We start from the raw sequence: 115,343 nt of genomic DNA, 5'->3' as shown, positions 1-115,343 counted from the left end.
GATCCCGAAGAAGGCGGGGTCGAAGTCGGCGACGTCGTAGAGGAATCCGCCCTCACGGGTGACACTGCGGCCCCGGCCGTCCTCGTCGCCGTGGAGCAGCTTCTCCAGGTCCCAGCCGCGGTCGGTGGGGAAGCCGCCGATGGCGTCGGTGCCGGCCCCGACCAGTTCCCACAGGTCCTCGGGCGAGCGGACGTCGCCAGGGTAGCGGCAGCTCATGCCGACGATGACGACGGGGTCGTCCGCGTCGGCTGCGGCGGGTGCCACGGGGGCGCCGGTGCCGGGGGCGGTGTCCTCGCCGAGGAGTTCGGTGAGGAGGTGGGCGGCGAGGGCGGCGGGGGTCGGGTAGTCGAAGACCAGGGTCGCGGGCAGGGTGAGCCCGGTGGCCGTGGTGAGGCGGTTGCGCAGGTCGACCGCGGTGAGCGAGTCGAAGCCGAGGTCGTTGAAGGCGTTCTCGGCCGGGACGGCGGCGGCGTCGGTGTGGCCGAGCACCGAGGCGGTCTCGGTGAGCACGGTGTCGAGGAGGGTGCGCGAGCGCTCGGAGGGGTCGGACTGCCGCAGTCGCTCGCGCAGCGCGGAGGCGGTACCGGCGTCCGCGCCGTCGCCGCCGGTGGTGCTCAGGGCCTCGCGGGCCTCGGGCACGCCGGTGAGGAGCAGACCGGCTCGGGTGCGGGTGAACGCCGGGGCGAACCGGTCCCAGGCCACGTCCGCGACGGTCACCGAGGCGGGAGCGGCCGGGTCGGCGGCGGCCTCGCCGATCGCGGGGGCGAGGGCGTCGAGCGCGCGGGCCGGTTCCATGGCGGGCAGGCCGTTGGCGCGCAGGTGGGCGGCGAGACCGTCGGGGCCGGCGCCCTGCCAGGCGCCCCAGGAGACCGAGACGGCGTTGGTGCCGTGGGCGCGGTGTCGCTGGACGAGGGCGTCCAGGCAGACACCGGCCGCGGCGCCCGCGCCTTGGCCGCCGACGCCCCAGACGGCGGAGATGGAACCGCAGACGACGAAGGCGTCCAGGTCACGGTCACCGACGGCGGTGGTCAGCGCCTCGTAGGCGGCGCGCGCTCCGGTGACGCCGGGCGTCTCCTCGCCGGTGTCCCCGGTGTGGAAGACGGCGGTCAGCGGCCTGTCGTCGGCCCGCGCCGCCAGCGCCTCGGTGAGCGGACCGGCGTCGGCCGGGTCGGGGTGGGGGACGACGGTGAGGGTGGCGCCGAGCTCCTCCACCTCGGCGCGCAGGGCGGTGGTGGCGGCGTCCTCGGGGCCGGCCGGGCCGGCGAGCAGCACCCCGGCGGCGCCGTGCGCGGCGAGCCAGCGGGCGACGTGCCCGCCGAAGCCCTCCGCCCGGCCGGTGACCAGGACGGTCCCGGCGGGGTGCCAGGTGACGTCCGGGGCGGGGGCGGCGGCCCGGGACAGCCTGCGGCCGAAGGCGCCGGAGGCACGCAGCGCCACCTGGTCCTCGGCCGGGCCGTCGGTGCGGGCGGCGGTCAGGACGGCGCGCAGGCGGTCGACGGTGCGGGCGTCGGCGACGTGGTCGACGTCGACCAGTCCGCCCCAGCGCTCGGACTCGTCCAGGGCGAGTACCCGGCCCAGGCCCCACAGGGCGGCGCGGTCCGGGTCGGCCGTGGAGTCGGAGCGGCCGACGGAGACGGCGCGGCGGGTGACGCACCACAGCGGGGCGTCGATCCCGGCGGCCGCCAGCAGGCGGAGCAGGGTGTCGGGGCGGGCGGTGCCGTCCGTCGCGGTGCCGGCGAGCAGCGAGAGGACACCGGCGTACGCGGTGCTGTCGGCGGCCGCGCCGAGCAGGGCGGCGGTGCCGTCCTCGTCGGCGGGGACGGCGAGGTGGACGGCGCGCTCGCCGAAGGTGGCGGCCAGGGCCTCGGTCCACGCGTCGTCGTGTCCGGCCGGGGTCAGGACGAGCCAGGTTCCGGCCGGGCCCTCGTCGGCGGCGTTCCGGAGGGGGACGGGCTGCCACGTGACGCGGTAGCGCCAGCCGTCGAGCAGGGTGCGCTCGGACAGGCCGCGGCGCCAGGTGGAGAGGGCGGGCAGCACGCTCGACAGGACCGTGTCGTCCAGGTCGAGGGTGGCGGAGAGCGACTCCAGGTCCTCGCGCTCCACGGCGGCCCAGAACGCGGCGTCCGCCGGGTCCTGGGCGGTGGCCGTGTGCGGCCCCGTGGCCGGCTCGGGCCAGTACAGCTCGCGCTGGAAGGCGTAGGTCGGCAGGTCGGTGCGGCGGGCGCCGGTACCGGTGAACCAGGCGGTCCAGTCGACGACGACACCGGCGGTGTGGAGCCGGGCCAGCGCGGTGAGCAGCGCGCGCTCCTCGGCCCGGTCCTTGCGCAGCGCCGGGACGCTCACGCTGCCGGTTCCGTCGGCGGCCGTGTCGAGGACCCGGGCGGCCATGCCGGTGAGGACCCCGTCGGGGCCGATCTCCAGGTAGGCGTCGGCTCCCGCCTCGGCGAGGGTACGGACGCCGTCGGCGAAGCGTACGGTCTCGCGGACGTGCCGCACCCAGTACTCGGGGTCGGTGAGCTGACCGGGCTCGGCGAGGGCGCCGGTGACGTTGGAGACCACCGGGACGCGCGGTTCGGCGTACTCCAGGCTCTCCGCGACCCGGCGGAACTCGGCGAGCATCGGCTCCATCAGCGCCGAGTGGAAGGCGTGACTGACCGGCAGAGGCTGCGTCTTGTACCCCTCCCCCGCGAACTCGGTTGCCAGGGAGAGGACTTCCTCCTGCTCACCGGCAATGACGACGGAGTCGGGACCGTTCACGGCGGCGAGGGACAGGCCGTCGGTCAGCCGGGGCGCCACCTCGGCCTCGGCCGCCCGCACGGCCACCATCGCCCCACCGGAGGGGAGCTCCTGCATCAGACGGGCGCGGGCGGCGACCAGCGCGCAGGCGTCGTCCAGCGAGAGGACCCCCGCCACATGAACCGCCGCGATCTCCCCGACCGAATGCCCCGCCACGAACTCCGGCGAGACACCCCACGACTCCACCAGCCGGAACAGCGCCACCTCCACCGCGAACAGCGCGGGCTGCGTGTACCCGGTCGCATCCAGCAGCGCCGCCGCCTCCGAACCCTCCTCCGCGAACAGCACCTCCCGCAGCGGACGCTCCAGCCCCGTGTCCAGACGGGCCGCCACCGCGTCCAGCGCCTCCGCGAACACCGGGAAACGCCCGTACAGCTCCCGGCCCATCCCCGCACGCTGCGAACCCTGCCCCGAGAAGAGCAGGGCGAGGCGGCGTTCCGAGGCGCGGTCGCGGACGGTCTCCAGGGGGTCGCCCCCGGCGGTGACGAGGTGGACGGCGCGGTGGGCGAAGACCCCTCGGCCGGTGGCCAGGCTGTAGGCGGTGTCGAGCGCGGGGACCTCGGGCCGGGCCTGAGTGAAAGCGGTCAGCCGTGCGGTCTGGGCCGCCAGGGCGTTCTCCGAGCGGGCCGAGACCAGCCAGGGCAGGACGGACGGCTCGGTGGCCGGGTCCGTGGCCTCGGCGGTGTCCGGTCCGGGCTGCTCCAGGATGACGTGGGCGTTGGTGCCGCTCACGCCGAAGGCGGAGACGCCCGCCCGGCGCGCACGGCCCGTCTCGGGCCAGGCACGGTGCTCGCGGAGCAGTTCCACGGTGTCGTCTGACCAGTCGACGTGCGAGGACGGCGCGTCGACGTGCAGGGTGCGCGGCAGTTCGCCGTGGCCCAGGGCGAGGACGGTCTTGATGACACCGGCGGCGCCCGCGGCGGCCTGGGTGTGGCCCAGGTTGGACTTGACGGTACCGAGCAGCAGCGGCTGCTCCGGGTCGCGGCCCTCGCCGTAGGCGGCGATCAGGGCGTGGGCCTCGATCGGGTCGCCCAGGGTGGTGCCGGTGCCGTGCGCCTCGACGGCGTCGACCTCCGCCGGGATGAGGTGCGCGTCGGCCAGCGCCTGGCGGATGACGCGCTGCTGGGCGCGGCCGTTGGGCGCGGTGAGGCCGTTGGAGGCGCCGTCCTGGTTGACGGCCGAGCCGCGCAGCACGGCGAGGACGGGGTGGCCGTGGCGGCGGGCGTCGGAGAGGCGCTCCAGGACGAGGACGCCGGCGCCCTCGCCCCAGGCGGTGCCGTCCGCGGCGTCGGAGAAGGCCTTGCAGCGGCCGTCGCCGGCCAGGCCGCCCTGCGCGGTGAACTCCACGAAGGCGTCCGGGCTCGCCATCACGGAGACGCCGCCGGCGAGGGCCAGGGTGCACTCGCCGGAGCGCAGCGCCCCGGCGGCCATGTGCAGGGCCACCAGCGCCGAGGAGCAGGCGGTGTCGACGGTGACCGCCGGGCCCTCCAGCCCCAGGGTGTAGGACAGGCGGCCGGACATCACGCTGGCGGTGGTGCCGGTCGCGGCGTGGCCCCGCACGTCGGTGGTGCCACGCCGCAGCACGGTGGCGTAGTCCTGGCCGTTGGTGCCGACGAAGACGCCGGTGGCGGTGGAGCGCAGGCCCTGCGGGTCGATGCCGGCCCGCTCCAGGGCCTCCCAGGAGGTCTCCAGCAGCAGGCGCTGCTGGGGGTCCATCGCGAGAGCCTCGCGCGGGGAGATGCCGAAGAACGAGGCGTCGAAGAGTCCGGCGCCCTGGAGGAATCCGCCCTCCAGGGTGGCGGAGCCGCCACGGGCCAGCGAGTCCAGGTCCCAGCCGCGGTCGGCGGGGAAGCCGGAGACGGCGTCTCGGCCCTCGCCGAGGAGCTGCCAGAGCTCCTCGGGCGACTCGACACCGCCGGGGAAGCGGCAGCCCATGCCGACCACGACGACCGGGTCGGTCTCCGTGGCGCGGGGAGCCTCGTCGGCCGCGTTCCCGCCCGCCGCCGGCTCGGGCAGGTCGCCCAGGATCTCGGTCAGGAGGTGGGCGGCCAGGTCGCGGGCGGTCGGGTGGTCGTAGACGAGGGTGGCGGGCAGGCGCAGGCCGGTGGTGGCGCCCAGGGTGTTGCGCAGTTCGACGGTGGTGAGCGAGTCGAAGCCGAGGTCGGTGAAGGCCTGGTCGGGTTCGACGGCGTCCGGGTCGGGGTGACCCAGGACGGCGGCGACCTGGGAGCGCAGGAAGTCCAGCACGTACCGCTCGCGGGCGGGGCCGGTCAGGGCGGCGACCTGGCGCCGCAGCGCCGGTTCGGTGTCGCCGTGGGCGGTGGCCGCGCCGCCGGTGGCGCGTACCTCGGGCAGGTCACCGACGAGGGCGCGGTGCGGGGCGAAGACGGCGGCGTAGCGCGGCCAGTCGATGTCGGCGATGAGGAGCGCGGTGTCGCGGTGGCCGACGGCGGCGTCGAGGGCGGTGAGGGCGTCCTCGGGGCTCATCGGGGTGAAGCCGCCACGCCGGACCCGGTCCTCGACGCCGGTGCCCTCGCCGGCCATGCCGGTGCCGGACCAGGGGCCCCAGGCCACCGAGGTGGCGGGCAGGCCCTGTTCGCGCCGGTGTTCGGCGAGGGCGTCGAGGTAGGCGTTGGCGGCGGCGTAGTTGGCCTGGCCGGCGGCGCCGAGGGTGCCGGCGGCCGAGGAAAACAGGACGAAGTCGGTGAGGCCGAGGTCGCGGGTCAGCTCGTGGAGGTGGGCGGCGGAGCGGGCCTTGGCGTCGAGGACGGCGGCGAACCGCTCCGGGGTGAGGGTGTCCAGGAGGCCGTCGTCGAGGACGCCCGCCGCGTGCACCACGGTGGCGAGGGGGCGGTCGGCGGGCACCTCGGCCAGGAGCGCGGCGAGCGCCTCCCGGTCGGCGGTGTCGCAGGCGGCGAGGGTGACCTCGGCGCCCAGTTCCCGCAGCTCGGCGGCGAGTTCGGCGGCGCCGGGGGCGTCCGGGCCGCGCCGCCCGGCGAGCAGCAGGTGCGGCGTACCGCGCCCGGCCAGGAGCCGGGCGACGTGGGCGCCGAGGGCGCCGGTGCCGCCGGTGATCAGGACGGTGCCCTCGGGGGCGAACGGACGCGCCGGTTCCTGGGGGGCCGGGTGGTGGGCGATCCGCCGTGCGTAGGTGGCGGAGGCGCGGACGGCGAGCTGGTTCTCCGTGCCGGGCACGGCCAGGAGGTGCGCCAGCCGGCGGGCTACGCGGGCGTCGAACTGCTCGGGCAGGTCGACCAGGGCGAGGCGGCGCGCCGGGTTCTCCAGGGCGGCGGCCCGGCCGAGGCCCCACACACCCGCCTGCCCGGGACGGGCCAGCCGGTCGGCGCGTCCGGTGCTCACGGCCTGCCGGGTGACGATCCACAGGGGCGCGGTGATCCCGGCGTCGTCCAGGGCGTTCAGGGCGGTGGCCGTCGGCGCCACGCCGCCGGTCCCTGCCACGTCGTCGGCGGTGGGGGCGGTGTCGAGGGCCAGCAGGGCGAGGACGCCGGTGAAGCCCTCCTCGGGGCGCGGCAGCCGGCGCAGGGTGTCGGCGAGCGCGGCACGGTCGGGGTCCGCGAGGTCGACGGTGACCTCGGCGGTGTCCAGGCCGAGGGTGTCCAGCAGGGCGGCGGTCTCGGACGCGGCGGCGCCGGCCGGGCGCAGGACCAGCCAGGTGCCCTCGGGCCGTCCGGTGGGGGCGCCGTCGAGCGGCTTCCACACGATCCGGTGGCGGCGGCCGTCGGCGACGGCCTGTGCGGTGCGGCGGCGCCGCCACGAGGACAGGGCCGGCACCAGGGCGGACAGCGTGTCGTCGTCCAGGCCGAGGTCGGCGCCGAGCGTGGGCAGGTCGGCCCGCTCGACGGCCGACCAGAACGCGGCGTCGGCGCCGGTGTCGGCGGGGCCTGCGGCCGTGGCCGGGGTGAAGGTGGTGTCGGGCCAGTAGCGGCTGCGCTGGAAGGCGTAGGTGGGCAGGTCGACGCGGCGGGCGCCGGTTCCCTCGAAGGCGCCGGTCCAGTCGACGGCGGTGCCGTGGACGTGCAGCCGGGCGAGGGCGGCGGTGAGGGACGACACCTCGTCGCGGTCGCGGCGCAGCGCGGGGACGACGGTGACGGGCCGGGCACCGGTGGCGTCGGCCGGGTCGGCGTCGAGGACGTCGCGGGCGGCGGCGGAGAGGGTGCCGTCGGGGCCGAGTTCCAGGCAGGAGGTGACGCCCTGGCGGGCGAGGGTGCGTACGGCGTCGGCGAACCGGACGGTGGCACGGACCTGGCCGACCCAGTACTCGGGCGAACGCAGTTCCTCCGGGGTGGCGGGGACGCCGGTGACGGTGGAGACCACCGGCACGAGCGGCGTCTCGTAGGTGAGGCCGCGGGCGACACGGGCGAAGTCGTCGAGCATGGCGTCCATGCGCGGCGAGTGGAAGGCGTGGCTGACCTTCAGCGCGCGGGTGCGGCGGCCGTCCTCGGCGAGGCGGGCGGCGACGGCGGCGACCGGCTCCTCGTCGCCGGCGATCACCACGGCGCGCGGGCCGTTCACCGCGGCCAGGGAGATCCGGTCCTCGCGTCCCTCCAGGAGGGGCAGTACCTCTTCCTCGCTCGCCTCGACGGCGACCATGGCGCCGCCCGCCGGAAGGGCGGCCATGAGGCGGCCCCGGGCGGCGACGAGGGCGCAGGCGTCGTGCAGGGAGAAGACCCCCGCCACGTGGGCGGCGGCGATCTCACCGACGGAGTGGCCGGCGACCTGGTCGGGGCGTGCCCCCCAGGACTCGACGAGCCGGTACAGCGCCACTTCCAGAGCGAACAGGGCGGGTTGCGTGTACGCCGTGTCGTGCAGGAGCGCGGCTTCGGCAGTGCCCTCGTCGGCGAAGAGCACCTCGCGCAGCGGGCGGTCCAGGTCCTGGTCGAAGCGGGTGAGGACGGCGTCCAGGGCTTCGGCGAAGACCGGGTGACGGTCGTACAGCTCCCGTCCCATGGCCGGGCGCTGACTGCCCTGGCCGGTGAAGAGGAAGGCGAGCCCTCCTCGTGCGGGGGCGCCGGTGAGCAGCGAGGCGTCGGGGGTGCCCTCGCGCAGCGCGGTGAGCGCCCGCAGCAGGCCGTCCCGGTCGCCGGTGAGGACGGCGGCGCGGTGCTCCAGGGCGCCGCGGGTGGTGGCCAGCGAGTGGGCCAGGTCCACCAGCGGTACGTCCGGACGGCCGGCGAGGTGTCCGGCGAGGCGGTCGGCCTGCTCACGCAGGGCGGCCGGGGTCCGGGCGGAGAGCACGACGGGGACGCCCGGAGGCAGGGTGGCCGGGTCGCCGGCGGGGACCGGGGGTGCGGAGGGCTCGGTCGCGGGCTCCTCGGGCGCCTGCTCGACGATGGTGTGGACGTTGGTGCCGGAGAGGCCGAAGGAGGAGACGGCGGCCCGGTGGGGGCGTCCGGTCTCGGGCCACGGCACGGTCTCGGTGGCCAGGTCGATGGCGCCGGAGCTCCAGTCGACGTGGCTGGAGGGGGTGTCGACGTGCAGGGTGCGCGGGACGGTGCCGTGCCGCATCGCCATGACCATCTTCATGACACCGGCGATGCCGGAGGCCATCTGGGTGTGGCCGATGTTGGACTTCACCGAGCCGAGCAGCAGCGGCCGGTCCCCGGGCCGGTCCTGCCCGTACGTCGCCAGCAGGGCCTGGGCCTCGATCGGGTCCCCGAGGGCGGTGCCGGTGCCGTGGCCCTCGACCACGTCCACCTCGCCCGGGGTGAGCCGGGCGTTGGCGAGGGCCTGGCGGATGACGCGCGCCTGGGAGGGGCCGTTGGGGGCGGTGAGGCCGTTCGAGGCGCCGTCCTGGTTGACGGCGGAACCCCGGATGACGGCGAGGACGGGGTGGCCGTTGCGGCGCGCGTCGGACAGCCGCTCGACGAGGACCAGGCCGACGCCCTCGGCCAGGCTCATGCCGTCGGCACCCTCGGCGTACGCCTTGCAGCGGCCGTCGGGGGCCATCGCGCGCTGGCGGCTGAAGCCGGTGAACGCCTGCGGGGTGGCCATGGCGCTGACGCCGCCCGCCAGGGCGAGGGTGGACTCGCCGTTGCGCAGCGACTGGCAGGCCAGGTGGAGCGCGACCAGGGAGGAGGAGCAGGCGGTGTCCAGGGTGACGGCCGGGCCCTCCAGGCCGAAGGTGTAGGCGAGCCGGCCGGACATCACGCTGGAGATGGTGCCGGTGATCAGGTGGCCCTCGGCACCCTCGGCGCCGGCGCCGCCCGCGGTGTAGTCCTGGTAGCTGGCGCCGATGAAGGTACCGGTCATGCTTCCGCGCAGGGTCGCGGGGTCGATGCCCGCGCGCTCGATGGCCTCCCAGCCGGTCTCCAGCAGCAGGCGCTGCTGGGGGTCCATCGCCAGCGCCTCGCGCGGGGAGATCCCGAAGAAGCCGGCGTCGAAGTCGGCGACGTCGTGGAGGAATCCGCCCTGCGTGGAGTAGGTGGTGCCGGGCCGGTCGGGGTCCGGGTCGTAGAGCGCGTCGGCGTCCCAGCCCCGGTCGGCGGGGAAGCCGGTGATGGCGTCGGCGCCGGCCGCGATCAGCTCCCACAGGGCCTCGGGCGAACTGACGCCGCCGGGGTAGCGGCAGCTCATCGCGACGACGGCGATCGGCTCGTCGTCGGTGGCGGCCGTGGTGCGGAGCGGACTCTCGGAGTCGGCGGCGGGACCGCCGACCAGGCCGCGCAGATAGCCCACGAGGGTGAGCGGGTCCGGGTAGTCGAACACCATGGTGCTCGGCAGGGTGAGGCCGGTGACGGAGGCCAACCGGTTGCGCAGGTCGACGGCGGTGAGCGAGTCGAACCCGATGTCGCGGAAGGCGCGACGCTCCGACAGCACCTCCGGGGAGGCGTGGCCGAGGACGGTGGCGGCCTCCGAGCGGACGAGTTCCAGCAGGAGGCGGTCCTGCTCGCCGGCGGGCAGGGAGCGCAGGCGGTGGGTGAACTCTCCGGCCTCGCCGGCACGGGCCTCGTCCTGCTCGGTGAGGCGGCGGACCTCGGGCACGTTCTCGAAGAGCTCGGTGGGCCGCGAGGAGGTGAAGACGGGGTGGTAGCGGTCCCAGTCGACGTCGGCGACGGCGACGGCGCCCTCGTCCCCGTCGAGGACCTGCCGGAGTCCGGCGAGGGCGAGCCGCGGGTCCATGAACTCCAGGCCGCTGCGGCGGATCTGGCCGGGGTCGACCCGGCCGAGCTTCATGTCGTCGGCCCAGATGCCCCAGGAGATCGCGGTCCCGTGGGCGCCTCGGGCGCACCGGTGCTCGGCGAGCGCGTTGACGTGGGCGTTGGCGGCGACGTACGCGGCGTGCCGGCCGCTCCCCCACATGCCGGCGGTGGACGAGTAGAGGACGAACGCGTCGAGCTGGTCGTCGTCGAGGAGTTCGTCGAGGTGCGCGGCGCCCGCGGTCTTGGCGTGGACGACCTTGGCGAACGCGTCGAGGCTGGTCTCCTCGATGGACTGGAGCTCGATGACGGCGGCGGTGTGGAAGACGCTGCGGACGGTGCGGCCCTCGGCGGTGAGACCGTCGAGGAGCGCGACGACCGCCTCGCGGTCGGTGACGTCGCAGGCGGCGACGGTCACCCGGCAGCCGCGTTCGCCGAGTTCGGCGGCGAGTTCGGCGGCGCCGGGGGCGTCCGCGCCGCGGCGGCTGGTGAGGACCAGGTCACGGGCGCCCTGGTCGGCGAGCCAGCGGGCCAGGTGCGGGCCGAGCGTTCCGGTGCCGCCGGTGACCAGGATCGTGCCGCGCGGGCTCCAGCGGCCGGTGCCGGTGGGCGCCGGGGCCGGGGAGACGCGGCGGGCCAGGACGCCGGAGGCGCGGACGGCCAGCTGGTCCTCGCCGGTGGTGCCGGACAGGACGGCGGCGAGACGTTCGCCCGCCCGGCGGTCCAGGGTCTCGGGCAGGTCGACGGTGCCGCCCCACCGGTCAGGGTGTTCCAGGGCCGCGGTCCAGCCGAAGCCCTGGACGAGGGCCTGGGCGGGCCGGGTGAGGCGGTCGGCACGCCCGGTGGAGACGGCGCCGCGGGTGAGCGCCCAGAAGGGTGCCTCGATCCCGGCGTCGCCGAGTGCCTGCGTCAGTGTGACGCTGAGGGCGAGACCGGTGGTGAGGACCGGGTGGGCGGTGCCGGTGGACTCGTCGTCGGCCAGCAGGGAGACCACTGCGGCCGGCTCGGGCAGGTCGCGCAGCCGCTCCGTGAGAACTGCCCGGTCGGCGTCGGCGTCTGTCAGCGCCAAGGGCAGGGTCCGGGCGCCGTGCGCGGTCAGCTGCTCCGCCACGGCGGCGGCGTACTCCGGGTCGGTGCCCTCCGCGGTGACGAGCAGCCAGGTGCCGTCCAAGGTGGCGGAGGGGAGCGCGCCGAGCGGCTTCCAGGTGGCGCGGTAGCGCCAGGACCCGACGGTGGAACGGTCGCGCTTTCCACGGCGCCAGGTGGAGAGGGCGGGCAGCAGCGGGGCGAGCGCCTCCCGGTCGAGTTCCAGGCGGGAGGCGAGGGACTCCGCGTCCTCCCGCTCGACCTCGGCCCAGAACTCGGCGTCGGCGGGGTCGCCGTCGCCGGAGCCCTGCGGGCGGGCGGAGACGGCCCACAGGTGCTCGCGCTGGAAGGCGTAGGTGGGCAGGGGTGTCCTGCGGGCGCCGGTGCCCGCGTAGACCGCGTTCCAGTCGGCCCGGCCGCCGCGCACCCACTGTTCGGCGAGGGAGGTGAGGAAGCGCGCGGTGCCGCCCTGTTCGCGGCGCAGGGTGCCGACGGCGACGGCCGGGCGGGCGGCCTCCTCGGCGGTGGCCTGAACGGCCATGGTCAGCACGGGGTGGGGACTGATCTCGACGAAGAGCGTGTGCTCGGTGTCGAGCAGGGCGCGCACGCCGTCCTCGAAGCGGACGGTCTGCCGCAGGTTGCGGTACCAGTAGGCGGCGTCCATGCCGATGGTGTCGAGCGCGGTGCCGGTGACCGTGGAGTGGAACGGGACACCGGCGGCGCGGGGTGCCACCGGGGCGAGGATGTCGAGGAGTTCGGCCTCGATCCGCTCCACCTGTGCCGTGTGGGAGGCGTAGTCCACGGCGATCCGGCGGGCCCGCAGGTCGCGGGCGGCGAGCTCCGCCTGGAGGGCGTCCAGGGCCTCGGGCGTACCGGCGAGGACGACGGAGCGCGGGCCGTTGACGGCGGCGACGGAGACCGCGCCCGCGTGGGGGATCAGGTACTGCTCGGCCTCGGCGGCGGACACCTGGACGGACATCATGCCGCCGGCCCCGGCCAGGACCCGGCGGATGGCCTGGGAGCGCAGGGCGACGACGCGGGCGCCGTCGTCGAGGGTGAGGGCGCCGGAGACGACGGCGGCGGCGATCTCGCCCTGGGAGTGGCCGATCACCGCGTCGGGGGTGACGCCGTGGGCCCGCCACAGCCCCGCGAGGGAGACCATCACGGCCCAGGTGGCGGGCTGCACGACGTCGACCCGGTCCAGGGTGGGCGCGCCGTCGGCCTGGCGGACGACGTCGACGAGGTTCCAGTCGGTGTACGGGGCCAGAGCGGCCGCGCACGCGTGGAACCGCTCGGCGAACACCGGTGAAGTGTCCAGGAGTTCGGCCCCCATGCCCGCCCACTGGGAGCCCTGGCCGGGGAAGACGAAGACGGTGCGGCCGTCGGTGTCGGCGGTGCCGTGGACCACCTGGCCGGTGGACTCGCCCGCACCGAACGCGGCGAGCGCGTCGGTGAGTTCGCCGGTGCCGGCGCCGAGGGCGACGGCGCGGTGCTCCAGGACGGAGCGTGCGGTGATCAGGGTGTGGCCGACGTCGGCGGGGTGCGGTGCCGCGCCGGAGGTGACGTGGGCGGCGAGGTGGGCGGCCTGCTCGCGCAGGGCGGAGGGGGCGGCGGCCGAGAGAATCCAGGGCAGGGTGCCGCCTGCGGGCAGGGTGGGTTCGGCGGCGGGGGCGGGCTCCTCGACGGGGGCCGCCTGTTCCAGGATGGCGTGCGCGTTGGTGCCGCTGATCCCGAAGGAGGAGACGGCGGCGCGCAGCGGGCGGTCGTCCCGGGCCCAGCCGGTGTTCTCGGTGACGAGGCGGACGGTGCCGCTGGACCAGTCGATGTGGCTGGAGGGCTCCGCGGCGTGCAGGGTGCGGGGCAGGGTGCCGTGGCGCATCGCCATGACCATCTTGATGACGCCCGCGACACCGGCGGCCGACTGGGTGTGGCCGATGTTCGACTTCACCGAGCCGAGCAGCAGCGGGTTGTCGGGGTCGCGGTCCCTGCCGTAGGTGGCGTGCAGGGCCTGGGCCTCGATGGGGTCGCCCAGGGCGGTGCCGGTGCCGTGCGCCTCGACCGCGTCGATGTCGTCGGGGGTGAGACCGGAGGCGGCCAGGGCCTGGCGGATGACGCGGACCTGGGAGGGGCCGTTGGGGGCGGTCAGGCCGTTGGAGGCGCCGTCCTGGTTGATGGCGGAGCCGCGGACGACGGCGAGGACCTCGTGGCCGTTGCGGCGGGCGTCGGAGAGCCGCTCCAGGACGAGGATGCCGACGCCCTCGGCGAGGGTCATGCCGTCGGCGCTCTCGGAGAAGGCCTTGCAGCGGCCGTCCCGGGCGAGGGCCCGTTGCCGGCTGAACGCGATGAACGGCATCGGGTTGGTCATGACGGTGGCGCCGCCCGCCAGGGCGAGGGTGGTCTCGCCGTTGCGCAGCGACTGGCAGGCCAGGTGCAGCGCCACCAGCGACGAGGAGCAGGCGGTGTCGACGGTGACGGCCGGGCCCTCCAGGCCGAAGGAGTAGGCGAGACGGCCGGAGAGCACGCTGGGGCTGGAGCCCGTGACGGCGTGGCCCGCGGACCCGTCGTCCATGGCGACGCCGTAGTCCTGGTAGGTGGAGCCGATGAAGGTGCCGGTGGGCGTGGAGTGCACGGCGGCCGGGTCGATGCCCGCGTGCTCGAACGCCTCCCAGGTGGTCTCCAGCAGGAGGCGCTGCTGCGGGTCCATGGAGACGGCCTCGCGCGGCGAGATGCCGAAGAACCCGGCGTCGAACTCGCCCGCGTCGTGCAGGAATCCGCCCTGCGTGGAGTAGGTGGTGCCGGGCCGGTCGGGGTCCGGGTCGTAGAGCGCGTCGCCGTCCCAGCCCCGGTTGACCGGGAACTCCGAGATCGCGTCGGTGTTGTCGGCGACGAGCTGCCAGAAGGCGTCGGCGGAGCGGGCGCCGCCGGGGAAGCGGCAGCTCATCCCGATGATGGCGATGGGCTCGTCGGTGACGGCGGGGCCGGTCGCCACGGGGGCGGTCTCGGCCGTGCCGAGGAGTTCGGCACGGAGGTGGCGGGCGAGGGCGAGCGGGTTCGGGTAGTCGAAGACCAGGGTGCTCGGCAGCGCGAGTCCGGTGAGGACGGCGAGCCGCTTGCGCAGTTCGACGGCGGTCAGCGAGTCGAACCCGGCGTCACGGAACGCCTTCTTGACCGGCACCCCCTCGGCGGAGGTGTGCCCGAGCACGACGGCGGCCTCGGCCCGCACGAGGTCGACGAGCAGGCGCTCCTGTTCCTGCTCGGTGAGGCCGCCGAGGCGGTCCGCCAGCCCGGAGACGGCACCGGGTGCCCCGGAACTGCCCAGGGCCCCGACGGTGTCGACCGTGTCGAAGAGACGGCTGGACCGGGCGGCGGTGAAGACCGGGTGGTACTGCTCCCAGTCGACGTCGGCGACGGTCACGGCGGTCTCGCCGCGTACGACGGCCCGGCGCAGCTCCGTCATGGCGGTGGCGGGGTTCAGCAGCCGCAGGCCGACGCGTTCCAGGTTCTCGGAGACCGTCCGGTGGGCGCTGGCCATGCCGACCTCGGCCCAGGGGCCCCAGGCGACGGAGGTGGCGGCGAGGCCGCGCGAGCGGCGGTTCTCGGCGAGCGCGTCGAGGTAGGCGTTGGCTGCGGCGTAGGCGCTCTGGCCCGCGCTCCCCCAGACCCCGGCGACGGAGGAGACCAGGACGAGGAAGTCGAGGTCGTGGCCGTCGAGGAGGGCGTCGAGGTGGGCGGCGCCGAGGGTCTTGGCGGCCATGGCGGCGGCGACCTGGCCGAGCGGGGTGTCGGCGAGCGGCGCGGCCTGGCCGACGCCGGCGGCGTGCACGACTCCGGTGAGGGGGGCGTCCTCGGGCACCGCGGCGAGGACCGCGGCGAGGGCGTCGCGGTCGGCGCTGTCGCAGGCGGCGAGGGTGACACGGGCGCCCAGTTCCTCCAGTTCGGCGCGGAGTTCGGCGGCGCCGGGGGCGTCGGGGCCGCGGCGGCCGGTGAGGACGAGGTGGGCGGCGCCGGAGCGGGCGAGCCAGCGCGCGGCCTCGGCGCCGAGGCCGCCGGTGCCGCCGGTGACCAGGACGGTGCCGGAAGCGGTGAACTCGTCCTCGCGGGGCAGGGCGTCGCCGGGGTGGCGGACCACTCGGCGGGCCAGGGTCCCGCCCGCCCGGACGGCGAGCTGGTCCTCGCCGTCACGGGTGGCGAGGACGCTGACCAGACGCTGGGTGGCCGGGGCGTCGAGGACCTCCGGCAGGTCGACCAGACCGCTCCACTGCTCGGGGCGTTCCAGGGCGGCGACCCGGCCCAGGCCCCAGGCGGCGGCGCGAGCGGGGTGGGTGAGCGGGTCGCCGGGGCCGGTGGAGACGGCACCGCGGGTGACCGTCCACAGCGGGGCGGTGACGGAGGCGTCGCCGAGTGCCTGGGCGAGGACCACGCCCAGGGCGAAGCCGGCCGGGAGTCCGCCTGCGGGTGCGTCGGTGCCGGTGGCCTCGGGGTGGGCGGCGTCGGCGAGCGGCAGCAGCGACAGGATGCCGCTGACACCGGCGGTGCCGTCCGCCGCGGCGTTCTCGACGGCGGCGCGCAGGGTGCGGGTGAGGCGGTCGCGGTCGAGGTGGGAGGCGTCGAGCACCAGGCGCCCGAGGACGGCGCCGTGGCCGCGCAGGGCGGCGAGGACGGTGTCGGACGCGCCGTCGTCGGCGGTGGTGACGGCCAGCCAGGTCCCGTCGAGCACCGGGGCACTCTCGGTACCGGCGGGCTGCCAGGCGATCCGGTAGCGGGCCGCGTCGAGGACGGCGCGTTCCTGACGGGCGCGGCGCCAGGAGCTCAGCGACGGCAGCAGCGCGTAGAGGGAGGCGTGCTCCTCGTCGCGGAGGCCGAGGAGCCCCGCGAGCCCGGCGGCGTCGCCTCGTTCGACGGCGGTCCACAGCTCGGCGTCGGCGGGGTCGCCGGTGCCGTCGCCGCTGCGGCGCACGGTCGGCGCGGTCGTGTCCGGCCAGTAGCTCTCGTGCTGGAAGGCGTACGTGGGCAGCTCGACGGTGCCGGCGCCGGCCGGGTGGACCGCGCCCCAGTCGACGCGGACGCCGCGGACGTGGAGCCGGGCGAGGGCGGTGAGGACGGACTCGTGCTCCGGCCGGCCGCTGCGCAGCGTCGGGACGGCGTCGGCCTCGGCGGCGTCACCGAGGGTGTCCTGGGCGGCGGCGCACAGGGAGCCGCCGGGGCCCAGTTCGAGGTAGGTGGTGGCGCCGGCCTCGTGGGCGGCGCGCACGGCGTCGGCGAAGCGGACGGTGGAGCGCACGTGGCGGACCCAGTAGTCGGCGGTCCGCAGGTCGTCGCCCTCGGCGAGGCGGCCCGTGAGGTCGCAGGCCACGGGGACGGTGGGCTCGTGATAGGTCAGGCCCTCGGCGACCTCGCGGAAGGCGTCCAGGACGGCGTCCATGCGGGGCGAGTGGAAGGCGTGGCTGACCCGCAGGCGGCGGGTGGCGCGGCCGAGGCCGGCGAAGTGCGCGGCGATGCCCGCGGCGGCCTCCTCCTCGCCGGAGACGACGACGGCCGACGGCCCGTTGACGGCGGCGAGGGAGACCACGTCCTCCTGCCCCTGGAGCAGGGGCAGGACCTCGTCCTCGGACGCCTGGAGCGACCACATGGCGCCGCCCTCGGGCAGGGCCTGCATCAGGCGTGCGCGGGCGGCGACCAGGGCGCAGGCGTCGTCCAGGGAGAGGACGCCTGCGGCGTGGGCGGCGCCGATGCCGCCGACGGAATGGCCGAGGAGTACGCCGGGACGCACGCCCCAGGACCGGACGAGCCGGTACAGCGCGGTCTCCAGAGCGAACAGAGCGGGCTGGGTCCAGCCGGTCTCGTACAGGGCGGCGGCGCCCGGGGTGCCCTCCTCGGCGAACATGACGTCCTTGAGGGAGCCGTGCGGGGTGCCGTAGGGCGCGTCGACGAGGAGCACGTCGAGGCGCGCGACGACCTCGTCCAGAGCCTCGGCGAAGACCGGGTGCCGCTCGTACAGTTCGCGGCCGGTGCCGGGGCGCTGGCTGCCCTGGCCGGTGAAGAGCAGGGCGGTGCGGCCGGTACCACCGGTCTCGCCGAGGACGAGCGCCGGGTCGGGGCGGTCGGCGGCGAGGGCGGCCAGGGCGCGGCGGGCGTCGTCGGCGGTGCCGACGACCACGGCGCGCTGCTCGAAGGCCGGACGGGTGGTGGCCAGCGAGTGGGTGACGTCGGCGGGGGCGTCGCCGGGGCGCGCGTCGAGGTGGGCGAGCAGCCGGGCGGCCTGGGCGCGCAGCGCGGGCCGGGTGCGGCCGGAGAGAGTCCAGGGCAGGACGGCGGGTTCGGCGGGCGCGGGGACGGCGGACCCGGCGGGGGCGGACTCGCCCTGTTCCAGGACGATGTGCGCGTTGGTGCCGCTGATGCCGAAGGAGGAGACGCCGGCGCGGCGCGGGCGACCGGTCTCGGGCCAGCGGGCCGGCTCCTGGAGGATGCGGACGTCGCCGGACTCCCAGTCGACGTGGCGGGAGGGGCTGCCGGCGTGCAGGGTGCGGGGCAGTTCCCCGTGGCGCATCGCCATGACCATCTTGATGACGCCCGCGACACCGGCGGCGGCCTGGGTGTGGCCGATGTTCGACTTCACCGAGCCGAGCAGCAACGGCCGCTCCTCGGGCCGGTCCTGGCCGTACGTGGCGAGGAGGGCCTGGGCCTCGATGGGGTCGCCGAGAGCGGTGCCGGTGCCGTGCGCCTCGACGGCGTCGATGTCGGCGGTGGTGAGGCCGGCGGTGTCCAGGGCCTGGCGGATGACGCGCTGCTGGGAGGGGCCGTTGGGGGCGGTCAGGCCGTTGGAGGCACCGTCCTGGTTGACGGCGGAGCCCCGGACCACGGCGAGGACGCGGTGGCCGTTGCGGCGCGCGTCGGAGAGCCGCTCCAGGACGAGCATGCCGACGCCCTCGGACCAGCCGACCCCGTCGGCCTCGTCGGAGAACGCCTTGCAGCGGCCGTCGGGCGACAGGCCGCGCTGGCGGGAGAACTCGATGAGGGAGGTCGGCGTGGACATCACCGTGACGCCGCCGGCCAGGGCGAGCGAGCACTCGCCCGAGCGCAGGGCCTGCATCGCCCAGTGCATGGCGACCAGGGAGGAGGAGCAGGCGGTGTCGACGGTGACTGCCGGGCCCTCCAGGCCCAGGGCGTAGGAGACGCGGCCGGAGGCGATGCTGGGGGCGGTCCCGCTGCCCTGGTGGCCCTCGAAGCGCTCGTCGGCGAGGGTCGCCGAGTAGTCGCTGTACATGACGCCGGCGAAGACTCCGGTCCGGCTGCCGCGCAGGCCCACCGGGTCGATACCGGCGTGCTCGACGGCGGTCCAGGACGCCTCCAGCAGCAGCCGCTGCTGGGAGTCGGTGGCGAGCGCCTCACGGGGGCTCATGCCGAAGAAGCCCGCGTCGAACTCGCCCGCGTCGTGCAGGAAACCGCCGTAGCGGGTGTACGAGGTGCCGGGGTGGTCCGGGTCCGGGTGGTACAGGGAGTCGAGGTCCCAGCCGCGGTTGACGGGCAGGCCGCCGATCGCGTCGGTGCCCTCGGTGACCAGGCGCCACAGATCGTCGGGCGAGCCGACGCCGCCGGGGTAGCGGCAGCTCATGCCGACGATGACGATCGGGTCGTCGGCGGTGGCCGGCGTCCGCGGAGCGGGGGCGGGGGCCGCGGTCTCCGGGGCGTCGGTCAGCTCGGCCAGGAGGTGGCCGGCCAGGGCCGCGACGGTCGGGTAGTCGAAGGTGACGGTGGCGGAGGTGCGCAGGCCGGTGGCGGCGGCCAGCCGGTTCCGCAGCTCGACGGCGGTCAGGGAGTCGAACCCGAGATCCTGGAAGGGGCGTTCGGGGTCGATGTCGGCGGCCGAGGCGTGACCGAGGACGGCGGCCGTCCGGTCGCGCACCAGGTCGACGACGGCCTCCGTACGGGCCTGCTCGTCGAGCCGGGCGAGCCGCTGGGCGAGGCCGAGGGCTGCCTCGGAGCCGGTGCGTACCGTGCGGCGGGCGCGGGTGCGGACCAGACCGCGCAGGAGCGGGGGCACCTCGCCCCGGCCACGCAGGGCGGCCAGGTCCAGGCGGACGGGGAGGACGGCGGCGCGGGGCAGGGCGAGGGCGGCGTCGAACAGGGCCAGGCCCTGTTCGACGGTGAGCGGGGGCGTGCCGGAGCGGGACATGCGCTCCAGGTCCCGCTCGGACAGTTCGCCGGTCATGCCGCCGTCGAGGGGCACCCACGGGCCCCAGCCGAGGGAGAGGCCGGGCAGCCCGGCGTCGCGGCGCAGGCGGGCCACGGCGTCCAGGAAGGCGTTGCCGGCCGCGTAGTTGGCCTGACCGGGGGCGCCGGTGGTGCCGGCGAGGGAGGAGAACACGACGAAGGCGGCGAGGTCGAGGTCGCGGGTGGCCCGGTGCAGATGCCAGACGGCGTCGGCCTTGGGCCGCAGGACGGCGGCGAGCCGTTCCTCGGTGAGGGATTCGACCAGGCCGTCGTCGAGGATGCCGGCGGTGTGCACGACGGCCGTGACGGGGTGGGCGGCCGGTACGGCGGCGAACAGCCGGTCCACGGCTTCCGGGTCGGCGACGTCGCAGGCGGCGAGGGTGACCTCGGCGCCCAGTCCGCCGAGGTCGGCGGCGAGTTCGGCGGCGCCGGGGGCGTCGGGGCCGCGCCGGCCGGCGAGCACCAGGTGGCGTACGCCGTGCTCGGTGACGAGGTGGCGGGCGAGGGCGGCGCCGAGGCCGCCGGTGCCGCCGGTGACGACGACCGTGCCCTCGGGGTTCCAGGCGGCAGCGGTGGCCTCGCCGTCGGGGCGGACGCGGGCGAGCCGGGCGGCGAACACGGTGTCGCCCCGCAGCGCGGTCTGCGGTTCCTCGGCGGCGAGGGCCGCGACGAGCGCCTCGGGGTCGGTCGTGGCGACGGGGTCGAGGTCGAGCAGGCCGAACCGGTGGGGGTGTTCGGCCTGGGCGGAGCGGACCAGGCCCCAGACGGCGGCGGCGGCCGGGTCGGTGAGTGGTCCTTCGCCGACGGCGACAGCGCCGCGGGTGACGAACACCAGGCGCGCGCCGGCCCGGGTGTCCTCGGCGAGCCAACGCTGGATGTGCCCGAGGACGCGGGCGGTGCTCGCGTGGGCCTCGGCGGGTACGGCGTCGGGGTCGCCGCCGCCGACGGGGACGAGCACCAGGGCCGGTGTGTCGGGTCCGGCGGTCCCGGTGAGCGGGCTGACGGTGAGCCCGGCGGCGGTGAGGGCGGCGCCGAGCCGGAGGGGGTCGGCGCCGAGCAGGCCGACGGTGCCGGGTGCGTCAGGGGCGTCGGAGCCGTGGAGGCGGGTCCATTCGAGGTGGAAGAGGGCGTCGCGCTCCAGCACGCCGGCGGCGGCCCGGCGCGCGTCGGGGGCGGAGCGCAGCACGAGGGAGCCGACCGAGGCGACGGGTGCCCCGGTGGTGTCCGCGACGGTGAGGGTGACGGCGTCGTCGCCCGCGGGGGTGATGCGGACGCGGGCCTCGGCGGCGCCGGCCGCGTGGAGGGTGACGTCCTGCCAGGCGAACGGCAGGCCGCCGCGGGCGTCCTCGCCGAGCGGGGCCAGTGCGGTGGCGTGCAGGGCCGCGTCCAGCAGCGCGGGGTGCAGGCCGAAGGAGGAGGCGTCGCCCGCGGGTCCCGCGTCGAGAGCCACCTCGGCGAAGGTCTCCTCGCCCCGGCGCCAGACGGCGCGCAGGCCGCGGAAGGCGGGACCGTAGGCGAAGCCCGACTCGGCCAGGCCCTCGTAGAAGCCGTCGAGACCGACGCTCTCGGCACCGGCGGGCGGCCAGACGGCGGCGTCGAACTCCTCGCCGTGGTGGGCGCCGGAGGCCAGGGTGCCGGCGGCGTGCTGGGTCCAGGGCCGGTCGTCGTCGCCGTCGGGGCGGGAGTACAGGGTCAGGGCGCGGCGGCCGGTCTCGTCGGGGCTGCCGATCCAGACCTGGACCTGGACGCCGCCGTCCTCGGGCAGGGCGAGCGGGGCGGCGAGGGTGAGTTCCTCGACGCGGTCGCAGCCGACCTCGTCGCCGGCGCGGACGGCGAGTTCGAGGAAGGCGGTGCCGGCCAGCAGCACGGTGCCGCGCACGGTGTGGTCGGCGAGCCAGGGATGGGTGCGCACCGAGAGGCGGCCGGTGAGGAGCAGGCCGTCGGAGTTGGCGAGGGTGACGGCGGCGGCGAGCAGCGGGTGGTGGGCGGCGCCGAGGCCTGCGGAGCGCATGTCGCCGGTGAGCCCCATGACGCCCTTGGGCCAGAAGCGGCGGTGCTGGAAGGCGTAGGTCGGCAGGTCGGTGTGGCCGACGCCGGTCCCCTCGAACCAGCGGTCCCAGCGCACCGGGACGCCGCGCAGGTGGAGTCCGGTGGCGGTCTCGGTGAGGGTGGCGGCCTCGGGGCGGTCCTTGCGGAGCGCGGGCAGCACGGCGGCGTGCTCGTGCCCGGCGGCGTCCAGGACGGTCCGGGTGAGGGCGGCGAGGGTGGCGTCGGGGCCCAGTTCGAGGAAGAGCCCGGTGCCGTGTCCGGCGAGCCAGGAGACACCGTCGGCGAAGCGCACGGCGTGGCGGACGTGATCGGTCCAGTAGCCGGCGGAGGTGAGCTGCTCGACGGTGGCGGGTGCGCCGGTGAGGTTGGAGACGACCGGGACGGTGGGGGCCTGCGGGGAGAGTCCGGCGACGACCGCGCGGAACTCCTCCAGCATCGGGTCCATGAGCGGCGAGTGGAACGCGTGGGAGACCCGCAGCCAGCGGGTGCGGCGCCCGAGGGCCTCGACACGGGCGGCGACGTCCTCGACGGCGTCCTCGGCTCCGGAGACGACGACCGCGGCCGGGCCGTTGACAGCGGCGACGGAGACCCGTCCGGCGTGTTCGGCGACGAGCGGCGCGACCTCGTCCTCGGTGGCCTCCAGAGAGACCATGGCGCCGCCCTCGTCCAGGGCCTGCATGAGGCGGCCACGGGCGGTGACCAGGGTGCAGGCGTCGGCGAGGGTGAACACCCCGGCGACATGGGCGGCGGCTATCTCGCCGACGGAGTGGCCGGTGAGGTGGTCGGGGGTGACGCCCCAGGACTCGACGAGCCGGTACAGGGCCACTTCGAGGGCGAACAGGGCGGGCTGCGCGTACTCGGTGCGGTCGAGGAGCGCGGCCTCCTCGCTGCCCTCCTCGGCGAGGATCAGGGGCCTCAGCGGGCGGTCGAGCCCCGCGTCGAGGTGCTCCAGGATCTCGTCGAGGGCGCGGGCGAAGACGGGGAAGCGGGCGTGGAGATCGCGGCCCATGCCGGGACGCTGGGAGCCCTGGCCGGAGAAGAGCACGGCGAGCTTGGTACGGCCACGCAGCTGGTGGGTGGTGAGACCCGGGGCGTCCTCACCGGCGGCGAGTGCGGTCAGGACGGCGACGGCGGTGTCCCGGTCGGCGGTGGTGAAAGCCGCTCGGTGCTCCAGGGCGGAGCGGGTGGTGGCGAGCGCGTGGGAGACGTCCAGGGCGGGCGGCGCGGGCCGGGCGGCGAGGTGGTCGAGGAGCCGGGCAGCCTGGGCGCGCAGGGCCTCGGGGGTGCGGCCGGAGAGCAGCCAGGGCAGCGCCCCGGCGTCGACGGCCGGGGCGGCCCCGCCGTCGTCGGCGGCCGGCTCCTGGGGAGCCTCCTCGATGATGGTGTGCGCGTTGGTGCCGGACAGGCCGAAGGAGGAGACGCCCACGCGACGCGGCGCGTTCTCGCGGGACGGCCAGGGGGCGGGCTCCGTCAGCAGGCGGACCGAGCCCTCGCTCCAGTCGACGTGGGTGGAGGGCTGGTCGACGTGGAGGGTGCGCGGCAACAGGCCGTGGCGCATCGCCATGACCATCTTGATGACGCCCGCGACGCCCGCCGCGGCCTGGGTGTGGCTGATGTTGGACTTGACCGAGCCGAGGAGCAGCGGGTTGTCGGCCGCCCGGCCCTGGCCGTAGGTGGCCAGCAGGGCTTGGGCCTCGACGGGGTCACCGAGGACCGTGCCGGTGCCGTGCGCCTCGACGGCGTCGACGTCCGCGGCGGTGAGCCGGGCGTTGACCAGGGCGGACTCGATGACGCGCTGCTGGGAGGGACCGTTGGGGGCGGTCAGGCCGTTGGAGGCACCGTCCTGGTTGACGGCGGACCCCCGGACCACCGCGAGGACGCGGTGGCCGTTGCGGCGGGCCTCGGAGAGCCGCTCCAGGACGAGGACGCCGACGCCCTCGGACCAGCCGGTGCCATTGGCGGCGTCGGCGAAGGACCGGCAGCGCCCGTCGGCGGCGAGGCCGCCCTGGCGGGCGAACTCGACGAAGGTGGTGGGGCTGGCCATGACGGTGACACCGGCGGCCAGGGCCAGGGAGCACTCCCCCGCGCGCAACGACTGGGCGGCCAGGTGCAGGGCCACCAGAGAGGAGGAGCAGGCGGTGTCGACGGTCACGGCCGGTCCGACGGCACCGAAGAAGTAGGAGAGCCGCCCGGAGAGGATGCTGGTGGCGTTGCCGGTGAGCTGGAAGCCCTGAACGTCGTCGTCGGGGCCGACCCGGTAGTCCTGGGGCATGGCGCCGACGAACATGCCGGTGCGGCTGCCGCGTACGCCCGCGGGGTCGATGCCGGCCCGTTCGAAGGCCTCCCAGCCGGTCTCCAGGAGCAGGCGCTGCTGCGGGTCCATGGACAGCGCCTCGCGGGGCGAGATGCCGAAGAAGTCCGGGTCGAAGGCGGGCGCGTCGTGCAGGAAACCACCGGCGAAGTCGGCGGGGCCCTCGCCCAGGGCGGCCTCCCAGCCACGGTCCTCGGGCATGCCGGTGATGCCGTCCTCGCCGGCGACCAGCATCTTCCACAGGTCCTCGGGGCTGCTCACCCCGCCGGGGTAACGGCAGCTCATGCCGACGATCGCGATGGGCTCGGTGGCCGCCGCCTCCAGCTCGGTCACCCGCTGCCGGGAGCGCTTCAGATCGGCGCTCGCCCGCTTCAGGTAGTCCCGGAGCTTCTGTTCCTTGTCCATATCAACGCAACCCATCTGGATGAAGACCGGCGGACGGCTGGCGGTCCGGCGTGGGCACCGGGCGCCCGGGACGGCCGGAGGGGGCCGGGCCGGGCGCGGTGTCCCGAGGAGGAGGAAGGGCAGGGGGCGGGGCCTGGGCGGCCTGCCGGGCGCGGTGCCTCACGTGCCCCCGGGGGCGGCCCGGGCGCCGCGCCGCGCGCCGGAGGGCCGGGGCGGCTCTCCGGTACGCGGGCGGGCGGACAGCGCCCCCGCCGCTCCCTCGGAGCACACGCCAAGCACGCGTGCCGTGCCCACAGTTCCGCTGACCATGGGGCCCAGTCTGCGGCGGGTGGGGCTTTGGAAATCCCTAGTGTGTGCGGGTGCCGGGGCCGCAGGTTCGCAGGTCACGAGCGGCCCCGCCCCGGTCCCCGGACGGAGCCGGCCTACCAGCTGCCGGTGGCCAGGAGCTGGCTGTAGTCCCGCTCCCGGGAGGCCTGGCGCAGGTCGGACTCGACCATCATGCGCATCAGCTGCTCGAAGTCGACCTCGGGCTCCCAGCCCAGTTCACGCCGGGCGTTGCCCCAGTCGGCGCAGAGGGTCTCGACCTCGGCGGGGCGCACCAGGCCCGGGTCGACGACGACGTGCTCCTGCCAGTCGAGGCCGACGTGCTCGAAGGCGATCCGGGCGGCGTCGCGGACCTGGTGCATCGCCCCGGTCCCCACCACGTAGTCGCCGGCCTGTTCCTGCTGGAGCATCAGGTGCATGGCGCGGACGTAGTCACCCGCGAAGCCCCAGTCGCGCTCGGCGTCGAGGTTGCCGAGGTGCAGCTTGTCCATCAGGCCCAGTTTGATCTGGGAGACGGCCAGCGAGATCTTGCGGGTCACGAACTCGGCGCCACGACGCGGCGACTCGTGGTTGAACAGGATGCCGGAGACCCCGTACATCCCGTACGACTCGCGGTAGTTCTGGGTGATGTAGTGGCCGAAGGCCTTGGCCACGCCGTACGGGCTACGGGGGTGGAAGGAGGTGGTCTCCCGCTGCGGGCTCTCCGCCACCTCGCCGTACATCTCCGAGGAGGACGCCTGGTAGAAGCGGATCTGGCCGCGGGGCGAACTGCCGGAGGACTTGGTGAGGCCGGAGACGATGCGGACGGCCTCCAGCATGCGCAGCACGCCGGTGCCGTTGACCTCGGTGACCAGTTCGGGCTGTTGCCAGGACATGGGGACGAAGGAGATGGCGCCCAGGTTGTAGACCTCGTCGGGCTGGACCAGGTCGACCGCCGAGACCAGGCTGCCCTGGTCCATGAGGTCGCCGTCCACGAAGGACAGCTCCGGGATCAGCTTGGCGATCCGGTCCCTGCGGGGGTTGGCCTGACCCCGGCAGAGCCCCCAGACCTGGTACCCCTGGTCGAGGAGGTGTTCGGCCAGGTACGAACCGTCCTGTCCGGTGATTCCGGTGATGAGTGCACGCTTGGACATCTTTCCTCTTTCCACCGCCACGGTGAGGACCGGTCGGGCGGGTGTCCGCGCCGGCGGGGGCGGACTGATGGACCCCCATGCGTACTGACACGCTCCGGCGGCGGGCAGAGCCTTGCCCCCGCCGGAGCACGAGACGCACGGCTGCGCTCACGAGCCGTCCTCGTCGCGGCCATGCAAGCACGGGCAGAGCTAAGGGATTTGCGAGTCTTCCGGGCCGCGTCCTGCCTACCGGTCGGCGAAAATCACCGCATAGCGCGGCACACGCGCCGGGCTCAGCCCGCGCCGTCGGCCTGGCGGCGGGAGCGCCGGTCCTTCTCGTGGGCGAGGAGTTTCGCGTCGCCCTGGAGGCGGGCGGCGCCCTTGCGGAGGGCGGGGAGGAGCTGCATGCGGGCGTCGCCGGGGCAGTTGGTCTCGTAGGCGTCGATGTGGCCGAAGACGGCCGGCATGGTGACGGTGGTGTTCTTGGCGAAGCGGCTGTCGCTGTTCCTGGAGAGCAGGTGGGTGGTGGCGACCGGGTCGGCCTGGGTGAGGGCCAGCTTCCAGGCGATGAGTTTCTCGATGGAGCGGCGCATCGGCTCGGACACCGGGTGCCGGCCGTGAAGGTGCCGATCGCGGCGATGCCGGTCGTGCCGGTGTTCAGCCCGACGGTGTGGGCGCCGATCACGGCGCGGTCCGCGCCGCCGAGGCGGCCCTCGTAGATGGTGCCGCAGGTGTCGACGAGGAAGTTGTAGCCGCCGTCTCCCACTCCCTGTTCACGGCGTGCGCCTGGTAGACCTCGCGGACGAGGGCGGGGCTGTCCGCGCAGTCGTAGCCGTTGGGATGGCCGGTGTGGTGGATGACGACGGCGCGGACGCTGTCGGCGTAGTGGGGTTTCTGGTCCAGCAGCTCGGGGTCAGCGCCCCACTGGGCGCGCGTGACGATGGGCGGCTTCAGCGTGCCGGCCCAGACGAGGGGGCTTGGTCGGGGCCACGGGGGTCCGGGTGCCCTGGGCCGGGCCGGTACCGAACGGGGGGACGCCGGCGAGGGGCAGCGCGAGAAGGACGGCAGCGGCCACCGCTCCGGAGCCCGCTGCCACCCGACGAACGCGATACCCACGCCGGCCAGCACCTCGCACATCGCTCATGTCTTCCTCGGCCTGCGCCCCCGGGCCCCCGACCGCCTCTCCGGCTACTCCGGATGAACCGGGGACCGTGCAGGTCAGGGGGCGATGCCGACACCGTCGACGCGGCTCCACGCCCGTTCCTGGGCGGCGGTCATGGCGGGCCAGCCCAGACCGCCGGGCCGGGGGCGGACCCGGGAGGCGTACGGCGCGGGGTGGTGGCCGGGGTCGTAGAAGCACCCGGTGCCGTAGGTGGCGTCGAAGGCCGGGCAGGAGGCGGCGACCGTGTGGCGTGGGGGTGCGGCCGTGCGTGCCCAGGTGTCGAGTGCGGCGAGGGAGGTGGCGTACTCGGCGTCGCTCAGGCCGCTGTGCTCGCTCTCCTTCGTGAACGTCTGGACCAGGTTCCCGGCGCGGCCGGCTCCGTGGAGGGTGGCGCGGTAGGCGGCCTCGTGTTCCACGAAGGCCGTCGGGTCGTCGATGGCGTGGAGAGGGAGGGAGGGGAGGGAGACCTTGCCGGTGAGGTCGCTGTCCCAGGAGAGGTCGCGGCGGGCGGTGGGGTCGGGGGCGAACCGTTCGACGCCCGCGTGGAGGGCCTTGTCGTCGGGGGAGCCGGTGTAGCGGACGCCCTGGTTGCCGAAGGGGTTGCGGTCGTCGAGACCAGAGCGGGGTGCCGTCCGGGGCGGGATGACCTGCACATTCATGCCGTGCTTGCGCGAGTAGTACGGCTCGTCCGCGCGGATCCGGTCGGTGGGGATCAGGATGCCGTCGACGATGACGTGGTCGCCTTCGCCGAGGTCGGTGAGGGCTTCGTGGAGGCCAGGTACCCAAGAAGCCAGAACGTCCAGGCGTCACCAGGAGCGTCGTCGAGGACCGCCTCGGCGGCCTCCTCCCGCCTTCTGCTCGTTGGCGGGCTCGGCGAGATACACGCGGACCGTCACCTGCCCGCCCGCGGGGGCGTGCCGCAGGGCGTCGGAGAGCAGATTCCCGATCGCCTGGCGCAGCCGCATCGGGGCGACGATGAGTACGGTGGCCGGTTCCTGGGCTGAAGCCACCACCGCCAGAAGAACCTGCACCGCCTCAGCGGGCGCAGCGCGTGCGCGTCGTCGCTTCTCGGAGCGGGGCTCCTGCGGCGGGCGGGAGGAGGCCCGGTGCTGCGGGCACGCAGGCAGCGATGACCTGCGGAAGCGCGTCCTCCGCTCCCGCCTCGGGCACGGCCCTGACGCGGGGGTACCGTGTTGGCGTACCTTCAGTATGTCTAGAGCGGGAGGGCAGTCGGATGCCGCAGGGAGTCCGGGCGCGGCAACGGGAGCTGACGCGGCAGGCGCTGGTGCGGGAGAGCAGGCGGCTGTTCTCGGCTCTGGGGTACGGGGCCGTGGGGCTGTCCGAGATCGTCGCGGCGGCGGGGGTGACCAAGGGGGCGCTGTACCACCACTTCAGCAGCAAGTCGGAGCTCTTCCGGGTGGTGCTGGAGCAGGCGCAGCAGGAGGTGGCGGAGCGGATCGCCGCCACGGCCGACGCGCGGGAGTCGTCCTGGGAGCAACTGGTCGTGGGGTGCGAGGCGTTCCTCGGCGCCTCCACCGATCCGGCGATCCAGCGCATCATGCTCGTCGACGGTCCCGCGGTCCTCGGCTGGGCCGAGTGGCGGGAGATGAACGAGGCCACCTCGGGCCGGCATCTCGCGGAGGTGCTCGCCGTCCTGATCGAGGAAGGTACGATCCCCGCTCAGCCTGTCGAGCCGCTCACCCACCTGCTGTCGGGCGCGATGAACGAGGCGGCTCTGTGGCTGGCCGCCTCGTCCGACCCGGCCGACCTGGCCGACGCGACGACGGCGCTCACCCGCCTGTTGGAGGCCCTGCGCGCGCGGTGAGCGGCGCGGTCATCGGCCGCGGTGGGCGCACGGGTAGCAACCTCCCTGGCCGCGGCGGATGTTGTTGAGGGTCGGTGTCCCGATGTGGCCGCACCGGGTGCAACGACAGCTCCACGGGTCGCGGACGCGCCCGGGGAACGGTGCGAGCGGTTCCATTCCGATGGCGCGCATCTCCGCCTCGGCGGCCGCGGGCTCGACGGGTGCCCGGCCGGCGCAGGCCAGGCAGCCTCCGCCTCCGGTGCGGATCTGGAACAGCCGGGGGTGTACCACGCGGCCACAGGCGGTGTGCAGGCAGCTCCATCGCATCCGGGCGCCGGGGTACGGGTCGAGGGGCTCGAAGCCCGCCGCCCGCATGTCGGCCTCCGCGCGCGCCTGGCCCGCGGCGCGGCGCCGCTCCCCCGCGGCGGTCCTGCCGCAGTGCCGGCATCCCGAACTCGTACCGGTGCGGACCGAGGTGAAGGTGGGCGCCACCCCGTGGGCGCCCTTGAGGCAGCGGCAGTTCCAGGCCACGTTCGCCCCGGGGTAGGGCTCCATGGGTTCGAGTCCGGCCGCGCGCATCACCGCGGCCGCCGTGTCGGGATCGATTCTTGCGGGCATGGCACGTCTCCCCTGTGGCATCCGCGGTCGCCGAGCGGACCGGTGGTCAGGCAGGTGCGGCGCCATGGACCCGCACACCGCCGGGGTCCATGACAGTGAGGGCTCCAGGCGCCTGGCCGGGGGGCGGAACACGCGCCGCGCGTCGAGTCCGGCGCGGCTCAGGGCGTGCTGGAGTTCGACCTCCCCGGCTTCCGGCTCCGGGAAGACGCGTACCGCCCGCACGGGTAACCGCTGCGCCTCGGGCACGGCCGGGTGGCCGAGGTCGATCAGGCCGGGTTCGCGGGGCGGCAGGGCGGGGCGGGCCGGATCCACGTACCACGGTGTCTCGTAAGCGGCCTTGAAGCCGGACAGGCCGGCGCGGAAGGCGCGGGACTCCTCGATGCGGGATGTGCAGATCACGGGACAGAAGCTGGCCAGCATGGGCGCCGCCCTCAACTCACGTACCGACGGTATGCCTGCCGAAGTTAATGACGTACCGCCGGTATGTCAACATGGTGTCCGGGTGACGGCCGACCGGGTTCGCGACGTAACGCCCCGGGCGCTCCTCTCGTTGCCATGAAGAACCCAGCGGGCGTCGCGACAGCCGGACCCCGCACCTCCACGGAACGGTGAGCGAGATGCCCCCCTCTGCCCTGACCAGCTTCTATCCGGTGCTCTGTACGCGGAAGCTCCGTGAGTCGGCCGCGTTCTACAAGAACCTGTTCGGCTTCGAGACGGCCTTCGAGAACGAGTGGTACGTGAGCCTCAGGCGGACCGAGCCGCCCCACCAGGAACTGGCACTGGTCGACGCGGGGCACCCGTCGGTACCGGAGGGCTTCCGGCAACCCGTCCAGGGGGTGCTGCTCAACTTCGAAGTGGCCGACGTGGACGCGGAGTACACGCGGCTTGTCGAGGGCGCCGGCCTGCGTCCCCAACTGCCACTCCAAAGCGAGGACTTCGGGCAGCGGCACTTCATCGTGGCGGCACCGGACGGTGTACTGGTCGACGTCATCTCGCCGATCGAGCCGTCCGCAGAGTACGCCGACGCCTACCGGGACCCCTCCTGAGACCGCGAGCCACCCCGCCGGGGCTCCCCCTCTCCACCGCACACAGGGAAGAGGGGGCCCCGGCTCCGCTCTCAAAGGATGGCTACTCCGCGGCCTTGACCAGCGAATCGTCCCCAGTCGCGGACTCCTCACCCGCGCCGGTAGGCGGGCTCTTGATCACCATAGCCACCATGACGGCGGAGCCGAGAGCGAGCAGGGCCCCAACGGCACCGACAGCGTTCATACCGTCGGCGAAAGCAGCGCGGCCGGAGCCGACCAGCGCCGAGGCCGCCTCAGCGGGCAGGCTCTTCGCCGCGTCGAGCGCGCCGACGAGAGTGTCGCCCGCACCGGCCCGCACGCCCGGGGGAAGTTCGACACCCGCGCGGTACACGGCCGCACCGAGGCTGCCCAAGGTCGCCACACCGAGGGCCATGCCCAGCTCCGTACTGGTCTCCGAGACGGCCGAGGCCGACCCGGCCTGCTCGGGCGGGGCGGACCCGACCACGATGTCGGTCCCCAGGGCGACCAGCGGTCCGCCGCCGCCGTAGACGAAGGCGAAGCCCGTCACCACCTGGGCTATTCCCGACGTGCTGTCGGCCGTGGCCAGCATGACGTGGCCGAGGGCGGAGACCACCAGGCCCGCCGCCACCACGTGGGCGGGGCGGAACCTGCTCGCGGCGATCGGGGAGACCACGGAGGTGACGATCAGCGTGAAGGCCGCCGGCAGCAGGTACAGCCCTGCCGTCATCGGGGAGAGCCCGCCGACCAGTTGCAGGTACTGGGTCACCAGCAGGTAGGTCCCGCCCGCGACCAGCATGCTGAGCAGCAGGGTCACGAGGGCGGTGCGGAAGGTCGGGTTGCGGAAGAGGCGGAAGTCCATCAGGGGGCTGTCCAGGGTGCGCTGCCGGCGGACGAAGACCACCGCGAGGGCCGCACCGGTGAGGAGGGCCAGCAGCGGCAGCACGGCCAGACCGTCCTTGGCCAGTTCCTTGAGTCCGTAGATCACCGGCAGGATGGCGACGAGGGAGAGCAGAGCGCTGGTCAGGTCGAGGCGGCCGGCGTTCTCGTCGCGGTACTCGGGCAGCAGGACGGGGCCCGCCACCAGCAGGAGCCCCATGATGGGCACGCCGAGCAGGAAGACCGAGCCCCACCAGAAGTACTCCAGCATGGCCCCGCCGACCACCGGGCCGAGCGCGATACCGACCGAGAACATGGTGACCCAGATGGCGATGGCCATGCCGCGCTGGCGCGCGTCGGCGAACATGTTGCTGATCAGGGCCAGCGTGGAGGGCATCAGCGTGGCTCCGGCGACGCCCAGCAGGGCACGTGCCGCGATCAGCAGCGCCGGATCGTCGGCGTAGGCGGCGGCGACGGAGGCGAGGCCGAAGGCGGCGGCGCCGATGAGCAGCAGCTTGCGGCGGCCGATGCGGTCACCGAGGGTGCCCATCGTGACCAGGAATCCGGCGATCAGGAAGCCGTAGACGTCGATGATCCACAGCATCTGGGAGGCCGACGGGTTCAGCGCCTCGCTGATGTGCGGCACGGCCAGGTGCAACACGCTCACGTCGATCGACAACAGCAGCGTGGGCAGCGCCAGCACGGCCAGCCCCAGCCACTCCTTCGGCCCTGCCTTGTCGGGGATGTCGGCGATGGTGCTCAAGGTGTTTCCTTTCGGGGAGATGGCGCCGGGACGCCGCTCGGTACCGGGACCGGGCGGCCCGGCGTCGGTGGGGCAGGGTGTGCGGCCGTCGGGCCGGGGCGGTCGGCCAACAGGCGGCGGGCGATGACCGCCGCGTTGGCGTGGGCGTACAGGTAGAAGTGGCCGCCGGTGAACAGGGACCGGTGGAAGCCACCGGTCGTCTCCAGGGACCACAGGTGAAGGCGCTCGGCGACGACGACCGGATCGTCGACGGCGCCGAGGGCGAGGATCGGCACGCCGGTCCCCGTGAGGGGCCGCTGGTGGCGCTCCATGGCCTCCAGGTCGGCGCGGATGGCCCGCAGGGCGGGCTGGACCAGTTCCGGCCGGGTCATGAGCTGCGGGGCCATGCCGCCGATCTCCGTCAGGTGCTCCAGAAGCTGGGCGTCACTGCGGAGGTGGGCGAAGGGCGGCAGGCTCGGGAAGCAGGGCGGCTGGCGGGCGGAGACGGCGAGCAGGTCGGGGGCGAGGCCCTTCTGTTCCATGGCGCGGGTCAGTTCGTAGCCGAGGACGCTGCCGAAGCTGTGGCCGACCACCGTGTAGGGCAGCGGGTCGCGCTCCGCGAGTTCGCGGCTGAGTGCCTCGACGAGCGGCTCGACGGAGGTGAGGGGCGGCTCGCCCAGGCGCGCCCCGCGGCCCGGTAACTGGGCGACGAGCAGTTCCGCGTCGGGCGGCAGCACCTGCCACCAGCCGCGGAACGCGGAGGGCCAGCCTCCGGCGTGCGGGAGGGCCACCACGCGGCGCCGGGCCCGCTCGCCCGTCGCGCCCGCCCCGGCACCCGCTCTCAGCCACCAGTCATCCATCGGCCCCTCCGGCTGCCGTACCGACGGGGGTCCCCTGGCCGGCGAGGAGCGGGTGGTGGTCGCACAGGTGGGTCAGGACCCGGCTCTGGTGGGGTTGCAGGCGCTGGCCGGGCAGATGCTCCAGCGCGTGCAGGAACGGGTCGTGCGGGGCCGGCAGCCCGGCGATGGCGGCGGCGGTCGCGAGCACCAGCGTCGGCTGGTACCAGGCCGAGTAGCCGCCCTCGTGGGCGAAGACGATCCTGCCGCCCGCCAGCTCGTCCGCCAGGCGGCACAGGGTCGAGGCCAGGGCGTGGAAGGTGCGGCTGGTACACATCATCCGGCCCATCGGGTCGTGGGCACCGGCGTCGACGCCGGCCGCGACCAGGATCAGTTCGGGCCGGAACGCGCGGGCCGCGGGTTCGACGACCTGGTCGAGCGCGGCGAGGTACGCCCCGTGTCCGCTGCCGGCCGGCAGCGGCACGTTGAGGGTGCGGCCCGTGCCCTTTCCGGTGCCGGTCTCCAGAACGCGGCCGGAGGCGGCCGGGAAGAGCCCGTCCTGGTGGAGGGAGATGTACAGCACGTCCGGGTCGTCGTAGAAGACCCGCTGGAGGCCGTTGCCGTGGTGGACGTCCCAGTCCAGGACCAGCACCCGGCGCACGCCGTGGCGCTGGGCGGTGCGGGCGGCGACCGCCAGGTTGTTGTAGAGGCAGAGCGCCATGGCGCGGTCCGGTTCGGCGTGGTGCCCGGGTGGTCGCACCAGGCAGTACGCCCGGTCGAAGCGCCCCTCCACCACGGCGGTGGCGGCCTGCGCGCACGCGCCGGCGGCCAGTCGTGCGGCGTGCGCGCTGTGGTAGTTGACATGCGCGTACACGCCCGCGTCGCCGGCCCCCGCCGCGGAGGCCGCCTCGACGCGTTCGAGGTGCTCGGGCACGTGCACCCGCAGGAGGTCCTCGTCGGTGGCGGGCAGCGGGGTCACGGCCGTGAAGTGGTCCATCACACCGGAGGCACGGACCAGGCCCTCGGCGCGCCGCAGGTCGGGATCGACGGCGAACTGCCGCAGTGGCTCGACGCCGGGGCCGACGGGCAGGTATCCCGATCCGGCCCCGGGATCGTGCCAGTGGCACAGCTCGTGGCTGTACCAGGCGGCGCGGGGGGCGTTCACGGGGCGGACACTCCCAGCGAGGCGCGGCTGACCCCGGAGACCTTCTCGATGTACTGGAGGTAGTACTCCCGCTCCTCGTCGGATGTGCGCTTCGTCCGGAAGGTGGTCTCCAGGAGGTCCAGGACCTCTCCGGCCTCGCCCGTGGTGAGGCGCCGGTCGGCCGCCTCCTGCTCGACGGCGCGGATGCGGCCGGCCGGCTCCACCACGCCCTGCGTGTGCTCCTCGGGGCCTGCGCCGTTGTTGCGGGTCGAGGCGATGGTCTTCAGTACTGCGGCGAAGAACGCCGCGGCATCGATGTCGGTCATGTCCAACCCCCTGGGTTTCCTGAATCCTGTGTTCCGTGTCCTGAGGAGAGTCCGGTGTCGCTTGTTCAGGGGAGAAGGCCGCAGGCGCGACCGGCCTTCTCCAGCACGTCGACCGCCCTGTCGAGATCGGCCTCGGAGTGGTCGAGGTTGACGATGGTGCGCAGGCGGGGCAGGGTGCGCGGCACGGCCGGATAGACGATGGGCTGCACGAACAGCCCGTCGAGCTGGCAGAGCCGGGCCATGGCGCCCGCCTGCTCGGCGCTGCCGCAGATGATCGGCACCACCGGGGTCTCACTGGACAGCGTGTCGAAGCCGAGACCTCGCAGCCGCTCGCGGTAACGCGTGGTCCTGGCCCGCAGTTCGCGGACACGTTCGGGGGCGGCCTCGACCACCTCGATCGCCGCCTTGGCCGCGGCGATCTGGGCGGGGGTGGCGGCGGCCGAGAACATCCAGCCCCTCGCGTTGTTCTTCAGGGCGAAGACCAGGTCGCGGGAGCCGGCGACATAACCGCCCGCGCTGGGCACGGTCTTGGAGAGCGTGCCCATCTTGACGTCGACGCGGTCCGGGGAGAGGCCGAAGTGCTCGGTGATGCCGCGCCCGGTGTCGCCGAGGACGCCGAGGCTGTGCGCCTCGTCGACCATGAGCGGGGCGTCGTAAGCCTCGCAGAGGTCGACGACGCCCGGCAGGTCGGCGACGTCGCCGTCCATGCTGAAGACGGCGTCGGTCACCACCAGCCGGCCGGCGTCCCCGGCCTTCTTGAGGGCCCGCTCCAGGTCGGCGAGGTCGTTGTGTGCGTAGGTGATGACGTCGGCACCGGAGAGCCGGTACCCGTCGAGGATGCTGGCGTGGTTGTAGACGTCGCCGATGATGACGTCGCCGGGGCCGACGAGGGCGCCCACGGTGGCCACGTTGGCCATGTACCCGCTGGAGTAGACGATGGCGTCCTCCGCCCCGAGGAACCGGGCGAGGGCCAGTTCCAGTTCCCGGTGGAGGTGAAGGGTGCCGGCGAGCAACCGCACGCCGTGGGCGCCGGTGCCGTGACGTTCCACCGCGTCGAGGGCCCGCTGGTCGATGTAGTCGTGCCCGATCAGACCGAGGTAGCTGTACGAGGCGAAGTTGAGGAACCAGCGGCCGTCGAACTTGATGCGCGCGCCCTCGGCCTGCTCGATGACGGGCTCGTAGAAGTACTCGTCCCGGGCGACGACCAGGCGGTCCTCCTCGGAGAGCGCGTCGATACGCCGGTCGAGGAAGCTGCCGCCGGGGGCGTTGCGGAGCCGGCCGGGCAGTGTCCGGCCGGGGACGCGGGCGGCGCCGTGGTCGTCGGTCGGCCGGGGAGGGCGCGGCGCCCGCTCGGCAGGGACGGCGGGAGCGGGCCGGGCGTGTCCGGGGGCGGGGGCGCGGTAGCGGTCCCAGTCGGGAACGAAGCTGTCGGCGGGTTCGGGGGCCGGCCGGTGCTGTTCCGGGGCAGGGGGAAGCGGGGGCGCGGGGGCGGCGGGAGCCGCGGCGGGAGCGGGCGCGGGCACGGTCGCGAGGGGCTCCTGGCCGCTGCGGGGCATCGCCTCCAGGCAGGCGAGGAGGAGGCTGACGCGGCTGTGTTCGAAGAAGACCATCGGGTCGACGTCGAGGCCGCTGCTGGAGAGAGCGGCGGCGAGTTCGACCGCCATCATCGAGTCGAGGCCCAGCTCCAGCAGGTCGTCGTCCGGGGAGACCTCGGTGACGTGGAGAATCCTCCGCAGTGCGGTGGCCAGGTGGGGCCAGAGCCCGGTTTCCGGTTCGACAGCGGCGGTCATGGGTTCACCCTTCGCTTGCGCGGTGGCGGTCAGGACGTAGTGGGCGGGCGGACGGCCGAGGACGGTACGCAGCAGGGCGGCGCCGTCGTCCGCGGTGAGGGCGGGCACTCCGTGGGCGGCGGCCCGGGGGGCGACGTCCTCGCCCATGCCGACCGTCCACAGCCCCCAGCCGAGGCTGTACCAGGGCCGGCCCGCGGCGCGCTGCCGGGCCGCGAAGCCGTCCAGGTAGGCGTTGGCGGCGGCGTAGGCGCTCTGGCCGAGGTTGGCGCGCACCGCCGCGACGGAGGAGAAGAGGGCGACGAAGCCGGGCGGTTCGTGGGCGGCGGTCAGTTCGGCGAGCGCGTGCGCGCCGCCTGCCTTCGGGCCGAGCACCTCGGCGATCTGCTGCGGTCTCAGGCCGCGTGCCAGGCCGTCGCGGAGCACCCCGGCGGTGTGGAACACGCCGTCGAAGCGTGGGGCGTCGGCGAGGAGACCGGGCAGGTCGCGCACGTCGGCGGCGACGACGTCGAGGGCGCAGCGGGTGCCGAGCCGGTCGAGCCGGTGGCGTGCCTGCCCTTCGTCGGGGACGGTCCGGCCGACCAGGGTCAGGTGGGCACAGCCCTCGTCGGCGAGGAGTTCGGCGACCCGCAGGCCGATGGCGCCCATCCCGCCGGTGATCAGGAAACGGCCGCCGCTCAGTCGGGGCGGGGTCGCCGGAAGGGGCTGCTGGGGCTTTGTCGTGGGCGTGTGCCAGGTGCCGTTCCGCAGGGCGAGCTCGTCCTCCCCGTACGGGATCGCCGGGAGCGGGGCGGTGGTCCCGGGCTCCAGGTCGGCGAGGCGCACGGTGGTGCGGGGGTGCTCCACACGCAGGGTGCGGCCCAGGCCCCACAGGGCGGTCATGAAGGGGTCGGGTGCCTCGTCGCCGCTGACCTGGTGGGCGCCGGTGGTGACGATCAGCAGCCGGGGCATCGGCGGCCGGGCCGCCAGGTGCCGTATCAGGGCGAAGACTTTCTGGAGCGCCTCGGTGGCCGGCTCGGCGCCGGCCACGCCCTCGGGAGCGACGTAGACCACGTCGTGGAAGGTGTGTCCGGCGAGGGCCTCGTCGAGTCGTTGCGGCGTCAGTTGGCCGGGCGTCAGGCGGACGTCGGGCCGGGGCCCGGGGGGCGTCCGGTCGTCGGCGGCGACGAGCAGGACGGCGCCCTCGCCGTCCGGCGCCGGGCCGGCCGGGCCGCTCCGGCGCCAGCCGACCGTCTCGATGAGATGGGTCGCGTGCGAGGGCAGGGCGTCAGGGGTGGGCGGCGCGGCGGACCTCAGGGTGATGCGGTCGAGTTCGAGGAGGACTTCTCCCTGCTGATTGCAGAGGGTGGCCCTGCCGCGGACGGCCCCGTTCGCCGGTTCCTGGCCCGCCTCCCGCTCGACCAGGGCGAGCACCGTTCCCGTGATGCGGCGGCGGGCGGTGATCCGGCCGACGTACCAGGGCAGGCAGGCCCCGGCGGCTCCGGCGTCGAGCAGGCCGAGTGCCTGGAAGACGCTGTCGAGCAGCGGCGGCGGCACGAACGCCGGCGCGCAGGCGGTGTCGTCGCCGGTGCGCACCACGGCCAGTATCCGGCCTGGCCCCCGGCGCGCGGTACGTATCGCCCGGTAGGCGGGGCCGTAGGCGATGCCGCTGGCCCGCCGCCACGCGTCCAGCTCGGCGAGCGGCACTGGTTCCGCGCACCCCGCGCCCAGCCCGGCCACGTCGAGGTAGCGGGGCGGCGGCAGCGGGGCGTCCCGGTGGCGGGCGGTGGCGTACTCGGTCCCGTCGCAGCGCAGTGAGCACCGCCCGTCGTCGGTGGTGACGTCCAGTCCGGCCCCGGGCCCGGTCACCCGCAGCGGCGCCCGGAAGGCGACGTGCTCCAGCGTTTGGACCCGGTCCGGCCGGGCGGCGTCGCAGGCGCGGAGCAGCACGTCGATCTGCGCCGCGGCCGCGACGACCGGGGTGCCGCCGATCCGGTGGTCGGCGACCAGCGGATCGGCGGCGGTGAGGTGGACCCGGGCGCCGCTCATGTGCGCAGCCCGAATCTCTCGGTGGCCTTGACCAGGCCGTTGACCTGGATGTCGACGGCGTGCTCGCCGGGGTAGTACTTGCGGGTCTGTACCTCCCTGAGAGGGTGGGACTTGCGCAGGCTGCGCCGTTCCCCGGCGGCGAGTTCGAGCGTCGTCAGCTTGAACACCTTGGGGATGCTGCGGCCGTTCTTGCGTACGTGGTGGACGACGTAATCGACGGTGACGCTGTGCGGGCGGTCGTCGGTGTTGGCGAGGTCCAGGTCGATGACGACGGTGTCCCCGACGGTGACCGCCCGCGGGGTGACGGACAGCCGGCCCACCTGGACGTGCTCTCCCCCGGTCGCGCCCAGCAGTGCCAGGGCCTGCTGGTTCCCCTTCTTGACCAGGGTGCGCAGGCCGTGCTTGACGGTCCATTCGGTCTCGGGGGTGGGGCTCTCCTCCAGCCAGCGCAGGGCGGTGGCGAGGGCGGTGTGCGGATGGTCCTTGGCGATGTCGTTGAGGTTGTTGGCGACGGACTTGCGGACGTACTCCGAGGGATCGCTGCGCAGCGGTTCGAGGATCTCCAGGACGGGGGCCGGGTCCTGGACGAAGATGTCCAGGGTGCGGGCCCAGGGCAGGCGGGGGCGGATGCCCTCGCTCGCCAGGCGGCGCACGTTGCGGCTGGGGCTGAGCGCCCACTCGGCGACGCGCTTCATCGTCCGGGGGTGATGCTGCTCGATGTAGGGCCGGATCGCGTACTCGCCGGTGTGGCAGCGGGTGATCGCCTCGATGGCGTCCAGGGACAGCTCCGGGTGGTCGAGGCCGTACTCCTCGACGAACCTGGCCACCGGCATCAGGAACCAGCTGGTGTTGAACATGCCCTCGCCCTCGGCCAGTTCGTCGCCCAGGGTGCCGAGGAGGACGGGCACGGCGTCCGTGTAGTCGCCGGGCAGCCGGGTACGCAGTCCCTCGGCCAGGACCAGGACCCGGTCCTTCAGTTCCTTGCCGGGGATGCGGTGCTCCACCTCCGTGGCGTACGCCTCGACGTCGAACTCGGGGTGGAGGGCGTGGATCTTCCCGCCGATGAGGCGGGCCGCCTCGCCGTTGAAGTGTCGCTTCAGTCCGTACTCGCTAGCCATGGTGCTCGGGCCTTTTCCTGTCGTCGGATGTGCTGGTGGTGGCGTGGTCGGGGTCCCGGTCCTCGGCCGGGAGCCAGAAGCGCCGCCGGTGGAACGGATAGGTGGGGAGGGTGGTCACGCGCTGGTCCTTGCCGTCGTGGAGGGCGGCCCAGTCGAGGTCGGCGCCGGTGTGGTCGTGGTGGGCGGCGAGGGCGGCGTGGAGCCGGCCCTGGTCGGCGTGGCCGCGGCGGAGTGTGGCGATCCAGGCCGGTCCGGCTCCAGGGGCGCCGGGTTCGGTGAGCGTGGCCCTGGCGAGCGGGATCAGGTGCGGGTGCGGACCGATCTCCCACACGGTGTGCGGGCCGGTGCCGGAGAGCGTGGTGACGGCCTCGGCGAAACGGACCGGCTCGCGGACGGCCCGTGCCCAGTGGGCGGGATCGGTGGCGGTCGTGGTGGTGTGCCAGGTCCCGGTGAGGGTGCTCGCGAAGGGGAGCGTGGGCGCGGTCAGGGCGGTTCCGGCCACGGCTTTCCGGAACGGGCCGACGGCGCCGTCCATGAGAGCCGAGTGGAAGGCGTGGCTGACCGTCAGCGGCCGGACGGTGAAGGCGGCGTGGGCCCGTAACCGTTCGAGGGCTTCGGCGGGTCCGGTGACGGTCTGGAGGCGCGGCGCGTTGTAGGCGGCGATCTCGGTGCCGGGGTACGCCTCCAGGGCGTCCGCCAGGGTGCGGGCGTCCGTGTGGGCGGCGGCCATGGCGCCGGTGGCGGGGGCGGCCTGCATGAGCCGGCCGCGTTCGGCGGTGAGCCGCAGCAGGTCGGGCAGGGTGAGGACGCCGGCGGACCAGGCGGCGGTGAGTTCGCCGAGGCTGTGCCCGGCCACCGCGTCGGGCCGTACGCCGGCCGCCGCCAGGTACCGCACGAGAGCGACCTGGACGCTGACGATGCCGATCTGCGCGTACCGGGTCTGGTCCAGGAGGTGCCGGGCGTCGCCGTGGAGGAGGTCGAGCAGCGGGACGTCGGTGTGCGGGGCGAGGAGGTCGGCGCACTCGTGGAGCGCGTCGCGGAAGTGCGGTTCGGTGGCGAGCAGCCCGCGTCCCATGCCGGCGTACTGCGAGCCCTGACCGGTGAAGAGGAAAGCGGTGGTGGTGCGGTCGGTGTGCCGGACGGTCGGCGTGGTGCCGGCCGCGACGGCCGCGAGCCGTTCGGCCAGTTCGTCGCCGGTGGTGCCGTGGACGACGACCCGGTGGCGGTGCGTCGCGCGGGCGGTGTTGGCGGTACGGGTGAAGTCGCCGATCCGGTCGGCGGGGGTGCGGGCGAGCTGGTCGGCGTAGGCACCGGCCAGGCTGCGCAGGGCCTGCTCGTCGGCGGCACCGGCCTGGAGGAGGTGGCTGTCCTGGGCGAGGGGGCGACGGTCAGGAGCCCGGGGCGGTTCCTCGACGATCACATGGGCGTTGACGCCGCCCATGCCGAAGGCGCTGAGAGCGGCGCGGCGGGGGCGCTCGCCGCGCGGCCAGGGCCGGGCGCGGTCCGCGAGGTGGAACGGGGTGCCCTCGAAGCGGATGTGGTCGTTGGGCCGTGTGACGTGCAGCGTGGCGGGGATGCGTTCGCCCTCCATCGCCAGCAGGATCTTGACGAGGCCGACGAGGCCGGCCGCCGGTTCGAGGTGGCCGATGTTGGACTTCAGTGAGCCGATCGCGCAGAACTGCGAGCGGTCGGTGTGCCGACGCCAGGCCCGGGTCAGTCCGTCGACCTCGATGGGGTCGCCGAGGCGGGTGCCCGTGCCATGGGCCTCGACCAGGTCGATGGTCTCGGGCGAGACGGCGGCGTCCCTCAGGGCCGCGGCGACGACGTCCCGTTGCGCCTTGGGGCTCGGCGCGGAGTAGCGGGTCGTCCGGCCACCGTGGTTGACGGCGGCGCCCTTGACCAGGCCGCGGACCCGGTCGCCGTCCCGTTCGGCGTCGGTGTACCGCCGCAGTACCACGGCGACGGCTCCCTCGCCGGGCACGAAGCCGTCGGCCGTGTCGTCGAAGGCCCGGCACCGGTGGCGGGGCGAGAGGGCCATGAGGTCGCCCATGGAGCGGAAGTACTCGGGGCTCAGGGCAGCGTGCACGGCACCGATCACGGCGGTGTCGATGTCCCCGGACCGCAGGTGCTGGACGGCGGTGTGCAGCGCCACCAGCGAGGAGGAGCAGAGGGTGTTGACCAGGGCGCTGGGCCCGTGCCAGTCCATCAGGTAGGACAGCCGGTTGGCGATCATCGCCTCCAGGCCGAGGCCGCGCCCCTCGGGGGCGCCGTGGCGGACGCGCTCCTCGTGGTAGTGGTCGTGGCTGTAGGCGATCCACAGGCCGGTGGTGCTGTCCTCGGCGCGCCGGCCGGCACGGCCGCCGTCCTCCAGCGCCTCCCAGACCGTCTCGTAGACGATCCGCGCCTGCGGGTCGATCAGCGGGGCCTCGCGGGGCGAGATGCGGAAGGGGGCGGGGTCGAACTCGTCCACGCGGTCGAGGAACGAGGCGTGGGGTCCGGCTCCCTCGCCCTGGCCGCCGCGTTCTCGCGGCAGACCGCGGACGGTGTCCCGGCCCTCGTCGAGCAGTGCCGTGAACTCGGCGAGGCCGCGGGCCGAGGGCAGCCGGACGGCCGCGCCCACGACGGCGATGTCCCGGGTGTGGGACGCCTCGTCCGGGGTGGAGCGGGCGGGGGTGCGCCGGGGCCGGGCGGGCGGCTCGCTCGCGGAGGGCGGCCGCGGGATGGCGGCCGGCACGGCAGGAGGCGGGGGTGGGGCGGGTGCCGGCGGGGGCGCCGTGTGGGCCTCCGTCCCGCCGGCGCCGGTGGCTGCGGGCGAGTCCGCGAACGCCGGTGCCTCGGTCAGCAGGAACTCGGCGAAGCGGCGCGGGGTGGGGTACTCGAAGAACACCGTGGGGTAGAGGGTGAGGCCGTGTTCGTCGGAGAGGCGCTCGCTCAGCGAGACCAGGCCGACGGAGTCGAATCCGGCCGACAGGAACTCGGTGTCGGCGTCCTCGGCCGTGGTCCCTGTCAGGGCCAGGAACCAGGTGAGGAGCCGTGCGGCGGCGCTCGCCGGACCGGTGGTGACGGCCGGCGGGGTGACCGGCGCGGGCTGTTCCGGAGTGGGGCGCGGGGAGGGGGCGGGAGGCGGCTCCGGGGCGGAGGGGACTGCCTCCGGCGCGTCGCCGAAGGCCGCCGCAGGCACGCGCTTGGAGGCCATGTCGGTGAAGGTCAGCAGGGGCCGGCCGGTCGCGTCGGTCACGGTCTGGGTGACGCGGCACGCCTCGTCGTTCCAGAAGGCGGTGCGGGTCCGGACGTAGGCGGCCTCGTCCAGCGGGCCGTGCACCTCGACGCGGCCGACGGAGAGCGGGATGAAGGCGGCCGCGTCGCCCGCGCCGAACACCGGGTTGTCCGGGTTGATCGCGGCGATGGTGACGCTGTCGAGCAGCCCGGGGAAGAGTGCGGTGCCCGCCGGATTCAGCGGCTGCTGGCGGCCGCCCTCCACGCGGGCGAGTGTGCCGCCGTCGGGGAGGCCGGCGACCCAGGAGATGTTCCGGTAGTAGCGGCCGTGGTGGTAGCCGATCCGGCGCAGCCAGCGGTACAGGCCGGAGCCCGCGTGGATCTCCGCGCAGGACTCCAGGAGGGAGGCGACCGGTTCGCGGGACGCTTCGGCGGTACGCCCGGTGAGGTACCGGCCGGTGACGAAGGGTTCGCGGCTCTCGGCGTCCTCGACGGTGAACGTGCCGTCGCCCGCCACCCGGCAGACCACGCGCCGGGCCCCGGCGGGGATGAGGGGCCGGTGGAAGAGGACGTCGGCGACGCCGTGGAAGGGCACGCCGCGCAGGGCGGCTCCTTCGCGCAGGAACTCGAACCAGGCGACGCCCGGGAGCATCACCGTGCGGTACACGGCGTGCTGGGCGATCGGGGTTTCACCGGGGCCGAAGACCCGGGCGAAGGCATGTCCCCCGGCTTCGGCCTCCTCGGGGTGGGCCGCCGTGGGTGTCCCGGGTTCGGCGGAGCGCAGCGGCTCGGGGAGGTCCAGGGCGGGCCCGTCGGGCTGGGCAGCGGGCAGCAGCCGCTTGTGCCAGGGGCGGCCGGCCTGGAGGGCCGCCCAGTCGATGGCGTGACCGGCCGCGAAGAGTTCGGCGGTGACGGCGGCGATCACGGCGGCCACCCCTGGCGCGTCCCGGACGCCGGCCAGTCGCGCGCAGACCTCGCCGTCGTCCCGCTGCGACGCGTCCTCGGCGACGCGCGGGGGCTCGCCGTCGCGCCGGAGCACGTCGGCGAGGGCCTGCTCCAGCGGGACACGTCCCCAGGCGAAGTCGGTGACCGCCGCCCACCCGGCGGGAAGCTCGACGGCGTCCTCCGGGAGCCCGGCCGCACGCAGCGCCACGGTGAGGGCGACCGCGGTGCTGAGCCGCAGCAGCTCTCCCGAGAACGTCTCCAGCCGGCGCCCGGCCGCCGGCTCGAAGAGGCCGAGGACCTCGTCCACCGCGGGGGTGGCACCGCGCAGGGCCGCCAGCCAGGCGGGCGGCGCGGAAGCGGCCACCGGTCGGACCGGCACGGTGGTCCGGGGCGGCTCCTCGGTCCCGCCGGGCCGCAGCAGCCAGGTGCGCAGGGCCCGGGCCAGTGCGGCGGCGTCCGTGCCGCAGACCGCGAGCCGTTCGCCGTGGTGGGGCCGGGCCAGCCGGGCGGTGGCGCACACGTTGTGCAGGTCTTCGGCGGCGGTGGGAAGGAACTGGAGCCACTGGGCCGCCAGTTCGCGGAGCCCGTGAGCGGTGGTGGCCGACAGCGGCAGGACGTGGACCGTCGGGGTGACGGGGTCGGCCGGGACCTCCGCGGCCGGCACGGCCACCGCCTCGGCGACGACGTGCGCGTTGGTGCCGCCGAAGCCGAAGCCGCTCACCGCCGCCCGGCGGACCGGCACCGCAGGCCAGGGGCCCGGCTCGGCCGGCAGGTGGAAGGGGCTGTTCGCCAGGTCGAGGCGGGGGTTGGGCCGTTCGACACCGAGCGCCGGGACGAGTCCTTCGCGGAGCAGGACGAGGATCTTGGCGAGCCCGGCGAGGCCGGAGGCCGAGTGGAGGTGGCCGATGCGCCGCTTGAGGGAGCCGAGGGCGACGGAGCCGCGCGGGACCCCGGCACGGCCGAACACCTCGGTGAGGGCGCGCGCCTCGATCGGGTCGCCGATGGCGGTGCCGGTGCCGTGCGCCTCGACGTACTGGACGGTGGCGGGGTCGATCGTCTCGTAGACCTTGCCGAGGAGTTCCACCTGGGCGTCCAGGCTCGGGGTGGTGACGCCCATGGTGGCGCCGTCGTTGTTGACGGCCGCCGCGTCGATCGCGCCGAGGACCAGGTCGTGGTCGGCGAGGGCGGCGCGCAGGGGCTTCAGCACGAGGGCGACGGCGCCTTCTCCGGGTACGTAGCCGTCGGCCCTGCTGTCGAAGGTCCGGCAGAGGCCGTCCGGTGAGAGGGCGCCGTTGCGGGAGAGCAGGACGAACGTCAGGGGGTCGATGAGGAGGTCGACCCCGCCGACCACGGCCAGCTCGCAGGCTCCTGCGGTCAGACTCTGGCAGGCGAGCCAGACGGCGGTCAGGGACGAGGAGCAGGCCGTGTCGACGACGAGGCTGGGACCCGACAGGTCGAAGCGGTCCGAGAGCCAGGCCGCCATGAAGTTCTGCGATCTGCCCCACAGGGCGGCCGGGCCGGCGGCCGTCTCCGGTGCTCCTGCGAGGCCGCGTCCCTGGTCGAAGCCGTAGGCGTTCATGCGGGCGCCGACGAAGACACCGGCGTTGAGCCTGCGCCGGGCCTGGAGGTAGCCGGAGTCCTCCAGAGCCCGCGCGCCGACCTCCAGCATGGTCCGCTGTTGCGGGTCGAGGCTGCGGGCCTGGTCGGCGGTGAGACCGAACGCCGTGTGGTCGAAGGAGAACGGGTCGAGGAGGAAGGCACCCCGGTGGTGGGAGCCCTGGTGGGGGCCGTCCCCGAGGTGGAGGTCGCGGCGCCAGCGGCTGGGCGGGACCTCGTCGACCTCGACGGTGTCGCGCCGCAGCATCTCCGTCAGGTCGGCGGCTTCCTCGGCGCCGGGGAGCCGTGCCGCCAGGCCGATGACGGCGATCCGGCGGTCCTCTTCGTTCACGGCGGTCCTCCCGGTCGGGCCTGTGGTGGGCTGCGTGGTCACGGCGTCACCCCGTCTGCGCCGTCGGTGAGCAGGGGCCGCAGCAGGAGGCTGAGCGCGGTCGCGCCCCGGGCGTCCGCCGGAACGGCCGGCCCCGCGCCCGCCTCCGGGGGGCCGGCGGCGGTGGCCAGTTCGGCCGCGACCTCGTCGGCGGTGCGGGCGCGCATCAGCAGCGAGGGGTCGACCGTGCGGCCCGCCCGCTGTTCCAGGGCGGTGGCGAGCTCCGCGATGACCAGCGAGTCGAGCCCGAGCCCGCGCAGAGGGCGGTCGCCCGGATCGTCGCCCAGCACGTGCAGGAAGGCGTCCCGTACGTGGGCGCGCAGCGCGGTCCGGTCGCGGCCGGTGGCCGGGGCGGGGACGATCGTGCGGGGACCCGGCCGGGGTTCCTGGGCTTCGGGGGCGTCGGCCGGGGACGCGGGTGGTGCGGGCGGGGCCGCGGGCGCGTGTCCCGGGAGGATGACGGCGCCGCCGGTGAGCAGATGGCCGAAGAAGGCGGTCTCCGCCTCGGTGGCGTCGAGGGAGTGTGCGGCGGCGAAGGCGGCGTCGGCGGCCATGCCGACGCCGGTCCAGTTGGGCCAGGCATGGGCGGTGACGGCCGTGCCGGGCCCGTGCTCTCGTTCGGCCAGCGCCAGTTGGTAGGCGTTGGCGAGGCTGTAGTCGACCAGGCCGCGGCCGGCGTCCGCGCGCGTTCCGGCGAGGGAGGACGTCAGCACCGCGAAGTCGGCACCTCGGTCCTGGGCCAACCGGACGGCGTGGAGCGAGCCGTCCGTCTTCGGGACGACGACGCGGGCAGCGTCCGCCCAGGGGCGGCGGCGCATCGCGCCGAACGGGTTGACGCCACCGGAGCAGTGCACGACACCGCGCAACCGGCCCCACCTCGCGTCGAGTTCACCGGCGACGGTCGTGAGCGCCCGTGCGTCGGCGACGTCGCACGACCGGTAGACCACCTCGGCCCGCGCGGCGAGGGCGCGGAGCACCCGGGACCGGCCGGGGTCGAGGGCGGAGCGGCCGACGATGCCGATGTGCCGCGCGCCCCGGTCGATCAGCCGCTCGACGAGGCGCCGGCCGATCGCTCCCAGGCCGCCGGTCACGAGGTAGTAGCCGTCGGGACGGACCTCGTAGGCGCGGCCGGGCCGCACGGGGGACGTGTCGGGTACGTAGCGGACGCCCGCCCGGTGGGCGGTGGCGATGCTTCCACCGCCCCGGTGCAGCGCCGCGTACTCGGCGGCGAGCACACGGGCCCGGGCTTCGGCCGGTTCCGCCGGGTCCAGGTGGACGACCGCGTGGGCGATGCGGCTCTCGGCGCAGGCTGCCGCGACAGCCATGGCCTGGGCCGCCGTCCCGGGGCGCAGGTTCGCGCGCTCCCCGGGCCGCACTGCGGCGCCCAGGCAAGCGGCCCAGAGCAGCCTGCCGTGCGGGGGCAGCGCCTTCACCGTTTCCGCGACACGTGCCCAGAAGGTGCTGAGGTCGGGCTCCTGGCCGGGCGGGGTGGCGTCCACCATCAGGACGGTGTCGGCCTCGGTCTCCGTCCCGGTCACGTGGGCGCCGTGGACACGCAGCTCCGCGGTGAGCGACTCCCGGAGAGCGGGGTCGGTGACGACGAGGCGGACAGCGCCGGGTGCGGCCTGGGACCCCTGGGCCAGTGCCTCTTCGCGCCAGGTGGCCCGGTACGCCTCCGGAGTCGCGTCCTCGGCCGGGGCGGTCGCCTCGACCTGCATGTGCCAGTGCCGGCCCGGCGCGAACGGATAGGTCGGCAGGTCCGTGGTCCGCGCGCCGGGGACGGAGAGGGCGGGCCAGTCGACACCGGTGTACCCCGTCCGCACCAGCTCTGCCAGGGCGGCGTGGCCGGTCGGCACCGGGTCCGGCGCCCGCGCGCCGGAATCGGCGACACCGACCGGGACGCGTCCGGCGGCGACGGCCCGCAGGTTCTGGGCCAGCTCGGCGGCGTCGCGTCCGTGAACGGCCGTCACGTACTCCTGCGGCGAGCGGCCGACGTTGGCGGTGTGGCACAGGTCCGCGGTGTCCCACGGGCCTCGGGAGGTGGCGAAACGGTCGGCGTAGGCGGTGGCGAGTTCGCGTACCGCCCGCTCGTCCGCCCCCGTCACCCGCACCAGATGACTGTCCTGCACCACCGCCGCACCACGCTCCACCGACGGCGGCTCCTCCACGATCACATGCGCGTTCACCCCACCCATCCCGAACGCACTCACCGCACCCCGCCGCGGACCCCCCTCACGCCCCCACACCCACGGACGATCCACCAGAAAGAACGGCGAACCCTCGAAACGAATGTGATCATTCGGCCGCCGCACATGCAACGACCCCGGAACCACCCCATGCTCCATCGCCAACAACACCTTCACCAACCCCGCCAACCCCGCCGCCGGCTCCAGATGCCCGATATTCGACTTCACCGACCCCAACGCACAGAACTGCGAACGCCCCGTGAACCGACGCCACGCCCGCGACAACCCCTCCACCTCGATCGGATCACCCAACCCCGTCCCCGTCCCATGCGCCTCCACCACACCCACCGACTCCGGAGAAACCCCCGCATCCACCAACGCCGCCACCACCACCTCACCCTGACCACCCCCACTCGGCACCGTCAGACCACTCGTCCGACCCCCATGCCCCACCGCACTCCCCCGCACCACACCCCGCACCCGATCACCATCACGCAACGCCGCACCCAACGACTTCACCACCACCGACACCACCCCCTCACCCGGCACAAACCCATCCGCACCCGCATCGAACGCCCGCACCGCACCCGACGGGGACAGGGCCCGCAGCTCGCGCATGGCGACGTAGTGCAGCGGGCTCATCCCGACGCGGACACCGGCGACGACGGCCTGTTCGCACTCCCCGGCCCGGATGGACCGCACCGCCTGGTGCAACGCCACCAGCGACGACGAGCACAACGTGTCCACCGTCATGCTCGGACCCCGCAGATCCAGGAAGTAGCTGAGCCGGTTGGCGAGGAAGGCGTTGTGGTTGCCCAGTCCGCTGTGGACGTCGAGTTCGGGGGCGATGTTGTACTCGCGGTAGTGCTGGTAGCTGGCGCCCACGAACACACCGGTCGCGGGGGCCAGTTGTCGGGGCGGGAGGCCGGCCGACTCCAGCGCCTCCCAGGTGGTGCGCAGCAGCCAGCGGGCCTGCGGGTCGAGCACCTCGGCCTGCTTGGGGAAGAAGTCGAAGAAGCGGGCGTCGAACTCCTCGGCGTTGTCGAGGAATCCGCCGACGTCCGTGTGGCGCCGGTCCGCGTAGGCGCCCCACCGGTGGGCCGGTGCCGGCCGGATGGCGGTGCCCCCGTCGGCCAGCAGCGACCAGAGCGCCGCTTCGTCCTGGGCGCCGGGCAGGGCGAAGGAGAATCCGATGATCGCCAGGTCGCCGTCGCGCACCCCGTCGGCGGCCGGGGCGGGCACCGCGGCGGGACGCTCCGCCCGTGGCCGCTCCGACTGGCTCGCGGCGGCCGGCCCTGCGTCCTGCGCCGGGGCGAAGGTCCCGTCGGCGGCGTGTTCGGCCAGGTGCTGGGCGAGGGTGCGGCAGTCCGGAGCGTCCAGCACGTCCGCCAGGCTCACCCGGAGGCCGTAGGCGCTCTCCAGGTCGGCCGCGACAGCGGTCGCCAGCAGGGAGTCGAGGCCGGCGCCGGAGAGCGGGGTGGTGGCGGCGATGCCCGGGTCGTGGAAGGCGCCCCGGACGGCGGCGAGGACGGCGGCCTCGGCGGCGGCCAGGTGTTCCGCCCGCGGCGGCGTGGCGGACGGCTCGGCGTGCGGACGCGGGGCCGTCGCCTCGGGCTCCGGTGCCCCCGGGCGGGCGACCGGGCGGTACTCGATGCCGCTGAGCCGGGCGAGAACCCGGCCGTCACGGGCGAGCAGGGTCGCCTCGCCCCGGCGGACGGGGTCGGCGCCGGTGTGCTCGGCGTCGAGCACGACGTAGGCGGTACGCGCCGGGTCGTCCCAGCGGGCCACCCGGGCCACGGAGACCGGCAGGTACGTCCCCCGGGGGACGGCGGGGTCGGCGAGAGTGAGGACGGCCATGCTCTGCAGAGCGGCGTCCAGGGCGACCGCGGCGCGCTCCGGTCCGCCCTCGGCCGGGGTGTCCAGCCGGGCGAACACGCGCGCGGCACCGTAACGGAGGTCGGCGAGGGAGCGCAGGGGTGCCTCGATCTCCATGCCCTGGGCGGCGAACCAGGCGTACAGGCCCTCCGGTTCGAGGCCGCGGTCGAGTCCGGCACGCAGCTGGGCGATGTCGGGTGCGGCGGGTACGGGGTCCTGGGCGCGGCCGGTCGTCGTCAGGCGGGCGATGACGCGCTCTCCGTGGCGGAAGGCGGCCGGGCCACGGCGGCCGGGGTCGTCGAGGTCGCCGGTGAGCGGGCCGTCGCCGGTCCCCCGGGCGGTGAAGGTGACGTGTTCCAGCACCTCGGCGTGGTCGAGGGCGAGCGCCAGGGGCAGGGCTGCGGGAACGGTCGGCTCGCCGAAGACGCGGTGGGCGTGGGTCAGGCGCCGGACGCTTTCGTCCGTGTCCGGCCGGGAAGCGGTCGGCTGGTCGCCGGAGGCGGTCCGGAAGGGGTAGGGCGGCAGGATGATCCGGCGGGCCCACTGGCCGGCGTGGACCTGGCGCCAGTCGACGCTGCCGCCGCTCACGTGGAAGCAGGCCAGCGCCGTGCTCAGGCGGTCGTCGGGCAGGCCCAGTTGGGCCCGGAGCCGGTCGGCGCCGACCGTGGTGTACGCGGCGAGTCGTGCGTAGGTGGCGGCGTCGGCCGCGCCGGTGGCGGTGCCGAGGCCGGGGGCGACCACGCGCCCGTCTCGCAGGACCGTTCCGTGGGCGTCGCCGTGGTGTCGGGCGATCCGGTCGAGCCCGGCTCTCAGTTGCCCCGGGCCGGAGCCGAGGACGGCGGCGCGGTGGTGCTGGTGGTCGCGGCCGACGGCGGCCGAGCGGCACAGCGCCGCCGTGTCGGGGGCGTTCTCCTCGCTCAGCAGCCGCAGCAGGTCGCGGGCGCGCCGGACCAGGGCCTCGGGGGTGTGCCCGGAGAGGACCAGGAGGTGTTCGCCCAGCGCGCCGGGCGGGCCTTCGAGGGCGGACTCCTCGGGAACGTATTCCTCGACGACGACGTGGGCGTTGGTGCCGCCCATGCCGAAGGCGCTGAGGCCGGCGCGGCGTGGGCGGTCGCCGCCCGGCCACGGCAGTGGCGCCGTCGGGACGGTGAACGGCCCGGCGTCGAGGTCGAGATGACTGCCGGGTCGCTCGAACCCGGCGAGCGGCGGCACCTCGCGGTGCCGGAGGCAGAGCAGGATCTTGACCAGGCCGGCCAGGCCGCTGGCGGGCTCCAGGTGGCCGATGTTGGCTTTGGCGGAGCCGAGGAGGCAGGGCTCCCGGCGCTCCGGGCCGACGCCGAACACCTCGGTGAGGGCGGCGATCTCGATGGGGTCGCCCAGCCGGGTCGCCGTGCCGTGGGTCTCGATCAGGGTGATGTCGCGGGGGTCCAGCTCCGCGTCGGCCAGAGCGGCGCGGACGACGGCGCTCTGGGCTTCGCTGCGAGGCACCGGCAGGGCGCTGCCCCGGCCTCCGTGGTTGACGGCGGCGCCGCGGATCACCCCCCAGACGGTGTCGCCGTCCCGCTCGGCGGCGGCGAGCGGCTTGAGCATGACGGCCACCGCGCCTTCGCCCGGCAGGAAGCCGTCGGCGCGGTCGTCGAAGGGACGCGGCCGGGACTCGGACAGGGCGCCGAGCTGGCTGAGGCTGCGGTAGTACCAGGGGGTGAGGCCGACGTGGCAGGCGGCCACGAGGGCGGCGCCGCACTGGCCGGCGCGCAGGGCCGCGACGGCATGCTGGACGGCGACCAGGCCGGACGAGCAGAGCGTGTCGACGGTCTGGGAGGGGCCGGTGAGGTCCAAGGCGTAGGAGATCCGGTTGGCGAGCACGGCGTTCATCGAGCCGAGCGCGGTGTGCGGCCCGACCTCCTCCAGGCCGTGGGCGTCGCGGTGGTGGGTGTAGGTGGCACCGACGAAGACACCGATGTCCCGGTGTCCGGCGAGGCCGCTCTCGTCCCGGACGGCCCAGGCGTGTTCGAGGAGCAGTTTCTGCTGGACGTCCATCTCCTCGGCCTCGCGGACGGAGATGGAGAAGAACGCGGGGTCGAAGCGGTCGATGTCACTGAGGAAGGCTCCGCTGCGGCAGTACGTGCCGGTCATCTGCGGACCGCGCGGCTCGAAGTGGGCACCGACGTCCCAGCGTTCGGCAGGCACCTCGGTGAAGGCGTGCCGTCCGGAGCGCAGGAGGTGCCAGAAGCCTTCCAGACTGGTGGCGCCGGGCAGGTCGGCGGAGACCGCGACCACGGCGATGTCCTCGGGCCGGGTGGTGCGGGTGGCCGCGGTCACCGCCTGGGCCTGCGGGGCGGGGGCGGGAGGCTCGGGCGCGGGAGTCGGGGGTACCGGGAGGGCGGCGGCGACTCCGTAGCGTTCCGTCAGTGCCTCGGCCAGTTCGGTGAGGCCGCCGTACTCCAGGAAGAGGGTGGCCGGGAGGTGGACGTCCCACCTGCGGGAGAGTTCCTCGGCCAGTTCGACGCTCATGATGGAGCTCATGCCGTGGTCCGCCAGCGGGGTGGCGCGATCGAAGGAGGCCAGGCCCAGGCGGCCGGTGAGGAACCGCGCCAACTCGTCCTCGACACGGGCGCGGTCCGCGTGCGGGGTGGGAGCCTCCTCGGCGGGCGTCCGTACCGGTGCGGGCGCGGGCTCCTCGTCGGCGAGGGTGTCGGAGGCGTCGGGGTGGGCGATGACGACCTGGCGCGGCGGGTCGCCCAGCACCGCGAGGAGGGCGTCGAGGGCCTCGGTGGTGCCGAGCGGCCGCACGCCGCGTCGCCGCAGTTGCGCGGCGACGGCCGTGCCCATGCCGGTCTCGCCCCACAGCCCCCAGTCGACGCTCGTCCACGGTGCGCCGTGGGCGTGGGCGAAGCCGTCGAGGTAGGCGTTGGCCGCCGCGTAGCCGCCCTGGCCGAGGTTGCCGAAGGCGCCGGAGACGGAGGCGAACAGGACGGCGAAGTCCGGGTCCGAGCCGGCGAGGGCGGCGGCGAGTTCACGGACGCCGTCCGCCTTCGGCCGCATCACCTCGGCCAGGTCCTCGGCGGTCGCAGAGCGGAGCAGCCCGTCCTTGAGCGTCCCGGCCGCGTGCACGACTCCGTGCAGCTCACCGACGTCCCCGCGGATGCGCCCCACCAGGTCGGTGAGGGCTCCGGGGGCGGTGACGTCGACGGCGTACGAGCGGAGGGAGCAGGCCGTTCCCTCGACCTGTTCCGACGCGGTGTGGCCGGTGCCCGCGCCGCCCGAGCGGCTGGCGAGGGCGACGACGGCCGCGCCCTCGCGTGCGAGCCGCTCGGCGAGGGCGCGGCCCAGACCGCCGTGGCCGCCGAGGATCAGGTAGCGGCCGCCTTCGCGCACGGGCGGGGTGCCGATGACGGCCGGGCGGGTGGGGACCCGGACCGGTTCGTGGCGGACGCCGCGGCGGTAGCCGGTCTCCAGGGGCCCGTCGCCGAGTTCGGCCGGGAGCGCCGCCTCGGACTCCTCGTCGAGGTCGAGGAGGCGGGGTCGCAGACCGGGGTACTCGACGGCCGCGGTGCGCATCAGGCCCCAGAGTGCGGCGCGGGCGGGGACCGGCCGGTCCCCGTCGGCCACGGGCTGGGCCGCGTGGGTCACGACGAGGAACCGGGCGCGGCGCTGTCGCTCGCCGAGGGTCTTGAGGGCCGCGGCGCAGCCGTACGGGCCGGTGGCCAGTTCGGTGGACTCTGCGCGGACCGGACCGCTGTTGCCCAGGTGGACGATGCCGGTTACCTCCTCGCCGGCCGCTTCCCAGAGGCCGCGGAACGCCGCCTCGCCGGTGTCGGGGAGGACATGGTGGTCCTGGCCGGCCCCTTCTCCGCGTGCCGGGGCTCCGAGGAACGCGTCGACCACGCGGGCGCCGCCGGCACGCAGCAGCCGCCCGGTACGTTCCGCGAGGCCGCCGTCGTCGCCGTGGCGCAGTACGACCCAGGTGCCGGTCGTGTCGGGCCGGGGCGCGGGGGGCGCGGCGGCGGGACGCCACTGGATCCGGGAGAGCGGGGGCCGGATGGCGGCCGGCGCCGTCCGGACCGCGCCCGGCCCGGTCGTCCGGCGCATCCGTACGCCGGTGAACTCGGCGGCGGTCTCCCCGGACGGGCCGAGGACGACGGCGTCGCCTGTCGCGTACGCGCCCTCGGCGCCGGTGCGGCGTACCAGCACGGTCACCCCGGTGGCCCGGGCCGACAGGTCGGCGAGGACCGCGACGCGGGCGATGCCGATCGGCAGCATCGGCACGGGTGTGCCGTCGGCAGCGAGTTGCTGGAGCGCGCAGCTGACCACCTGGAGGACGCCGTCGACCAGCAGGGGGTGAGCGTGCCAGGGCAGGGGCTCGGCGTCGGTGCGCAGCCGCGCGCGGGCGGTGCCGTCGCCCACGGTGAGTTCCCGGACGGTCCGGAAGTCGGGGCCGTAGTCGAGGCCCGCCCGGGACCAGCCCTCGTACAGCTCCTGCGGCGTGAGGGGGCGTCCGTCGGCGGCCGGCCGGGCGGAGGAGTGGCGGGGCGCGGTCTCGCCGTCGCGCAGCAGACGGCCGGCACCGGTGGAGAGCTGCTTGCGTTCGCCGGCCAGGACGGCGCTCAGCTCGAAGCGGGCGCCTTCCCCCGGGACGACCTCGTGGGTGACGTCCAGGCGGACGGGCACGGTCGCCTCAGGGGTGAGGGCGAGGGGGCGCAGGAAGGCGACATCGGTGAGTTCCAGCGGGACGAACGGCCGGCGACGGGCGATCCCCGCCAGCGCCATCTCGATCTGCACGGCGGCCGGCAGCAGCCCCGACCCGTCGGCGCGGTGCTGGGCGATGAGCGGTTCGCGCCCCGCGAAGGTCTTCTCGTAGGTCTCGGCTCGTGGCGTCACTCTGCTTCACTCCGGTGCTCGTAAGGGTGGTCGAACAGCGGGTGGCTGACGGCGTTCGCCGTGGCGCGGCGAGCGGGGGGTGCGGTCAGCTCCTGTCGGGCGAAGGGGTACGTGGGGGCGGTGGTGGTGCGCTGGTTCTTGCCGGCGTGCAGGGCGGCCCAGTCCAGCTCCGCGCCGGTGGCCCGGTGGTGGGCGGCCAGGGCGGCGTGCAGCTGGACCTGGTCGTTGCGCTCCCGGTGCAGTGTGGGCACCCAGGCCGGGTGGGGCTCGGTGAGGACGGTGCGGGCCATCGGCAGGAGCTGGGGGTGGGGGCCGATCTCCCAGACGGCGTGAAGGCCCTCGGCGGCGAGCGTGGTCAGCGCCTGGGCGAAGCGGACGGGGCGGCGGATGGCGGCCGCCCACCGCTCCGGGTCGGTGGCGGTCGCCGAGGTGTGCCAGTCACCGGTGAGTGTGTCGGCGAAGGGGAGTTCCGGCGCGTGCAGCGCGGTGGCGTCGACGGCCTCGGCGAAGGGCCGCACGGCCGGTTCCATGGCGGCGGAGTGGAAGGCGTGGCTGACGGTGAGCCGCCGGGTGCGGTAAGGGCTCTCCTCGCAGAAGCGGGCGATGTCCCTCTCCGGCCCGGTGACCGTGTGCGTGCGCCCGTTGTACGCGGCGATCTCGACACCCGGATGGTTCCGCAGCGTCTCGGTCAGCGAGGCGGTGCCGGTGTGGACGACGGCCATGGTCCCCTCCGTGGACCGGCCCTGCATGAGCGCGCCGCGTACGGCGGTGAGCCGCAGCAGGTCGGGCAGGGCGAGGACGTCGGCGGCCCAGGCGGCGGTGAGTTCGCCGAGGCTGTGCCCGGCGACGGTGTCGGGGCGTACCCCCGCCTCGGCCAGCAGGCGGGTCAGGGCGACCTCGACGCTGACGATGGCGGGCTGGGCGTACCGGGTCTCGTCGAGCAGGTGCCGGGCGTCGCCGTGGAGCAGGTCGAGCAGGGGCACGTCCAGGTGGGGGGTGAGCAGGTCGGCGCATTCGTGCAGGGCGTCGCGGAAGTGGGGTTCGGTGGTGAGCAGACGTCGGGCCATGCCGGCGTACTGGGAGCCCTGCCCGGTGTAGAGGAAGGCGGTGACATGCCGTCCGGCGGCCCGGACGGGCTTGGTGGTGCCGTCGGCGATCTCGGTGAGGCGGGCGGCCAGTTCGGTGCGGCCGGTGCCGTGGACGGCCGTGGTCCAGCGCTGGGCGGCGCGCCCCGTGTTCACGGTGCGGGCGAAGTCTCCCGGGTCGGCGTCCGGGGCGGCGGTGAGGTGGTCGGCGTAGGCGGTGGCGAGTTCGCGTACCGCCCGCTCGTCCGCCCCCGTCACCCGCACCAGATGACTGTCCTGCACCACCGCCGCACCACGCTCCACCGACGGCGGCTCCTCCACGATCACATGCGCGTTCACCCCACCCATCCCGAACGCACTCACCGCACCCCGCCGCGGACCCCCCTCACGCCCCCACACCCACGGACGATCCACCAGAAAGAACGGCGAACCCTCGAAACGAATGTGATCATTCGGCCGCCGCACATGCAACGACCCCGGAACCACCCCATGCTCCATCGCCAACAACACCTTCACCAACCCCGCCAACCCCGCCGCCGGCTCCAGATGCCCGATATTCGACTTCACCGACCCCAACGCACAGAACTGCGAACGCCCCGTGAACCGACGCCACGCCCGCGACAACCCCTCCACCTCGATCGGATCACCCAACCCCGTCCCCGTCCCATGCGCCTCCACCACACCCACCGACTCCGGAGAAACCCCCGCATCCACCAACGCCGCCACCACCACCTCACCCTGACCACCCCCACTCGGCACCGTCAGACCACTCGTCCGACCCCCATGCCCCACCGCACTCCCCCGCACCACACCCCGCACCCGATCACCATCACGCAACGCCGCACCCAACGACTTCACCACCACCGACACCACCCCCTCACCCGGCACAAACCCATCCGCACCCGCATCGAACGCCCGCACCACACCCGACGGGGAGAACGAGCGGAGCCGTGAGCCGAGTTGGAAGTACTGGGGGGACATCCCCATGTGGACACCGGCGACGACGGCCTGTTCGCACTCCCCGGCCCGGATGGACCGCACCGCCTGGTGCAACGCCACCAGCGACGACGAGCACAACGTGTCCACCGTCATGCTCGGACCCCGCAGATCCAGGAAGTAGCTGAGCCGGTTGGCGAGGATCGCGTTGTGGTTGCCCAGTCCGGCCGGTGTCTCGACGACGTCGCCGACGACCATGTCCCGGTAGTGCTGGTAGCTGGCGCCCACGAACACGCCGGTGGAAGGGGGGACCCGGCCGGCGATGCCCGCGTCCTCCAGCGCCCGCCAGGCGGACTGGGCGAGGTGGCGCTGCTGCGGGTCGATCCACTGCGCCTCGGCCGGCGAGAGGCGGAAGAATCCGGCGTCGAAATCGGTGAGCCCGTCGACGAACCCGGCCTTCCGCAGGTAGACGGTGCCCGGCCGGCCCTCCGTGCCGTAGTACGCCTCCAGGTCCCAGCGCTCCTTGGGCACCTCGCGCAGGCAGTCCTCGCCCGCCATGAGGACGTGCCAGAGTTCGTCGGTGCTGCGGGCATTGGGGAAGATCCCGTCCATGCCGATGATGGCGATGTCGTGCCGGTCGTCCTCGACGTCCTCGGGGCGGCGGCCCGCGGGCCGCGGCTCCCTCGGGCGGGCGTTGTCCGGATCGGGCGTGGCAGGGGGTGCCCCGGGCAGCGCCGGGGCGGGCGCCACCTCGGGCGGCGGCCCGGACTCGGCGAGGCCGGGCTCCCGCTCCGAGGGGGCGGAGGTCACGCCGTAGGCGTCGCGCAGTTCGGCGGCGAGCCGCTCTACCGTGCCCACCTCCAGTACGAGGGTGACGGGGATGTCGACGTCGAGCCGGGCCTTGATGTCCTGGGCGAGCGAAACGGCGAGCAGGGAGTCGAGGCCCTGCTCCTGGAGCGGGCGGTCCGCCTCCACGGCGTCGGACTCCAGTTCCAGCGCCTCGGCCACCCAGCGGGTCAGCACGGAGTCGAGGTCTTCCCCGGCGGCGCGGGCCAGGGCGGGACGGTGCCCGTTGAGGCGCCCGGCCGGGGTGGCGGCGGGACGGTCCGCGCCTTGCGGGGCCGGGTGGGGCCTCTCGGACGGGGCGGGGTGCACGGCGTCGCGTTCCGGGGCCGGGGGCGTGACAGGGCCGGAGGGCGGCGTGGAGAGCCGCTTCCAGGTGACCCCGTGCGCCTCCAGGACCGGGGTCGCGCCGTCGAGGACGACGAGGCTGGCGGTGAGCAGACCGGAGCCGGGAGCCGTGTCGCGGTCACGGCGCGCGTGGACGCGGACGGTGGCCGGGAGAGGGCCGAGGACCGTGAGCCGCTCCACGGTGAAGGGGACGTAGAGCCCGTCCGCTCCGCACGCGGCGAGGGCGACCTGGAACGCGCCGTCCAGCAACCGGGCGTCCAGGGGCCCGCGCGCCGGGCCTTGGGAGCGCAGGTCGCCGGTGGCGACACCGGGCCCGGTGGACAGCGCGGTGACGGTGCGGAAGCCGGGGCCGTACCGCAGTCCCCGGCGGGCGAAAGCGTCGTACATGGCGTCGAGGTCGACGGGCGTGCGGGCGGCGCCGGAGGAGTCCGGCACGGTGAGTGCCGAAGGCACGGGGGCGGTCACGCGGCCGTCGCAGACCAGGGCGCCCGAGGCGTCGTTGAAGCGGACGGCGGTGCCGTCGTGCTCGGCCGTCACCCGGGCGTCGCCCCCGACCGGGGCCCGGAAGGTGAGGTCGCGCAGGCAGAACCGGTCCTGGCCGAGGAGCTGGGCGATCCGGCCGGGATAGGCGGCGCCGGGAAGGGTCGGCGTGCCGAGGACCAGGTGCTCGGCGGCCTCGGGCTGTTCGCTCCAGGAGCGTACGACGGGGCCGGCCGGCCCGTCGGAGCGGGCGGAGGGTGCCTCGGCGGGCTCCAGCCAGAGACGGCGCTCCCCGTGCGGTGCCGTCGGGAAGCGCGCGGGTGCACGGCCGGGCGGGGTCGTGAGCCGCGCGCCGGCGGCGAACTGGCGGGCCGCGGCGTCCAGCCGCTCGCGGGGCGCCCCGTGGGCCACCGGCACCTCCGGCATTCCCTCGTTCCCGGTGGCCGCGCCGGTGTGGAGGGATCTCGCCCGGCTCACTCCGGCCAGGAAGAGCCGCAGCTTGTCTTCAAGTTGTTCGGCGCTGTCCACGACGCAGGCCAGGCGGTGCGGGGCTGCGGGGCGGCGCAGACTCGACTCGCTGAGGGCGCCCAGGGACGGGCAGTAGGCGGAGCCCAGCATCAGCAGGAGCCGCCGCGCCAGCGTGCGCAGCGCCTCCGGCGAGCCGGCCGACAGGGCCAGCAGGCGCGGCCCGTCGCCGTCCGCCGCCGTCGTGTCAGGGGCGGCCTCGACCACGACGTGCGCGTTGGCGCCGCCGAAGCCGAAACTGCTGACGCCCGCGACGCGCGGCCCCTCCCAGGGCACCGCCCGGTCGGCGACGAACAGGGGTGAGCTGTCGAAGTCGAACGCCTTGTTGGGCGTGCGGAAGTTGAGGGACGGCGGGATGGTGCCGGCCTGGAGGGCCAGGACGGTCTTGATGAGTCCCGCGACGCCCGCGGCGGGTTCCAGGTGGCCGATGTTGGTCTTCACCGAGCCGACGGCGACCGGTCCCGCCGCTGCCCCGCCGAGGACGGTGTGGAGCGCCTCCAGTTCGATGAGGTCGCCGAGCTGGGTGCCGGTGCCGTGTGCCTCCACGTACCCGATGCCGCCCTCGCCGACCCCGGCGGCGGACAGCGCCTTGCGCAGGACGGCTTCCTGGGCCGGTCTGCTGGGCGCGGTGAGGAAGCCGGCGCTGCCGCCGGTGTGGTTGACGGCGGTGCCTCGCACCACGGCGAGCACCGGGTCCCCGTCGCGTTCGGCGTCGGCGAGCCGCTTGAGCACGACGACGCCGCAGCCCTCGCCGCGGACGTACCCGTCGGCCGCTTCGTCGAAGGTGCGGCAGGCGCCCTGGGGCGAGAGCATGCCGCCCCGGGCGAAGGAGCGTGTCTTGTCGGGCGTCAGGATCAGGTTGGCGGCGCCGACCACCGCGGCGTCCACGTCTCCCGCGCGCAGATGGACGGCCGCCTGGTGCAGGGCGACCAGCGAGGAGGAGCAGGCCGTGTCGACGGCGATGCTCGGGCCCGACCAGTCGAAGACGTAGGACAACCGGTTGGCGACCATGGACAGGGCGGTACCGGTGGCGGCGTGCGGGTCGGCGTGGCCGGTGCTGCGTGCCACCAGCTCCGGGAAGTCGCTGGCGATGGTGCCGACGAAGACACCGGTGCCGGTCCCGAGCGAGTGGTGATCGTGGCCGCTGCCCTCCAGGGCCTCGGCGGTGACGCTGAGCAGCAGCCGCTGGAGGGGGTCGGTGCGGCGCGCCTCGCGGTCGGTCAGGCCGAAGCGCGCAGCGTCGAAGCGTTCCACGCCGTCGAGCCACCCCATGCGGGCCTCGTCGGTCTGCGACCAGAGGTGGGCCCAGCCGCGTCTGTCCGCCGGCGCCTCGCCGATGCTGGAGACGCCGTCGAGGAGGTTGCGCCAGAACTCGTCGGGGGTGGCGGCGCCGGGAAAACGGCAGGCCATGCCGATGACGGCCAGGGCGTCCCCGGCGGGCGGCCGCGCGCTCTTCCGTGGCCGGCCGGTCACCGGTGCGGAGGCGGGGGCCGGGCGGTCCGGCTCCCGCGCCGCGTCCGTGGCCGTCGGGACGGCGGCCGGCCGAGCCTGCGCGCTCTCCGGCTCGGAGATCCGTACGGTTCCCTCGGCGGCGAGCAGCCGGGCCAGGGCGGCCGGTGTGCCGGTGGCGAAGATCGACGTGGTGCTGACCGGCGCGCCCAGGCTGTCACTGAGGCGCGCGGCGGCGAGGGTGACGTTGGCCGAGTCACCGCCGAGGTCGAAGAAGTTGGCGTCCGTCGCGAAGTCGTCGGTGCCCAGCGTGGCGGCGAAGGCGGTGGCGACCGTCCTGGTGAGTTCGGACAGGGTCGTGCCGTCCGCCGGGCCGCTGTCGGCGGTCCCAGCCGTGGCGGTCGATGGCGCCTCGTCCGTGCGGATGACGGTGTCGCGGGTCGGTTCGGGCAGCAGGGAGCGGGCGGTCTTGCCGTTGCCGGTGAGTGGCAGCGCGTCGAGGCGGACGTAGGCGTCGGGGACCATGTGGTCGGGCAGCGAGCCGCGCGCCCACGCGTCGAGTCCGGACCTGGTCGCCGCCTCCGCGCCGATCAGGTAGGCGGTGAGGCGGGGTTCGCCGCGTCCCTCGAAGCGGGCCGCGGTGACCACGGCGGCGCCGACACCGGGGAACCGCTCCAGCACCCCTTCGATCTCGGCGGGTTCGACGCGGTGGGCGCGCACCTTCAGCTGGGCGTCCATCCGGCCGAGCCATTCGAGGGCGCCGTCGGTGTGGAGCCGCACCTCGTCCCCGGTGCGGTACAGGCGGACGCCGGTGGCCGGATGGGTGAGGAAGGCGTCCGCGGTGAGGTCGGCGCGGTGGGCGTAGCCGCGGGCGAGGCCGGCGCCGGAGATGTACAGGGCTCCGGTCGTGCCGGGGGCGCAGGGCGCGAGTTCCTCGTCGAGGACGTGCAGGCCCAGGCGGGGCAGGGGTTCGCCGAGGGGCAGGAAGGAGCCGACCGAGGCGACGCGGTGGCTGGAGGCCCAGATGGTCGCCTCGGTGGGCCCGTAGAGGTTCCACAGGGAGCGCGCGGAGGCGTGCAGCGGCTCGGCGACGCTGACGGGCAGTGCCTCGCCGCCGGAGAGGACGGTGAGGCCGGCCGGGGGCCGCCAGCCGGTCTCCAGCAGCAGCCGCCACATGCTGGGGGTGGCCTGGGCGATGGTGGCCTCGCCGGTCAGCTCGGCGAGGCGGCCCGGGTCGCGGGCGGCGTCGCGGCCGGCCAGGACGACGGTGGCGCCCTTCGTCGGTGGCAGGAGCAGTTCCAGCAGGGAGATGTCGAAGGCCACCGTGGTGTGGGCGAGGACCCGGTCCTCGGCGGTCACGGCCAGACGCTCCCCGATCCCGGTGAGGAGGTTGGCGAGGGCGCCGTGTTCGACTTCGACGCCCTTGGGGTCGCCCGTCGACCCGCTGGTGAACAGGACGTAGGCCAGGTCGCCCTGACCCACGCGGGCGGGCACGGCCACGGCCGATCCGTCCGCCTCCGGGACGGGCAGGGCCAAGCCGAGCGAGGCGCCGAGCGCGTGCGTGCGCGCGTCGGTGAGGATCAGGTCGGCGTGCGCCACCTCGGTGTACCGGCGTAGCCGCTCGGCCGGGTAGCCGGGGTCCAGCGGCAGGAAGGCCGCACCGGCCCGCAGCACACCGAGGAGTGCGGGCAGCAGGTGCGTCCCCCGCTCCAGCAGGACGCCCACGACGGCGCCGTCCTCGACACCCTGGTCGTGGAGGTGGGCGGCGACGGCGTCGGCCCACGCGTCGAGGGCGGCGTAGTCGAGGGTGCGGTCGCCGCAGCGGACGGCCACGGCGTCCGGCCGGGCGGCGACGGCGGCGGCGACCAGGTCGAGGACGGTCGGGTCGGACGGCTCGGGTGCCGGGGCCTTGGCAAGGGCGGCCGGCGCCTCCTGCGCGGCGGGTGCCTCGGTGACCGCGGAGGGCTCGGTGGCGGTCTGCGCCCGCTCTTCACCGTGGAAGAGCGCGGACAGGGCGAGGTCCTCGATCCGCTCGGTGAAGGCCAGTGCCTCTTCGCGGTTCATCGCGGTCTCCCGCACGAACACCGTCGGGGGCCCGGTCTCGACGCAGAGCAGCGCGACCTCGGTGTGCGGTTCGGCGGAGGCCTCCTCCCCGTCGTGCCGTTCCACGACCATGACCTGGGTGAACGAGGGTTCGTCGGAGCCCAGCGGGCGTCCGGCGAGGCCCAGGCGGATCTCCAGGTCGGCGGCGTACCCTTCCCGGGCCTGGGCCTCGTCCAGCTTGCGCAGCAGAGAAGCGGTGCCGTCGGCCTCGTACCGGACAGGGACGCGGACGGCGGTGAGGCCGTGGGTGCGTTCGGCCCGCAGCCGTGCCGCCGACGGCGACCAGGCGAAGTCGAAGCACGGCTCGCCGGTGCGCTCGGCGACCGCGTCGAGGAAGGCGCGCACCACGTCGGCGGTCTCCTGGCGGGAGGCCGGGAGGTACGCAAGTTCGTAGCGCCCGTAGTGGGCGGTGGCGGCGGTGAAGTCCTCCGCCGGCAGCCGGGCCGGCCGCAGTGCGCCGAGACGGGTGCGCCACCAGGGCTCGTGGGGTCGCAGGGACTTCTGGGCGGCGGCCACGGCTTCCAGTCGTCCGGCGGACACGCCGGGCACCGGGGCGCCTTCGGTGATGCCGAGCCGCTGGGCGGCGGCCTGGCCGCTCAGCGCGGAGCCGTCGACCGCGAGGAAGTCGCTGAGGACGAGGTCGGCGTCGGGCGCGGCGAGGGTGATCGCGGAGGTGGTGACGGCCAGGGCGACGGTGTCGCTGCGCACCTCGTCGCGCGGCAGCAGCCGGATCTGACGGGTGAGGACGGCGCCCTGCTCGGTGAGGAGTGCCGGAACACCGAGCGGATTGGGGAAGGAGCCGTAGTCCAGTGCCTTGGAGAGCCGTACGGCCTCGGCGGCCGTGGTGCCGGCGTGGATCACTCCGCCGGAGGCCGGCCGGTGGGACCGGCGGTAGAAGCGGCGCTCCCGGTGGCCGGTGTCGACCGGCTCGGGCAGAGTTCCGGCGACGACGTGCGGGACGAGGCCGCCGAAGAGTTCGATGCCGGTCTCGGCGGTCTCGTATGTCAGGGAGAGGGCGGTGGAGTGGTCACGGACCGGGAACCACCGTTCGAGCAGGACGCTGCCGGCGTCCACGGCCTCGGCCATGCGGTGCCAGGTCGCGGCGTGCCGGGTGGCGCCTTCGTACAGCGCCCAGGCGGGGACGTGGCTGCCGGAGTAGCGGGGCAGCGGTCCGTCGTGGAAGTTGATCGCGGCGATCCTGGGCAGAGCCAGCACCTCGGCGCGCAGGATGCGGAAGTTGACCATGCTGAACAGGTAGTCGAAGGGCTGCCGGGACAGCGTGGCGGTGAGGTCGCCGTGCGGGTCGTGCAGGGCGATGCCGTGCTCGGCGGCGAAGGCGGCGACAGCCGGGTCGTCGCTGAAGACGCCCTCGACGCGGACGCCGGCGTCCAGCAGCTGGGCGGCGCAGCGGGTGAGGACCCGGGTGCCGCCGATCAGGAAGCAGGTGGTCGGCATGGTCACCCCTCGGCCGTCGCGGGTTCGGCGGAGTGGTCGGGTCCGGCGGTCTCGGCCACGACCCAGGCGTCGATCTGGGAGACGACCTCCTCGTCCAGGGAGAGCTGGCCGGGGGCCCACTGCGGGTTGGAGAGACCGCGGTGGGTGCGCTCGCACATCTCCCAGTCCTCGTAGTTCGCCTTGTCCCAGAGGGCGAACACGGCCTCGTGGGAGAAGTCGTCCTTGGCGGTCTCCGAGGGGTGGAAGAGCCAGAAGTGCCGCACGACGCAGGTGCCGGGGCTCTCCGGCCAGACCCACTGCATCATCACGTAGTCGGCGGTGAAGCCGAAGAGCAGGTTGGGCAGGATCGTGATCCAGTTGATCCGCTGACGGTCGGCCTCGGGAACCAGCGCCATCGGTTCGCGCCCGCTGCGTCCCGTCATGGAGACGGAGTTGAAGCCGCCCCGGATGGACTGCCAGGCGCCGACGAGGTCGCCCTTGAGGTCATAGGTGCCCGCGTCGTCGAAGTCGGTGATGCGGTGCAGGTCCTTGTGGGCGGTCGGGAAGTGCAGGCTCTCGTTGACGTTGTGCGCGACGAGCTTCCAGTTGGAGGCGACCGGGTAGTCCTTGGCCTGGACGCACTCCAGGTCGGCCAGTTCGTAGACGCGGGCGAACTCGCCGAACTCGCCGAGGGACTCGTCGAGGTCGGGCGCGTCGTCGCCGAAGGCGATGAAGACGACGCCGTGCCGGATCTCGGTACGGACGGGTAGCAGCCCGTTCTTCCCCTTCTCGAAGAAGTGGTCGAAGTAGGTGCCGTTGTAGCTCTTGAGCGCGCCGTTGCGGTCGTACACCCAGCAGTGGTAGAGGCAGACGAGGCTCTGCCGCTTCCCCGCCGCCTCCTCCACCAGCTTGTAGCCACGGTGCCTGCAGTAGTTGTGGTACGCCTGGATGCCGTTGTCGCCGTGGAGCAGCAGCACCGAGCCGGTGCCGATGTTCAGGGTGGTGTAGGAGCCTTTCTCCTTGAGCCGGGAGACGTGGTCCACCGGCAGCCAGCGGCGCCCGTAGATGCGGGCCATCTCCCGCCGGTGCTGCTCCTCACCGGTGTAGAAATCGTGCGACCGGCCGATGCCGCCGGTCTCGAAGTACGGCCGCTGCTCGGCCTGTTCACTGATGAGCTGGAACATGCTGGACGCGCGCGTCATCTGCTGGGCTCCCTCGGGGTGAGGTGCGTGAAGGCGGGTGGCGGGGCCGCTGCGGTCTCTGGGGACGGACGGCCTTCCCGTCGTCCCGTGTGCCGTGGCGGCCGTGCGGAGCGCTCACTGTTTCCGGGCAGGGCTGGCCAGGGCCGGGGGGGGGAGGTGGGGCGGGCGCGGTGGTACGGCATGCGGCCCGGGCAGAGCGTGTCGACGGGTTGGTGCCGCTCCGTGGCGCAGAGGCCCGGCGGGCGGCGGTGCCGGTGGGGTCCGCGCGCCACGTGTCCGCGTGACGGCGACAGCGCCGGGCCGGGAGCGGGACGGGTCAGCCGGCGGGGTCGTAGATCCGCTGGTCCTGGGGGACGCCCGCGTCGTCGTAGAGGCGCTCCAGGGCGTCCGGCGCGTAGATCTCGTGGTCCTCCACGACGCCGCCGATCAGCCCGAGCATGCGGTCGGTCCACTCCTGGTTCTTGCTCATCGCGTCCATCGTGACGCGGAAGAAGGGCGGGAGTTCGGTGAGGGGTGCCAGGGTGGTGGTGAAGTCGTAGACGCCGGCACTCTCCTCGTCGCGCACCTTGTGGTACTCGGCGAGGGCCTCGTCCATCGGCCGCTCGCCGGCGAGCCCCTGGTGGAGGCGGTCGGCGAGCAGTTCGCCGTGGAGGAAGGCGTCGGTCATGCCCCAGCCGGTGTACGGGTCCTTGTGGTACCCGGCGTCGCCCACGAGGGCCCACCCGGGACCGTAGGGGCGACGGTAGTAGTTGTCGGGGTAGCGCATGGGTTTGAAGTCCTCCTCGCGCCTGCCCAGGTCACGCAGTTGCGCGCCCATGTCCGGGTCCACGTCGTCGAAGACGGCGTGGAAGCGGTTCTCCACGTCCTGGCGGAACTCTTTGAGCTGGGCGCGGGAGCAGATGACGGCCAGCATGCTCAGGTCGTCGTTGGTGGGCCAGGTGCCGAACCACCGCTCGTTGAGCCCGGCCTTGTGGTGCAGTCCCCAGTCGAGCCCGCTGTAGTACGAGTAGTAGATGAAGCCGGCGGCGGGACGCACGTTGTACAGCTCGGCCCCCACCTTCTTGGCGACGGTGGAGTGGAAGCCGTCGGCACCGACGACGACGGTGGCGCGGAACTCCCGCTCGGGTCCGTCGCCCTCGCGCCCGCGGATGCCCACGACCCGCCCTTCGGTGGCCACCACATCGGTGACGGTGAAGCTTTCGAGCACCTCGGCGCCGGCCCGGCGGGCGGCGTTGACGAGGATCTCGTCCAGGACACGGCGGCGGGGGGCGTACACGGTGTCGAGGCCGTCGACCGTGGCCGCGAAGCCGTTGAGGTGGATTCCCCGGTAGGAGTAGTGCATCTTCTTCAGTTCCGGGGTCTTGGCGGCGACTATCTCGTCGAGCAGCCCCCACTCCCGGAGTTTCAGCAGTCCCGCCTGGTGGATGTAGTGGGTGGAGACGGCGTCGCTGGGAAAAGAGGACCGGTCCACCACGAGCACCCGGTGGCCCTGCCGGGCGAGAAGCATTCCTACTGGCGATCCCGCGCAACGGGCACCCACAACAATGACGTCGTACACGCGTCCCCCAAGAATCGGATCGAGCCCACACGGCCGCCCCTCCGCTCCGTCGGCACTTCCCGGCCGACGGACCGCGGCACTGGCGAGGAGGCTATGAGGATCCCCAACTAAAGGTCAATAGTCGCCAGAGGGCAGGTAATTCAGCTGCCGCGACCGCGGGATGCCCAATCATGGGCGCTCCTTCGTCCGGACGAAATAAATCGTCAGCCTTATGCACCCTTTCAGCACCGTATGACCCCAGCACGCAACCCTCAGAACGTGACCCACGTCACAATCATTCAGCCTGGCGATTCAGCCGTACCCCCGATCATTCGATGCCTCGCCACGCAAAGTACAGGTAAAGCAGAAGCGGCTATTCCGCTTCCGTTCGCCACCGCCAATGTCCAACTACTAAGATGAGGTCAGTCGAGTAATTAATCGCCCATTTCACGCCCCGAATTAACCAGTACTCGCCAGAGCGGCGGCGCTTCAGCACTCCCCTGTCGCCTCGACCGGCGCGAGACGGGTGGGCCGATCGCCTTTCGGCTGTCAGGGGGCGTGCTCACAGCCTCACACGGGTGAGGAAGGTGGTGCGGCTGGGGCAGGCGGCGTGGGGGGCGTAGAGGGCGCGCGGATGGGTGGTTCGAGGGGGAGGACGTGCGCGGGCCTTGACCCCTGATGGCACCCGCGCCGTTGAGAGAGGCGTTCAACGTCTCAACTCATCGGCACAGGCGCCTCGTCGGTTCCCTGTCCTGCCGCACTCGACCTGCCGCATGCCTGGGTGGACGCGCGGATGGGTTACGGGCGGCGGGCGGGCCGCGTATGCCATCGGAGGATCACCCACGCTTCGCGGATCAGGCTCCGGATGATGACTGCGCTGGCGAGTGCCGTCCAGGGGGCCTGCACCACCGAGCTGCGGTCAGTCACGCTTGCCGGCGAGTGCCGTCCAGGGGGCCTGCACCACCGAGCTGCGGTCAGTCACGCTTGCCGGCGAGTGCCGTCCAGGGGGCCTGCACCACCGAGCTGCGGTCAGTCACGCTTGCCGGCGAGTGCCGTCCAGGGGGCCTGCACCACCGAGCTGCGGTCAGTCACGCTTGCCGGCGACTCGAACCCCCGCGTGTGCCAGGAGTTCGGGGCCTGCCCCAAGGCCCGACTACGCCGCCACCCCTCCTGGCCCCGCCCCATGGCGATGACCAACTCCCACGGCAGACCCCGCCCTTCGACGGCAGAGCCAACCTCGCCGAAGCCACCCGCCTGACACCGCGCCCGAAAGCCGTCGCAAACGGCGACGCATGTCGCTTCGACAATCGCCCAGCGCGGCGTACGGCAAGACACCTACCAGACGGAAACCGCCCCCACGGTCCGGCCCGCACCCACCATGCCACCCACAAGCCGGGCCCACCCTCCAACCCCGCCGACCCCTGGCCGCCGTTGGCCACACGCCCCAGCGCCGGTCCGGCGGCGGGCTGTTGGTGACCTCGACGACCAGGGGGTCGTCCTCGTACCGCAGGGCGACGGTGATCAAGCCTCCCGGAGCACGTTACGGGCGTTGGTCAAGCCCTCCCGCACCAGACGGTGGACCGCGTGATCCGCGGTCGCGGCGAGCAGGCGCTTCCCGCCGGAACGGGTCAGCTCCACCGTCATCCCCGCCCTCCGAGACGGCTCCACCGAACTGGCGATAGCAACCATCCCGCGCGACGCCATCACGGGGGCTCCCGCCACCCACCCCCGCGATCGGCTCCGTCGTCCGGCTCCGCGCGGATCGGCTGGAGAAGCCCTGCGAGGCACCCGGCGCTCACGAACCAGCGCGCGTCACTTCTTCTGGACCGGCGGGCAGGTGCCGGTCTCCTCGCCGATCGAGTTGATCTCGGCGTTGGAACGCGAGTCACCGGCGTAGTCGATCTGATCCGTGCACTTCATGTCGGACGGCGACTTCTGGACCGGCGGACACGTACCCGTCTCCTCACCGATCGAGTTGATCTCGGCGTTGGAACGCGAGTCACCGGCGTAGTCGATCTGATCCGTGCACTTCATGTCGGACGGCGACTTCTGGACCGGCGGACACGTACCCGTCTCCTCACCGATCGAGTTGATCTCGGCATTGGAACGCGAGTCATCCGCGTAGTTGACCTGATCCGTGCACTTGGTGCCGGACTGGGCGGGCGTGCCCGCCGACTTGCCCTCCCCGGTGTCGGACGGAGAGGAGGAGGCCGCAGCCGATGAGCTGCTGCTGGAAGAGGGCGCGTTGTCGGCGTTGCCGTCGTCGCACGCCGCCAGCGTCAGGCCGAGGGCCACTGCGGTGATGCTGAGTACCGAGATCTTCCGAGTGCGCATGCTGTGTCTTTCTCTGCGTGGGGCGCTCCTGAGGAGCAGCCGATGAGCTGGGCGACAGTTCACCCGTGCGGCTTCCGTGTCCTCAGACAGTCGGGGTGGTTGCCGCGGTTCTTCTTGATCGTTCTCAGGACACTTTCGTGACATGCCAGTGACAGTGGCTGCGCTCCGGCGTCCGCGCCTCCGGTCGCCGCAGGCCGATGAGCCCTGCCAGGCTGGGCTGGTGCACGGCGGGACCCGTGGACGTTTCGGGCACTCGCTCGTCATCACGTACTGGCTCATCCACAGAGCCGAGGGGTTCGTCGCCGGTCTCGGGGCCGCGTCCCGGCCCGGAGCCTTGCTCGAAACCTCCGCGGTCGGGCTCGCGGGCGGTTCGCCGGCGTGGCCCGGCGTGCGACTGCGGCCCGGTGTACGGCTATGGCCCGGGTACGCGCCCTCGACGCCGTCTGCGCCGACGCGGAGGACCCGGGGTCCGGTTCCAGCCACCTCCGACGCCTCTTGGCGGGCCCGAGCGGAGCGACACGGTCGCGCACGCCCTGGCATGGCCGGGGACACCGGCGCACTCTTGGTCATCGGCCATACACTTTGCGCCACACGTGACGGCGGTCACCCTCTCCCCCATCGTGTGCGACTGGTAAGTTCACGCCGGTTACATGGCACGGGGGGGAACCGACAATGTCACCGCACGGCTTCACGACAGAAGCGCGCACGCTTCGCGCGCCATTCATTTCTGCGGCGCTTCGCGCTGATACCAGAGCGATCACAGGCGCGCCACCGCTTTTTCCGAGCGCTGCGTGCACATCCCGGTCAGACCGACACCCGGTCCCGGACGTCGAACTCGACTTCTCTCACCACCACCCAGCGCCCCGCCCTCCCCTCACGAACAGCTGACGCGAATTCGCACACGCGAACATCGGTTGCTCTGCTGCCCCTGTTGCAGCCAAGAGCGGCCCTGTCGGCATGCCCTCTCAAGGCAACGACGGAAAGGCTCAACCGTATGAACACGGCGGTCACGCCAAACACCGGACATGCCCTGCTCGAAGACCTCTTCGGGGAGCAGGCCGAGTTACGTCCCGACGCCCTCGCCGTGGTCGAGGGCGGCATCCGGCTCACCTACGGCGAACTGCGCGAGCGCGCGGGGCTCATGGCGGCGGGGCTGGCGGCCCGTGGGGTGGGCCGCGAGACGCTGGTGGCCATGGCCTTCCCCCGGTCGGCGGAGGCCATCGTGTGCACCGTGGCCGTCGTGCTCGCGGGCGGCGCCTACCTGCCCGTCAATCCCTCCTTCCCCGGCGAGCGGCTGCGCCTCATGCTCGGTGACAGCGGCGCGCCCCTGCTGGTGTGCGCGCCCGGCGCGGAGGAGTCCCTGGCGCCGGCGCTGCCCGACGGGATGCGGGTCACCACCCCGGACGAACTGGTCGCGGAAGGCCGACGGACCCACCCGGACGGTGGCGGGCCCGCCACCGCGCCCCGCCCCGAGGACCGCTCCCCCCTCGCCTACGTCATGTACACCTCCGGCTCCACCGGTCGGCCGAAGGGCGTGATGATCGAGCAGTCCGGCATCGTCCGGCTGGTCAAGGAGAGCGACTTCTACCGGTTCTCCCCGCACGACCGTCTTCTGCTCACCGGCGCCCTGGAGTTCGACGCGGCGACCTTCGAGATCTGGGGCTGCCTCCTCAACGGCGCCACGCTGCACATCGCCGACAGCGAGACGCTGCTGGTCGCGTCGGCTCTCAAGCGGGTCCTGCACGACGACGGCATCACCGTGATGTGGATGACCGCGCCGCTGTTCCACCAGACGGTGGACACCGACCCGGACGTGTTCGCGCGCCTGGGCACTGTCCTGGTCGGCGGGGACGTGCTCTCGGTACGGCACGTGCGGACGCTGATGGCGGCCCACCCCACCCTGCGGGTCATCAACGGCTACGGGCCGACCGAGAACACGACGTTCACCACCACGCACGAGATCCGCCCCGACGAGCCCGGTGCCTTCCCCATCGGCCGCCCGGTCACCGGTACCACCGTGCTGGTCCTGGACGAGAGCGGCGCCCCCGTGGGGGTCGGCGAGCCCGGCGAGCTCCACACCGGCGGCAGCGGCCTGGCCCGGGGCTATCTGGGCAATCCCGAACTCACCGCGGAGCGCTTCGTCCTGGTCGGTGGCGAGCGCTTCTACCGCACCGGCGACCGCGTCAGCCTCGACCGGCAAGGACTGCTGCACTTCCACGGCAGGGTCGACGACCAGGTCAAGATCCGGGGCCACCGGGTGGAGGTCAAGGAGGTCGAGGCGGTCCTGCTCTCCTGCCCCGGCGTCCGGGACGGCTGCGTCACCGTCGCCTCGGACGGGGCGGGTAAACACCTCGTCGGCCACATCGTGCCCGAGGGGTCCGCCACCGCGTCCGACGTCACCGCGGCGCTCGCCGCCCGCCTGCCCGACTACCTCCGCCCGGAGCGGATCGTCGTCCTCGACCGTCTGCCGCTCAACGCGAACGGCAAGGTCGACAGGAAGGCTCTGCGCTCCGCCGCGCCGGCCGCCTCGCACACCGGCCCCGCGACCACCGGTCCGGTCCACGCCGGCCTGCCGCCCGCGCTGCGGCAACTGGCCGGGCTGTGGGCCACTGTGCTGCGTCTCGACGGCCGCCGCGTCCTCACACCGGAGGACGACTTCTTCGCCCTGGGCGGCAACTCCCTGTCCGTGGGGGCGCTGATCGGCCGGCTCGCCGTACACGAGGGCGTCCGTCTCGGCTTCGGTGACGTGTTCGAGCACCGCACCCTGGCCGCCATGGCCGACGCGGTCCGCCGCGCGGCCGAGGCCGCCGAGGGGCTCCCGCCGGCCGCCGTCGCTCCGGTCGTCCGGGCCCCCGGGGGCCGGCCCGCTCCGCTCCACCCCCAGCAGCACGGAATGCACACCCACGCCCGCGTGGCGCCCCGGTCCGTCGCGTACAACGTCCCGTTGCGGCTGGATCTGCAGGGTCGGCTCACCGGCGCGGCCGTACGGGCGGCTCTCGCGGAACTGGTGCGCCGGCACGACGCGCTGCGCACCCGGTTCCTCGACGGCCCCGACGGCGTACGGCAGGAAGTCGTCCCCAGCGCCACCGTCGGCCTCGTGGAGGCCGACGCCGCCACCCACCCGGACGACGCCACGGTCGTGGCCTCCTTCGTCCACCCCTTCGACCTCGGTCACGCGCCGCTGCTCCGGGCGCTGCTGGTCCGCGACGAGGACACCCGCCACCGGCTCTACCTCGACGTCCACCACATCGTCTTCGACGGCGTGTCGCTGGGCATCGTCGCCGAGGAACTGGCGGAACTGCTCGGTGGCGGCCTGCTGTCCGAGCCCAAGTGGGGCTACGCGGACGCCTCGGGCTGGTTCGCCGACCGGCTGGAGGAAGGCGCCTTCGCGGCCGACGAGGAGTACTGGCGCGGTGTACTGGCCGACCCGCCCCGGCTCGACCTGCCCACCGACCATCCCCGCCCGCCCGTCCGCGCGGAGACCGGAGCGGTACTGGGGCTGCCCCTCGGCCCGGAGCGGACCGGGGCACTCGACCGGATCGCCGCCCGGGAATCCACCACGCCCTTCGTGGTCCTCCTCACCGCGTGGACCGCGGCGCTGATGCGGCTGTCGGGTCAGACCGACATCGTCGTCGGCAGTCCCATGAGCGGGCGGGTCCACCCCGACGTCGAGCCCGTCGTCGGCATGTTCGTCACCACTGCGGCCCTGCGCCTGTCGGTCGGGGAACCGGCCACGCTCGGCGACCTGCTCTCCGTCACGCACCGTCGGCACCAGGAGGCCCTGGAACACCAGACGGTGCCCCTGGACCGGGCCGTCGCCGGACTCGGCCTCCCCCGGGACCCCTCCCGGCTCCCGCTGATCGACGCCTTCTTCGCCCTGCAGAACATCGGTTTCCACACCTTCACCCGCAACGGCGTGACGGTCGATGTGCACCTCCTGCACCCCGGCTCGTGCCGCTTCGACCTGAACCTCCAGGCCTACGCGCGGCCCGGGGAGACCTTGCTCGAACTCGAGTACAGCACCGCCCTGTTCACCGCCTCATCGGCTCAGTACCTGCTCCAGCGCGTGGCCGAACTGATCGACGACCTCGACGTCTCCCCGCGCACCCCGCTGTCCGGACAGGTGGCGTCCCCCACCCCGGTGACCGCCACCCACGCCGATTTCACCTTCTGAAGGACCGGAATGACCAACGCACTGCAAGCCCGTCAAGCGCTCCTCGCCCACCCCGGGCAACAGGAGTTCTGGGACGCCCGCGTCACGGGGTGGACCGAACCGGTCCAGGTCATCCGCGACCACCTGCGCCCCGGCGCCACCGGCCCCCAGGTGACCGGAGCGGCCCTCGACGGCCCCACCGCAGCCGCCCTCGACCGCATCACCTCCGGCGACGCGGTGCTGCTCCGCACCGTCGCCGCCGCCGTACTGGCGCTGCTCGCCGCCCGCACCACCGACCGCGACGAGGTGGTGGTCTTCCTGCCGGCCCCGCCCACCGCCTTCGGCGCCCCGAACCGCGCCGTCCCGATCGGTGTGGACATGGCGGCCGGTGCCGAGGCCAAGGCGCTGCTCGGTGCCGTCCGCGCGGCGTACCTCCAGGCGGCCGAGCACCTCGACGTGCCCGTCGCCCACCTTCTGGAGCGCGCCGGCAGCCGGCCGTCCGACTTCATGGTCGGCGTCGACGGCGACCTCGGCCCCGAGGACGCCGACCGCGCCGGGAGCCCGCTGCTCTTCACCCTCACCACCGGCCCCGCCCCCCGCCTGGACCTGCGCTACGACCCGGTCCTGTTCGCCGAGGAGACCGCCGGCCGGCTCCTGGAGGGCTACCGCCGCCTGCTGCACGCCGTCACCACGGCGCCGGCCACCCCGGTCGACACCCTGCTGGCCCCCTCGGCCGCCGAACTCGACCTGATCGCGGGCTTCAACGACACCGAGGCGCCGTTCCCCAAGGACCGGCTGCTGCACTCCTTCCTGGAGGAGCGGGCACGCGAGCACGGGGACCGCGTCGCCGTGACCGACGGCTCGGGCACCACCTACGCCCAGCTGAACGCCGACGCCAACCGGCTGGCCAGGACGCTGCGCGAACGGGGCGTGGGCGCCGGCAGCGTCGTCGGCGTCTGCGTGCCCCGCTCGGCCGCCATGCTCACCGCCATCTACGCCGTGCTGAAGGCCGGCGGCGCCTACCTGCCGATCGACCCCACCCTGCCTGACAAGCGCATCCGGTACCTCCTCGACCACAGCGGCACGGAGCTGGTGCTCGCCACGGCACAGACGGCGCCGGTCCTAGGCGGCCACGCGATGGTGGACGTCGGCGACGTGGCGGCCTGGGCCGCGGACGACAGCGACCTGGAGCCCGTCACGGGGCCCGGCGACGCCTGCTACGTGATCTACACCTCCGGTTCCACCGGCCGCCCCAAGGGCGTCGTCGTCGAGCACCGCGCGATCGTCAACCGCCTGTGGTGGATGCAGCGCGGCTATCCGCTCGGCGCGGACGACGTCATCCTGCACAAGACGCCGTTCACCTTCGACGTGTCGGTGTGGGAGATCTTCTGGTGGTCGCTGGCCGGCGCCTCGGTCGCGACCCTCCCCAACGGCGCGGAGAAGGACCCGGCCGAGATCGCCGACCGGATCGCCGAGAGCGGCGCCACCACGGCACACTTCGTCCCCAGCATGCTGCACGCCTTCCTGACGTACACCCAGGCGGCCGGTGCCACCGGGCGGCTGCGTTCGCTGCGCCGGCTCTTCGCCAGCGGGGAGGCGTTGGCCGCCGCCCACGTGGAACTGGCCGGCTCGGCGCTGCCGGACACCCTGCTCGTCAATCTCTACGGGCCCACCGAGGCCGCCGTCGACGTCAGCCACTTCGAATGCGGTGACGTCGACTCCACCCGCTCGGTGCCCATCGGACGCCCCATCGACAACATCAGGCTCGTGGTGCGCACGCGGAACGGGGCCGTGGCCCCTCTCGGCGTCCCCGGGGAGCTGTGCATCGCGGGTGTCGGCCTGGCCCGCGGGTACCTGCACGCCCCGGAGCTGACCGCCGAGCGCTTCGTGACCGGCCCCGCGGACCTGGGCCGGCTGTACCGCACCGGTGACCTGGCCCGATGGCTGCCCGGCGGCATCCTGGAGTACCTGGGCCGACTCGACACCCAGGTCAAGATCCGCGGGTACCGCATCGAGCTGGGCGAGATCGAGCACCTGGCGGGCGCTGTACCGGGCGTCGTCGAGTGCGCGGTGGCCGCGGTCGCCGGGGACCGCGGTGAGAAGGCGCTGTGCGCGTACGTCGTGGCGGGGGCCGGCTTCGACGAGCAGGGGCTGCGTGCGGCGCTCGCCGCCGAACTGCCGTCCTACATGGTTCCCCAGTTCGTCGTCACGGTGCCGGCCATCGCCACCAACCACAACGGCAAGCGCGACCTCTCCGCGCTGCCCCAGCCGCGGCGGCAGGGCACCGGAGAGGAGCACGTCGAGCCGTCGACCGAGGCGGAGCGCCTGCTCGCCTCGGTCTGGACGGACGCCCTCGGGGTGGGGAAGGTCGGCGCGCACGACAGCTTCTTCGCGCTCGGCGGGGACTCCATCATCGGCATCCGCGTCGTGGCCGCCCTGCGCCAGGCCGGCTACGAGCTCTCCGTCGGTGACGTCTTCGCCCACCAGCGGCTGGCCGACCTGGCCGCCGTGCTCCGCCGGGCCGAACCCTCCGCCGCCCCGGAGCTCCCCGACGGCGCCCCGGACGCCTGGCCCGCCTCGGCCCTCCAACAGGGCATGATCTACCACAGCGGCGTCGAACTCGACGTGCCCGTCTACCACGACATCTTCCGGTACCACGTGGACGTCCCGCGCCTCGACGAGACGGCACTGCTCGGCGCCTGGCGAGGGCTCGCGGAGCGTCATCCGGTACTGCGCGCACGGTTCGACCTCGAAACCTTCGACCGGCCGCACATGGTGGTCGAGGACTCCCCGCCGCTGCCCGCCGAGGTCGTGGACCTGCGGGCCGACGCGGACTCGGCCGCGGCCGTTTCCGCCTGGGCCGAGACCGAGAAGCACCGCCCCCTCGACCCGTCCGCCGCGCCGGCGTACCGCGTACGGTTCTTCCTCGTCGGACCGCGCCGCGTCGTCCTGGGCCTCAGCTTCCACCACGCCGTCCTCGACGGCTGGAGCGTGGCCACACTGGTCGAGGAATGGGCGCGCGGCTACGGCGACCTGCTGGCCGGGCGTGTCCCCGACCCCGTCGCCGCCCCCGCTCTCCAGAGCCGGTACGCGGAGCTGGAGCGGGCGGCCGAACAGGACGGCGCGCAACGCGACTTCTGGACCGGGGAACTCGCCGGCAGCGCCTTCACGGAGATCCCCCGCCTGGGCGAGGGCGCCCGTGGCGGCGAGGTGTCCGCCGAGGTGGTGATCGCCGCCCGCGGGCTCGATCCCGAGCTGCTGACCGCCCTGCGTGCCCGTGCCCAGGAGTGGTCCGTACCGCTCAAGAGCGTGTTCCTCGCCGCCCACCTGCGGGTCCAGGCCCTCGTCGCCAACCAGCACGACGTGACGACCGGTCTGGTCGCCAACGGCCGGCCCGAGGTGGACGGGGCAGAACATGCGCTCGGCATGTTCCTCAACACGCTGCCGTTCCGGCTCCGCCTCGACCCCGGGCAGAGCTGGCGCCGCCTGGCCGAACGCTGTTTCGAGGTGGAGCAGCGGCTCCAGCCGCACCGCTGGTTCCCGCTGCCGTCGATCCAGAAGCTGCACGGCGGGCCGGCCTTCGAGGCGCTCTTCAACTTCACCAACTTCCACGTGCACCAGCGCGGCGGGGCCCCTGGGGCGCCGGCGGTCGTGGCGGCGGACTACTTCGAGCAGACCAACGCCCCCCTGGTGGTGTATGTCGGGGCCAACGCCTACGAGGGAGGCTGGGAGTACCGCATCGGCTACGACCCGGGCCAGTTCACCGCCGAGCAGATCGACCGGTACCTCGGCTACTACCTCGGCTGCTTCCAGGCGCTCGCCACGGCGGGGGAGGAGGCATGGGCCGCCACGGTGCCGCTGTCCCCGGCCGAACGTGCCGAGCTGCTCCCGGCGCCGGCCCGCCCCGTCCGGCCCGAACTCGGCGGCAGCGGCAACCTGGTGGACCGCTTCGAGGCGATGGCCGCCGAGCACGGCGACACCGTCGCCGTCTCCTGCGGCGACCGCAGGCTGACCTACCGCGAACTGGACCGTCGTGCCAACGCCCTGGCCCACCGCTTCGTGGCGGACGGTGTCCGCCACGGCGACCTCGTGGCCCTCGCGCTCGACCGCGACCTGGAGATGGTCGTCAGCATCCTCGCCACCCTCAAGACGGGCGCGGTCTACGTCCCGGTCGACCCCGGCTACCCCGAGGACCGGATTCGCACGACCGTCGAGGACGCGGACGTCCGGCTCGTGGTGGGCACGGCGCAGGTGTGCGCCCTCTTCCCCGGCCGCGCCACGCTCACCGGCACGGCCGCGGAACTGGACGCCGTCACCGGCGGCGGCGCCGAGCGGGGACCGGGCCACGACCTGACCCCGGACTCCCCCGCGTACGTCATCTACACCTCCGGCTCCACCGGCCGGCCCAAGGGTGTGCTGGTGACCCACGGCAATGTGCTGCGGCTCTTCGGCGAGACCGAGCACTGGTACGGGTTCGGGGACCAGGACGTCTGGTCGCTGTTCCACTCCTTCGCCTTCGACTTCTCCGTGTGGGAGCTGTGGGGTGCGCTGCTGTACGGCGGGCGGCTCGTGGTGGTCCCGTACTGGGTCAGCCGGTCGGTGGAGGACTTCGCCGACCTGGTCGTCTCCGAGGGCGTCACCGTCCTGAACCAGACCCCTTCCGCCTTCGGCCAGGTCAAGCAGGCGCTGATGGCCCGGGCCGGCCGCGAGGACGTGTCGCTGAGGTACGTGGTCTTCGGCGGGGAAGCGCTCGACTTCGCCTCGCTGGCCGACTGGTTCGCCCACTTCGGCGACGCGCGGCCGCGGCTGGTGAACATGTACGGCATCACCGAGACCACCGTCCACGTCACCTACCGTCCGGTGACGGCCGCCGACACCCGCGCGCCGGGAAGCCTGATCGGTGAGCCCGTCCCGGACCTCGGCCTGCATCTGCTCGACGGCCTCGGTCAGCCGGTGCCGACCGGGACTCCCGGCGAGATCGTCGTGACCGGCGGCGGGGTCGCCCGGGGCTATCTGGGCCGGCCCGAGGAGAACGCCGAGCGGTTCGTGGAGCTCGACCTCGGCCACGGTCCGACGCGTGCGTACCGCTCGGGCGACCTGGCCCGGCGGCTGCCCGGCGGCGAGCTGGAGTACCTCGGCCGGGGCGACGCCCAGGTGAAGATCCAGGGCTACCGCATCGAGACCGGCGACATCGAGGCGGCTCTCACCGCCCACCCCGGTGTCGACTCCTCTCTGGTCGTGGCCTTCACCCGGCGCACCGGCGGCAAGGCTCTGGCCGCCTACCACCTACCGGTTCCGGGTGGCCGGGTCGACCCTGCGGAGCTGCGGGCCCACCTCGTCGAGCGGCTGCCGGGCCACATGGTGCCCAGCTTCCTGATCGCTGTGGAGCGGTGGCCCCTGACCGTCAACGGCAAGACCGACCGGCGCGCGCTGCCGGACCCGGAGGAGCACCTGACCGCCACCGCTCAGGAGTACACCGCTCCGCGCGACGCCACCGAGGCCCGGCTGGCCGCCGTCTGGCAGGAGGTGCTGGGCGTCGAGCGGGTCGGTATCGACGCGACCTACCACGGCCTGGGCGGCGACTCCCTGCAGGGCATCCGGCTCGTCGGAGCACTGCGGCGGGCGGGGTTCGAGGTGCCGCTGCACGACCTGTTCCGCGTGCAGACCATCCGCGCGCTCACCGACCAGGGGCTGGTCGGGACGGCCGGGGCCGGCACCGCCGCGAAGAGCGAACCCTTCGACCTGCTGCCCCCCGAGGACCGGGCGCTGCTGCCCGCGGACGTGGTGGACGCCTACCCGGCCACCCAGCTCCAGCTGGGCATGATCTACCACAGCGAGTCGGACCCGGGCCAGGCCGTCTTCCACGACCTGATCCGCTACCGCGTCGACCTTCCGTTCGACGAGGCCGTGCTGCGCGGGCTGATCGGTGACATGGTCGCCGGCCACGAGATCCTGCGGACCTCCTTCGCGCTCGTCGGGCACAGCGTCCCGCTGCAACGGGTACACGGCGACGGCAGGACCGACCTCACCGTCCACGACGTGTCCCACCTCGGTGAGGCCGAGCGCAAGACGCTGCTCGACGCGTGGTTCGAGGCCGAGAAGGCGACCGGCTTCGCGTGGCAGGAGCCCACCCAGATGCGGTTCTTCGCGCACCGGGCGTCCGCCGGCTCCTTCTACCTGTCGGTGAGCTTCCACCACGCCGTCATCGACGGCTGGAGCTTCTCCGGCCTGATGGCCCGCCTCCTGGAGGACTACCGCAGGAGGCTGTCCGGGGAGCCGCGCACGGCGTCGGCGCCGGCGCCCCTCGCCTACCGCGACTACGTACGCCTGGAACTGGCCGCGCAGCACGACACGGCCTCGCGGGAGTACTGGACGCGGCTGCTCGAAGGCGCCCCGTACACGAAGCTGCCGCGGGTCCCGGACCCCGGCAGCCGCTGGGCGGAGGCGGAGCTGCTGATCGGCGAGGAGCGCCACGACCGGTTGACGGCACTGGCGGCGCGGCATCAGGTGCCCGTCAAGGACCTGTGCCTGGCCGCGCACTTCAGGGCGCTGTCGCTGATCACCGGCACCGCCGACGTGACCACCGGGGTGTTCGGCCACGGCCGTCCCGAGCACGTGGACGCGGACCGCATGGTGGGCCTGTTCCTGAACATCGTCCCGTTCCGCGCCGCGACCGGCGGCTCCTGGGAGGAGCTGGTGGCGGCGGTCCGGCGGATCGGCCACGAACACCTGCCGCACCGGCGGTACTCGTACGCCTCCATCCAGCGGGCCCGGGGTGGTGAGCGCCTCGTCGAGACGGCCTTCAACTTCGTCAACTTCAGCGCCTACGCAGACCAGTTGGGTGCTTCCGGAGAGGCGGTCATCGGCGAGCTCAAGTGGTTCGAGCATGCGGACTTCGCCCTGCTGGTGACCTTCAACGCGGACCTCTTCACCCGGCGGATGAGGCTCAGCTTCAACGCCAACGCCTCCGTGCTCGGCCCCGAGGCGGTACGGGCCGTCGCGGGGGTGTACGAGGCGGTCCTCGCCGAACTGCTCGGTGAGGAACCGGCCGTCTCCCTGGAACAGCGGCTCGCCGCACTGCCACGCCCCGCGGACCCCGGACCGGACGGGTACGACCGGGCCGCGGGCGCGGCGGGGGCCGCGTGCGCCGAGGGTGTCGAGCGGATCGACCCGGCGCGGCTGCGCGCGCTGGTGGCGCGGGTCCGCGAGGACGAGGGCGCGCCCCTGGACTCCCTCACGGCGCTGCGTCTGCGTGCCGCCGTCGAGGACGCGTTCGGCGTCCGGGTCCCGCTGTCCGCGTTGCTCCGTGACGGCCTGTCCGTCCTGGGGATGTGAGGGGCGCGATGCGAGCTGTCTTCTCGACCATCCTCCTCAGTTCACTCGGCTCCACGGTCCTGTGGCTGCTGCTGGTGCCCGACTTCGCGGCCCGGACCCACTCGGACGGGCTGGTGGGTCTGCTCGGCATGGAGCGGCAGGTGCTCGGCGTGGTCGGTGCGCTGCTGGTCGGTGTCTGGGCCGACCGGGGGCTGGTCCACCGCAAGTTCGCCCTGCTCCAGGCGATGCAGCTGGCGATGGCGGCGGTGTTCCTGCTGTCGGCGTGGGTGGACGCGGCGGGTCCCGGCTTCATCCTGGTGTGGACCGCGCTGCGGTTCGCGCTGGTGGGGGCCAGCTCGATCCTGGCCTACCGCATGCTGGCCGACGTCTCCGGCTCCAACTCGCAGGGCGCCGTGCTGCAGATGGTGACGTCGCCGCAGGGCGCCATGGTGTTCGCCGCTGTGATCTGCGCGGCGGTCCCGGCGTGGACGGCCGACACCCTGGTCGTGGCCCTGGTCTTCGACATCGCCGCCTCGCTGGTGGTGATGGCCTCGCTCATGGCCTCCCGGCAGAAGGCGGACGAGGGCACGTTCGGCTTCGACTGGCGCAACGTGCTGGGCCGGGGCGCCGACGCGGTCAAGAGCTACTGGCTGCCCGAGCTGTGGCCGTGGAACCTGGTGCAGATCGGGTTCCTGGCGAGCCTGTCGGGGATGATGGTCTACGCGAGCGTGCTGGCCGAGCGGCAGGATCTGGTCCCGACCGGTATGGCGTTCTCGGGGGCGTGGTTCTTCTACGGCCTGGCGTTCTGGGTGACGGCCCCACTGCTGCGCGACCCGGCGCGGGCGTGGCGCTGGGCGCTGGTCTTCGCCGGCGCCCTCACGGCCTGCGGCACGGTGAGCGCGGTGGCGGGCGGTACGGCGTTCGCCGTGCACATGGCCCTGTACGTCGTCCTCACCTTCGTCAACGCCTACTGGATCCACTTCACCAACGCCCGGATTCTCGGCCCCGCGCCGGCCGGCCGGATTGGCCAGGTCCGGGCCAGCATGGTCTTCTATCTCGGCGTGGTGTTCGGCCTCGGGGAGCAGTTCGTCGGGCTGGTGCTGGAGACGAGCTCCGGTCTGCTGCTGCTCGACCTGCTCCACGTCACCGGCGGCGTCGCGCTGGCGTGCGCGCTGCTCGTCATCCGTACACGTACCGGCCGCGCCCTCGTGCCCGCCGGTTGAGGAGAGGAGTACCACGATGTCCCCGGAGGAGATCGTCGACGGCCAGCTCGCGGCCTACAACGCCCGGGATCTGGAGCGGTTCCTCAGCTACTACGCCGAGGACGTACCGGTGCTGGCCTTCCCCTCGGGCGAGGTCCTCACCGACCGCTCGGGGCCCGCGTTCCGCGAGCGGTACGCCGCCCTGTTCGCGGGCAGTCCCGACCTGCACGCGGAGCTGGTCTCCCGTGTCACCCACGGACGGCTGGTGATCGACCAGGAGCGCGTCACCGGTTTCATGGGCGGTGAGGAACGGGCCGCGGTAGCCCTCTACGACGTGGGCCCGGAGCGTATCGAGAAGGTCTGGTTCGCCGTCTGACCCGCCTGTAGTCGCGGAGAACCCCTCGCACCCCGGCCCCGGGCCGTCCGTCACGCGGACAGCCCGGGGCCGGCGGCGCGGGCCGGGCATCCGCGAAGTGGCCCCCGGGCCGACGCGGCCGTCACCGCGCGCTTCTCCCCCTTCGCCTCAGGGCGCTCGTGTCCGAGGACGTCGAGCAGTGCCTCGTCCCGTTCGGTACCAGTGCCTGCGGACCTTCCGGGCTCCGGACCAGGTGTCCGCGCTCCAAGGGGGTCCTCGCCGCCCCTGCGGCCCCGGGTCCGGCCCGCCTCGCACCCGCAGGCGGTGTCGGCGCGGGCCTCTTGTCCCCCGTGCGAGCTACCCGCGATGGCCACCACGGGGGGATGTTTCGGGGCGGGGGTCGCGCCTAGCGTTTCCCCGGTTGAGGGGGCGGCTTGTGCCTCCGGTCGAGGATGGGAGACATCATGTCGCCGTGGGGCGCTACGTCGGTGCAGTGGTTGAAGCGTCAGTTCTCGCAGGCACCGTTCGCGTCGACGCGCGAAGTGTGGCCGACCGGGGTGCGGCTGGCCGTGCTGGTGGTGCTGTTCGTCCTGGTGACGGGGGTCACCGCGGGGATGCGGAGCATGGCGGGGGACAACCCGGTGCTGTCCCTGGTCTTCGGTGCGGCGGCAGCGGTGATCGCGCTGGCGGTCTACGCGGCGGCGGTACGGTTCCTCGAACAGCGCCCGGTGTCCGAGCTGGACACCGCCGGCGCGGTGCCCGGCGTCCGCCGCGGTGCCCTCGTCGGCCTCGGGCTCTTCACCGCGACGCTCGCGCTGATCGCTCTGTTCGGCGGATACGGCACCCGGGGCGGGGTGTCCCTCGGCGGCGCCCTCACCGTCCTGGGGATGATGGTGGGCGTCGCGGTCGTGGAGGAGATCCTCTTCCGCGGCATCGTCTTCCGCCTCGTCGAACAACTCACCGGAACGGTGGGCGCGTTGGTGATCTCCGGCGTACTGTTCGGAGCGCTGCACCTGGTGAACTCCGGTGCCACGGTGTGGGGTGCGCTGGCCATCGCGGTCGAGGCGGGCCTGATGCTCGGCGCGGCGTACGCGGCCACCCGCACCCTGTGGCTGCCGATCGGCCTCCACCTGGGCTGGAACTTCGCCGTGAGCGGCATCTTCGGCGTCACGGTCTCCGGCAACCAGGACATGCCCGCCGGGCTGTTCCACAGTGTGCTGTCGGGTCCCGCCGCGATCACCGGTGGCGGCTTCGGCCCCGAGGCGAGCATCTTCGCGATCCTCGTGTGCGCGGTCCCCGCCGTCATGTTCCTGCGCTCGGCCAGGCGTCAGGGACGCCTCTACGCTCGTGGCCGGCTCCGGTCCGAGCAGACGCACACGCCCTCCTGACCCGTCGCCACGGGCCCCGGCCGCCGAACCGGCGGGGCTCCCGGTTCTCGGCGGGGAACGCGGGGCGGGGCCGCGCTCCCCGCCCGGCGGGGAGGGGCAACGGGGTGCTCATGCCCGGTTGCCTTCCCCTGCCAGGCCGGCCCGGTAGGCCAGGACCACCGCCTGGACGCGGTCGCGGAGGTCCAGCTTGGTGAGGATGCGGGAGACGTAGGTCTTCACCGTCTCGGGGCTGATGACCAGCGCGGCGGCGATCTCCGCGTTCGACAGGCCCTCGCTGATCAGGAGGAGGACCTCGTGTTCGCGTCTGGTGAGGGCCTTCAGGCGCTCGCGCTCGGGAGGTACGGGAGCGGCGGCGGGGCGCAGATGCTCGGCGTGGCGGCCGATCAGGGCGCGGGTCACGGCGGGGGCCAGGAGGGATTCGCCGCGGGCGACGGTGCGTACCGCGTTGATCAGCTCGGGCGGTGCGGCGTCCTTCAGCAGGAAGCCGCTGGCGCCGGCGCGCAGGGCCTCGTACACGTAGGCGTCGACGTTGAAGGTGGTGACGATCAGGATCTTCGCGGGGCTGAGGGAGTCGGGGCCGGCCAGGTGGCGCGTGGCCTCGATGCCGTCGAGCAGGGGCATGCGGATGTCCATGACGATGACGTCCGGCTTCAGCTCCTCGGCGCTGCGGATTGCCGCCCTGCCGTCCGTCGCCTCCCCCACGACCTCCATGTCGGGCTGGGCGGACAGGATCGTGACGAATCCGGCGCGCACCAGGGCCTGGTCCTCGCAGATCAGCACCCTGGTCGCGGCGGGGGGAACACTCATGCGGCACCGCCGGTGGGAATGCGTGCGTGTACGCGGAAGCCGCCTTTGGGGTGAGGACCTGCCGTGAACTCGCCGCCCAGCGTCTCCACCCGTTCCCGCAGGCCGTTCAGGCCCCGGCCTCCCGAAAGGTGGGGGCCGCCGCGCGGGGCGGCGGGTCCGGGCACGTCGTCGGCGGTACCGGAGGTGGTGATCTCGACCTCCGTCCAGCCGGGGGTGTGCGTGAGGCGTACCCGTGTCGGCCGGCCCGCGGCGTACTTGACGGCGTTCGTGAGGGATTCCTGCACGGTGCGGTAGGCCGCGAGCCGGGCGCCCGTGGCCATGGCCGGCTGTTCCCCCTCCTCGACCAGTTCGACGGGCTGACCACCCGCGCGCGTCTGCTCCACCAGATCAGTCACCTGCCCCGGCATCGGCGTCCGCTCATGAGGTTCCGCGTCGCCGGTGGCTTCCAGCACTCCCAGCAGGAACCGGAGTTCCGCGAGCGCCAGACGGCCGGTGCTGTTGATGGCCTCCAGTGCGCCGTTGAGCCGCTCCGGCGACGCGGTGAGATATTGGGCCGCGCCGGCCTGCACCACCATCGCCGTCACGTGGTGCGTCACCACGTCGTGCAACTCCCGGGCCATGCGGCTGCGTTCAGCGGCTATGGCCACCTGTGCCGACAGCCGCCTGCGCGCGGCCTCCCGGCCTCGCTCCCGGCGGACCAGGGCGCCCAGTCCCCATACCGCCGCCAGAATCGTGGGGAAGAGCAGATAGTCGATCACGCCGGCGGGCGAGCCCAGCGTGTACAGGACGACACCGAAGAGCACGTAGGCCCCCGTCGCGGCCAGCGGTACGGTCCACCGCAGACGTGCCCGGTGGACGCCGGCGGAGTACAGCGCGACGTACAGGCCCAGGCTCCCGAAGGTCGGAGGGCAGCCGAGGCACTGGTGGACCGCGAACGACGTGCCCACCACGGCGAGGCAGGCGCCCGGCCACCGGGTCCGCACAGCGACCGGCAAGGACTGGCCCAGGGTGAGCAGCACACTGGCGGCGGAGACACCGTGAACGGGGAGGTCGCCGAACTGCGCCCCGACACGCGACAGCGGGGGCATGAACGACAGCACCGTGAAGACGAGCGCGAACTCCCGGTCCTTGACGGCGGCGGGGCGCGCTTCCCACCACCGCAGCAGCAGGCGCAGCCGGGCGGACACGGCGGCCGACAGCCTCGCGGGCGCGGAAAGGTCCCTGGCCGGTGCCGATGACGCCAGTTCGGCGCCTGGCGGGAACGCCGCCGGCTCTGGGGGCCCCGACCGGCCCGGGAGGGACACGCGGTCCGGCCGGGCCGAGGACGCCGGGTCCGACGGCTCACGCACTGCTTGGTCTTCCATCTTCACCCTGATCGGTCAAATCCTGTGTCGAACGGGACGCGGCACAGGCGGTGGCGGGGCGGCCCGCGACCGCCCCGTCCGGTACGACCCGTCCGGCGAGCGCACCACACGGAACCACGTGGCCGGCCGGCCCCGCAGGGAACATACTCACAGTTCCCTCGGGGCGGCTGGACGCGGCAGTTGCCCTGGCCGGTGGTGACGATACGCGGTGCTGTCCGCCCGGATCATCCCGGTGCCGAAGGCGGCGACCACCCGCCTCAAGCGGTACCTCGGCGCGCTGTTCCCGGGTGGGCGCTGTCCGGGCTCGTCGTCCGCTGTCCCGGTCAGCGCCGGAACCGGTCGGCTGCGCGCCTATTCCAGTTCGTGTGCGTAGGGCGGTTCGGCGCCCGCGCGGGTGCAGGTGATCGCGGCGGCCCGGGCGGCGAACCCCAGTACGTGCCGCCAGGTGTCGGCGGACAGTCCGGCCAGGGCGTCGGCGGACAGCAGGTCCCGTTCTGACAGGGCGTGCAGGAGGGCCGCGTTGACGGTGTCACCCGCGCCGATGGTGTCGACGACCCGGACGTGCTCGCCGGGCACCGCGTACTCGGCACCGCCGCGCGTGTGGACCGTCAGGCCGGCCTCGCCCCGGGTGACCACGACGGCGGACGGCCCGGCCTCCAGCCAGCCCGCGATGTCGTTGCCGAGCCATCGCGCGTCCTCGTCACTGAGCTTGACCAGCGAGACCGACGGCAGCAGACGGCTGAAGCGCGCCCGGTAGGCGTCCGGGTCCGGGATGAGGCCCTCGCGGATGTTGGGGTCCAGAGCGATGAACCGCCCGAGCCGCGCCTCCCGGTGCATGAGCTCCTCGTACGCGCTCGCTCCCGGCTCCAGCACCAGCGAGCAGGTACCGAACGACACCGCCCTGACCTCGTCGGGGAACGGCGCCGGCAGCGTGAACAAGCGGTCGGCGGTGCCCTGGCAGTAGAAGGTGTACTCGGCGGAGCCGCTCTCCCTGACGGAGGCTACGGCCAGGGTGGTCGGCTCCGGCCCCCGCTGCACCAGGTCGAGGCCGACCTGTTCCTCCCGCAGACGGTCGGCCAGCATCGCGCCGAAGGCGTCGGTCGAGATCCGTGAGCAGAAGGCGGTGGCGGAGCCGAGGCGGGCCAGCGCGACGGCCGTGTTGTGGGGCCCGCCTCCCCGGACGGGCAGGAGCGGCGCCGAGACGTCTGCGGCGGTCTCGGGCACCAGGTCGATCAGTGCCTCACCGGCGACAGCGATCACTGCGGGTTCCTTTCACAGATGGCGGAAGGGCGAAACTCCCCCGAGGGGCGGGCGCGTCGGCTCCGCTTCGCGTGGGCGACGGGTTTCAGGCGGACCTCACGGCGCGGCGGCGGTGATGAGCACCTTCACGTGCTCCGGTCGCAGCGAGGCGGCGAACGCCTCGGCCGCTTCTTCCAGCGGATAGGTGGCGGTGATGACCTCCTCGGCGTCGACGGCGCCGGAGGTGATCAGGTCGATGGAGGCGCGGTAGTCGTCAGCGGTGTACATGAGAGTCCCCTCGATGCGGATCTCACGGTCCTGGACGAGGTCCAGCCGGACCGGAGTGGTGCCGGCGGCCCCGACGCCGACCACGACGATCTGGCCTCCCTTGGCCACGAGGTCGGTCGCCTGGGCCATGGACTGTTCGCGGGCGACACAGTCGAAGACCACGTCGGCCGGACCGCCGAGGACTGCCTGGGCCTGTGCGGTCAGATCGGCCGCGTCGGCCGGGAGCGCGTCGGTGGCGCCGAGCCGGACGGCCCGCTCCCGCTTGGTGTCCAGCAGGTCGGTGACGACGATCCGCGCGGCACCGGCCTGCCGTGCGGCGGCCAGGACGAGCAGCCCGATGGGCCCGGCGCCGAGGACGGCCACCGCACGTCCGGTGAGGTCACCGGCCTTGGCGACGGCGTGCACGGGCGTGGCGAGTGGTTCGACCAGGGCCGCCTGGATGTCGGACATCGTCTCGGGTACCCGGTGGACGCGGCCGGCGTCGATCGTGAACAGGTCGGCCATGCCGCCGGGAGTCTGGCAGCCGAAGACCCGCAGGTGCTGGCAGATGTTGTAGCGGCCCGAGCGGCACTGGTCGCACCGGCCGCAGTACAGGTTGGGCTCGATGATCACGCGGGTGCCCGGGGTGAAGTCCTCGGCACCCTCGCCGGCGGCGGCGACCACGCCGACCACCTCGTGTCCGGGCCGGTAGGGCAGGTCGATGAAGGGGTGGTGTCCGAGGGCGGCGTGCGTGTCGGACCCGCACACCCCGATGAGCGTGCTGCGGACCAGGAGTTCGTTGTCGCCGGGCTGGGGGGTGGGCACCTCCTCGATGCTGATGTCGTCGATGGACCGGACGAGCACACGGCGGTTCGGCTGAGGCATGTCGGTGAGTTCCTTTCGGTGTGGCCTGGCTTCGTGTGGCGCGAGGCGGGTGCGGCGCGGTGGAGCCGTTCGGGCCCGGCGCGGTCCTGGCGTCGCGGCCGGGGCAGGGCGTGGCCGGGGTGGCCCGCGGACGGCCATGGTGGATCATCAGCACGGAGACGCGTGCGGGCCCGGGGCGCCGCCCGTAGGGCCGCCCCGGGCCCGCACGCCTTCCGCGCCGGCCGGCCCGGCGTACCGCGGCCCGGGACGACGACGGGGACGGGCTCCGTCCCGTGACTGCTACGGCTGCGGCGTCAACTCGGGGTCCCGGCCCTTGGCGGCCTGGGTACGCCGAGGAGCGGTTTCGCGGATCGCGGTGATCGCGACGACCAGGGTGACGGCGGCCAGGAACATCACGTAGAAGGACGGGGCGAGCTTGCTGCCGGTGCTGGCGACCATCCAGGTGGCCACGTAGGGCACCGTGCCGCCGAACGCGGAGACGACCAGGTTGTAGGGGATGGCCATCGCACCGCTGCGAATCCGTGCGGGGAACTGCTCGGCCATCATCGCGCTCAACGCACCGTCGAACACGGCGATCAGGAGGCCGAGGAGCAGCATGGCGCTGATGGCCGCCGCGAGGTTGCCGAGCGACATGAGGTAGAACGCCGGCCAACTGCACACGACGAAGCCCGCGCTGCCCGCGATGAGCATGGGCTTGCGGCCGACGCGGTCGGAGACGGCGCCCATGACGGGCACCGCGATCGCGGTGATGCCGATGGCGATGGTGGTGGTCGTGAAGGTTTCGCTGCTGCTGAACCCGAGGTCCCCGCTGAGGAAGCTCGGCAGGAAGGAGACCAGCGCCCAGTGCCCGATCGCCTTGAGGAGGAGGATGCCGCAGAGCACCAGCATCGCCTTGTACCCGGTGCGGAACGCCTCCTTCGTCGGCGATTGCGCGACCTCGCCCTCGGCCTCCATCTCGCGGAACTCCGGGGAGTCCGCCAGCTGGACCCTGAGGTAGAGACCGACCAGGCCGAGCGGGAGCGCGAGGAGGAACGGGATGCGCCAGCCCCACTCGGTCATCGCCCCGTCGCCGAGCACGTTGATCAGGACGAGCGCGAGCGCGGAGCCGGCGACGGAGGCGACGAAGCCGATCCCGTCCATCCAGCTCGTCATGTACCCACGACGGGTGCGGGGCGAGTGCTCGAAGAGCAGGGCCACCGCGTTGGAGGTCTCGCCGCCTGCGCCGAAGCCCTGCAGCATCCTGGCGAGCACCAGCAGCACGGGCGCGAGAATGCCCACGCTGTCGTAGGTGGGCAGCGCGCCCATCGCGAAGGTGGAACCCGAGGTGAGCAGGACGACGATGACCAGAGTCCGCTGCCGCCCGATGCGGTCTCCGAGCGGCCCGAAGAAGAGGCCGCCGAGCGGCCGGAGGACGAACCCGACGGCGGAGACGGCGAAGGTGGCCAGCAGGCCGGCCGTCGGATTGTCGGAGACGAAGAAGTTGGCGGCGAGATACACGGCCAGCAGCCCGTAGGTGCCGACGTCGTACCACTCGATGAAGTGGCCTATGCCCGCCGCCACCAGCACGTTGCGGGCCTGGGGGCTGATTCTCTGGTCTTCCGCATCGTCATTGTTGCGCATCGGGTTCTCCTGAGACGTTCTCATGTCCGGGCGGCGTCACACGGCCGCCCTGGTCCTGAATCGCTGTCCTGATCTTCTGGGGGTCCAGCTGCCGCGGCTGCTCTCCGCCGGTCGCCGCGAGCGCGGCGGCCACACCTGCGGCCTGGCCTGTGGCGGCACAGGTGGCACCCACCCGTGCCGATCCGAGCGCCTCGCGGTCCACCGAGATGCACCGGCCGGCCACGAGCAGGCCGTCGGTGTTCTGCGGCAGCAGGGCACGGTAGGGAATCTCGTACGGGAGCGGCACGTACATGGCGTGGACGCCGACGTCGCCGGCCTGGTGCACGTCGATCGGCCAGCAGCCCACGGCGATGCTGTCGTCGAAGCGGGCGTTGGCGCGGATGTCGTCGCCGGTGAGCGTGTACGCGCCGACGAGGCGCCGGGTCTCGCGGACGCCGATCTGGGTGCTGGTGTGCAGCAGCCGTCCCTCGGCGAAGGCGGGGCTGTGCTCGCGCAGGGCGTCGAGGAGGACGACGGAGTCCTTACGGCCGGTGATCTCGGCGCGGGTGAGCTCCTCCGCGTCGGACGCGTCGCCCACCACGCGGGTGGTGTTGACCCAGGCGATGTCCTTCTCCATGCCGCCGAACCACGGGCCGCCGAACGGCGGCAGCTCCCCGCGGGTCCTGGCCTCCCTCATGGCGTCCACGTCCAGGTCGATGTCCCGGCGGGTGGAGGCGTACCGTCCCAGCAGCGGCTGCTTCAGCAGCGTCGCTTCGGGGCCGATGGGAATCCGCACCGACGCGTTGTGCTCGCGCTCGGGGTCCGGGTTCACGTTGCCCACCCGGAACGGCATGGTCATGGGTTGCAGGGTGTTGCCCTTGACCCAGTCGGAACCGGCGCCGGCCACGACGTCGCCGTTGCCGGTGCAGTCCACGGTGACCGAGGCCCGGATGGCACGCCGGCCGTCCACGTTCTCGACGTACACGCCTCGCACGGCGCCGTCCTCGACGATGGGGCGGGCGCCCCAGCTGTGGAGCAGGAGGCCGATGCCCTCGGCCTCGATCATCTCGTCGGCGACGCGCTTCATGACCTCCGGGTCGGAGTTCAGCACCCAGCCGTCGCCGTCGACCGCCCCGTCCTGCTGCGCGGCGCGGGCCAGCCACTCGGCGGGGACGCCCTCCACGCAGCGCTGGTACGGGCGCAGCCAGGAGTTGTAGCCGGCCAGCGTGAGGACCATGCCCGCGGTCCACATGCCGCCGAGGAAGCCGTGCCGCTCGACGAGGAAGGTGCTCGCCCCCGTCCGCGCCGCGGCGACAGCGGCGCATACTCCGGCCGGTCCGCCGCCGACGACCAGCACGTCGACGTCGGCCACCACCGGGATCTCCCGGCCCTGTTCATAAACCGTCAGTCGTTCCGCCGAATTCGGCATCGTCATGGTCCTCTCAGTTCGATTCGTGTGGATCTCGGCCACCGGCCGAGGCGCGGATCTTCAGTTCCGGCGGAAGGCAGATGCTGGTAGGGGGTGCCGTCGAGCCCTGGATGCGCTCGAACAGCAGGTCCGCGGCCCGCGCTCCGATCTCGTCGGCCGGCGGGCGAACGCTGGCCAACGCGGGTTGGAGGTAGGCGGCGAAAGGCATGTCGCCGTGGCCGATCACCGCGACATGAGCGGGTACGTCGATGCCCTTCTCGGCCAGCGCGCGGTACAGGCCGAGGGCGAAGTAGTCACTGCCGGTCAGTACCGCCGCGCCCGGTTCGAGCCTGCTCACCAGCTGCTGGGCGCACTGGTAGGCGGCATCGGGTTCCCACGGCAGCACGCGCCGCCCCCGCACGGACTGCGGCACCAGAGTGATGGCGCCGTCACCGGGGAGGCCGCGTTCGGCGAGGGCGCGCTGGAAGCCCGCGCGCCGCTCGGCCGCCGAGGAGAACGGCACGTCCTCCTCCATCAGGTGGACGCTGGTAGCACCGGCGTCCAGCAGGTGGGAAGCCGCTTCGTAGGCCCCGCGCTCGTGGTCGACCCCGACGAAATCGCACGCGAAACCGTCCAGTCCGCGGTTGACCAGCACGATCGGCACCCCGGAGTCCCGCAGTCGCCGCCAGTGCTCCGCGCCCTCCTGGACGGGGATCACCACGGCACCGTCCACGCCCCACCGCAGGAGCGCCTCGGCGGCGTCCCGCTCCGTGTCCAGGTCCTCCTCGGTGACCATGAGCAGCAGCGAGTAGCCGTTCGCCCGGCAGCGTTCCTCGACGGCGCTGATCAGCAGCGAGTAGAACGGGTTGGCCGGGTGGGTGATGACCATGCCCAGCGTCATCGCCGAGCCGGACACCAGCGACCTGGCGATCGAGTTGGGGACGTAGCCGAGCCGGTCGGCCTCGGCGCGGATGCGTGCGCGCAGCTCCTCACCGACCGAGTCCTTGCCCGCCAGGGCGCGCGACACGGTCTTCACGGAAACCCCGAGCGACTCGGCGATCGTCTTGAGTGTCACGCGTCCGCCAGCAGGCATCGTGTGCCCTTCCTGTGGTCGACCAACATGTGGGTAAACGTTTACCCTCACTGCCGTGGCAAAGGTGGGTAAACGTTGGGGTCAGCGATTACCTTAAGGACCGACCCATCCCCCGTCAATGCCCGTCCTCGCTGCAGATCGCCACATCCCGACGCTCCGTGCCCGGGGACTTCGGACGCGCCGGGCCATCCGATTCCGGGGCGCACGTACTTCACGGCCGGTGCCGCGGACGGCGGGCCACGACTGTCACCGGCCGCGGCCGACCGGCTCCGGTCGGTGAGCCGGCATCGCGGGCCGGAGTGGGCATCGCTCCGCGGGAACGATGGTCCGTGGAGCCGGCCTGCGCGCAGGCGCGCGTCTCGTGGCGGAACCGGCGGCGTTCACCGAGCGGTTCGCGGTCTCCCCGCGCGCTCGCCTCCGAGGAGGGGCTCCTCCCGGTCGCCGCCCACGGCCTGATGCTCGACAGGGTGGCGGGTGACCTGCGGTGAGCCTCCGCCAACTTGAAGTCGCTGGTCAAAGGGCTGGTGTGATCGGTTCTCGGGGCGCTCATGCTGGTCGTGGGCGGGAGTCCACGGAGAAGATCGTCTGTCAGTACGGTTGGGCCGGAGAGAAAGGCGATGCAGCAGCGTCGGCGGATGTGCGAGCCTTCTGTCCCTAGACGCCGACCGAGAAGACTCTGATGACCCGCGATGACGCCCTCAAACAGCTCCGCCACATCGCGCGCGAGCGGGCATTCGGTAGGCATGTCGGGTCCGACCGACTCATCCAGGCAGGGCTTGACGCCCTCATTGCCGAGGTCGAGAGTCCCTCCCTTGCCATGCTGGCCGGCCTCCTCCGGAGCGAGGAACCCGAAGCGCCAGCGCTCTTCGACCAGGTGCTGGAGGAACTGGGACTTCTCTTCCATCCGCCCGCCGACCCTCGGGCCGCAAAGTGGGCGATGGCCTACTGGATCGCCGGTCAGATAGCCGACGGAACCCTGGATCCCGCCACTGGCACCCACCTCATCTGGGCAGACGTCGCCTACGACCTCGGCTACCCCGAAGAGCTGCAGTCCCTCGTCTCGTGTCATTTCAACCTGGACGATTGGCAGGAAAGCTGGGAAGTCTCCGTCGAGGAGCTCAGCAGAGAAGCAGTCGAGGCGGCGAAGCAGTTCCTTCGCGGGAGGCCGGCAGCAGAAGCGGGGAGTTGACCGTCCGGTTCTTGCTCGCCGCGGTTCGGTCGCCTCCTACGATTCTGTGCATGCTGGATCCCGAACTGCTCGAACGGATCACTACGCGCCGTGCGGAACTGGGACGAACTCGAAGAACAGCTGGCCAAGCAGCTGGAAGCGGTGCGGGCTGAGCGGGACGAGCTCGCCGTCGCCGAACGTGTCCTTGAGAGGGTGAGCGAGCAGCTCGCGGAGGAACGCTCCTCAGCCCGGCCGATTCCCGGGCAGGTGGGCGGCCGGACGGTGATGCTGATCCCGCACCGCGAGCCGGGAGCGGAGGAGGACGCGCTGCCGTGGGACTACCAGCGCATCATCACCGCCGTGCGACAGGCCGCCGGACCGGTCATGGCCCGCGAGGTCGGCGAGGCAGTGGGGGTGGACATCAGCGTGAAGTCCAAGCTGGAACCGCTGCGCGGCAAGCTGGTCAGACTCGTCGATCGCGGCTGGCTCCGCGAACTGCCCGACGGTCGGTTCACCACCCGCCTGGACGAGCAGCACCGCCACTCGGAGCGGCTCAGCACGCGCGTAACCTGGGTGCACCCGGCGGCCGTTGGAATTGTGTGACGAATACCAAAGAGCGCACCGAGGACACCTGCCCGCTTGTCTACCAGTGCCGTCTGCCGCTGTCCACGCGCACCGTCAACCACCTCGCCGACCTGCAACGGCGTCATCTGAAGACGATTCGGTCCCGGTGGCGGATCCTGCCGCCCAGGAAGATCGCGGTGATCGTCCTGGCCGTACTGCGCCACGACCAGCGTCTGGCCGACATGGCCGGCGGCAACCACGTCTCCGAGTCCACGGTCCTCCGATGGCGCGACGAGCTGATCGGACTGCTCGCCGCCCAGGCCCCGCGCCTGGACCGCGTCCTGAAGAAGGTCGCCAAGCAGGGCGGGGAGCTGGTTCTGATCGACGACACCCTCATCCGCACCCAGCGCCGTACAGGCAGCGCCGACCGACGGAACTACTCCGGCAAGCACCGAACTCATGGCCTGCACTTCCTCGCCCTGACCGACGAGGACGGGCGCCTGATCTGGATATCCGCCGCGCGGCCTGGCCGTACCCACGACAACACCGCCGCCCGCCACGACCACATCCTGGCGCACCTGCGCGCCGCCGGCCTCGGGGCACTGGCCGACCTCGGCTTCCGCGGCCTGGACAACGACATCCTCGCCCCCGTGATCGTCACCGGCTACGCTGCCAGCCGCACCCACAAGCTCACCCCAGGCGAGAAGGAAGCCAACCGCGTCCTCGCCGTCGGACGCGCGCCGGTCGAGCACGGCTTCGCCCACCTCAAGAACTGGCGGATCCTCACCAAGCTCCGCACCGACCCCGCCCGCGCCACCCAGCTCCTGCGAGCCCTGCTCGTCTTGACAAACCTCGAAGTCAACCGCTGACGGATGATCTTCGCCGTGGACTCCCGCCCACGACCAGCATGAGCGCCCCGAGGACCGGTCACACCAGCCCCTTGACCTGCGACTTCAAGTTGGCGGAGGCTCGGTGCACCGGCTCCGGCCTCCGTCTGGCCTGTGGCCGGGATCTCACCGTCCCCGGCCGGTCGGCGCCGGCGGTCCGGGCGGCTTCCGGGCGGCGGAGGCGCCGAGTGCTCCATCACCACCACGGACCTGCCGCTCGGCCACGTCGCGGCGGATGACGGGTCTCGCCGGGCAGCCCGGTCCCGGTCACGCCGTGCGGCGGTGGGAGGGCGCCGACTCGTCCGGGCTCCGGCCTCGGCGCCCGCTCGTGGCGCGCCCCGAGATCGCCGTGCCGGAACGCGTTCCGGCGGGCCCGGGAGGGCGTCCTGCCGCCCCGGCGACCGAGGGAGCGGCTCACGGCGAGCGCCGGAACCGGCCTGCAGGTCGGGAGCGGTGGACGGCCGACCCCCGAGTTCGACGGTGTCCACGACGTGTGACCACCCGCGAGCGGGTGCGGGCGGTCCGCGAGCGCGGCATGCGGGGAACGCGTCAAGGCCCAGTGCCGGTACACGCGGTGAAGTCCATCGACGTCGCCGCGGCACCGCACCCGGTCACGTGCGCTTGCACGACGCCGTGTCGGTGCTCGGCCTCCCGCTGACCCCGGATGGTCAACCGCGTGATCGTCCCGCGGTGACGGGGACGCCGGGCGGACGCCTTCACCTCGTTCGGGCTGCGCGCCGCGCCTGGCGCCGTCGCGCGAGGCCGCCGGGCACAGCGCAAGATGACGGCGAAGTCCGCCCGTCACGAGTGGCGGGCGGCGTGCGCGGGTGCCGCTCCCCCGCCGCCTCGCGGCACCCGGGCCGGGCCCGCCCGCCCCGCGACACCAGGACCCGGACGGTCCGCCGGCTCCGAGGGCGGCCTGGTGTGGCGGAGGTCAGGAGACCGGGGCGTTCGAACGGGTCGACAGGAGTATCTCGCAGGCGAGCCGGATCTCGCTCTCCGCGTCGGCCGGGGAGGTGTGGCCGTAGATCGCGGCGACGAGGACGCCGTGCCAGCTCTTCATCAACAGCCTGATCAGGCGGTTGTCGCGGTCGGTGGGATCGGTGAGGTCGAGCAGTCCCAGGACCGTGCGCCGCACCTTGGCCTCGATGGCGGCGGCCTCGCTGACGGTGGCGGTGTGTGCCGCGTAGTTGCTCTGCATGATGGCGCTGGACAGCAGCGGGGTGCGCAGCATGTGCCGGGTGGAGCGCAACAGGGTCTCGGCGACGGCGTCGACGGGATCGTCCGCCGCGACGATCTCCGGCGAGGGGCTGTCCATGTGGTCGACCTGGTCGGCCATGATCGCGGTGAACAGGTGTGTCTTGGTGGGGAAGTAGCGGTACAGCGTGGCGATGGCGACGCCGGCTTCCTTGGCCACGTGGTGCATCTGCACGTGTTCCAGCCCGCGTTCGGCACCGAGCCGGGCCGCGGCGTTCAGGATGCGCGCGTACCGGGCCTTCTGCCCGGGTGACTGCGGCTCCGCCGCCGGCCGTTCCTCGGCGACTCGGGGCACGGCTGTCTCCTCCCGGTTGTAAGACTGTGGACTGCTGCGCCACCACATGCTAGTCGGCCACGGCCCCCGGCGAGCAGTGAGGCCGCGTGGGCCATCACAGCTTCGCGGCACGAGCGCGTACCCGGCGGTACTGCTGAGTGGGATCGCGGCCGGCCGACGGGGGGTGGCTGCGGTTTGCTGGCCTTCGACAGACACCTCAGGAACGCCGTGCACCGGCGGGGGCAGGAGGCCGAACCGTGACGCAGGAGTGGGACGAGGAGTACGACGCCGTCGTCGTGGGGTCCGGAGGCGGGGCGCTGACCGGCGCGTACCTGGCCGCCGCCGGGGGTTCGCGGACCGTCGTGGTGGAGCGTGCGGGCACCCTGGGCGGGACGAGCGCGTACTCCGGTGGGGCCATGTGGCTGCCCGGCTCACCGGTGCAGAGGCGCGACGGTGTCGCCGACTCCGCCGAGTCGGCCCGTACCTATCTGCGGGCACTGCTGGGCGAGGCCGGGGCGGACAAGCGGGAGGTCTTCCTCGCGGAGGCGCCCGCCCTGGTCGAGCGGCTTGAGAAGGACCCGGCGCTCGCGTTCCGGTTCCAGGTCTTCCCGGACTACTTCGAGCTGCCGGGGAGGGTGCCGGGCGGGCGCTCCTTCGTCCCGGTGGCCCTCGACGCCGAGGAGCTGGGCGACCTGCTCGGCCTCGTCCGTCCGCCGCTGGACCGCGACCGGGCGGGCCGGGGCAACGACGGGTCGGCGCCGCTCACCGCCGGGCGCGCGCTGATCGGCCGTCTGCTGCTCGCGTACCACCGCACCGGCCGGGGCGCCGTGTCCACGGGCACCCGCATGGACGAGCTGGTCACCGCCTCGGGGAAGGTCACCGGGATCGTCGCCGACCGGGACGGCCGGCGGGTCCGGATCGGGGCACGCGAGGGCGTCCTGCTGGCCGCCGGCGGGTTCGAGCGCAACGAGGATCTGCGCCGGGCCCACGGGGTCCCCGGCAGCGCCGGCTTCTCCATGGCCCCGGCAGGCACCAACACCGGTGAGGCCGTCCAGGCGGCCGTGGCGGCCGGTGCGGCCACCGAGCTGATGGGCGAGGGCTGGTGGTGTCCGGGGGTCCTGATGCCCGACGGGCGGCCGTCCTTCGTCTGCGGTTTCACCGGCGGCCTGGTCGTCGACGCGTACGGCACGCGCTACGCCAACGAGTCCCTGCCCTACGACCGGTTCGGCCGGGAGATCCAGGCCGGGCCGGGCCGGACACCCTCCTCTGTCGTCTTCGACTCCCGCACCGGTGGCCGGCTCCCCGCGGTCACCCAGCCGCCGTGGGGCGATCCGGCCGCCCACCTGGAGTCCGGCACGCTGGTGCGGGCCGACTCGCTGGCGGAGCTGGCCGGGCTCATCGGCGTGGACGCCGAGCGGCTGGCGGCGACGGTCGAACGGTTCAACCGCTTCGCGGACGACGGGAAGGACGCGGAGTTCGGCCGGGAGGCGGACGAGTTCGGACACTGGTTCGGGGAGCCGGTGCTGCGGCCCGTCCGCGAAGCGCCCTACTACGCGGTGCGGCTCGTACTTTCGGACCTGGGCACCAAGGGCGGCCTGGCCACCGACGCGTCGGCGCGGGTCCTGCGCGCCGACGGCACGCCGATCGCCGGGCTGTACGCGGCGGGCAACACCAGCGCGTCGTTCACCGGGGCGTACTACCCGGGGCCCGGCATCCCGATCGGCACGGCGATGACCTTCGCGGCCCTGGCCGTCAGGGACATGGCGGCCAGGAGCGCGGCCGGCGGAACGGCGTGATGCGGGGCGCGGGGCCGGGCCGGCCCCGCGCCCCGCATCCGGGTCGTGTGCTTCCGGCCGGTTACCGCTCAGTGGGACCCGGTGACCGGCCCGGCGCCGGGCGCCGTACGTTCACGGGGAACGCCACCGCAGCCCGGCCCCAGGGCCCGCCGGGCGACTCGCACCCGCCCCAGACCGTGCCGAGCGCAGCCTCGGTGGAAGGGAAGGCCAAGGATGACCACCGCGCCTGAAGTCCGCACGATCGAGGCGGACACGCTCCCGGCACGCTTCGCCCGCGGGTGGCACTGTCTGGGTCTCGCGCAGGACTTCTCCGACGGCAAGCCGCACACGGTGCACGCATTCGGGCAGAAGCTCGTGGTCTGGGCGTCGGCCGACGGCACGCTCAACGCCCTCGACGCCTACTGCCGGCACATGGGCGGGGACCTGTCCCGGGGGACGGTGGAGGGCGACGACGTCGCCTGCCCGTTCCACTCCTGGCGCTGGGGCGGAAACGGCCGCTGCACCGGGATTCCCTACGCCCGCAGGGTCCCGCTGCGGGCCCGCACCGCGGCGTTCCCGACGCTGCGGCAGGACGGTCTGCTGTTCGTCTGGCACGACCCGGAGGGCAATCCGCCGCCGGCCGGTGTGACGATCCCCCGTATCGAGGGCGCGACGCGCGACGACTGGACGGACTGGTCCTGGTACTCCGTGCGGATCGACGGCTCCAACTGCCGGGAGATCGTCGACAACGTGGTGGACATGGCGCACTTCTTCTACGTGCACTACTCGTTCCCCACGTACTTCAAGAACATCTTCGAGGGGCACACCGCCACCCAGCTCATGAAGGGGGTCGGCCGCGAGGACGTGCGCCGGCCGCAGGCGGAGGGGAGCGGCGCCCCCAAGATGCTGGGCCAGACCTCGCTGGCGACCTACCACGGCCCGTCGTTCATGATCGACGACCTGACGTACCACTACGCCGACGGCGACACGAACTCGGTGCTGGTCAACTGCCACTACCCCATCGACGAGAACTCGTTCATGCTCCAGTACGGCATCATCGTGCGCAGGTCCGCCCACCTGGGCGAGTCGGCGGACGAGGTGGCGCGCACGCTCGGCGAGTTCATCAGGATCGGCTTCGAGCAGGACGTCGAGATCTGGAAGAACAAGGCGCGGATCGACAACCCGCTGTTGTGCGAGGAGGACGGTCCCGTCTACCAACTGCGCCGCTGGTACGAGCAGTTCTACGTCGATGCCAGCGAGGTGCGGGAGGAGATGACGGACCGGTTCGAGTTCGAGATCGACACGAGCCGGCCCAACGAGGCGTGGCGGGCCGAGATCGAGCGGAACCTCCGGAAGCGGGAGGCCGAGGAGGCCGCCACCAGCGGCACGGCGACGGCGGAGAGCCGGCCCCTGTGACGGCGGTCCGCTCTGACGACCGGCTCCTCGACGCGCCGATGGCACCCGTCGACTGCGGCCCGTGCGGTGCGCGGGTGGACGCGCGCAAGAGCAGTTGGGAGCAGACCAGTGTGCAGTGGCACGCCGACGCGCTGGCAGCCTGCGTGGAGCGCCGTGCGGCCACCGGTGGAGCGGGGGCCGTGTTCACCGGTTGCCGGGCACTGGCACAGGCGATCGGTGAGGCCGCCGTCCAGGGGCGGCTCCGTGTGCAGTGCGAGGCGGACGGCACCGGCGGGTCCCCGGCCGCGCGGGGGTGAGACACCAGGGCGGCCCGGCTGCCGCTCTCGGCGGCCGGGCCGCCCTTCATGGTTCCCGGGCACCGTTCGGCCGGGACGCTGACGACGACGTCCGCCGGGTCGCCCCGGCGGGGAGGGTGGGGCATGGACATCGGCAATCCACTGGATTTCACGGACCGGGTCGTGGTGGTGACCGGGGGGACGAAGGGCATCGGCTTCACGATCGCCGAGACGTTCCTCGCCGCCGGGGCGCACGTCGTGGTCTGCGGGCGGAGCCAACCTCGGGCGCTGCCGGCCGCGGGCACCCGGCAGGCGGTCTTCCTCGCCGCCGACGTGCGTGATCCGCAGGCCGCGAGCGGGCTGATCGACGCGGCGGTGGCCCGGTTCGGGCGCCTGGACGTCCTGGTCAACAACGCGGGCGGGTCCCCCGACGCCGACGCGGCGACCGTGTCGCCGCGCTTCGTGGAGAAGATCGTCGCGTTGAACCTGCTCGCGCCCTTCTACACCGCCCAGGCGGCGAACCGGGTGATGCGGGACCAGGACCGGGGCGGTTCGGTCATCAACATCGGCAGTGTCTCCGCGCACCACCCGCAGCCCGGCACCGCCGCCTACACGGCCGCGAAGGCCGGACTGCTCGGCCTCACCCGGGCCCTGGCCCTGGAGTGGGCGCCCAAGGTGCGCGTCAACCACGTCACCACCGGGCTCATCCGCACCGACGGCGCCGCGTCCGTGTATGGCGAGGACGGCGGGAGCGCGGTCGCCGGGGTGATCCCGATGGGGCGGATGGCCGTGCCCTCGGACGTGGCGCGGACCTGTCTGTACCTGGCCGGAGACCTGGCCCGCTATGTCAACGGCGCCGACGTGGCCGTGCACGGCGGCGGCGAGGTGCCGGCCCGCTTCCTCGCGGCGAGGTCCTCGGGCGCGCGGTGAGCGCGTGGGAGGGGGCGCTCCCGCGTGCGCGGCGGGCGCCCCCTCCTCGTCGCCGTTCGGTACGGCCCGCCGCGCCTGTGCGAGGTGCGCGGCGGCGGGTCAGACGAGGTTGTCCTCGACGGTCAGGCCCAGTGCGGCACGGCCGTACATGGCGAGGGTCCGTTCGACGTCGTTGGCGACGTGCACGCTGCCCGCGTGCGCGTCGCGCCAGGCGCGTTCGATCGGGTTGCCGCGCCGCAGGGAGTTGCCGCCCGCCGTCTTGAAGAGCAGGTCGATCGCAGTGATGGCGCGTTCGGTGCCGCGCACCTGGTCGCGGCGGGTCCTCAGACGCAGTTCGGCGGGGATCTCGCGGCCCTCCGCCGCGCACGCCGTCAGCTCCCTGATGTTGCGGTCCATCTGGAGGACCGTCGCGTCGATCTCGGACGCCGCGCGTGCCACGGCGACCTGGGCGTGCGGGTCCTCGGCGAAGCGGGCACCGCCGAGGCTGAGCCGGGTGCGGTCCCTCATGGCCCGGACGTAGGACTCGTAGGCGCCGGCGACCGCTCCGACGAGGGGTGCGGTGACCGCGCTGGTGAAGACGGCCGCGAACGGCAGCCGGTACAGCGGGCCCGGGTTGGTCTTCTGGCCGGGGCCCTTCAGCTGTGCCTGCTCGTAGTTGCGGATGATCCGGTGCCCGGGGACGAATGCCCGCTCGACGAGGATGTCGTGGCTGGCGGTGCCGCGCAGCCCCACGACGTCCCAGGCGTCCTCGATCCGGTAGTCGGACCGGGGCACGAGCACCGTCAGGAAGTCCACGGGACGCCCCTGGTCGCCGACGACCAGGGCGCCGAGCACCGCCCAGCGGGCGTACCGGCAGCCGGAGGAGAAGCTCCAGCGGCCGGTGAGCCGGTAGCCCCCGTCGGCCGGGGTGAGCCGTCCCGCCGGCGCGTACGCGGACGAGATCAGCGTGTCGGGGTCCTCGCCCCACACCTCGGTCTGCGCCTCGGCGGGGAAGAGCCCCAACTGCCAGGGGTGGGCGCCCAGTACGGAGGTGATCCAGCCGGTGGAGCAGCAGACGGCGGAGAGGGCGCGTACGACCTCGTAGAAGTCGGCCGGGTCGGCCTCCTGGCCGCCGAACGCGCGGGGCTGGAGCATCCGGAAGACTCCGGCGTCGGTCAGTTCGCGCACGGTCTCCTCGGGGACCCGCCCCTGCTCGTCGGTGGCCCGGGCCCGGTCCGCGACGGCCGGAAGCAGGGCGTGCACCTTCTCCAGAACCGTGTTCCCCATCGTGTCCTTCCCTTCGAGTGTCCCTACCGGGCGTCCGGGGCGGCCGGGCGTTCCAGGTCGGTCTTGCGGATCTTTCCTGCGGCGTTGCGTGGGAAGGCGTCGAGGATGACGACCTCGCGCGGCACCTTGAAGTTCGCCAGGCGGGCGCCGCAGTAGTCGGCCAGCTCCGCCGGGGTGGTCCGGGCGTGGGGGCGGAGGGTGACGTAGGCGTGTCCCACCTCTCCCAGCCGGTCGTCGGGGACGCCGACGACGGCGGCCTCCGACACGGCCTCGTGCCGGCTGAGGAGCTGTTCCACCTCGGCCGGGTAGACGTTGAAGCCGCCGACGACGAACATCTCCTTGGAGCGCCCGGTGAGAGTCAGCCGGCCCTCCTCGTCGAGGTGGCCGACGTCTCCGGTGGCCAGCCAGCCCTCGTCGTCGATCGCGTCGGCGGTGGCCCGGGGGTCGTCCAGGTAGCCGAGCATCACGTTGTAGCCGCGGACCAGGACTTCGCCGTCCTGCCCCGGCGGCAGCGGGCGGCGGTCGGCGCCGGCCACGCGGATCTCCACGCCGTCGATGGGGCGGCCCGCCGTACGGGCGATGGTCTCGTCGTCGTCACCTGCCCGGCAGACGGTCGCGGTGCCGCAGGACTCGGTGAGCCCGTAGGCGGTGACCACGACCGGGAAGAGTTCCGCCCGGACCCGGGTGACCAGGGCGACGGGCACCGTGGCGGCGCCGGTGACGGCCAGGCGCAGGGAGGACAGGTCGTGCCGGTCGCGGCCGGGGGCGTCCAGCAGGGTGGTGAAGACGGTGGGCGGTCCGGGCAGGACGGTGATCTTCTCCTCCTCGATCAGGCGCAGGGTCCTCGCCACGTCGAAGACGGGCTGGAGCACCATGGTCGCGCCGCGCAGCAGGCAGGCCAGGACGCCCGCCTTGTAGCCGAAGCAGTGGAACATCGGGCTGATGATCAGGTAGCGGTCGCCGCGGGTGAGGCCGGTCCGCCGCGACCAGGCCCGGTAGGTGAGCACGTTCTGGCGGTGCGTGGTCATCACGCCTTTGGGGCGGCCGGTGGTGCCGGAGGTGAACAGCACGTCCGCCACGTCGTCCTCCTGTACGGCCGAGGACCTGGCGGCGGCGTCGGCGAGGGGGACCAAGTCGCCCAGGCGGAGGAAGTCCTCCCACCGGGTGGCGTGGAAGGAGCCGGAGGGGTCGCCGGGGCCGGTTCGCCCGGCCGGTTCGTCCCCGGCGGCGAGGTCGACCACGTGGGCCAGTTCGCCGAGGCCGGGCACGGGTCCCCGCTCCTCCGCCGTGGCGCCGATCATCTCCAGGTAGTCGTTGCCGAGGAAGCCGTTCTCGACGAGCAGCAGCCGGGCGCGGCTCCGCCGCAGCAGCCAGTGGGCCTCGTCGCCCTTGTACCGGGTGTTGACGGGGACCAGCACGGCCCCGGCGCCCAGCACGCCGAGCGCGGCCGTGATCCAGCGGGCGCTGTTGGGTGCCCACAGCGCGACCCGTTCGCCGCGCTGGACACCGAGCGCCATGAGGGATCTGGTGACGGCGAGGGCGCTGTCGTGCAGTTGGCGGTTGGTCAGCCGCTGGTCGTCGTCGACCACCGCCTGGGCGTCAGGGAAGGCCCTGGCGGCACGGGCGAGGACGGCGGGGACGGTGGCCGCGTCGGACCGCGTGCCGGTCACTCGGCGGGGAGGAGTCGCCGGGACGCCTCGTGGGCGCCGCGGACCAGGCCCGCGCGGTGGCGGACGCCGGCGCGCTTCTCGGCCGCCGCCAGGTTCCCGCCGGCCACCCGCAGAGGGCCGTCCGCCAGGTGTTCGAGGCCCTCGCGGGCGACCTCGTCGGGGTCGGCCACATCGAGGCCGGGCAGGTCCATGCGCAGGCCCGCCCGTTCCATCGCGGGGGTGCGGGTCACACCGAGGACGAGTTCGAGGACGTGCACGTGGTACGGCGCGAGTTCCAGCCAGAGCCCCTCGGCGAAGACCCTGCTGAACGCCTTCACCGCGGAGTAGACGCTCAGCCGTGCCTGGCCCATGTAGCCGGCCAGGGAGCCGACGAGCAGGATGCCGCCCCGGCCGCGTTCCTTCATCGGCGCGCCGAAGTGGTGGGCGAGGGCGAGCTGGGCGGTGATGTTCAGGTCGATCACGCCCTGGACGCGGTCGAGTTCGCCGCCGACGAACTCGTGGCCGTAGGTGTTGGCTCCGGCGTTGAAGATCAGCAGGCCGACGTCGAGGCCGTCGGTGACGGTGCGGATCGTCTTGAGCGCCCCGGGGTCGAGCAGGTCGAGCTGGAGGACGCGCACCTCGACGCCCTTGGCGCGGACGGCGGCGGCGGTCTCCTCCAGGGGGCCGGCCTTGCGGGCGATGAGCACCAGGTTGATCCCGGCGTCGGCGAGCTGGTGGGCGAAGGAGGCGCCCACCCCTTCCGATCCGCCGGCCACGACCGCCCACGGGCCGTAGACGTCCTTGTCGATCATCGGCTTCCTTCCTTCGGAGATACGGGGGTGCGCCGGGGGGGGCGAGCGCGGATGTCCTGGCGGCGGGCCGGTCCGCGGCGGGCGGCCGTGCGGTCCCTCAGCCGCCGGACGCGGGCTGGGTGCCCGTGGTGTCGAGCGCGGCGATGCTGTAGGCCGCGAAGGTGCGGTACTGGTCGCGGCCGGAGAAGTAGGGAGACAGGGTGGTCTCCAGTTCCTCGGGGGTGAAGGTGCCGTCGGCGGCGGTGAACTTCTTCTCGACGGTGGGGGGCGCGAGGAGCGCCACCATGTCGCCGTAGACGACGAAGACCTGGCCGTTGATCTCCTCGGCGGCCGGGGAGGCGAGGTAGCCGACGAAGGTGGCGACCCGCTCGGGGGCCATGATGTCGAGGCCGCTCCCGGACGTCGCCCCGGTGCCGAACGCGTCGGCGGTCATGGCGGTGCGGGCGCGGGGGCAGATGGCGTTGGCGCGGACGCCGTAGCGGGCCAGGCCCTGGGCGGTGGCCAGGGTGAGCGCGGTGATGCCGGCCTTGGCGGCGGAGTAGTTGGGCTGGCCGGGGGCGCCGAAGAGGAACGCCTCGGACGAGGTGTTGACGACCCGTCCGTAGACGGGGCCGCCCGCCGCCTTGCTGGCCGCCCGCCAGTGCGCGGCGGCGGCGCGGATGACGGCCGCGTGGCCCTTGAGGTGGATGCGGATGACGTCGTCCCAGTCGGACTCGCTGAGGTTGAACACCATCTTGTCGCGCAGGACGCCCGCGTTGTTGACGACGATGTCCAGGCTGTGGAAGGTCTCCAGCGCGGTGCTGACCAGGCGGTCGCCCATGGACCAGTCGCCGATGTCCCCGGTGACGGCGACCGCCTCGCCGCCGAGGGCCTTGATCTCGGCGACGACGTCCTCGGCCGCGGGGCCCACGTCGTTGACGACGACCTTGGCCCCCTGGGCGGCCAGCGCCAGTGCCTCGCTGCGGCCCAGGCCGGCTCCCGCCCCGGTGACGACGGCGGTACGTCCTTCCAGGCTGGTCCTCGTGCTCATGCTGCCTCTTTCGTGACGGTCCTGCGTGGCGGATACGGCGCGGCAGAAACTAGTACGCATTCTGGTTCCGCCGCCGTGGCTGTCCCGCTCAGTGGTGAGCGCTCCCCCGGGCCGGTGCCGGGGCTCGGGAGGCCGGTGGGGAGTCAGACGAAGCGGGCCGAGACGTCGCCCAGCCCCTCGAACTCCGCGCGGAACTCGTCCCCCGGCCGCGCGTCCACGGCCGCGGTGCACGAGCCCGGCAGGATCACGTGCCCCGCCTCCAGCCGCACCCCGAACGCCGCGACCTTCCGGGCCAGCCACGCGACCGCGACGGTCGGGTCGCCCAGGACCGCGCTGGTGCGGCCCCGGGCGATCTCCTCGTCGCCCCGGTGGAGCACCACGCCGAGGTCGGCGAGGTCCAGGCCGCCCGGCGCGACGCGCTTCGCGCCGAGGAGCACGCCGGCGGAGGAGGCGTTGTCGGCGATGGTGTCGGCCAGCCCGATCCGCCAGTCGGTGATCCTGCTGTCGATGAGTTCGAGGGAGGCGACGACGTACTCCGTCGCGGCCAGGACGTCCTCCTCCGTGCAGTCCTCCCCCGGCAGGCTGTCACCGAGGACGTAGCCGATCTCCACCTCGATGCGCGGGGAGCAGTAGCGGCCCGTCTCCACCGGAGTGTCCTCGGACAGGACCATGTCGGAGAGGAGGTGGCCGTAGTCGGGCTCGTCCACGCCCATCATCCGCTGCATGACCTCCGAGGACAGCCCGACCTTGTGGCCGCGCACCCGCACTCCTGGCTGCTCCAGCCGCCTGCGGACGTTGCGCAGCTGGATCTCGTAGGCGTCGACGACGTCGATGGCGGGGAACGTCCGGGTCAGCGGGGCGATGGGGGCCCGGTCCCGCTCCGCCAGCCGCAGCAGGTCGGCGGCTGCCGCGCGGTGCGAGGCGTCAAGCATCAGGGGTCTCCTTGTACGGTCCGGTGGCGTCCGCGGGTCCTGCGGCCGACGGGGTGGCGGCGAACCGGGCCCGGACGCCGGTGAGGACCGGCTGACCGTGCGCGGACGCCTCCAGGCGCAAGCCGCCCGGACCGTCGTCCCAGGCGTCGACGGCGAGCCGGTCGCCGGGGAAGACGGGGGCGCTGAAGCGGGCCTCCAGCTCCGTCAGGCAGGCCGGGTGGGCGCCCAGGACGCCGGCGGCGGGCAGGGTGAGGGCGGCCAGGGTGCACAGGCCGTGCAGGAACGGCCTGTGCATGCCCGCGGCGCGGGCCGCCTCCGGGTCGATGTGCATGTGGTGGCGGTCGCCGAGGAGCCGGTAGTGGGCGGCCTGTTCGGGGTGGGTCGCCACGGTCAGCCGGCGGTCGGCCGCCGGCCCGGGGCGCCGGGGGCTCCCGGGCCCGCGTTCCCCGCCGAAGCCGCCGCGGCCCGGGGCGAACAGGGACCAGACCGCCAGGAAGTACTCGCTCTCCACCTCGACGTCGAAGACGGCGGCGCCGCCCTTGTCCCACACCTCGGCGACCCGCGCCGTCATCGAGATCTCCCCCGCGCGTGGCAGCGGCCGGCGCACGGTGAGCCGCTGGGCCCCGTGGACCGCGGTGCCGGTGTCGAAGGCGCCGAGCGCGCCGAGGGCGTCGGGGGCCCACTGGGCCAGGGTCAGCGCGAAGGTCGGCAGGACCCGCAGGCGTTCCTCGAAGACGAGGTCGAGGTCGTCGGCCCGCGCGCCGACCGCGAGGGCGTAGAGGATCGGGTCGCGCTCGGTGTAGGCGACCGTGCGGGTGCCGAGGCCGCGGCCTCGCCACGGGGAGGCGGCGAAGGGCGCGCCGGGCGGGGACCCGGCCGGCGGGGCGGTCATCGGGCGGCTCCCAGGATCAGGCCGCTGGTCGGCACGCCGGTACCGGCGGTGACCAGGACGTGGTCGGTGTTCTCGGGCTGGTTGACGGAGGTGCCGCGGACCAGCCGGACGGCCTCGGCGATGCCGTTCATGCCGTGCAGGTACGCCTCGCCGAGTTGCCCGCCGTGGGTGTTGGACGGCAGCCGGCCGCCGAGTTCCAGGTGGCCGTCGGCGATGAAGTCCTTCGCCTCCCCGACGGGGCAGAAGCCCAGTTCCTCCAGTTGGGGCAGCACCAGCGGGGTGAAGTGGTCGTAGAGGATCGCGGCGTCGATGGCGTCGGGGCCCAGGCCGCTCTGCGCGTACAGCTGCCGGCCGACCAGGCCCATCTCCGGGATGCCGCTGATCCGCTCGCGGTAGTAGCTGGTCATCATGTGCTGGTCCTCGCCCGAGCCCTGGGCCGCCCCGAGGATCACGGCCGGCGGGTGGGGCAGGTCGCGGGCGCGTTCGGCGGAGACGATCACCAGGGCCTGGCCGCCGTCGGTCTCCTGGCAGCAGTCCAGCAGCCGCAGCGGTTCGGCGATCCAGCGGGAACTCTGGTGGTCCGCGAGGGTGATGGGGCGGCCGTGGAACCAGGCGGCCGGGTTGACGGCCGCGTGCGTGCGGGCCACTACCGCCACCCGGCCGAAGTCCTCGCCGGTGGCGCCGTACTCGTGCATGTACCGGCGGGCGAACATGGCGACCCACTGGGCGGGGGTGTTCAGCCCGTACGGCGTCATCCAGGAGTACGCGGCCCGGTCCGCGCCCGTGTCCATGGCCCGGCCGGCCTGGCCGAGGCCGTAGCGCTCGCCGGAGCGTTCGTTGAAGGCGCGGTAGCAGACGACGACCTCGGCGGCGCCGGTGGCCACGGCCATGGCCGCCTGCTGAACGGTGCCGCACCCCGCGCCGCCGCCGTAGCCGACGCGGGAGAAGAAGGTCAGCTCGCCCATGCCCGTGTTGCGGGCCACGTGGACCTCGCCACTGGTGTCGGCGGTGAAGGTGACCAGGCCGTCGACGTCGGCGGGGGTGAGACCGGCGTCGGCGAGGGCGGCGAGGACGGCCTCGCAGGCGAGCCTCAGCTCGCTGCGGCCGGAGTCCTTGGAGAACTCGGTGGCGCCGATGCCGGCGATGACGGCGCGGCCGGCCAGCGCGGTACCGCTCATCGCGCACCGGCCTTCCGCGGCAGGCGTACGGCGACGGTGCCGGTGACGTGCGCGCCGATGCCGTTGGTGCCGAGTACCGCGATCTCCACCCGCCGGTCCTCCTCGGACTTGGCCGTGACCGTGCCGGTGAGCACCATGGTGTCGCCGGGGTGGTTGGGCGCGCCCAGACGGACGCGGATCGCCTGGAGGCAGGCGGCCGGGCCGGCCCATCCGGTGACGTACCGGTCGACCAGGCCGTTGCTGGTCAGGATGTTCATGAAGATGTCCTTCGACCCGCGTGCGCGGGCCAGCTCGGGGTCGTGGTGCACGTCCTGGTAGTCGCGTCCGGCCAGGGCCGTGGCGACGATCAGGGTCCGGGTCACCGGGATCTCCAGCGGCGGCAGCACCTCGCCGACCGCCACCTCCTCGTACGTGCGGGTCGCCGGCACCGTCATCAGGTCGCCTTCCCTTCCGCCAGGAGGTCGCCGAGCCGGGCCAGGTCCCCGGCGGCCCCGCCGAGGGTGGTCGCGATCTGCTTGCCCCACAGGAAGTGGCGGTGCACCGGGTAGTCGGTGTCGACTCCGATGCCGCCGTGCACGTGCTGGACGCGGTGGACGACGTTCAGGCCGCCCTCGCCGGCCCACCACTTGGCGACCAGCACCGCCTGCTCGGTGTCCACGCCGTCCGCCAGCGCGGTCACCGCCTGCCACAGGGTCACCCTCATCGCCTCGGTCTCGATGAGGCAGTCGGCGAGCTGGTGCTGCACCGCCTGGAAGGTGGCCAGCGGGCGGCCGAACTGCTCGCGCGAGCCGAGGTGGTCGGCCGCGTGGCGCACCGCGCCCTGGACGACTCCCAGTTGTACGGCGGCGAGCGCCGTGCGGGCCCGGCCGGTGATCCACTCCACCACGCCGGTCCCGGGCGCACCGACCGCCTCTGCGGGGGCTCGGTCCAGGTCCAGGTGGGCGGCGAGGTCGTGGGTGGTCGTCTCGGCCGGCGTCCAGGTGGTGCCGGGGGCGTCGCGGCGGAGCAGGAAGAGGCCCGTGCCGGCGTCGGTGGTGGCGGTGACCAGCACGTGGTGGACGCCGGCCGCGGTGGGCACGGCGGCCTTGGTACCGGTGAGCAGCCAGCCGTCGCCCGAGGCCACGGCCACGGTCCGCGGCGTGCGGGGGCGGGCCGGGGCGAACTCCTCCAGGGCCAGGGTGAGCCGGGCCGAGCCGTCGGCCGCCGACGGCAGCAGTGCGGCACGCTGCCCGGCGGTGCCGTGGGCGGCGAGTGCCAGCGCGCCGAGCACGGCCGGCCACAGCGGCACGGGGGCCACACGGCGGCCCTGCTCCTCCAGCAGGACGCAGAGTCCGGCCAGGTCCAGACCGGCCCCCCCGGCGTCCTCGGGGAGCGTGGCGGCGATCAGTCCCGCCGCGCCCAGGTCCGCCCAGAGCTTGTCGTCGACGCGGGCGGGGGACGTCTCGACCGTCCGGAGTCGTTCGGGTGTGGCGTGGTCGGTGAAGATCTCGCGGGCCAGCTGCCGCAGTTCTTCGAGTTCTTCCCCCAGCGAGAAGTCCATCAGCGGTCCTCCGAGGCGACGGGCCGGAACACCGGCAGGGACAGGTCGGGGTCGGCGTCGAGCCAGTCGAGGACGACGGGCATGTCGATGGTGACGTCCTCGGGGGCGACGCCGGTCAGGCCGGTGATCAGCCGGGTCCCCTCGGCGAGCTCGACGACGGCGACGACCAGCGGGTAGTCGAACGCCGGGTGCCTGGGATGGTGGTTGATCGTGAAGCTGTACACGTGGCCGCGGCCCGAGGCCCGCACGGTGTCCCACGCGAAGGAGCCGCACCGCGGGCAGCAGGGGCCGGGCGGGTGGCGCAGGGTCTCGCAGGAGACGCAGCGCTGGATGACCAGCCGGTGCTCCCTGGCCGCCTCGAACCAGAAGGCGTTGTCGCGGTTGAGGGCGGGACGGGGGCGCGGGGGGCGCGGGCCGTCGGACGCCGCCTGGGCCGGGGCCGGGCAGAAGCGCAGGGTACGCCAGCGCTGGGTGGCGACGACCTCGTCGTTCTGGTCGCGGTAGGTCTTCATCGTGGTGACGAAGCGGCCGACGCCGAGCCCGGTCTTCTTCTCCGGCGAGATCGACTCCACGACCTCCCGCACCCCGACGTGGTCGCCCGGTACCAGCTCGCGCGCGAACTCCAGTTCCGAGTCGGTCGCCACGACGGAGGTGTAGCCGCCCTCGTCGAGCAGGGCGACCAGTTCGTCGAAGCCGCGGCGGCCGGGCGCCGGCGCGGTGGTGGCGGCGTAGCCGCGCATCGTCCACGCCTGCACCATCGAGGCGGGCGCGACCACGCCCGGCCGTCCGGTGGCGCGGGCGGCGGCCTCGTCGGTGTAGACCGGGCTGGTGTCGCCCATGGCCTCGGTCCAGTGCCGGATCATCGGCTGGTTGACCGGGTCCTGGCCGGGGGTGAGGGGGGTCAGTTCCCGGCCGACGAAGGCTTCCAGCCGCTCCTCGTACTCCGCGGCGCCCACGGCCCCTGCACGGTGCGGACTCACTGGCCACGTCCCTTGCGGGGGAGCCCCAGCCCCTGGACGGCGACCATGTCGCGCAGCACCTCGTTGACGCCGCCGCCGAAGGTGTTGACGATGCCCTGCCGGGAGAGCTGCTCGACCTGGCCGGCCAGGGCCGCGCCGGGCGACTCGGGGCGGATGCGCCCGGCCGCGCCGAGGATCTGGGTCAGGGTGCGCTGCACGTCGATGTGGGTCTCGGTGCCGTACGTCTTGGCCGCGCCGGCGTCGGCGCCGGTGAGCCGGTCGCGGGCGACGGCGTCGGTCATCTGCCAGTTCATCAGCCGCATCGCCTCAAGCCGGGCGTGGGTGCGGGCGAACTCCTGGCGGACCCAGGGCTGTTCGAGGGTGCCGTTCCGCCTGGACCACTCCAGGACCTGTTCCCACAGCTCGATCATGCGTCCGCCGAGGGCCGCCAGGCCGATGCGCTCGTGGTTGAGCTGGGCCGTCATCAGCCGCCAGCCGCCGTTCACCTCGCCGACGACGTCGGTGGCGGGCACCTGGACACCGTCGTAGTAGGTGGCGGTGACGACCATGCCGCCGACGGTGCGGATGGGGCTCCAGGAGAAGCCCTCGGCGTCGGTGGGCACGATCAGGATGGAGATACCGCGGTGCTTCGCCGCCTCGGGGTCGGTCCGGGCGGCCAGCCACACGTGGTCGGCGGTGTTGGCGCCGCTGGTGAAGATCTTCCCGCCGTCGACGGTGAACCGGTCGCCGTCCCGCACGGCGCGGGTGCCGAGGGAGGCCAGGTCGGTGCCCGCGCCCGGCTCGGTGTAGCCGATGGCGAAGACGGTGTCGCCGGAGAGGATGCCCGGCAGGAACCGCTTCTTCTGCTCCTCGGTCCCGTACCGCATGAGCGTGGGCCCCACCGTGTTCACGGTGACGAACGGGAAGGGCAGACCGGCGCGTTGGACCTCGTCGAAGAAGACGTACTGTTCCCCGACGGAGCGGCCCTGGCCGCCGTACTCCTCGGGCCAGCCGATGCCCAGCCAGCCGTCGGCGCCGAGCCGGCCGACGATCTCGCGGAACCGGGGGCCGCCCACGCCCTCCTCACCGGCGCGGCGCCGTTCGTCCTCGGGCAGCAGGCCCGAGAAGTACGCTCTCAGCTCACGTCGCAGCTCCAGCTGCCCGGCGCTCTCACGCAGTCGCATGTGGTTCTCCCGTTCCTCTCATGTCCTCGCCGGCGGGGTGGTCAGGGCAGGAAGCGTCCGCGTCCTCGGGCGAGGAACTCCGCGCGCAGGGCCGCCTTGTCCTCGTCGGTCATCAGGGTGTACCGAGGCTCTCCGCGGCCCCGCCAGTGGTAGACGGGGTCGTCCGCGCGCCACCCCTCGGCCTGCATCTCCTTCTTGCGCAGCTTGCCCGAGCCGGTGGTGGGCAGGGCGTGGGAGACGCGGACGTAGCGGGGGGCTCCCTTGGTGCCCAGGTCCTGCTGGCCGGCGAGGAACCCGGGCAGCCGCAGTTCCTCGAAACCGGTGCCCTCGGGCAGCTCGACGGCGGCCATGACCTGGTCGCCGGAGCGGGGGTCGGGGACGCCGAAGACCGCGGCGGCGACGATGCCGGGGTGGCGGCGCAGGACGCGTTCGGTCTGCAGGGCGGAGGTGTTCTCGCCGTCGACGCGTATCCAGTCCCCGCTGCGTCCGGCGAAGTAGAGGTACCCGGCCCCGTCGACGTAGCCGAGGTCGCCGGTCCAGTACCAGCCGTGGTGGACGCGTTCGGCGTTGGCGGCGTCGTTCTTGTAGTAGCCCTCGAAACGGGCGGCGCCCTCCGTGTCGACGATCTCCCCGATGGCCTCCTGCGGGTTGAGCACCCGGCCGTGCTCGTCGACGCGTGCGGGCGGGCAGGTCTCGCGGGTCAGGGCGCTGACGATCCGCACCCCCTCGCGCGCGGGTCTGCCGAGCGCGGCGGGCGGCCCGCCGGGCACCCGCTTGAGCAGGCCGGCGCCCTCGCTGGAGCCGTAGCCCTCGATGAGCCGGCAGCCGAACCGGCGCAGGAACGCGGCCTGGTCCTCGGGGGACGCCTCGGTGCCGAAGGCGTGGGTGAGCTGGTTGTCGCCGTCGTCGTCCTGCTCCGGGCAGGCCAGGACGTAGGCGACGGCCTTGCCCACGTAGGTGAAGAAGGTGGCCCCGAAGTACCGCACGTCCGGCAGGAAGCCGGAGGCGGAGAACTTGGGCGTGAGGGCGACGGTGGCGCCGGCCGCGAGGGCCGGGGCCCACAGGGCCATCAGCGCGTTGCCGTGGAACAGCGGCATGGGGCAGTAGCAGACGTCGTCGGCGCCGACCTCGTACTTGGCGGCGTTGCCGTGGCCGATGGCGGCCAGCCTGCCCTGCGAGCAGATCGCCGCCTTGGAGGCGCCCGTGGTACCCGAGGTGAAGAGCAGCAGCAGGCGGGTGGCGGCGGTGATCTCGGGGTCGTGGACGGGTTCGGCCGCCGCGTGCCCGGCCAGGGCCCGGCCGTAGGCCGGTTCGTCCACGAGCAGGTACCGCTCCGGCGGGACGCCGAGGTCCAGCCCGTCGAGGAGCTTCAGCCCGGCCCGGTCGGTGATGATCAACTGGCAATCGGTGTGGCGTACTTCCTGTTCCAGGTAGCTGCCGCGCCGGGTCGGGTTGATGCCCACGGCGGTCGCGCCGGCGAGGGCGGCTCCGCCGAGCCAGAAGACGTACTCGGGCACGTTGTCGAGGAGGAGGCCGATGTGGAACGGGCCGTCGGTGCGCAGCGCGCGTGCGAGAGCTGCGCGGACCGCGCTCTCGTGGACGACCTCGTCCCAGGTCCAGTCCTGGTCGCGGGTGCGCAGGCCGAGCCGGTCGTCGCCCCTCCGGGCGAGGAGCAGTCCGGCGATGGTGTCGGATGCCAACGTCGTCCCCCTCAACCGGTGATGGGTGCCTTGCCCGCGGCGGGCCGGTCGCCGGGCGGCTCGATGAGTACGCAGCGGGTGCCGCCGTAGATGGTGACGAAGCACTTGTTGCAGTGGATGCAGAGCGAGGGGGTGTCCGCCTGGGCGCTGATGCGGTTGATCAGGTCGGGTTCGCGCAGCAGGGCGCGCCCCATGGCGACGAACTGGAACCCCTCGTCCATGGCGAGGTCCATGCTGGGCCGGTCGGTGATCCCGCCCAGCAGGATCAGCGGCATGTCGACGGCCGCACGGATCTGCCGGGCCTGTTCGAGGAGGTAGGCGTCCTCGTACGGGTAACTGTGCAGCACCTTCTTGCCGACGAGCTTGATGCCCGTCTTCATCGGTTCGGGCATGATCTGCGCGAACTCGCGCAGCGGGGCGTCGCCGCGGAAGAGGTACATGGGGTTGAGCAGGGAGCTGCCGACGGTCAGCTCCAGGGCGTCGAGGCAGCCGTCGCTCTCCAGGGTGCGGGCGACGGGGATGGCCTCGTCGAGCCAGAAGCCGCCGGGGACGCCGTCGTCCATGTTGAGCTTGGCGATGACGGCGATCCGGTCGCCGACCGCCTCGCGCACGGCCCGCACGATCTCCCGGGGGAAGCGGAACCGGTTCTCCAGGCTGCCCCCGTACTCGTCCTTGCGGTGGTTGATGCGGGGGCTGAGGAAGGAGCTGGCGAGGTAGTTGTGGCCGAGGTGGATCTCGACGCAGTCGAAGCCCGCCTCGACGGCCAGCGCGGCGCCTTCGGCGTGGTTGCGGACGATGCGCCTCAGATCCGCCCGGGACGCCTCCCTGGCGAAGCTGAGCGTCGTCTTGTGGAAGTGCCGGCTGGGCGACAGCGCGGGGAGCCCGTTGGACTTCGGGTTGGCCACGGGCCCGGCGTGGCCGATCTGGGCGGAGACGGCCGCGCCCTCGGCGTGGACGGCGTCGGTCAGCTTGCGCAGGCCGGGCAGTGCCTCGGGCCGCCACAGCAGCTGGTGGCGGTCCGTCCTGCCCTCGGGGGCCACCGCGCAGTAGGCGACGGTGGTCATGCCGACCCCGCCCCGGGCGTACCGGGTGTGGAAGTCGATCAGGTCCTGGGTGACCAGGCTGTCACGGCTCAGCCCCTCGTACGTCGCCGCCTTGAGGACGCGGTTGCGCAGGCTGAGGGGGCCGAGTGTCGCGGGAGCCAGAACGTTGGGCGCTCCGGGTGGCTGGTGCGATGTCTGAGTCAAGGGGGGAACCTCCGTCCGCACACCCGTCGTGGTGGCGGTGGCGACGTTATGCAGGGAGGGGACGAGGGGCGGGGGCCGTCCCGCTGACCGGGAGGAGCGGGGCCGGTCAGTCGAAGTTGGCCTGGCCGCCGTCGAGGGGGACCGTGGCGCCGGTGAGGTAGCGGGCGTCCGGTGTCCGGCCGAGGACCGCCAGTGACGCTCCCTCGGCGGCCAGGGCGAGGGCGACGCCCTGCCCGACGCCCTGGCCGGCTCCGGTGACGACCGCGACCTTCCCTCGTAGGTGTCCCACGGGTCCTCCTGTCTCCTCGGTCCTGTCCGTGGTGTCCGTCTCGCGCCCGGGGCGGGTGCCGGTCGGTCCGGTGCTCCGGGCGGGCTCATGTTCCGGACGGCGGGGGACGCGCCGGGGCGCGTGTCCCACTCAGTGGCAGGTCCGTCACCGCCGCGGCGAGGCCGTCCCGGTGACCGGGAGCCGCGCTTCACCCCGGTGACCCGGGAGCGACCATGCGTGCGGATCGACCACTCGGTGAGAGGCAGGCGCATGAACGCGAGGGCGGACAACCAGGAGACGGTGCCGGAGATCCTGCGGCGGCTGACGGGCCCCGGCGGCGCCTTCGAGCTGGTGCGCGAGGACGTGCTCGGCACGCCGATACAGGTGTTCGCGCACCGGGAGAGGTCGCTGGCGGACGTCGTGGCCGCCTCCGTGCGCCACGGCGACCGCGACTACATCGTGACCGAGGGCGAGCGGATCTCGTTCGCCGAGCACGCGCGTCAGGTGGCGTCCCTGGCCCGGGTCCTGGAGGAGGAGTACGGCGTCGGCAAGGGCGACCGGGTGGCGGTGCTGGCGGCGAACACGCCGGGCTGGATCGTCGGGTTCTGGGCGACGGTCTCGCTCGGCGCCATCGCCGTGGGCTACAACGCCTGGTGGACGGCGCCCGAGATCGCCTACGGCATCGAGCACACCCGGCCCAAGGTGGTCCTGGCCGACGAACGGCGGGCGGCCTCGGTGGACGGCTCGCGCGTACCGCTGCTG

At 73.8% G+C, this 115,343-nt stretch carries 55 protein-coding genes and 2 pseudogenes (2 of these 57 cut by a window edge); 15 read left to right on the top strand and 42 right to left on the bottom strand.

The annotated features are described in order from the left end of the window. The 7 genes and pseudogenes from ACSLIC_RS26155 to ACSLIC_RS26125 form a co-directional block, all read right to left on the bottom strand. Positions 1-24,015: the 5' portion of a type I polyketide synthase gene (locus tag ACSLIC_RS26155; RefSeq protein WP_436740162.1), read on the bottom strand. It extends 4,623 nt beyond the left edge of the window; 24,015 of the gene's 28,638 nt are visible here — the first part of the coding sequence; the start codon lies at positions 24,013-24,015; its stop codon lies beyond the left edge, outside the window. Positions 24,016-24,437: 422 nt separating this feature from the next. Next, positions 24,438-25,472: a GDP-mannose 4,6-dehydratase gene (locus tag ACSLIC_RS26150; RefSeq protein ID WP_436740161.1), complete on the bottom strand. Its 1,035-nt coding sequence runs from the start codon at positions 25,470-25,472 to the stop codon at positions 24,438-24,440. Between the two features lie 272 nt (positions 25,473-25,744). After that, positions 25,745-26,056, bottom strand: a complete 312-nt coding sequence (locus ACSLIC_RS26145; protein ID WP_436740160.1) for a hypothetical protein — start codon at positions 26,054-26,056, stop codon at positions 25,745-25,747. Between the two features lie 76 nt (positions 26,057-26,132). Further along, positions 26,133-26,567 carry a hypothetical protein gene (locus ACSLIC_RS26140; protein ID WP_436740159.1) on the bottom strand — a complete coding sequence of 145 codons (435 nt, stop codon included), beginning with the start codon at positions 26,565-26,567 and terminating at the stop codon, positions 26,133-26,135. A 102-nt stretch (positions 26,568-26,669) separates the two neighbouring features. Continuing rightward, positions 26,670-27,227, bottom strand: a pseudogene (locus ACSLIC_RS26135) (hypothetical protein); the annotation flags it as partial. Then, positions 27,205-27,416: pseudogene (locus ACSLIC_RS26130) on the bottom strand (IS5/IS1182 family transposase); the annotation flags it as partial. The pseudogenes ACSLIC_RS26135 and ACSLIC_RS26130, both read right to left, overlap by 23 nt. A gap of 3 nt (positions 27,417-27,419) precedes the next feature. Next, positions 27,420-27,623 (bottom strand): hypothetical protein, encoded by a 204-nt coding sequence (locus ACSLIC_RS26125; RefSeq protein ID WP_436740158.1) that lies wholly within the window; start codon positions 27,621-27,623, stop codon positions 27,420-27,422. A gap of 224 nt (positions 27,624-27,847) precedes the next feature. On the opposite strand from ACSLIC_RS26125, the gene ACSLIC_RS26120 reads away from it, so the two are divergent. Further along, positions 27,848-28,438 carry a TetR/AcrR family transcriptional regulator gene (locus ACSLIC_RS26120; protein ID WP_436740157.1) on the top strand — a complete coding sequence of 197 codons (591 nt, stop codon included), beginning with the start codon at positions 27,848-27,850 and terminating at the stop codon, positions 28,436-28,438. Between the two features lie 9 nt (positions 28,439-28,447). Here ACSLIC_RS26120 and ACSLIC_RS26115 read toward each other — a convergent pair whose 3' ends face one another. Then, positions 28,448-29,434: a hypothetical protein gene (locus tag ACSLIC_RS26115; protein WP_436740156.1), complete on the bottom strand. Its 987-nt coding sequence runs from the start codon at positions 29,432-29,434 to the stop codon at positions 28,448-28,450. Between the two features lie 218 nt (positions 29,435-29,652). On the opposite strand from ACSLIC_RS26115, the gene ACSLIC_RS26110 reads away from it, so the two are divergent. Then, the gene (locus ACSLIC_RS26110; RefSeq protein WP_436740155.1) at positions 29,653-30,081 is read left to right on the top strand and encodes a VOC family protein; all 429 of its coding nucleotides are present in this window, start codon (positions 29,653-29,655) and stop codon (positions 30,079-30,081) included. A gap of 82 nt (positions 30,082-30,163) precedes the next feature. On the opposite strand, the gene ACSLIC_RS26105 is transcribed toward ACSLIC_RS26110, so the two are convergent. From ACSLIC_RS26105 to ACSLIC_RS26050, 12 genes are all read right to left on the bottom strand, one after another. After that, positions 30,164-31,720: an MFS transporter gene (locus ACSLIC_RS26105; protein ID WP_436740154.1), complete on the bottom strand. Its 1,557-nt coding sequence runs from the start codon at positions 31,718-31,720 to the stop codon at positions 30,164-30,166. Continuing rightward, positions 31,717-32,559 (bottom strand): thioesterase II family protein, encoded by an 843-nt coding sequence (locus ACSLIC_RS26100; protein WP_436740153.1) that lies wholly within the window; start codon positions 32,557-32,559, stop codon positions 31,717-31,719. Before ACSLIC_RS26100 ends, ACSLIC_RS26105 begins: the two co-directional genes overlap by 4 nt. After that, positions 32,552-33,700, bottom strand: a complete 1,149-nt coding sequence (locus ACSLIC_RS26095; RefSeq protein ID WP_436740152.1) for a class II histone deacetylase — start codon at positions 33,698-33,700, stop codon at positions 32,552-32,554. The genes ACSLIC_RS26100 and ACSLIC_RS26095 overlap by 8 nt, the downstream gene beginning before the upstream one ends. Continuing rightward, on the bottom strand, positions 33,697-34,005 hold the full coding sequence (locus ACSLIC_RS26090; protein ID WP_436740151.1) for a hypothetical protein: 309 nt from the start codon (positions 34,003-34,005) through the stop codon (positions 33,697-33,699). Before ACSLIC_RS26090 ends, ACSLIC_RS26095 begins: the two co-directional genes overlap by 4 nt. Before the next feature lie 65 nt (positions 34,006-34,070). Then, positions 34,071-37,820 carry an aminotransferase class I/II-fold pyridoxal phosphate-dependent enzyme gene (locus ACSLIC_RS26085; protein ID WP_436740150.1) on the bottom strand — a complete coding sequence of 1,250 codons (3,750 nt, stop codon included), beginning with the start codon at positions 37,818-37,820 and terminating at the stop codon, positions 34,071-34,073. Further along, the gene (locus ACSLIC_RS26080) at positions 37,817-38,938 is read right to left on the bottom strand and encodes a DNA alkylation repair protein (RefSeq protein WP_436740149.1); all 1,122 of its coding nucleotides are present in this window, start codon (positions 38,936-38,938) and stop codon (positions 37,817-37,819) included. Before ACSLIC_RS26080 ends, ACSLIC_RS26085 begins: the two co-directional genes overlap by 4 nt. Next, positions 38,931-45,047 (bottom strand): beta-ketoacyl synthase N-terminal-like domain-containing protein, encoded by a 6,117-nt coding sequence (locus ACSLIC_RS26075; protein WP_436740148.1) that lies wholly within the window; start codon positions 45,045-45,047, stop codon positions 38,931-38,933. The genes ACSLIC_RS26080 and ACSLIC_RS26075 overlap by 8 nt, the downstream gene beginning before the upstream one ends. 38 nt (positions 45,048-45,085) lie before the next feature. After that, the gene (locus tag ACSLIC_RS26070; protein WP_436740147.1) at positions 45,086-54,028 is read right to left on the bottom strand and encodes an SDR family NAD(P)-dependent oxidoreductase; all 8,943 of its coding nucleotides are present in this window, start codon (positions 54,026-54,028) and stop codon (positions 45,086-45,088) included. Further along, on the bottom strand, positions 54,025-63,252 hold the full coding sequence (locus tag ACSLIC_RS26065; protein WP_436740146.1) for an amino acid adenylation domain-containing protein: 9,228 nt from the start codon (positions 63,250-63,252) through the stop codon (positions 54,025-54,027). Before ACSLIC_RS26065 ends, ACSLIC_RS26070 begins: the two co-directional genes overlap by 4 nt. 2 nt (positions 63,253-63,254) lie before the next feature. Then, positions 63,255-64,433 (bottom strand): aromatic ring-hydroxylating oxygenase subunit alpha, encoded by a 1,179-nt coding sequence (locus tag ACSLIC_RS26060; protein WP_436740145.1) that lies wholly within the window; start codon positions 64,431-64,433, stop codon positions 63,255-63,257. Between the two features lie 316 nt (positions 64,434-64,749). Next, the gene (locus ACSLIC_RS26055) at positions 64,750-65,991 is read right to left on the bottom strand and encodes an NAD(P)/FAD-dependent oxidoreductase (protein WP_436740144.1); all 1,242 of its coding nucleotides are present in this window, start codon (positions 65,989-65,991) and stop codon (positions 64,750-64,752) included. Between the two features lie 1,791 nt (positions 65,992-67,782). Further along, entirely contained in the window at positions 67,783-68,304 is a 522-nt protein-coding gene (locus ACSLIC_RS26050; RefSeq protein ID WP_436740143.1) for a hypothetical protein, read from the bottom strand. A 994-nt stretch (positions 68,305-69,298) separates the two neighbouring features. Between ACSLIC_RS26050 and ACSLIC_RS26045 the strand changes: the two genes are divergently transcribed. The 5 genes from ACSLIC_RS26045 (at position 69,299) to ACSLIC_RS26025 (ending at position 82,716) form a co-directional block, all read left to right on the top strand. Then, on the top strand, positions 69,299-72,478 hold the full coding sequence (locus ACSLIC_RS26045; RefSeq protein WP_436740142.1) for an amino acid adenylation domain-containing protein: 3,180 nt from the start codon (positions 69,299-69,301) through the stop codon (positions 72,476-72,478). A 9-nt stretch (positions 72,479-72,487) separates the two neighbouring features. Next, positions 72,488-79,792, top strand: coding sequence for an amino acid adenylation domain-containing protein (locus ACSLIC_RS26040; protein ID WP_436740141.1), 7,305 nt, complete (start codon positions 72,488-72,490; stop codon positions 79,790-79,792). Between the two features lie 8 nt (positions 79,793-79,800). Further along, positions 79,801-80,994 carry a hypothetical protein gene (locus ACSLIC_RS26035; RefSeq protein ID WP_436740140.1) on the top strand — a complete coding sequence of 398 codons (1,194 nt, stop codon included), beginning with the start codon at positions 79,801-79,803 and terminating at the stop codon, positions 80,992-80,994. 16 nt (positions 80,995-81,010) lie between these two features. Next, entirely contained in the window at positions 81,011-81,349 is a 339-nt protein-coding gene (locus ACSLIC_RS26030) for a nuclear transport factor 2 family protein (RefSeq protein WP_436740139.1), read from the top strand. 476 nt (positions 81,350-81,825) lie between these two features. Next, a complete protein-coding gene (locus tag ACSLIC_RS26025) occupies positions 81,826-82,716 on the top strand; it encodes a CPBP family intramembrane glutamic endopeptidase (protein ID WP_436740138.1) in 891 nt (296 codons plus the stop codon). 108 nt (positions 82,717-82,824) lie between these two features. Here ACSLIC_RS26025 and ACSLIC_RS26020 read toward each other — a convergent pair whose 3' ends face one another. The 7 genes from ACSLIC_RS26020 to ACSLIC_RS25990 form a co-directional block, all read right to left on the bottom strand. Then, positions 82,825-83,523, bottom strand: coding sequence for a response regulator (locus ACSLIC_RS26020; protein WP_436740137.1), 699 nt, complete (start codon positions 83,521-83,523; stop codon positions 82,825-82,827). Beyond that, complete coding sequence (locus ACSLIC_RS26015; RefSeq protein ID WP_436740136.1) at positions 83,520-84,710, bottom strand: sensor histidine kinase; 1,191 nt, start codon at positions 84,708-84,710, stop codon at positions 83,520-83,522. The genes ACSLIC_RS26020 and ACSLIC_RS26015 overlap by 4 nt, the downstream gene beginning before the upstream one ends. A gap of 528 nt (positions 84,711-85,238) precedes the next feature. Continuing rightward, the gene (locus ACSLIC_RS26010) at positions 85,239-86,147 is read right to left on the bottom strand and encodes a carbohydrate kinase family protein (protein ID WP_436740135.1); all 909 of its coding nucleotides are present in this window, start codon (positions 86,145-86,147) and stop codon (positions 85,239-85,241) included. Positions 86,148-86,243: 96 nt separating this feature from the next. Next, positions 86,244-87,278, bottom strand: coding sequence for a zinc-dependent alcohol dehydrogenase (locus tag ACSLIC_RS26005; protein WP_436740134.1), 1,035 nt, complete (start codon positions 87,276-87,278; stop codon positions 86,244-86,246). Between the two features lie 279 nt (positions 87,279-87,557). Beyond that, positions 87,558-88,898 carry an MFS transporter gene (locus ACSLIC_RS26000; RefSeq protein ID WP_436740133.1) on the bottom strand — a complete coding sequence of 447 codons (1,341 nt, stop codon included), beginning with the start codon at positions 88,896-88,898 and terminating at the stop codon, positions 87,558-87,560. Next, entirely contained in the window at positions 88,885-90,312 is a 1,428-nt protein-coding gene (locus ACSLIC_RS25995; protein ID WP_436740132.1) for an FAD-dependent oxidoreductase, read from the bottom strand. The genes ACSLIC_RS26000 and ACSLIC_RS25995 overlap by 14 nt, the downstream gene beginning before the upstream one ends. A 7-nt stretch (positions 90,313-90,319) precedes the next feature. After that, positions 90,320-91,360 carry a LacI family DNA-binding transcriptional regulator gene (locus tag ACSLIC_RS25990; RefSeq protein ID WP_436740131.1) on the bottom strand — a complete coding sequence of 347 codons (1,041 nt, stop codon included), beginning with the start codon at positions 91,358-91,360 and terminating at the stop codon, positions 90,320-90,322. A 697-nt stretch (positions 91,361-92,057) separates the two neighbouring features. Here ACSLIC_RS25990 and ACSLIC_RS25985 point away from each other — a divergent pair. From ACSLIC_RS25985 to ACSLIC_RS25975, 3 genes are all read left to right on the top strand, one after another. Beyond that, positions 92,058-92,567 carry a hypothetical protein gene (locus tag ACSLIC_RS25985; RefSeq protein ID WP_436740130.1) on the top strand — a complete coding sequence of 170 codons (510 nt, stop codon included), beginning with the start codon at positions 92,058-92,060 and terminating at the stop codon, positions 92,565-92,567. Positions 92,568-92,657: 90 nt separating this feature from the next. Beyond that, positions 92,658-93,149, top strand: coding sequence for a hypothetical protein (locus ACSLIC_RS25980; RefSeq protein ID WP_436740129.1), 492 nt, complete (start codon positions 92,658-92,660; stop codon positions 93,147-93,149). Continuing rightward, positions 93,146-93,979 (top strand): transposase family protein, encoded by an 834-nt coding sequence (locus ACSLIC_RS25975; RefSeq protein WP_436740128.1) that lies wholly within the window; start codon positions 93,146-93,148, stop codon positions 93,977-93,979. The genes ACSLIC_RS25980 and ACSLIC_RS25975 overlap by 4 nt, the downstream gene beginning before the upstream one ends. Before the next feature lie 952 nt (positions 93,980-94,931). Here the strand turns inward: ACSLIC_RS25975 and ACSLIC_RS25970 are convergent. Next, positions 94,932-95,549 carry a TetR family transcriptional regulator gene (locus ACSLIC_RS25970; protein ID WP_436740127.1) on the bottom strand — a complete coding sequence of 206 codons (618 nt, stop codon included), beginning with the start codon at positions 95,547-95,549 and terminating at the stop codon, positions 94,932-94,934. A gap of 236 nt (positions 95,550-95,785) precedes the next feature. Here ACSLIC_RS25970 and ACSLIC_RS25965 point away from each other — a divergent pair, with 236 nt between their 5' ends. The 4 genes from ACSLIC_RS25965 to ACSLIC_RS25950 all read left to right on the top strand — a co-directional run bounded on the left by ACSLIC_RS25965 (position 95,786) and on the right by ACSLIC_RS25950 (position 99,924). Beyond that, on the top strand, positions 95,786-97,324 hold the full coding sequence (locus ACSLIC_RS25965) for an FAD-binding protein (protein ID WP_436740126.1): 1,539 nt from the start codon (positions 95,786-95,788) through the stop codon (positions 97,322-97,324). Between the two features lie 213 nt (positions 97,325-97,537). Then, positions 97,538-98,719, top strand: coding sequence for a Rieske 2Fe-2S domain-containing protein (locus tag ACSLIC_RS25960; RefSeq protein ID WP_436740125.1), 1,182 nt, complete (start codon positions 97,538-97,540; stop codon positions 98,717-98,719). Beyond that, positions 98,716-99,015, top strand: a complete 300-nt coding sequence (locus tag ACSLIC_RS25955; RefSeq protein ID WP_436740124.1) for a ferredoxin — start codon at positions 98,716-98,718, stop codon at positions 99,013-99,015. Before ACSLIC_RS25960 ends, ACSLIC_RS25955 begins: the two co-directional genes overlap by 4 nt. Before the next feature lie 123 nt (positions 99,016-99,138). Beyond that, on the top strand, positions 99,139-99,924 hold the full coding sequence (locus tag ACSLIC_RS25950) for an SDR family oxidoreductase (protein ID WP_436740123.1): 786 nt from the start codon (positions 99,139-99,141) through the stop codon (positions 99,922-99,924). Positions 99,925-100,023: 99 nt separating this feature from the next. Here ACSLIC_RS25950 and hsaA read toward each other — a convergent pair whose 3' ends face one another. The 14 genes from hsaA to ACSLIC_RS25880 all read right to left on the bottom strand — a co-directional run bounded on the left by hsaA (position 100,024) and on the right by ACSLIC_RS25880 (position 114,602). Then, entirely contained in the window at positions 100,024-101,190 is a 1,167-nt protein-coding gene (gene hsaA / locus ACSLIC_RS25945; protein WP_436740122.1) for a 3-hydroxy-9,10-secoandrosta-1,3,5(10)-triene-9,17-dione monooxygenase oxygenase subunit, read from the bottom strand. 23 nt (positions 101,191-101,213) lie between these two features. Beyond that, positions 101,214-102,860, bottom strand: coding sequence for a FadD3 family acyl-CoA ligase (locus ACSLIC_RS25940; protein WP_436740121.1), 1,647 nt, complete (start codon positions 102,858-102,860; stop codon positions 101,214-101,216). After that, a complete protein-coding gene (locus ACSLIC_RS25935) occupies positions 102,857-103,651 on the bottom strand; it encodes an SDR family NAD(P)-dependent oxidoreductase (protein ID WP_436740120.1) in 795 nt (264 codons plus the stop codon). Before ACSLIC_RS25935 ends, ACSLIC_RS25940 begins: the two co-directional genes overlap by 4 nt. A 97-nt stretch (positions 103,652-103,748) precedes the next feature. Further along, positions 103,749-104,681: a 3-oxoacyl-ACP reductase gene (locus ACSLIC_RS25930; protein ID WP_436740119.1), complete on the bottom strand. Its 933-nt coding sequence runs from the start codon at positions 104,679-104,681 to the stop codon at positions 103,749-103,751. 143 nt (positions 104,682-104,824) lie between these two features. Then, positions 104,825-105,613: a 2-keto-4-pentenoate hydratase gene (locus ACSLIC_RS25925; protein ID WP_436740118.1), complete on the bottom strand. Its 789-nt coding sequence runs from the start codon at positions 105,611-105,613 to the stop codon at positions 104,825-104,827. Continuing rightward, positions 105,606-106,505, bottom strand: coding sequence for a MaoC/PaaZ C-terminal domain-containing protein (locus ACSLIC_RS25920; RefSeq protein WP_436740117.1), 900 nt, complete (start codon positions 106,503-106,505; stop codon positions 105,606-105,608). Before ACSLIC_RS25920 ends, ACSLIC_RS25925 begins: the two co-directional genes overlap by 8 nt. Beyond that, positions 106,502-107,683, bottom strand: a complete 1,182-nt coding sequence (locus tag ACSLIC_RS25915; RefSeq protein WP_436740116.1) for a lipid-transfer protein — start codon at positions 107,681-107,683, stop codon at positions 106,502-106,504. Before ACSLIC_RS25915 ends, ACSLIC_RS25920 begins: the two co-directional genes overlap by 4 nt. Then, positions 107,680-108,117 carry a MaoC family dehydratase gene (locus ACSLIC_RS25910; protein ID WP_436740115.1) on the bottom strand — a complete coding sequence of 146 codons (438 nt, stop codon included), beginning with the start codon at positions 108,115-108,117 and terminating at the stop codon, positions 107,680-107,682. The genes ACSLIC_RS25915 and ACSLIC_RS25910 overlap by 4 nt, the downstream gene beginning before the upstream one ends. After that, positions 108,117-109,223, bottom strand: a complete 1,107-nt coding sequence (locus tag ACSLIC_RS25905) for an acyl-CoA dehydrogenase family protein (protein WP_436740114.1) — start codon at positions 109,221-109,223, stop codon at positions 108,117-108,119. Before ACSLIC_RS25905 ends, ACSLIC_RS25910 begins: the two co-directional genes overlap by 1 nt. Continuing rightward, positions 109,223-110,179, bottom strand: a complete 957-nt coding sequence (locus tag ACSLIC_RS25900; RefSeq protein WP_436740113.1) for a bifunctional MaoC family dehydratase N-terminal/OB-fold nucleic acid binding domain-containing protein — start codon at positions 110,177-110,179, stop codon at positions 109,223-109,225. Before ACSLIC_RS25900 ends, ACSLIC_RS25905 begins: the two co-directional genes overlap by 1 nt. A gap of 20 nt (positions 110,180-110,199) precedes the next feature. Next, positions 110,200-111,366 carry an acyl-CoA dehydrogenase family protein gene (locus ACSLIC_RS25895; protein WP_436740112.1) on the bottom strand — a complete coding sequence of 389 codons (1,167 nt, stop codon included), beginning with the start codon at positions 111,364-111,366 and terminating at the stop codon, positions 110,200-110,202. 41 nt (positions 111,367-111,407) lie between these two features. Continuing rightward, on the bottom strand, positions 111,408-113,066 hold the full coding sequence (locus ACSLIC_RS25890) for an AMP-binding protein (RefSeq protein WP_436740111.1): 1,659 nt from the start codon (positions 113,064-113,066) through the stop codon (positions 111,408-111,410). An 11-nt stretch (positions 113,067-113,077) separates the two neighbouring features. Beyond that, a complete protein-coding gene (locus tag ACSLIC_RS25885; RefSeq protein ID WP_436740110.1) occupies positions 113,078-114,313 on the bottom strand; it encodes an NADH:flavin oxidoreductase in 1,236 nt (411 codons plus the stop codon). A 106-nt stretch (positions 114,314-114,419) separates the two neighbouring features. Continuing rightward, complete coding sequence (locus tag ACSLIC_RS25880) at positions 114,420-114,602, bottom strand: SDR family NAD(P)-dependent oxidoreductase (protein WP_436740109.1); 183 nt, start codon at positions 114,600-114,602, stop codon at positions 114,420-114,422. Between the two features lie 249 nt (positions 114,603-114,851). Here ACSLIC_RS25880 and ACSLIC_RS25875 point away from each other — a divergent pair, with 249 nt between their 5' ends. Then, positions 114,852-115,343: the beginning of a class I adenylate-forming enzyme family protein gene (locus tag ACSLIC_RS25875; RefSeq protein WP_436740108.1), read on the top strand. Its footprint extends 1,152 nt past the window's final position; the window shows 492 of its 1,644 coding nt (coding positions 1-492); its start codon is at positions 114,852-114,854; the stop codon falls past the right edge of the window.

It is taken from the genome of Streptomyces sp. BBFR102, from assembly GCF_051397025.1.
Lineage (GTDB): Bacteria > Actinomycetota > Actinomycetes > Streptomycetales > Streptomycetaceae > Streptomyces.
This window is presented reverse-complemented; position numbering and strand designations above follow the sequence as displayed.

What these genes read in the sequence shown, in the direction of transcription:
- ACSLIC_RS26150 (WP_436740161.1), bottom strand. Translation starts at nt 25,472, where the DNA reads ATGTCCAAGCGTGCACTCATCACCGGAATCACCGGACAGGACGGTTCG.
- ACSLIC_RS26120 (WP_436740157.1), top strand. Translation starts at nt 27,848, where the DNA reads ATGCCGCAGGGAGTCCGGGCGCGGCAACGGGAGCTGACGCGGCAGGCG.
- ACSLIC_RS26110 (WP_436740155.1), top strand. Translation starts at nt 29,653, where the DNA reads ATGCCCCCCTCTGCCCTGACCAGCTTCTATCCGGTGCTCTGTACGCGG.
- ACSLIC_RS26100 (WP_436740153.1), bottom strand. Translation starts at nt 32,559, where the DNA reads ATGGATGACTGGTGGCTGAGAGCGGGTGCCGGGGCGGGCGCGACGGGC.
- ACSLIC_RS26090 (WP_436740151.1), bottom strand. Translation starts at nt 34,005, where the DNA reads ATGACCGACATCGATGCCGCGGCGTTCTTCGCCGCAGTACTGAAGACC.
- ACSLIC_RS26085 (WP_436740150.1), bottom strand. Translation starts at nt 37,820, where the DNA reads ATGAGCGGCGCCCGGGTCCACCTCACCGCCGCCGATCCGCTGGTCGCC.
- ACSLIC_RS26080 (WP_436740149.1), bottom strand. Translation starts at nt 38,938, where the DNA reads ATGGCTAGCGAGTACGGACTGAAGCGACACTTCAACGGCGAGGCGGCC.
- ACSLIC_RS26065 (WP_436740146.1), bottom strand. Translation starts at nt 63,252, where the DNA reads ATGCCGACCACCTGCTTCCTGATCGGCGGCACCCGGGTCCTCACCCGC.
- ACSLIC_RS26060 (WP_436740145.1), bottom strand. Translation starts at nt 64,433, where the DNA reads ATGACGCGCGCGTCCAGCATGTTCCAGCTCATCAGTGAACAGGCCGAG.
- ACSLIC_RS26050 (WP_436740143.1), bottom strand. Translation starts at nt 68,304, where the DNA reads ATGCGCACTCGGAAGATCTCGGTACTCAGCATCACCGCAGTGGCCCTC.
- ACSLIC_RS26045 (WP_436740142.1), top strand. Translation starts at nt 69,299, where the DNA reads ATGAACACGGCGGTCACGCCAAACACCGGACATGCCCTGCTCGAAGAC.
- ACSLIC_RS26040 (WP_436740141.1), top strand. Translation starts at nt 72,488, where the DNA reads ATGACCAACGCACTGCAAGCCCGTCAAGCGCTCCTCGCCCACCCCGGG.
- ACSLIC_RS26035 (WP_436740140.1), top strand. Translation starts at nt 79,801, where the DNA reads ATGCGAGCTGTCTTCTCGACCATCCTCCTCAGTTCACTCGGCTCCACG.
- ACSLIC_RS26030 (WP_436740139.1), top strand. Translation starts at nt 81,011, where the DNA reads ATGTCCCCGGAGGAGATCGTCGACGGCCAGCTCGCGGCCTACAACGCC.
- ACSLIC_RS26020 (WP_436740137.1), bottom strand. Translation starts at nt 83,523, where the DNA reads ATGAGTGTTCCCCCCGCCGCGACCAGGGTGCTGATCTGCGAGGACCAG.
- ACSLIC_RS26005 (WP_436740134.1), bottom strand. Translation starts at nt 87,278, where the DNA reads ATGCCTCAGCCGAACCGCCGTGTGCTCGTCCGGTCCATCGACGACATC.
- ACSLIC_RS26000 (WP_436740133.1), bottom strand. Translation starts at nt 88,898, where the DNA reads ATGCGCAACAATGACGATGCGGAAGACCAGAGAATCAGCCCCCAGGCC.
- ACSLIC_RS25995 (WP_436740132.1), bottom strand. Translation starts at nt 90,312, where the DNA reads ATGACGATGCCGAATTCGGCGGAACGACTGACGGTTTATGAACAGGGC.
- ACSLIC_RS25985 (WP_436740130.1), top strand. Translation starts at nt 92,058, where the DNA reads ATGACCCGCGATGACGCCCTCAAACAGCTCCGCCACATCGCGCGCGAG.
- ACSLIC_RS25960 (WP_436740125.1), top strand. Translation starts at nt 97,538, where the DNA reads ATGACCACCGCGCCTGAAGTCCGCACGATCGAGGCGGACACGCTCCCG.
- ACSLIC_RS25950 (WP_436740123.1), top strand. Translation starts at nt 99,139, where the DNA reads ATGGACATCGGCAATCCACTGGATTTCACGGACCGGGTCGTGGTGGTG.
- hsaA (WP_436740122.1), bottom strand. Translation starts at nt 101,190, where the DNA reads ATGGGGAACACGGTTCTGGAGAAGGTGCACGCCCTGCTTCCGGCCGTC.
- ACSLIC_RS25935 (WP_436740120.1), bottom strand. Translation starts at nt 103,651, where the DNA reads ATGATCGACAAGGACGTCTACGGCCCGTGGGCGGTCGTGGCCGGCGGA.
- ACSLIC_RS25930 (WP_436740119.1), bottom strand. Translation starts at nt 104,681, where the DNA reads ATGAGCACGAGGACCAGCCTGGAAGGACGTACCGCCGTCGTCACCGGG.
- ACSLIC_RS25925 (WP_436740118.1), bottom strand. Translation starts at nt 105,613, where the DNA reads ATGCTTGACGCCTCGCACCGCGCGGCAGCCGCCGACCTGCTGCGGCTG.
- ACSLIC_RS25920 (WP_436740117.1), bottom strand. Translation starts at nt 106,505, where the DNA reads ATGACCGCCCCGCCGGCCGGGTCCCCGCCCGGCGCGCCCTTCGCCGCC.
- ACSLIC_RS25915 (WP_436740116.1), bottom strand. Translation starts at nt 107,683, where the DNA reads ATGAGCGGTACCGCGCTGGCCGGCCGCGCCGTCATCGCCGGCATCGGC.
- ACSLIC_RS25910 (WP_436740115.1), bottom strand. Translation starts at nt 108,117, where the DNA reads ATGACGGTGCCGGCGACCCGCACGTACGAGGAGGTGGCGGTCGGCGAG.
- ACSLIC_RS25905 (WP_436740114.1), bottom strand. Translation starts at nt 109,223, where the DNA reads ATGGACTTCTCGCTGGGGGAAGAACTCGAAGAACTGCGGCAGCTGGCC.
- ACSLIC_RS25895 (WP_436740112.1), bottom strand. Translation starts at nt 111,366, where the DNA reads ATGCGACTGCGTGAGAGCGCCGGGCAGCTGGAGCTGCGACGTGAGCTG.